Annotated in this window: 114 protein-coding genes and 1 pseudogene (2 of these 115 cut by a window edge); 66 read left to right on the top strand and 49 right to left on the bottom strand. The window is 73.0% G+C overall.

The genetic code is table 11. From position 1 onward, the window contains the following. From D5H75_RS02725 to D5H75_RS02715, 3 genes are all read left to right on the top strand, one after another. A protein-coding gene (locus D5H75_RS02725) for a winged helix DNA-binding domain-containing protein (RefSeq protein WP_119924689.1) crosses the window boundary here: on the top strand, positions 1 to 93 show its final stretch. It extends 1,002 nt beyond the left edge of the window; only the last 93 of its 1,095 coding nucleotides appear in the window; the start codon falls outside the window, past its left edge; its stop codon occupies positions 91 to 93. A 180-nt stretch (positions 94 to 273) separates the two neighbouring features. Next, a complete protein-coding gene (locus D5H75_RS02720) occupies positions 274 to 765 on the top strand; it encodes a GNAT family N-acetyltransferase (protein WP_202637757.1) in 492 nt (163 codons plus the stop codon). Between the two features lie 130 nt (positions 766 to 895). Beyond that, positions 896 to 1,243 (top strand): hypothetical protein, encoded by a 348-nt coding sequence (locus tag D5H75_RS02715; protein ID WP_422673054.1) that lies wholly within the window; start codon positions 896 to 898, stop codon positions 1,241 to 1,243. A gap of 72 nt (positions 1,244 to 1,315) precedes the next feature. Here D5H75_RS02715 and D5H75_RS02710 read toward each other — a convergent pair whose 3' ends face one another. The 3 genes from D5H75_RS02710 to D5H75_RS02700 all read right to left on the bottom strand — a co-directional run bounded on the left by D5H75_RS02710 (position 1,316) and on the right by D5H75_RS02700 (position 4,523). Further along, the gene (locus D5H75_RS02710; RefSeq protein WP_119924688.1) at positions 1,316 to 2,188 is read right to left on the bottom strand and encodes a class I SAM-dependent methyltransferase; all 873 of its coding nucleotides are present in this window, start codon (positions 2,186 to 2,188) and stop codon (positions 1,316 to 1,318) included. Between the two features lie 208 nt (positions 2,189 to 2,396). Next, on the bottom strand, positions 2,397 to 3,641 hold the full coding sequence (locus D5H75_RS02705) for an MFS transporter (RefSeq protein ID WP_242453944.1): 1,245 nt from the start codon (positions 3,639 to 3,641) through the stop codon (positions 2,397 to 2,399). Positions 3,642 to 3,845: 204 nt separating this feature from the next. Next, on the bottom strand, positions 3,846 to 4,523 hold the full coding sequence (locus D5H75_RS02700; protein ID WP_119925187.1) for a helix-turn-helix domain-containing protein: 678 nt from the start codon (positions 4,521 to 4,523) through the stop codon (positions 3,846 to 3,848). 66 nt (positions 4,524 to 4,589) lie between these two features. Here D5H75_RS02700 and D5H75_RS02695 point away from each other — a divergent pair, with 66 nt between their 5' ends. Continuing rightward, the gene (locus D5H75_RS02695; RefSeq protein WP_119924686.1) at positions 4,590 to 5,522 is read left to right on the top strand and encodes an oxidoreductase; all 933 of its coding nucleotides are present in this window, start codon (positions 4,590 to 4,592) and stop codon (positions 5,520 to 5,522) included. A 111-nt stretch (positions 5,523 to 5,633) separates the two neighbouring features. Here the strand turns inward: D5H75_RS02695 and D5H75_RS02690 are convergent, their stop codons facing one another. Both D5H75_RS02690 and D5H75_RS02685 read right to left on the bottom strand, forming a co-directional pair. Next, positions 5,634 to 6,329 (bottom strand): methyltransferase domain-containing protein, encoded by a 696-nt coding sequence (locus D5H75_RS02690; protein ID WP_202637756.1) that lies wholly within the window; start codon positions 6,327 to 6,329, stop codon positions 5,634 to 5,636. Positions 6,330 to 6,388: 59 nt separating this feature from the next. Next, complete coding sequence (locus D5H75_RS02685) at positions 6,389 to 7,555, bottom strand: MFS transporter (protein WP_119924684.1); 1,167 nt, start codon at positions 7,553 to 7,555, stop codon at positions 6,389 to 6,391. A gap of 104 nt (positions 7,556 to 7,659) precedes the next feature. On the opposite strand from D5H75_RS02685, the gene D5H75_RS02680 reads away from it, so the two are divergent. Further along, positions 7,660 to 8,625, top strand: coding sequence for a GlxA family transcriptional regulator (locus D5H75_RS02680; protein ID WP_119924683.1), 966 nt, complete (start codon positions 7,660 to 7,662; stop codon positions 8,623 to 8,625). 261 nt (positions 8,626 to 8,886) lie between these two features. Here the strand turns inward: D5H75_RS02680 and D5H75_RS40785 are convergent, their stop codons facing one another. The 4 genes from D5H75_RS40785 to D5H75_RS02665 form a co-directional block, all read right to left on the bottom strand. Beyond that, positions 8,887 to 9,351 carry a hypothetical protein gene (locus tag D5H75_RS40785; RefSeq protein ID WP_147425042.1) on the bottom strand — a complete coding sequence of 155 codons (465 nt, stop codon included), beginning with the start codon at positions 9,349 to 9,351 and terminating at the stop codon, positions 8,887 to 8,889. A gap of 103 nt (positions 9,352 to 9,454) precedes the next feature. After that, entirely contained in the window at positions 9,455 to 10,042 is a 588-nt protein-coding gene (locus D5H75_RS40780) for a hypothetical protein (RefSeq protein WP_147425041.1), read from the bottom strand. Positions 10,043 to 10,641: 599 nt separating this feature from the next. Further along, on the bottom strand, positions 10,642 to 11,040 hold the full coding sequence (locus D5H75_RS02670; RefSeq protein ID WP_119924681.1) for a carboxymuconolactone decarboxylase family protein: 399 nt from the start codon (positions 11,038 to 11,040) through the stop codon (positions 10,642 to 10,644). After that, positions 11,037 to 11,786, bottom strand: coding sequence for a dienelactone hydrolase family protein (locus D5H75_RS02665; RefSeq protein WP_119924680.1), 750 nt, complete (start codon positions 11,784 to 11,786; stop codon positions 11,037 to 11,039). The genes D5H75_RS02670 and D5H75_RS02665 overlap by 4 nt, the downstream gene beginning before the upstream one ends. Positions 11,787 to 11,913: 127 nt before the next feature. Between D5H75_RS02665 and D5H75_RS02660 the strand changes: the two genes are divergently transcribed. Next, positions 11,914 to 12,801 carry a helix-turn-helix transcriptional regulator gene (locus D5H75_RS02660; RefSeq protein ID WP_119924679.1) on the top strand — a complete coding sequence of 296 codons (888 nt, stop codon included), beginning with the start codon at positions 11,914 to 11,916 and terminating at the stop codon, positions 12,799 to 12,801. A gap of 274 nt (positions 12,802 to 13,075) precedes the next feature. On the opposite strand, the gene D5H75_RS02655 is transcribed toward D5H75_RS02660, so the two are convergent. Then, the gene (locus D5H75_RS02655) at positions 13,076 to 13,975 is read right to left on the bottom strand and encodes an aminoglycoside phosphotransferase family protein (protein WP_119924678.1); all 900 of its coding nucleotides are present in this window, start codon (positions 13,973 to 13,975) and stop codon (positions 13,076 to 13,078) included. Between the two features lie 289 nt (positions 13,976 to 14,264). Then, complete coding sequence (locus tag D5H75_RS02650) at positions 14,265 to 17,504, bottom strand: ATP-binding protein (RefSeq protein WP_119924677.1); 3,240 nt, start codon at positions 17,502 to 17,504, stop codon at positions 14,265 to 14,267. Between the two features lie 103 nt (positions 17,505 to 17,607). On the opposite strand from D5H75_RS02650, the gene D5H75_RS02645 reads away from it, so the two are divergent. From D5H75_RS02645 to D5H75_RS02635, 3 genes are all read left to right on the top strand, one after another. Continuing rightward, a complete protein-coding gene (locus tag D5H75_RS02645) occupies positions 17,608 to 18,246 on the top strand; it encodes a hemerythrin domain-containing protein (RefSeq protein ID WP_119924676.1) in 639 nt (212 codons plus the stop codon). Between the two features lie 79 nt (positions 18,247 to 18,325). Further along, positions 18,326 to 18,763, top strand: coding sequence for a DUF4267 domain-containing protein (locus tag D5H75_RS02640; protein ID WP_119924675.1), 438 nt, complete (start codon positions 18,326 to 18,328; stop codon positions 18,761 to 18,763). 59 nt (positions 18,764 to 18,822) lie between these two features. Further along, positions 18,823 to 20,133, top strand: coding sequence for an FAD-binding oxidoreductase (locus tag D5H75_RS02635; protein WP_119924674.1), 1,311 nt, complete (start codon positions 18,823 to 18,825; stop codon positions 20,131 to 20,133). A gap of 215 nt (positions 20,134 to 20,348) precedes the next feature. On the opposite strand, the gene D5H75_RS02630 is transcribed toward D5H75_RS02635, so the two are convergent. Further along, positions 20,349 to 20,708 (bottom strand): ArsR/SmtB family transcription factor, encoded by a 360-nt coding sequence (locus tag D5H75_RS02630; RefSeq protein ID WP_119924673.1) that lies wholly within the window; start codon positions 20,706 to 20,708, stop codon positions 20,349 to 20,351. Between the two features lie 78 nt (positions 20,709 to 20,786). Here D5H75_RS02630 and D5H75_RS02625 point away from each other — a divergent pair, with 78 nt between their 5' ends. From D5H75_RS02625 to D5H75_RS02615, 3 genes are all read left to right on the top strand, one after another. After that, complete coding sequence (locus D5H75_RS02625) at positions 20,787 to 22,082, top strand: MFS transporter (RefSeq protein ID WP_119924672.1); 1,296 nt, start codon at positions 20,787 to 20,789, stop codon at positions 22,080 to 22,082. 62 nt (positions 22,083 to 22,144) lie between these two features. After that, complete coding sequence (locus D5H75_RS43935) at positions 22,145 to 22,927, top strand: helix-turn-helix domain-containing protein (RefSeq protein ID WP_202637755.1); 783 nt, start codon at positions 22,145 to 22,147, stop codon at positions 22,925 to 22,927. A gap of 120 nt (positions 22,928 to 23,047) precedes the next feature. Next, positions 23,048 to 23,470, top strand: coding sequence for a VOC family protein (locus D5H75_RS02615; protein WP_119924670.1), 423 nt, complete (start codon positions 23,048 to 23,050; stop codon positions 23,468 to 23,470). Between the two features lie 53 nt (positions 23,471 to 23,523). Here D5H75_RS02615 and D5H75_RS02610 read toward each other — a convergent pair whose 3' ends face one another. Further along, a complete protein-coding gene (locus D5H75_RS02610; RefSeq protein ID WP_119924669.1) occupies positions 23,524 to 24,420 on the bottom strand; it encodes an aminoglycoside phosphotransferase family protein in 897 nt (298 codons plus the stop codon). A gap of 150 nt (positions 24,421 to 24,570) precedes the next feature. Between D5H75_RS02610 and D5H75_RS02605 the strand changes: the two genes are divergently transcribed. Next, entirely contained in the window at positions 24,571 to 25,368 is a 798-nt protein-coding gene (locus D5H75_RS02605; RefSeq protein WP_119924668.1) for a thymidylate synthase, read from the top strand. After that, positions 25,365 to 25,823: a dihydrofolate reductase gene (locus D5H75_RS02600; protein ID WP_119924667.1), complete on the top strand. Its 459-nt coding sequence runs from the start codon at positions 25,365 to 25,367 to the stop codon at positions 25,821 to 25,823. The genes D5H75_RS02605 and D5H75_RS02600 overlap by 4 nt, the downstream gene beginning before the upstream one ends. A gap of 19 nt (positions 25,824 to 25,842) precedes the next feature. On the opposite strand, the gene D5H75_RS02595 is transcribed toward D5H75_RS02600, so the two are convergent. Beyond that, positions 25,843 to 26,559, bottom strand: a complete 717-nt coding sequence (locus tag D5H75_RS02595) for a TetR/AcrR family transcriptional regulator (protein ID WP_119924666.1) — start codon at positions 26,557 to 26,559, stop codon at positions 25,843 to 25,845. A gap of 202 nt (positions 26,560 to 26,761) precedes the next feature. Here D5H75_RS02595 and D5H75_RS02590 point away from each other — a divergent pair, with 202 nt between their 5' ends. From D5H75_RS02590 to D5H75_RS02580, 3 genes are all read left to right on the top strand, one after another. After that, a complete protein-coding gene (locus tag D5H75_RS02590; protein ID WP_119924665.1) occupies positions 26,762 to 27,505 on the top strand; it encodes a siderophore-interacting protein in 744 nt (247 codons plus the stop codon). Positions 27,506 to 27,711: 206 nt separating this feature from the next. Next, a complete protein-coding gene (locus D5H75_RS02585) occupies positions 27,712 to 28,041 on the top strand; it encodes a hypothetical protein (RefSeq protein ID WP_202637754.1) in 330 nt (109 codons plus the stop codon). Beyond that, positions 27,993 to 28,328, top strand: a complete 336-nt coding sequence (locus D5H75_RS02580; RefSeq protein ID WP_119924663.1) for an MFS transporter — start codon at positions 27,993 to 27,995, stop codon at positions 28,326 to 28,328. Before D5H75_RS02585 ends, D5H75_RS02580 begins: the two co-directional genes overlap by 49 nt. Positions 28,329 to 28,535: 207 nt before the next feature. On the opposite strand, the gene D5H75_RS02575 is transcribed toward D5H75_RS02580, so the two are convergent. Continuing rightward, positions 28,536 to 29,420, bottom strand: coding sequence for a helix-turn-helix transcriptional regulator (locus D5H75_RS02575; RefSeq protein WP_119924662.1), 885 nt, complete (start codon positions 29,418 to 29,420; stop codon positions 28,536 to 28,538). 132 nt (positions 29,421 to 29,552) lie between these two features. On the opposite strand from D5H75_RS02575, the gene D5H75_RS02570 reads away from it, so the two are divergent. Continuing rightward, positions 29,553 to 30,458 (top strand): oxidoreductase, encoded by a 906-nt coding sequence (locus D5H75_RS02570; protein WP_119924661.1) that lies wholly within the window; start codon positions 29,553 to 29,555, stop codon positions 30,456 to 30,458. A 138-nt stretch (positions 30,459 to 30,596) separates the two neighbouring features. On the opposite strand, the gene D5H75_RS02565 is transcribed toward D5H75_RS02570, so the two are convergent. Next, positions 30,597 to 31,661 carry a hypothetical protein gene (locus D5H75_RS02565; RefSeq protein WP_202637753.1) on the bottom strand — a complete coding sequence of 355 codons (1,065 nt, stop codon included), beginning with the start codon at positions 31,659 to 31,661 and terminating at the stop codon, positions 30,597 to 30,599. Between the two features lie 126 nt (positions 31,662 to 31,787). Here D5H75_RS02565 and D5H75_RS02560 point away from each other — a divergent pair, with 126 nt between their 5' ends. The 3 genes from D5H75_RS02560 to D5H75_RS02550 all read left to right on the top strand — a co-directional run bounded on the left by D5H75_RS02560 (position 31,788) and on the right by D5H75_RS02550 (position 33,388). Further along, positions 31,788 to 32,009: a hypothetical protein gene (locus tag D5H75_RS02560; RefSeq protein WP_119924659.1), complete on the top strand. Its 222-nt coding sequence runs from the start codon at positions 31,788 to 31,790 to the stop codon at positions 32,007 to 32,009. Then, positions 32,003 to 32,233 (top strand): hypothetical protein, encoded by a 231-nt coding sequence (locus D5H75_RS02555; protein ID WP_119924658.1) that lies wholly within the window; start codon positions 32,003 to 32,005, stop codon positions 32,231 to 32,233. Before D5H75_RS02560 ends, D5H75_RS02555 begins: the two co-directional genes overlap by 7 nt. Positions 32,234 to 32,431: 198 nt before the next feature. Next, positions 32,432 to 33,388 carry a cyclase family protein gene (locus tag D5H75_RS02550; RefSeq protein WP_242453942.1) on the top strand — a complete coding sequence of 319 codons (957 nt, stop codon included), beginning with the start codon at positions 32,432 to 32,434 and terminating at the stop codon, positions 33,386 to 33,388. Between the two features lie 340 nt (positions 33,389 to 33,728). On the opposite strand, the gene D5H75_RS02545 is transcribed toward D5H75_RS02550, so the two are convergent. Then, positions 33,729 to 34,664 carry an alpha/beta hydrolase gene (locus D5H75_RS02545; protein WP_479688587.1) on the bottom strand — a complete coding sequence of 312 codons (936 nt, stop codon included), beginning with the start codon at positions 34,662 to 34,664 and terminating at the stop codon, positions 33,729 to 33,731. A gap of 80 nt (positions 34,665 to 34,744) precedes the next feature. Here D5H75_RS02545 and D5H75_RS02540 point away from each other — a divergent pair, with 80 nt between their 5' ends. After that, positions 34,745 to 36,097 (top strand): helix-turn-helix domain-containing protein, encoded by a 1,353-nt coding sequence (locus D5H75_RS02540; RefSeq protein WP_119924655.1) that lies wholly within the window; start codon positions 34,745 to 34,747, stop codon positions 36,095 to 36,097. 200 nt (positions 36,098 to 36,297) lie between these two features. Here the strand turns inward: D5H75_RS02540 and D5H75_RS02535 are convergent, their stop codons facing one another. After that, entirely contained in the window at positions 36,298 to 37,539 is a 1,242-nt protein-coding gene (locus tag D5H75_RS02535) for an MFS transporter (protein WP_119924654.1), read from the bottom strand. A 100-nt stretch (positions 37,540 to 37,639) separates the two neighbouring features. Here D5H75_RS02535 and D5H75_RS02530 point away from each other — a divergent pair, with 100 nt between their 5' ends. Continuing rightward, positions 37,640 to 38,725 (top strand): helix-turn-helix domain-containing protein, encoded by a 1,086-nt coding sequence (locus tag D5H75_RS02530; RefSeq protein WP_119924653.1) that lies wholly within the window; start codon positions 37,640 to 37,642, stop codon positions 38,723 to 38,725. Positions 38,726 to 39,034: 309 nt separating this feature from the next. Continuing rightward, positions 39,035 to 39,553, top strand: a complete 519-nt coding sequence (locus D5H75_RS02525; RefSeq protein ID WP_119924652.1) for a hypothetical protein — start codon at positions 39,035 to 39,037, stop codon at positions 39,551 to 39,553. A 21-nt stretch (positions 39,554 to 39,574) separates the two neighbouring features. Here the strand turns inward: D5H75_RS02525 and D5H75_RS02520 are convergent, their stop codons facing one another. Further along, entirely contained in the window at positions 39,575 to 40,753 is a 1,179-nt protein-coding gene (locus D5H75_RS02520; RefSeq protein ID WP_119924651.1) for a GDSL-type esterase/lipase family protein, read from the bottom strand. Positions 40,754 to 40,985: 232 nt separating this feature from the next. On the opposite strand from D5H75_RS02520, the gene D5H75_RS02515 reads away from it, so the two are divergent. Then, positions 40,986 to 41,360 (top strand): DUF4345 family protein, encoded by a 375-nt coding sequence (locus D5H75_RS02515; protein WP_242453941.1) that lies wholly within the window; start codon positions 40,986 to 40,988, stop codon positions 41,358 to 41,360. Here D5H75_RS02515 and D5H75_RS02510 read toward each other — a convergent pair. Together D5H75_RS02510 and D5H75_RS02505 are read right to left on the bottom strand one after the other, a co-directional pair. Next, positions 41,353 to 42,150, bottom strand: a complete 798-nt coding sequence (locus D5H75_RS02510) for a helix-turn-helix domain-containing protein (RefSeq protein ID WP_242453940.1) — start codon at positions 42,148 to 42,150, stop codon at positions 41,353 to 41,355. The two genes, D5H75_RS02515 and D5H75_RS02510, sit on opposite strands and share 8 nt — an antisense overlap. 104 nt (positions 42,151 to 42,254) lie before the next feature. Then, positions 42,255 to 42,587, bottom strand: a complete 333-nt coding sequence (locus D5H75_RS02505; protein WP_202637751.1) for an ester cyclase — start codon at positions 42,585 to 42,587, stop codon at positions 42,255 to 42,257. Between D5H75_RS02505 and D5H75_RS02500 the strand changes: the two genes are divergently transcribed. Next, positions 42,576 to 43,088: a TetR/AcrR family transcriptional regulator C-terminal domain-containing protein gene (locus D5H75_RS02500; RefSeq protein ID WP_202637750.1), complete on the top strand. Its 513-nt coding sequence runs from the start codon at positions 42,576 to 42,578 to the stop codon at positions 43,086 to 43,088. The genes D5H75_RS02505 and D5H75_RS02500 overlap by 12 nt on opposite strands. Positions 43,089 to 43,134: 46 nt before the next feature. Here the strand turns inward: D5H75_RS02500 and D5H75_RS02495 are convergent, their stop codons facing one another. Then, a complete protein-coding gene (locus D5H75_RS02495) occupies positions 43,135 to 44,340 on the bottom strand; it encodes an FAD-dependent monooxygenase (RefSeq protein WP_119924648.1) in 1,206 nt (401 codons plus the stop codon). A 133-nt stretch (positions 44,341 to 44,473) separates the two neighbouring features. On the opposite strand from D5H75_RS02495, the gene D5H75_RS02490 reads away from it, so the two are divergent. Further along, positions 44,474 to 44,971 (top strand): MarR family winged helix-turn-helix transcriptional regulator, encoded by a 498-nt coding sequence (locus D5H75_RS02490; protein ID WP_119924647.1) that lies wholly within the window; start codon positions 44,474 to 44,476, stop codon positions 44,969 to 44,971. A gap of 88 nt (positions 44,972 to 45,059) precedes the next feature. Next, entirely contained in the window at positions 45,060 to 45,767 is a 708-nt protein-coding gene (locus D5H75_RS02485; protein WP_119925184.1) for an SMI1/KNR4 family protein, read from the top strand. A gap of 182 nt (positions 45,768 to 45,949) precedes the next feature. Here D5H75_RS02485 and D5H75_RS02480 read toward each other — a convergent pair whose 3' ends face one another. Both D5H75_RS02480 and D5H75_RS02475 read right to left on the bottom strand, forming a co-directional pair. Continuing rightward, positions 45,950 to 46,822, bottom strand: coding sequence for an NmrA/HSCARG family protein (locus D5H75_RS02480; protein ID WP_119924646.1), 873 nt, complete (start codon positions 46,820 to 46,822; stop codon positions 45,950 to 45,952). A 357-nt stretch (positions 46,823 to 47,179) separates the two neighbouring features. Next, positions 47,180 to 48,340 carry an aspartyl protease family protein gene (locus D5H75_RS02475; protein WP_277949917.1) on the bottom strand — a complete coding sequence of 387 codons (1,161 nt, stop codon included), beginning with the start codon at positions 48,338 to 48,340 and terminating at the stop codon, positions 47,180 to 47,182. A gap of 520 nt (positions 48,341 to 48,860) precedes the next feature. Between D5H75_RS02475 and D5H75_RS02470 the strand changes: the two genes are divergently transcribed. After that, the gene (locus tag D5H75_RS02470; protein ID WP_119924645.1) at positions 48,861 to 49,232 is read left to right on the top strand and encodes an OsmC family protein; all 372 of its coding nucleotides are present in this window, start codon (positions 48,861 to 48,863) and stop codon (positions 49,230 to 49,232) included. Positions 49,233 to 49,351: 119 nt separating this feature from the next. On the opposite strand, the gene D5H75_RS02465 is transcribed toward D5H75_RS02470, so the two are convergent. Continuing rightward, complete coding sequence (locus D5H75_RS02465) at positions 49,352 to 50,473, bottom strand: agmatinase family protein (protein ID WP_119924644.1); 1,122 nt, start codon at positions 50,471 to 50,473, stop codon at positions 49,352 to 49,354. A gap of 243 nt (positions 50,474 to 50,716) precedes the next feature. Between D5H75_RS02465 and D5H75_RS02460 the strand changes: the two genes are divergently transcribed. Then, complete coding sequence (locus tag D5H75_RS02460) at positions 50,717 to 54,115, top strand: WD40 repeat domain-containing serine/threonine protein kinase (protein ID WP_119924643.1); 3,399 nt, start codon at positions 50,717 to 50,719, stop codon at positions 54,113 to 54,115. 115 nt (positions 54,116 to 54,230) lie between these two features. Here D5H75_RS02460 and D5H75_RS02455 read toward each other — a convergent pair whose 3' ends face one another. After that, positions 54,231 to 54,908: a hypothetical protein gene (locus D5H75_RS02455; protein ID WP_202637749.1), complete on the bottom strand. Its 678-nt coding sequence runs from the start codon at positions 54,906 to 54,908 to the stop codon at positions 54,231 to 54,233. Between the two features lie 211 nt (positions 54,909 to 55,119). Then, positions 55,120 to 55,785, bottom strand: coding sequence for a DUF4097 family beta strand repeat-containing protein (locus D5H75_RS02450; RefSeq protein WP_147425040.1), 666 nt, complete (start codon positions 55,783 to 55,785; stop codon positions 55,120 to 55,122). 352 nt (positions 55,786 to 56,137) lie between these two features. On the opposite strand from D5H75_RS02450, the gene D5H75_RS41195 reads away from it, so the two are divergent. Together D5H75_RS41195 and D5H75_RS02445 are read left to right on the top strand one after the other, a co-directional pair. After that, a complete protein-coding gene (locus D5H75_RS41195; RefSeq protein WP_202637748.1) occupies positions 56,138 to 56,299 on the top strand; it encodes a hypothetical protein in 162 nt (53 codons plus the stop codon). Positions 56,300 to 56,651: 352 nt separating this feature from the next. Continuing rightward, positions 56,652 to 57,113 (top strand): hypothetical protein, encoded by a 462-nt coding sequence (locus D5H75_RS02445; RefSeq protein ID WP_119924641.1) that lies wholly within the window; start codon positions 56,652 to 56,654, stop codon positions 57,111 to 57,113. Between the two features lie 340 nt (positions 57,114 to 57,453). Here the strand turns inward: D5H75_RS02445 and D5H75_RS02440 are convergent, their stop codons facing one another. Then, entirely contained in the window at positions 57,454 to 58,059 is a 606-nt protein-coding gene (locus tag D5H75_RS02440) for a TetR-like C-terminal domain-containing protein (RefSeq protein WP_119924640.1), read from the bottom strand. Between the two features lie 112 nt (positions 58,060 to 58,171). Between D5H75_RS02440 and D5H75_RS02435 the strand changes: the two genes are divergently transcribed. Both D5H75_RS02435 and D5H75_RS02430 read left to right on the top strand, forming a co-directional pair. Next, positions 58,172 to 59,632 (top strand): MFS transporter, encoded by a 1,461-nt coding sequence (locus D5H75_RS02435; protein WP_202637747.1) that lies wholly within the window; start codon positions 58,172 to 58,174, stop codon positions 59,630 to 59,632. Continuing rightward, positions 59,629 to 60,906, top strand: a complete 1,278-nt coding sequence (locus D5H75_RS02430) for an epoxide hydrolase family protein (protein WP_119924638.1) — start codon at positions 59,629 to 59,631, stop codon at positions 60,904 to 60,906. Before D5H75_RS02435 ends, D5H75_RS02430 begins: the two co-directional genes overlap by 4 nt. Before the next feature lie 67 nt (positions 60,907 to 60,973). Here D5H75_RS02430 and D5H75_RS02425 read toward each other — a convergent pair whose 3' ends face one another. Beyond that, positions 60,974 to 61,339, bottom strand: coding sequence for a DoxX family protein (locus D5H75_RS02425; RefSeq protein WP_119924637.1), 366 nt, complete (start codon positions 61,337 to 61,339; stop codon positions 60,974 to 60,976). Positions 61,340 to 61,447: 108 nt separating this feature from the next. Here D5H75_RS02425 and D5H75_RS02420 point away from each other — a divergent pair, with 108 nt between their 5' ends. Next, the gene (locus tag D5H75_RS02420; RefSeq protein ID WP_119924636.1) at positions 61,448 to 61,834 is read left to right on the top strand and encodes a winged helix-turn-helix transcriptional regulator; all 387 of its coding nucleotides are present in this window, start codon (positions 61,448 to 61,450) and stop codon (positions 61,832 to 61,834) included. A gap of 58 nt (positions 61,835 to 61,892) precedes the next feature. Here the strand turns inward: D5H75_RS02420 and D5H75_RS02415 are convergent, their stop codons facing one another. Further along, positions 61,893 to 62,840: a Gfo/Idh/MocA family protein gene (locus tag D5H75_RS02415; RefSeq protein ID WP_119924635.1), complete on the bottom strand. Its 948-nt coding sequence runs from the start codon at positions 62,838 to 62,840 to the stop codon at positions 61,893 to 61,895. Between the two features lie 240 nt (positions 62,841 to 63,080). Between D5H75_RS02415 and D5H75_RS02410 the strand changes: the two genes are divergently transcribed. From D5H75_RS02410 to D5H75_RS02390, 4 genes are all read left to right on the top strand, one after another. Further along, the gene (locus D5H75_RS02410) at positions 63,081 to 64,073 is read left to right on the top strand and encodes a helix-turn-helix transcriptional regulator (RefSeq protein WP_119924634.1); all 993 of its coding nucleotides are present in this window, start codon (positions 63,081 to 63,083) and stop codon (positions 64,071 to 64,073) included. A 174-nt stretch (positions 64,074 to 64,247) separates the two neighbouring features. Beyond that, positions 64,248 to 64,841, top strand: a complete 594-nt coding sequence (locus tag D5H75_RS02405; RefSeq protein WP_119924633.1) for a PadR family transcriptional regulator — start codon at positions 64,248 to 64,250, stop codon at positions 64,839 to 64,841. Next, positions 64,838 to 66,412 (top strand): DHA2 family efflux MFS transporter permease subunit, encoded by a 1,575-nt coding sequence (locus D5H75_RS02400; RefSeq protein WP_119924632.1) that lies wholly within the window; start codon positions 64,838 to 64,840, stop codon positions 66,410 to 66,412. Before D5H75_RS02405 ends, D5H75_RS02400 begins: the two co-directional genes overlap by 4 nt. A gap of 624 nt (positions 66,413 to 67,036) precedes the next feature. Then, the gene (locus D5H75_RS02390) at positions 67,037 to 68,071 is read left to right on the top strand and encodes a polyprenyl synthetase family protein (protein WP_119924630.1); all 1,035 of its coding nucleotides are present in this window, start codon (positions 67,037 to 67,039) and stop codon (positions 68,069 to 68,071) included. Between the two features lie 224 nt (positions 68,072 to 68,295). Here the strand turns inward: D5H75_RS02390 and D5H75_RS02385 are convergent, their stop codons facing one another. After that, complete coding sequence (locus tag D5H75_RS02385) at positions 68,296 to 69,171, bottom strand: arginase family protein (RefSeq protein ID WP_202637746.1); 876 nt, start codon at positions 69,169 to 69,171, stop codon at positions 68,296 to 68,298. Positions 69,172 to 69,584: 413 nt separating this feature from the next. Between D5H75_RS02385 and D5H75_RS02380 the strand changes: the two genes are divergently transcribed. Beyond that, positions 69,585 to 70,205, top strand: coding sequence for a DUF6000 family protein (locus tag D5H75_RS02380; RefSeq protein ID WP_147425039.1), 621 nt, complete (start codon positions 69,585 to 69,587; stop codon positions 70,203 to 70,205). Between the two features lie 277 nt (positions 70,206 to 70,482). On the opposite strand, the gene D5H75_RS02370 is transcribed toward D5H75_RS02380, so the two are convergent. The 5 genes from D5H75_RS02370 to D5H75_RS02350 form a co-directional block, all read right to left on the bottom strand. Continuing rightward, positions 70,483 to 70,926, bottom strand: coding sequence for a nitroreductase/quinone reductase family protein (locus tag D5H75_RS02370; RefSeq protein ID WP_119924627.1), 444 nt, complete (start codon positions 70,924 to 70,926; stop codon positions 70,483 to 70,485). Positions 70,927 to 71,097: 171 nt separating this feature from the next. After that, positions 71,098 to 72,474 (bottom strand): FAD-dependent oxidoreductase, encoded by a 1,377-nt coding sequence (locus tag D5H75_RS02365; RefSeq protein WP_119924626.1) that lies wholly within the window; start codon positions 72,472 to 72,474, stop codon positions 71,098 to 71,100. Between the two features lie 231 nt (positions 72,475 to 72,705). Further along, complete coding sequence (locus D5H75_RS02360) at positions 72,706 to 73,320, bottom strand: PadR family transcriptional regulator (protein WP_202637745.1); 615 nt, start codon at positions 73,318 to 73,320, stop codon at positions 72,706 to 72,708. Positions 73,321 to 73,549: 229 nt separating this feature from the next. Next, positions 73,550 to 74,146, bottom strand: a complete 597-nt coding sequence (locus D5H75_RS02355; protein WP_147425038.1) for a hypothetical protein — start codon at positions 74,144 to 74,146, stop codon at positions 73,550 to 73,552. A gap of 256 nt (positions 74,147 to 74,402) precedes the next feature. Next, positions 74,403 to 74,930, bottom strand: a complete 528-nt coding sequence (locus D5H75_RS02350) for a winged helix-turn-helix transcriptional regulator (RefSeq protein ID WP_242453939.1) — start codon at positions 74,928 to 74,930, stop codon at positions 74,403 to 74,405. Between the two features lie 67 nt (positions 74,931 to 74,997). Between D5H75_RS02350 and D5H75_RS02345 the strand changes: the two genes are divergently transcribed. Both D5H75_RS02345 and D5H75_RS44555 read left to right on the top strand, forming a co-directional pair. Further along, positions 74,998 to 75,558 (top strand): dihydrofolate reductase family protein, encoded by a 561-nt coding sequence (locus D5H75_RS02345; RefSeq protein WP_119924622.1) that lies wholly within the window; start codon positions 74,998 to 75,000, stop codon positions 75,556 to 75,558. A 160-nt stretch (positions 75,559 to 75,718) separates the two neighbouring features. Beyond that, positions 75,719 to 75,823: pseudogene (locus D5H75_RS44555) on the top strand (Imm1 family immunity protein); the annotation flags it as partial. Between the two features lie 237 nt (positions 75,824 to 76,060). Here the strand turns inward: D5H75_RS44555 and D5H75_RS02335 are convergent. Further along, the gene (locus D5H75_RS02335) at positions 76,061 to 76,267 is read right to left on the bottom strand and encodes a tautomerase family protein (protein WP_119924621.1); all 207 of its coding nucleotides are present in this window, start codon (positions 76,265 to 76,267) and stop codon (positions 76,061 to 76,063) included. Between the two features lie 79 nt (positions 76,268 to 76,346). Then, complete coding sequence (locus tag D5H75_RS02330; protein ID WP_202637744.1) at positions 76,347 to 77,081, bottom strand: SDR family oxidoreductase; 735 nt, start codon at positions 77,079 to 77,081, stop codon at positions 76,347 to 76,349. Positions 77,082 to 77,190: 109 nt separating this feature from the next. Here D5H75_RS02330 and D5H75_RS02325 point away from each other — a divergent pair, with 109 nt between their 5' ends. Both D5H75_RS02325 and D5H75_RS02320 read left to right on the top strand, forming a co-directional pair. Further along, positions 77,191 to 77,886, top strand: coding sequence for a TetR/AcrR family transcriptional regulator (locus D5H75_RS02325; RefSeq protein WP_119924619.1), 696 nt, complete (start codon positions 77,191 to 77,193; stop codon positions 77,884 to 77,886). A gap of 10 nt (positions 77,887 to 77,896) precedes the next feature. Then, positions 77,897 to 78,268, top strand: coding sequence for a hypothetical protein (locus tag D5H75_RS02320; RefSeq protein WP_119924618.1), 372 nt, complete (start codon positions 77,897 to 77,899; stop codon positions 78,266 to 78,268). A gap of 61 nt (positions 78,269 to 78,329) precedes the next feature. Here the strand turns inward: D5H75_RS02320 and D5H75_RS02315 are convergent, their stop codons facing one another. Next, positions 78,330 to 78,638, bottom strand: a complete 309-nt coding sequence (locus D5H75_RS02315; RefSeq protein ID WP_119924617.1) for a hypothetical protein — start codon at positions 78,636 to 78,638, stop codon at positions 78,330 to 78,332. A gap of 324 nt (positions 78,639 to 78,962) precedes the next feature. Here D5H75_RS02315 and D5H75_RS02310 point away from each other — a divergent pair, with 324 nt between their 5' ends. The 8 genes from D5H75_RS02310 (at position 78,963) to D5H75_RS02280 (ending at position 83,710) form a co-directional block, all read left to right on the top strand. Then, complete coding sequence (locus D5H75_RS02310) at positions 78,963 to 79,571, top strand: dihydrofolate reductase family protein (protein WP_119924616.1); 609 nt, start codon at positions 78,963 to 78,965, stop codon at positions 79,569 to 79,571. 97 nt (positions 79,572 to 79,668) lie between these two features. Continuing rightward, a complete protein-coding gene (locus D5H75_RS02305; RefSeq protein WP_119924615.1) occupies positions 79,669 to 79,992 on the top strand; it encodes a YciI family protein in 324 nt (107 codons plus the stop codon). Beyond that, a complete protein-coding gene (locus tag D5H75_RS02300; protein ID WP_119924614.1) occupies positions 79,989 to 81,230 on the top strand; it encodes an RNA polymerase sigma factor in 1,242 nt (413 codons plus the stop codon). Before D5H75_RS02305 ends, D5H75_RS02300 begins: the two co-directional genes overlap by 4 nt. A 323-nt stretch (positions 81,231 to 81,553) precedes the next feature. Beyond that, entirely contained in the window at positions 81,554 to 81,793 is a 240-nt protein-coding gene (locus D5H75_RS02295) for a hypothetical protein (RefSeq protein WP_119924613.1), read from the top strand. Further along, positions 81,786 to 82,289 carry a DUF6879 family protein gene (locus D5H75_RS02290; RefSeq protein WP_119924612.1) on the top strand — a complete coding sequence of 168 codons (504 nt, stop codon included), beginning with the start codon at positions 81,786 to 81,788 and terminating at the stop codon, positions 82,287 to 82,289. The genes D5H75_RS02295 and D5H75_RS02290 overlap by 8 nt, the downstream gene beginning before the upstream one ends. Positions 82,290 to 82,305: 16 nt before the next feature. Continuing rightward, complete coding sequence (locus tag D5H75_RS02285; RefSeq protein ID WP_202637743.1) at positions 82,306 to 83,160, top strand: helix-turn-helix domain-containing protein; 855 nt, start codon at positions 82,306 to 82,308, stop codon at positions 83,158 to 83,160. 64 nt (positions 83,161 to 83,224) lie between these two features. Continuing rightward, a complete protein-coding gene (locus D5H75_RS41190) occupies positions 83,225 to 83,398 on the top strand; it encodes a hypothetical protein (protein ID WP_202637742.1) in 174 nt (57 codons plus the stop codon). Then, positions 83,399 to 83,710, top strand: a complete 312-nt coding sequence (locus tag D5H75_RS02280; RefSeq protein ID WP_119924610.1) for a hypothetical protein — start codon at positions 83,399 to 83,401, stop codon at positions 83,708 to 83,710. A gap of 109 nt (positions 83,711 to 83,819) precedes the next feature. Here the strand turns inward: D5H75_RS02280 and D5H75_RS02275 are convergent, their stop codons facing one another. After that, entirely contained in the window at positions 83,820 to 84,974 is a 1,155-nt protein-coding gene (locus D5H75_RS02275; protein ID WP_119924609.1) for an ROK family transcriptional regulator, read from the bottom strand. Between the two features lie 166 nt (positions 84,975 to 85,140). Here D5H75_RS02275 and D5H75_RS02270 point away from each other — a divergent pair, with 166 nt between their 5' ends. The 11 genes from D5H75_RS02270 (at position 85,141) to D5H75_RS02220 (ending at position 99,207) form a co-directional block, all read left to right on the top strand. Further along, positions 85,141 to 86,451, top strand: a complete 1,311-nt coding sequence (locus tag D5H75_RS02270) for a glycoside hydrolase family 36 protein (protein ID WP_119924608.1) — start codon at positions 85,141 to 85,143, stop codon at positions 86,449 to 86,451. Continuing rightward, the gene (locus D5H75_RS02265; protein WP_202637741.1) at positions 86,448 to 87,542 is read left to right on the top strand and encodes a carbohydrate ABC transporter permease; all 1,095 of its coding nucleotides are present in this window, start codon (positions 86,448 to 86,450) and stop codon (positions 87,540 to 87,542) included. Before D5H75_RS02270 ends, D5H75_RS02265 begins: the two co-directional genes overlap by 4 nt. 7 nt (positions 87,543 to 87,549) lie before the next feature. After that, positions 87,550 to 88,359 (top strand): carbohydrate ABC transporter permease, encoded by an 810-nt coding sequence (locus D5H75_RS02260; protein ID WP_119924607.1) that lies wholly within the window; start codon positions 87,550 to 87,552, stop codon positions 88,357 to 88,359. 13 nt (positions 88,360 to 88,372) lie between these two features. After that, complete coding sequence (locus tag D5H75_RS02255; protein ID WP_119924606.1) at positions 88,373 to 89,698, top strand: ABC transporter substrate-binding protein; 1,326 nt, start codon at positions 88,373 to 88,375, stop codon at positions 89,696 to 89,698. Between the two features lie 8 nt (positions 89,699 to 89,706). Next, on the top strand, positions 89,707 to 91,251 hold the full coding sequence (locus D5H75_RS02250; protein WP_119924605.1) for an alkaline phosphatase D family protein: 1,545 nt from the start codon (positions 89,707 to 89,709) through the stop codon (positions 91,249 to 91,251). Between the two features lie 13 nt (positions 91,252 to 91,264). Beyond that, positions 91,265 to 93,415, top strand: coding sequence for an NPCBM/NEW2 domain-containing protein (locus D5H75_RS02245; protein ID WP_119924604.1), 2,151 nt, complete (start codon positions 91,265 to 91,267; stop codon positions 93,413 to 93,415). 13 nt (positions 93,416 to 93,428) lie between these two features. Continuing rightward, positions 93,429 to 95,036: a beta-N-acetylhexosaminidase gene (locus D5H75_RS02240; protein WP_119924603.1), complete on the top strand. Its 1,608-nt coding sequence runs from the start codon at positions 93,429 to 93,431 to the stop codon at positions 95,034 to 95,036. A 334-nt stretch (positions 95,037 to 95,370) separates the two neighbouring features. Further along, complete coding sequence (locus tag D5H75_RS02235; RefSeq protein ID WP_119924602.1) at positions 95,371 to 96,264, top strand: DNA-processing protein DprA; 894 nt, start codon at positions 95,371 to 95,373, stop codon at positions 96,262 to 96,264. A gap of 155 nt (positions 96,265 to 96,419) precedes the next feature. After that, entirely contained in the window at positions 96,420 to 97,046 is a 627-nt protein-coding gene (locus tag D5H75_RS02230; RefSeq protein WP_119924601.1) for a hypothetical protein, read from the top strand. After that, positions 97,018 to 97,689 carry an SDR family NAD(P)-dependent oxidoreductase gene (locus tag D5H75_RS02225; RefSeq protein ID WP_119924600.1) on the top strand — a complete coding sequence of 224 codons (672 nt, stop codon included), beginning with the start codon at positions 97,018 to 97,020 and terminating at the stop codon, positions 97,687 to 97,689. The genes D5H75_RS02230 and D5H75_RS02225 overlap by 29 nt, the downstream gene beginning before the upstream one ends. 147 nt (positions 97,690 to 97,836) lie before the next feature. Continuing rightward, positions 97,837 to 99,207, top strand: coding sequence for an MFS transporter (locus D5H75_RS02220; RefSeq protein WP_202637740.1), 1,371 nt, complete (start codon positions 97,837 to 97,839; stop codon positions 99,205 to 99,207). Positions 99,208 to 99,439: 232 nt separating this feature from the next. Here D5H75_RS02220 and D5H75_RS02215 read toward each other — a convergent pair whose 3' ends face one another. The 5 genes from D5H75_RS02215 to D5H75_RS02195 all read right to left on the bottom strand — a co-directional run bounded on the left by D5H75_RS02215 (position 99,440) and on the right by D5H75_RS02195 (position 102,477). After that, a complete protein-coding gene (locus D5H75_RS02215; protein ID WP_119924599.1) occupies positions 99,440 to 100,201 on the bottom strand; it encodes an ABC transporter permease in 762 nt (253 codons plus the stop codon). Next, positions 100,198 to 100,992, bottom strand: a complete 795-nt coding sequence (locus D5H75_RS02210) for an ABC transporter ATP-binding protein (protein ID WP_119924598.1) — start codon at positions 100,990 to 100,992, stop codon at positions 100,198 to 100,200. Before D5H75_RS02210 ends, D5H75_RS02215 begins: the two co-directional genes overlap by 4 nt. Before the next feature lie 477 nt (positions 100,993 to 101,469). Then, entirely contained in the window at positions 101,470 to 101,796 is a 327-nt protein-coding gene (locus tag D5H75_RS02205) for a DUF1048 domain-containing protein (RefSeq protein WP_119924597.1), read from the bottom strand. A gap of 1 nt (position 101,797) precedes the next feature. Continuing rightward, complete coding sequence (locus D5H75_RS02200) at positions 101,798 to 102,154, bottom strand: DUF1048 domain-containing protein (protein WP_119924596.1); 357 nt, start codon at positions 102,152 to 102,154, stop codon at positions 101,798 to 101,800. Continuing rightward, positions 102,151 to 102,477: a PadR family transcriptional regulator gene (locus tag D5H75_RS02195; protein WP_119924595.1), complete on the bottom strand. Its 327-nt coding sequence runs from the start codon at positions 102,475 to 102,477 to the stop codon at positions 102,151 to 102,153. The genes D5H75_RS02200 and D5H75_RS02195 overlap by 4 nt, the downstream gene beginning before the upstream one ends. Before the next feature lie 214 nt (positions 102,478 to 102,691). Between D5H75_RS02195 and D5H75_RS02190 the strand changes: the two genes are divergently transcribed. Then, a complete protein-coding gene (locus tag D5H75_RS02190) occupies positions 102,692 to 103,135 on the top strand; it encodes an SIR2 family NAD-dependent protein deacylase (protein ID WP_119924594.1) in 444 nt (147 codons plus the stop codon). 99 nt (positions 103,136 to 103,234) lie between these two features. Here D5H75_RS02190 and D5H75_RS02185 read toward each other — a convergent pair whose 3' ends face one another. Both D5H75_RS02185 and D5H75_RS02180 read right to left on the bottom strand, forming a co-directional pair. Continuing rightward, positions 103,235 to 103,537: a hypothetical protein gene (locus D5H75_RS02185; protein WP_119924593.1), complete on the bottom strand. Its 303-nt coding sequence runs from the start codon at positions 103,535 to 103,537 to the stop codon at positions 103,235 to 103,237. Further along, positions 103,534 to 103,779, bottom strand: coding sequence for a hypothetical protein (locus D5H75_RS02180; protein ID WP_119924592.1), 246 nt, complete (start codon positions 103,777 to 103,779; stop codon positions 103,534 to 103,536). Before D5H75_RS02180 ends, D5H75_RS02185 begins: the two co-directional genes overlap by 4 nt. A 232-nt stretch (positions 103,780 to 104,011) precedes the next feature. On the opposite strand from D5H75_RS02180, the gene D5H75_RS02175 reads away from it, so the two are divergent. Next, complete coding sequence (locus tag D5H75_RS02175) at positions 104,012 to 105,364, top strand: helix-turn-helix domain-containing protein (RefSeq protein ID WP_202637739.1); 1,353 nt, start codon at positions 104,012 to 104,014, stop codon at positions 105,362 to 105,364. Between the two features lie 33 nt (positions 105,365 to 105,397). Here D5H75_RS02175 and D5H75_RS02170 read toward each other — a convergent pair whose 3' ends face one another. Further along, positions 105,398 to 106,363, bottom strand: coding sequence for an RNA polymerase subunit sigma-70 (locus D5H75_RS02170; RefSeq protein WP_119924590.1), 966 nt, complete (start codon positions 106,361 to 106,363; stop codon positions 105,398 to 105,400). A gap of 88 nt (positions 106,364 to 106,451) precedes the next feature. Here D5H75_RS02170 and D5H75_RS02165 point away from each other — a divergent pair, with 88 nt between their 5' ends. After that, the gene (locus D5H75_RS02165; RefSeq protein WP_119924589.1) at positions 106,452 to 107,822 is read left to right on the top strand and encodes an MFS transporter; all 1,371 of its coding nucleotides are present in this window, start codon (positions 106,452 to 106,454) and stop codon (positions 107,820 to 107,822) included. Positions 107,823 to 107,899: 77 nt separating this feature from the next. On the opposite strand, the gene D5H75_RS02160 is transcribed toward D5H75_RS02165, so the two are convergent. Beyond that, positions 107,900 to 108,413, bottom strand: partial view of a TetR/AcrR family transcriptional regulator gene (locus D5H75_RS02160; RefSeq protein ID WP_119924588.1) — the 3' portion only. The gene runs 122 nt beyond the window's last position; 514 of the gene's 636 nt are visible here — the last part of the coding sequence; the start codon falls outside the window, past its right edge — the gene reads right to left on this strand; the stop codon is at positions 107,900 to 107,902.

Here is a 108,413-nt window from a genome sequence, read left to right as displayed (position 1 = left end):
CTGGAACGGCGGGCCGTCCGCGCCGAAGCCCAGGACCTGGCCGCCTTCCTGGGCGACGACATCGACCAGGTCCACCTCGACGCCGCGGACTGAACGATCACCGTTGCCCGCCGCACCCGTCCCGATCACCGCTGCTCGCCGCGTCCGTTTCGGTCTCCGCCGCCCGTGCGGGTACGGCGCGGCCCCGCTCGCCGTACCCCGCCGGCGGAGCCCTGCCCGCCGTACCCTGAAGCGGCCTGCCCGCCGTACCCCGGGCGCGGCTAGTCTGCCCCGGTGGAGGGCGAGGAGACGGAGGACCCTGCCGTGGACGTGGAACTGCGGGAGATCGGCGAGGACAACCGGGAGGCGGTCCTCGCGCTGCGGGTGGCGCCCGGCCAGCGGCGGTTCGTCGAGTCGGTGCGGCGGTCCCTGGCGGACGCGGCGGCCCACCCCGAGGCGAACCCGTGGTTCCGCGCGGTCCACGCGGGCGGTGAGCCCGTCGGTTTCGTGATGCTGAGCTGGGACGTCGCGCCCCGGCCTCCGGAGATCATCGGGCCCTGGTTCCTGTGGCGGCTGCTCATCGACGAGCGCCACCAGGGCCGGGGGTACGGCGCGGCCACGGTCCGCCGGGTCGCCGACCTCATCCGGGAGCACGGCGCCACCGAACTCCTGACCAGCTACGTCGCGGCCGAGGACGGCCCCGCCGGGTTCTACGCCCGCCTCGGCTTCACCCCGACCGGCGACCTCGACGTCAACGGCGAAGTGATCGTCCGCCTCCCCCTCTAGCCCGGACCGCCTCCCGGTCCCCTCGGGCGTACGGCGATGGCGGCGCCTGGCGGGCGTCGGCCGTGAATGGGCCCTGGACGGACGGGGCGGGGACGACCTGTCCCCGTTCGCCGCCGAGCACTTCCCCTTCATGAACCCGTCCTTCGACGGCATGACCACGCCGGCCCTCGTGGTCGCGGGGGACCAGGACAGGTCCCCGCTGACGGTTCGCGGGCCGGACTGGTTCACCGACCCGTACTTCATGAGCCCCGGGGACAAGAGCCTGCTCACGCTGTTCGGCGCGGAGCACTCGCTCGGCGGAATCGCCACGGCGTCGCCGAGACGACCGACGAGAGCCCCGAGCGAGTCGCGGTGCTCCAGCGGCTCACGTCGGCCTACCGGCGCGGCGCCCTCTACCCCGGGGATGGCCGGCTGGCGCGCGGCGGTCGCGGCGCTGGAGGAAGGCCCGGAGCCGCTGGGGCGGGTGCTGAGCAAGTAGGGAGCCGCCGAGGCGGCCGGCGCACACTCCCGGCGTGGGCGGCCCCCCTGACGGATGCCGCCCGAGCGGTCCCTAACGCTGGAAGTGCCAGAACAGCATGGCCGGGGTGCCGGCGACGGCCGCCTGCGCCGCCTCCGGGGCCAGGCCGTACAGCGCCCACGGCCACACGTCCCACGGCGCGAGCTCGCCGGTCCGCTCGCCCGGTTCCCCCTGCGGGTGCCTGGGCTCCTCGCAGCGCCGTACCCGCAGCCCCGCCGCCAGCGCGGCCCGCAGGTAGTCGCCGACCAGGTGACGGTGGCTGGCCACCCGGCCCGGCCGCCCGTCGGCCAGCCGTATTGACGGGATCGAGCCGCGCGCCACGCCCTCGGGATGGATGTCGGCGATCACCAGGTGCCCGCCGGGCCGCAGCACCCGGGCGAACTCGGCCAGCACCGGGTCCAGCGCGGGCACATGCGTCAGCGCCAGCGAGCAGACCACCAGGTCGACGGCCTCGTCGGGCACCGGCAGCGCGGCCAGCTCGCCCACCTGGAACTCCGCCTCCGGCAGCCGCCGGCGCGCGTGCTCCAGCATGTCGGGCGAGCTGTCCACGCCGCGCACCCGGTGACCGAGGCCGGCCAGGCAGGCCGAGATCCTGCCGGTGCCGCACGCGGCGTCCAGCGCGTCGCCGACCGGCAGCGCCTCGACGATCTCCCTGATGAAGGGCTCGTCGGCGTCGAACGCGGCGTTGGGCCGGTCGTAGGTCCGCGACCAGATCCGGTAACCGTCCACGCTGTCCACGCGGGTAACCTCCACGGCGGCCCCGGACAGCGAGTCGTCGTCAAGGAACCTGCGGATCTCGGCCAGGCGGGCCTCGACGAACGCGCGGTCGTGCTCGCCGGTGTAGGCCCGCATCAGCGCGATGCCCTCAAGCCCGAGGACGTACGCCAGAGGATGCTCGTAAATCACCGCGACACGCTAACGGCGGCCGCCGCGGGGAAGCCATCGAATTTCGGACCGGCCCGGCTGGGGAGCGGGTGTGCTTCGACGGCCCCGCCCAGGTCTCGCATGGGGACTCCGCTCTGTGCGAACGGTGGTGTGACCGAGGCGCCCGCTCTCTCCCGGATCCGGGGGATAGCGGGCGTTCCGCCGAGGGGCGCGTTCCGGCGAGGGGGCGTCAGCTCGGCCTCGCGGCGGCCGCCGGCCGGGGCCGGCCGGCGGCGCGCTCGGCGAGGGCGACGGGGATCGTGAGCACGGCCAGGACGGCGCCGATCCACGCGACGCTGGTGACCGAGGCGCCCGCGTTGAGGGCGAGACCGGCCGGCAGGGGCACCAGGCTGATGCCGAGCTGGAACGCCGACACCACGGACGCGCCCGCGAGGGTGGGGGCGTCGGAGGCGATCGTGAACACCCGGCCGTAGATGGCCGGGTTGAGCACGAACCCGGCCACGCCGAGCAGCAGCACGAGCGGCACGACGGCCAGGGCGTGCCGCGCCAGCACGGCGATCAGCGCGGAGCACACGGCGATCCCGGCCGCCCCTGCGACGAGGGCGTGGTGCGGCCACCGGTCGGAGACGCGGCCGCCGATCGCCAGCCCGAGGTACGCTCCGACGCCGAACAGCATGAGGACGAGCGCGATCCACGCGTCCGGGATCCCGGTGACGCGGTCGAGCAGCTCCGCCAGGTAGTTGAACGTGATCATGTACGACGCGGTGCTGAGCAGGGTGGCCGCGAAGACGAGCCACAGGCGCGGCCGCCGCAGGGTCCGCAGCTCCCGCCGCACGCTCGGTTCCGGGCCGCCCGCCGTACGCGGCATCGCGACCGCCACGGCGAGCGCGGCGACCAGGGTGAGGGCCACCACGAGCCAGAACCCGCCCGCCCAGCCGACGTGGTACCCGATGAGGGTCCCGGCGGGACCGCCGAGGATCATGGCCAGGCTCAGGCCGCTGACCACGACGCCCGACGCGCGGGCCGCCCGGTCGGGGGTGACCAGGCTGACCGCGGTGGTCGCCGCGATGGCGAAGAAGCCCGCGTAGGCGAGCCCGGCCGCGAACCGGGTGACCAGCAGCGCCGGGTAGCTGCCGATGACCAGCCCGGCGGCGACGCAGGCGGCGAAGATCACCTGGGTCAGCACGAGCGCGGTACGGCGGGGCCACCGCAGGCTGACGACCGCGAACGGCGGGCCGCCGATGACGACCCCGACCGCGAACGCGGTGATCAGCCCGCCCGCCGCGGCCAGGCTCACGTCGATGTCGGCCGCCACCGCGGGCAGCACCCCGGCGAGCAGGAACTCCGCGCTCCCCATGGCGAACAGGCTGAACGCCAGCAGATAGACCCCCAGCGGCAACGCCCGCCCGCCGGCCGGGGCCGGGGCCGGGGCATTCCCCGCCCCGCCCGCGGAGCCCTCCGGGACCGCTTCCACATCCACAACATGGCGATGGTTCTCCATCACTGTCACCTCCAGGGCAGGACAGTGATCGATTCCAGCGTTTCGCAGCAAATAACGTTGCCGAATCCGCAACAGGCGACCCTTGCCCGCGGACGTCGCCGCGATCAGTGGGGTTGACGCGGCGGTTGCTTCCGTGCCCCGAAGTGCTCAGGTGTGCGGACCGCTGAAGGGACGCGATCAGTACGGTCTTTGGCGGGGCAGCCCCAGCTCGCCCGCACGCAGCCCGGCCTGGAAGCGGGAGTCGGCTTCGAGCTTGGCTATCAGTTCGGCCACGCGCCGCCGGTAGGTGCGTAGCGAGACACCGAGCCGTTTGGCCGCCGATTCGTCGGTGAGCCCCGAACCGAGGGCTTCGAGGATCCTGCGGCCGTCGGCGTCGAGGTGGGGGACGTTGCCGCGCAGATAGGCGTCGAAATCGAGGGCGCTGTCCCAGATCGCCTGGAACAGGGAGTGGACCCCTTCGACCAGGATCCGCGACGTCGTCACGGTGTACTCGCGGCCGGTGGGGGTTTCCCGGCCGGCGAGGATCATCACCCGCCGGTCAATGAGGATGGTCTCGTGCGGCAGTCGCGAGCCGCTGATCCGAACGAGGGCACCCTTGCTCTGCACCTGCCTCAGGTGCGCGCGGGCCTCCTCGTCGGCGAGTGCAACCGGGCTGAGCAGTTTGCGAGAGGTGAAGCCGGAGAGATCCGCAGCGCGCATCCGGTTCCGGATCGCCGCCCTGGCCTCCGGCTGCGACCAGGTCTTGAGGTCCCGGGCGGCGCAGAGGAACTCCGTCAGCGCGGACTCGAAGAGATGACCGGCACGCGCGACCAGCTCTGCGTCCCCTCGTACTGAGAACACCTGTTCGTTCCGCATCCCGCCAGTCTGGCAGCAAGCTGCCACGAGCTCGCCGGGCGCCGTGGCGGCGCACACCATGGCCTCATGACGATCGAGACCTTCTCCCTCGGCGGAGATCTGACCATCAACCGGCTCGGCTTCGGCGCGATGCGCCTGGCGACGGGCACCTTCGACGGCCCGCCGCGAGCTCCGGAGAGCGGCATCGACGTGTTGCGGCGCGCCGTGGAGTCGGGCGTGAACCACATCGACACGGCGGGCTTCTACGGCCGGGGCGCGGTGCGGGCCAACGAACTGATCCGTACGGCCTTGACCCCCTACCGTGACGACCTGGTGATCGCCACGAAGGTCGGGCCGCTGCGCGGACCCAACGGTGTGCCGAGCGAGCAGGCGACGTCTGATCAGTTGCGCGGCCTGGTCGAGGCGGATCTGCGCTCTCTCGGCCTGGACCGGCTCGACCTGGTATATCTGCGGGTCGGCGGGATGGCCGGACCAGGGGGCGAGTCGATCGCCGAACGGTTCGCGGTATTGGCCGGGCTCCGCGCGGAGGGGCTGATCCGGCACCTGGGCGTCAGCAACGTCGACGCCGCGCAGTTGGCCGAAGCCCGGGCGATCGCGCCCGTCGCGGCGGTGCAGAACCGGCACACCGCTGACATGGGACTGCTGGCGGAATGCGAGGAAGCGGGCATCGCGTACGTGCCGTACTTCCCGCTCGGCGGTGGCGGCGGCCCGCTCGATGCCGAACGGCTCGGCAAGGTCGCGGCACGCCTGGGCGCGACCACCGCGCAGGTCGCGATCGCCGCGCTGCTGGCGACATCGCCTTCGGTGCTGGCGATCCCGGGCACCGGTTCTCTCGATCACCTGGAGGAGAACCTCGCGGCGGACGCCCTCAGCCTCAGCGACGAGGACCTGTCCGACCTGCGAGGCTCAACTCCCGGCGGCACGAAGACCGCGATCAACGGCCTGCCGCACTCGCCCCGGCCGCGTAGCCCCCGGAAGACTTACGGAGGCGACCACTGAGGCAGCCACCGACCTCGCAGCTCCCTGAGCGGGTGTTGCGCTTCGGCGGGGGTGGTGCCGGCGACCGCCGGGCGGTGACTGGCTGCCAGGCGGCCCCTCCCCGTTCAGGTTTCAGCGGGGGCGTTCGGCGATGGCGGTGACCCATGCTTGAGCGAACATCGCATTTGGGCTGGTGGCCCAGTCGCGGAGCCGGCGAGCGGGGGTGGCCTGGTCCGCGGCCTCGAGTTGGACCGCGAGATAGCCCGCGATGCGGGCCGGGTCGGCATACCGTTCGTAGTGGGCGTCGAGGCGGCACTGCTCGAATCCCGCTTCGAGCAGGTACTCCCCGAGTTTGCGGCCGACGAAGGGGTCACCGCCGTTGGCTTGCTGCAGGCGCGTGTAGGCGCGGACGGCCTCGTCACAAGACGGGCTCAGCAGGAAGCCGCCCCAGTCGGGGCTGCGGAGTCCGACCGTGCCGCCGGGGCGCAGCACCCGCCGGATCTCGGCCAGGGCCTTGGCCGGGTGGGCGAGGTGTTCCATCAGGGCGTGGGCGAAGACGCGGTCGACCGATCCGTCGTCCAGCGGGATGTCGTAGCAGGATCCCTCCCGGAATCGGACGTTGGTGAGGCCTCTCCGCCGCGCGAGGTCGCGTGCACCGCCGAGCTGGGAGGCTTGCTGGTCGAGTCCGAGAACGAGTCCCGGTGCGACGGCGGCGGCCAGGTCGGCGGTGATGGTGCCTGGCCCGCACCCCAGATCCAGCAGGGTCATTCCCGGAGACAGGTGCGGCAGGAAGAACCGTGCGTGCGTCTCGGCTGTTCTCGCAGCCATGAATCCGATGGCGGAGGTGTCGTGGCCGGGCGTGTAGCGTTCGGTTCCGGGAGTGTCGCTCATCGGGCGATCACCGCCTTGGCGCGCGCGTCGAGCAGTCCTGAGCAGACGGCCAGGGCCAGCCCCGTGGCGGCCAGTACCGCGCCGACCGCGTTGGGGGCGGTGTAGCCGTACCCGGCTCTGATCACCATGCCGCCGAGGTAGGCGCCGAGCCCATTGGCGATGTTGAAGGCCGACAGGTTCAGCGCGGAGGCGAGGGTGGGGGCGCCGGTGGCCTTGTCCAGGATGCGCATCTGCAGCGCCGGGACGGTCGCGAACCCGAACAGCCCCAGCAGGAACAAGGTGCAGGCGGCGAGGACCTTGCTGTGCGCCGTCATCACGAACAGGCCCAGCACGACGGTCAGCCCGGCCAGGAACACATACAGGCTCGGCATGAGCCGCCGCCCGGCGAACCGGCCCGACACCAGGTTGCCGGCGGCCATGCCCAGCCCGAAGACGACCAGCAGCAGCGTCATGCTGGACCTGCTGAAGCCCGCGACCGTGGTCATCATCGGCGTGACATAGGTGAAGGAGGCGAAGACGCCGCCGAAGCCCGCCGTCGTCACCGCCATCGCGAGCCAGACCTGGGGCCGCCGCAGCGTCGCCAGTTCCGAACGCAGTCCCGTCTCGTCCTCGGGCCGCAGCCGGCGCGGGACCAGCGCGGCGATGCCGGCCATCGACAGCGCGCCCAACGCCGCGACCGCCCAGAACGTCGCCCGCCAGCCCGCGGCCTGCCCCAGCCAGGTCACCAGCGGCACCCCGGCCACGTTCGCCATGGTGAACCCGCCGAACATCACCGACATCGCGCTCGCACGCCGTTCCGGCGGGACGAGCTGGGCCGCGACCACCGACCCCACCCCGAACAGGGCCCCCTGCGGCACGCCCGCGACCACCCTGGCCGCCAGCAGCAGGCCATAGCCGGAGGCGACCGCAGACAAGGCGCTGCCCGCCGCCAGCAGCGCGGCGACGATCATCAGCGTCGTACGGCGCGGCAGCCGGGCCGAAGCGGCGGTGAGCAGCGGCGCCCCGACGATCACACCGGCGGCGTACCCGGTGATCAGGCCCCCCGCGTCCGGGATCGACACCCCGACCCCCTGGGCGACCTGCGGCAACAGTCCCATGATGGCGAACTCCGAGGTCCCCACCCCGAACGCCGTGACGGCCAGGGCGAACAAAGCCAACGGCATGGCGCCGCACTCCTCATCTGACGGGAAACATCGGTGTCCAGCCTGATCGGCGAGCCACCGGAGGCGTGAGTGGCCGAAACGCCAATGTGGGATAGATTTCCGCCATGATGCGCGTGGGGGTACTGGTCACCGAGCAGGTCCGCGTGTTCGACTACGCCGTGGCCACCGAGGTCTGGGGGCTCGACCGGACCGCCCGCGGCGTCCCGCGGTTCGAGCTGCGCACCTGCGGGCCGCACCGCTCCGCGGTCCCCATGACCTCGGGCGTGACCTGCGTTCCCGACCACGGTCTGGACGGGCTGGACGAGTGCGACCTGGTCGTCGTCCCCGGCGTCCAGCACCCCACGGCGCCCGTCCATCCGCAGGTTCGGGCCGCGCTGCGCGCCGCCCACGCCCGCGGTGCCACCGTGGCGTCCCTGTGCTCGGGTGCGTTCCTGCTGGCCGCCGCCGGCCTGCTGGAAGGCCGCCGCGCCACCGCGCACTGGCTGGACGCCGGGGAACTCGCGCGCCGCCACCCCGGCGTGATCGTGGACCCCAACGTCCTCTTCGTCGGGGACGGCTCCGTATGGACCTCGGCGGGCGTGGCCGCCGGCATCGACCTGTGCCTGCACCTGGTCCGCCGCGACCACGGCGCCGCCGCCGCGGCCGAGATCGCCCGCACCATGGTCACCGCACCCTTCCGGACCGGCGGACAGGCGCAGTTCATCACCCGCCCCATCCCGGCCGCCCAGGGCCAGAACGACGACCTGTCGAAGCTACGCGAACGAGTTCTCAACGACCTGGCCCACCCGTGGACCGTCGCTCAAATGGCGGACCTGGCGCGCATGTCCGAGCGCAGTTTCGCCCGCCGCTTCGTGCAGTCCACCGGCGACACCCCTCTGCAGTGGCTCCTGACCCAGCGCGTCCTGGCCGCCCAACACCTCCTGGAGGTCAGCGACCTGCCCATCACCGCCATCGCCCGCCGCTGCGGTTTCGGCACCGCCCTCACCATGCGCCACCACTTCACCCGCCACGTCGGCCTCCCACCCCGCGACTACCGCCAAGCCTTCGGCCACACCCACGACGACGATTGAGCAAACGCCCAACCCTGCTCCGCCGCCACCCCTCCGCCGCACCCCCTGCCGCCGCTTGAAAGGCTGTGGTTCCACCCCGGCCGGCTCGCCGCAGCTCACCATCGGGCCGCATCCGGCCTCGTGCGACGCAGAGGCGCTGCCCGCGTGCTTCTCTGGCACGTTGAAGGGCGTAGCGCCGATTCCACGCGGACACCACATGGCTGCCTGTCGGGGCGATTGGATCGCGCGCAGGCGATGAATATCAATCGGCGTCAGGCGTTCCTATTTCGTCTCCCACAGCCGAAGGGTGTAGAACTGAACTCCTGGAAAGACCTCTGCGAAGCCCGCGTCCGCCGACTTGAAGATTTTATGGAGGAGGCTGACCGACCAATTGCGCGCAGGTCCGGGAAGACGTAGATTGACGACATCGCCATCCTCCTCCCAATAATCTCCGACCCAGATCTCCTCAACGTCTAGATATAGGTTTCCCGTCCAAAGCTCTGTCCATTCCGAGTCGCTGGAAGGGCTCCCGTCCCACAGCTCCACGCGGACATATATCTCGGCCCCTCCCTTTGGGGTGTACGTTTCAGCAATGAGGCTATCTCTTTCTGCTGCGACACGAGCACCGGGCCCTGGCATCTCGCCTCCGATGATCGATCCAACAACCTCGTCTCCCCGGACACCCGCGATCAAAAGGTAGCCGGCGCTGACGATAGCTCCTGTGGCTGCCTCGATAATGGTGGCCAACGTTACTCCTCGGCTCTTGATTCTGAATCGCCTGACGGCGGGCCTGGGCAATGAGGCCGATGGTACTGCCGCTGGTTGTTGTCGGCGCCGATCTCCCGGCTGGTCAGCGATCGAGTGGCAATAGAACGGCTGGGAGCTCGCCCGTGAGTGCGTCAATGGGGAGGTGGACGCCACTGCAACGTTCGATGACGGCCATAGCGGCACCATTCGGATAGCGGCTTCCCAGTAGCTCGGCGTACTCCGCCAAGAGGGGTCTGTGTGGTTCGAACGGGTCGCGATCCTTTCCCCATTTCTCGTCAGGCTCAAGAAAGTCGCGACCTGCCACCGGCTCTCCTTTGGCAGCACAGATCAGCTCACTGCGCATATTGACGTCCCAGAACGTATTCCATGCCTCGCCGTGCTCGCTCAGCCGAGACAACACGTCTTTCGAATTTCCCTGGTATCCGAAGGGTTCGAGAATCGCAACGGCGCGATCTATTTGCTGCGGAAGGAGGACGTGGGAATCGTCGTGGTCGGCCCAAGCGTGCAGTCGCAGGCGTCTCGACGTGTCACCGCCTGCGCCAAGAGACTCCGCGACGGCCTCCAGCGTTACCCGCCCGGTAGCGGACGTCACCACCGTGTAGCAGAACTCTTCGTCCAATCCATGCGTTCGTATCAACCGCACATAATGCTGCACCAGCGGATCGATCAAGCCTGCGCCTCCGGCTGACGAGAGGAACTGCGGGACGGGGAGGACCTGTTCACCTCTTATCGTCGCACATTAGAGCGCTACACCATGCCTGAGTATCATGGGATGCGATGCCGCAGGCATGTCTACCCGCCCATGGAGTGAACCGTTATGGTTCCGGCTCGGGTCGCGATCTGGCAATCGCTCAGTGGCGTCGAATCGGCGATACCGCTCCACCGCGCTATTGTTCGCCGCCGACTCGGCCCGCGACCGGGGTGCCGTCTCCCCCAAGGAGTGTCGCCGCTCCGGTCGCGGGGGCTGGCCCCTGCTCATCGCCGGGCTGTTCCTCCTGGGCTCGGCACTGGTCCGATATGGGGTGATCGAGAAGATCGAGCCCCTGGCGGCCCGCGGGTTGTTCTCCATCCTCTGGCTGGGCGCCATCGCCAGGGTCCCTGGAGTGGCTCTGGCGCTGGGCCACCTGGGCCCGCCGTCCCCCGTCCCACGAACTGAGCCCGTCCCTCTGACGATCGACGACGACCTGGATGGTGCCTTCGGTGGAGGGGGATCCGTCCCCGCTGGGGCGGAGGGAGGGGCGGGCTCTGGCCGTACACCGGAACCCGGTGTCAGGGTGGGGGGACGGGGAGGAGGTCGCGGGACTGCAGGACTCGCCGGGCGACGGTCATCGCGGCGAAGACCCGGGGGAAGCCCGCGTACGGCAGGGCCTGCATGATCGCTTCGACCAGTTCGGCGGGACGCACGCCCACGTTGAGGGCCGTTTCCAGGTGTGCCTGGAGCTGGGGCTCGACCCCGCCGAGGGCGGTCAGCACGCCGAGGACGACCAGTTCCCGCCGGGCGGGGTCGAGCCCGGGCCGGGCGTGGATGTCGCCGTAGGCGAACTCGACCGCCAGCCGCGACAGGTCGGGCGCGATGTCCGCCAGGGCGTCGTAGGCACGGGCCCGGGTGGCTCCGGGCCCGCCGAGTTCGGCCTGCCGCGCGAGCCCGCGTTCGTATCGCTCGTTCACGCGCCGGCCTGCCCCGCGTGGCGGGCGGTGAAGTCGAGGACGCGGTGCCAGGCGTCGGCGCACGCCTCCTGCCACCGGTCGTAGGAGTCGTCGAAGAACGAGTGCGGCGCGCCCTCGTACACGTGCGCCTCGTAGTCCTTGCCCGCCCGGTCGAAGGTGGCGGTCAGCTCGGCGTACTCCTCCGGCGTGGTGGCCACGTCGTCCCCGGCCAGCAGCATGAGCAGGGGCGCGGACGGCTCCGCCGTACGGTCGCCGAGGAAACGGGGCGGGCCGTAGAAGCCGACGGAGCCGGACAGGCCGAGACCGGCGGCGCCGAGCCGCCAGGAGTAGCCGCCGCCGAGGCAGAAGCCGACACTGAACAGCGGGCCGGGGTGCCAGGCCCTGATCGCCTCGGCGGCCGCGGCGGCGTCGGTCTCGACGTGGTGCGGCTCCAGCAGGGGCAGGTGGGCGTACCCGTCGAAGGACTCGTCCCGCTCGCCGGCGCCGGCGCTGCGCCCGTAGTAGTCCATGACCAGGGTGTGGAAGCCCGCTTCCGCGAACCGCTGCGCCAGGCTGGCGTAGAACGGGTGGAAACCGCGCACGTCGGGCAGCAGCAGCACGTTACGGCCGTTCGGCACGGCCGGCTGCGCCCGGTAGGCGCGGAACCGGTTGCCGTCGGCGGCGCCGATCTCCAGCGGCCCGTGCGCGGCCACCCCTCCGGTGACGACGGGGGCGGCGGGCGGCCTGCTGTCGGTGTCGTGGCACATGGTGATCTCCTCGTCTCGTGGTGACGAGTGAGAGCCTGGCCGCGCCGGAGCGTACGCCCCAGGCCCGGCTCATACGGGTACGGCCAGGGCCACCCTCGGCCGGACCGAAATCGACATACTGGACGTTGTGGGAGAACGGAACGAACTGGCGGCATTCCTCCGGTCCCGCAGGGGCCGGATCACGCCCGAGACCGTGGGGATCTCCGGCGGGGCCCGCCGCCGGGTGGCCGGGCTGCGGCGGGAGGAGGTCGCCCAGCTCGCCGGGATCAGCGTGGAGTACTACCAGCGGCTGGAGCAGGGGCGGACGGGGCGGCCGTCGCCCGAGGTGCTCGACGCCCTCGCCCGTGCGCTGCGCCTGGACGAGGTCGAACGCGAGCACCTGCGCACCCTCGCCGTCCGGGACCGCCCCGGGCGCGAGGTCCGGCCGCGGGAGGTGCGGCCCGAGCTGGTCCGGATGCTGAAGCTGGTCCACGCCCCCGCGATGATCATCAACGACCGGTTCGACGTCCTGGCCGCCAACGCCGTCGCCGCCCACCTCTTCACCCTCGACCCCGCCCCGGCCGTACCGGTGAACCTGGCCCGGCGCCTGTTCCTCGCCGCGGAGAGCAGGACCTTCTACGTGGAGTGGGACGAGGTGGCCGCCGAGACCGCCGGCCAGTTGCGGGTGGCCGCCGGCCTGCACCCCGGCGACGCCGACCTGGCCGGGCTGATCCGTGAGCTCCGCGCGGGCAGCGAGACCTTCCGCACGCTGTGGAACGCCCGCGAGGTGAGCGTCCGCACCCACGGGGTGAAGAACCTGCGGCATCCCGCCCTGGGCACGGTGACCTTCGGCTACGAGAACTTCGCCCCCGCGGACCACTCCCGCCAGCGCCTGGTCGTCCTCGTCCCGGTGGCCGCCAGCACCACCGAGGCCGCCGTCCACCTCCTGACCTCCTGGACCCGCCCCGCCCCGCCCACCCCGTCCGCGCACCAGGCGCGAGCCGTACCGACGGCGACGCCGCCACAGCCCGGCTGACCGCTGCTCGCCGGCCTTCGAGACGTCGGCGACGAGGTCCGACGCGCGGTCTATCCGCTGTCCGGCCCCACTCCGATCTCCGCCTGTCCGCGCGGCGTGGAGCGACCGGACCACCACTTGCGCGTACGGCGTGAGCGGGTTCGCGCAGGGCCCAGGCGCAGCCGGCGGTCGGGAGCGCTGCGGAGGCCGGCGCCGTGGCTTCGCCTGCGGCTTCTCGCTCGGCCGGAGGCGTGCCGGGGCTCTGGCGGCGGGTCGGCCGGGGGCGCCGGGCGGCTCAGCGGGTTGAGGGGAGCCGGCTCATCGGGGGCAGGGTGGGCTTGGGCGCGTTCGCTTCTTCGGTGCCGGAGTCCTCCAGCCACGCGAGGATGTGGTCCGCGTAGCTGTCGGCCGAGGGAAGGGGGTTTCCCTCGAGGAGGAAGACGGCGCAGAGGATGTTGACGCCGAAGAGGCGATCCCAGACGCGGGCCCGGTGGCAGGTCGCCGGGTCCACGGCCTGGCGGACGTTGTGCCAGCCGTGCCAGGCCATGAAGGCGGCGTCGATCGCGGGGTCGAACAGGTGCGCCCGATCCCAGTCGATCACGCCGATCAGCCGGCCGTCCTCGTCCCAGTGCACGTTGCCTCCGGCGAGGTCACCGTGGACGAGGCTGTCCGGGACCTCCTCCAGGGCCGCCGCCGCGGCGAGGCGGCGCTCGGCCTCCGGCCGCCACTCGCCCGGCAGCCGGGGCAGGACCTCCTCGGCCAGCACGCGGGCCCAATGCCCGTCGTGGGCTCGTGGCGACGGGAGCACCGCGCGCAGTCGCGGGGTGACGGGCAGGTCGCGCAGCGCCCCGAGAAGGCGGGCGATCCGCGCGGGATCGCCCTTCCCAGGAGGCAGTTCCGCGCCGCCGATCCAGGAGACGGCCACCGCCGCACGCTCCCCGAACCGCACGGCGGGGGTGAGCGGTTCGGGAACCGCGAACGGCAGGCCGGCCGCCGCGATCACCCGCAGAGCCTCGACGTGGCCCGGCATGGACGACGCGGCCAGGGGACGCCGGCTCACCCGCACCGCCGCCACATCAGGGAGCAGGACGACGTCGTGAATCCCGCCGCGCGCGTACCGCGCCCGGTCCAGGCGCGCGCCCGGCAGCAGCGCGTCGGCGATCTCCAGCAGATCGGCGGGGACGGGCTCGTCCATCCGGCGGCACCTCCGGGTCGCGCACGTCATCCGTGAACGGGAACGGACCGTGAGGCTACCTGCCCCGCCGTACCGCCGGCCCCACCTCGGCCGCCGGGACTCCGGGGGCGGGTGCGGGCTGGGGGTCGCGTCCCGGGTGAGCCGCCGTGCGCAGCGGCCGGCCGTACCCGGCCCCCGGCCCCCGGCCCCCGGCCGTACGCCCTCGGCCTGCTCAAGGTCGTATGCCGCCGGGAGCCAGGCGGAGCCGGGCGGAGCGCCGCCGGTGGATCGCCCTCGCGCGCCGCCGGGGCTACTCGGCGGCCGGGGCGGCTCCCGGGAGGCGTACGCCGGCCCAGTGGGGCGCGTTCCACTGGGCGGCGATGGCGGCGGCCCGGGCGAAGTGGGCGGCGGCCTGGCGGTCGCGGCCGAGGAGGAGGGCCAGCTCACCGAGGACGTGGGCGACCGGGCGCAGCGCCACCGACAGGCTCGTCGCGCCCGCCGGGGGGCCGTCACGGTGCGGCAGCAACGCCGCGTAGACCTCCTCGGCTGCGTCCCGGTCGTCCAGGGCGACGACGGCCATCGCGCGCAACGTCGTGAAGAAGGTGAAGAAGAAGTCGGGCCGGATCGGGCCGGCTGACGCGCGCACCTCCCGGGCCTCGGCGTCCAGGCCGTGGGCGTGGAGGGCGAGCGCGAGCAGGTCGCAGGTCATCGGGCCGAGCATGGCGTGCAGCGCGCGCACCTCGTCCAGGTGCGCGCCGAGCGTGCCCTCGTTCAGCCAGATCGTGGCCAGGGCGAGCTGGAAGAAGCCCGTGGCGTGCACCGACCCGGCGCGGCGCAGGCCCTCGTCGGCCTTGGCGTACAGGCGCTCGGCGTCGGCGAGCCGGCCTTCGATGAGCGCCAGGGTCGCCAGCGTGATCTCGGCGACGGCGATCGCCTCGCGCATCCGGTAGGCGCGCGCGAGGTCCAGGGCCTCGCTGGTCATCTGGCGCATGGTCGCCGGGTCGTTGGCGGCGGCGGCGAGGGCGGCGTGGTTGAACAGGCCGGTGACGCGGTAGACCGGCAGGTCGTGCTCGGTGCCGATCTCCACGAGCTCCCGGCAGTGCTCGACGGCGGGGTGGACCCGGGCCAGGATCTGCAGCGCCGCGGCCCGCTGCCGGGGCTCGGCGGCGAGGTCGAGCGCCTCCCGCGCCGCCGCGAGGACGGTCGGGTCGTCCTCGCCGACCAGTTCGTCCGCGTACGCCGTCAGGAGCCGCGACCGGACCGAAGGGGCGAGGTCGCGCTTGAGCAGGCGCCTCAGGCGGTCCACGATCGGCCGGTCCACCGTGCCGTACGGCCGGGCCAGCCAGGAGGTCGGCTCCGTCCACGCGGTGAACGCGGCGATCATCAGGTCCTCGCGGCCCAGGGACTCCGCGTACTCCACGGCTTCGCGGCGGGTCTGGCGGGCGGCTCCGACGGCTCCCGCCCGGATCTGCGCGCGCAGCAGCCTGCCGAGCAGGTCGACGCGTTCGTCGGGCCCGGTCGAGTTGGCCACGGCGTCGGCGAGGAGGCCGGCCGCCACGTCGTGGGCGTAGCGGGCCTCGGCCAGCTCGGCGGCCCGGACGCAGTAGCCGACGGCCTTGGGCGAGCCGGCGCGCGCGTAGTGGTGGGCCAGCGCCGCGATGTCGCCGCCGCCTTCGAGGGCGGCGGCGATCCGGGCGTGCATCCGGGTGGCGCGCAGCCTGCTGAGGTCGGCGACGAGCGTGTCCCTGACGAGGGCGTGGACGAAGCGGACGCGCCCTGGGGCGGGCTCGTCCAGGAGCCCGGCGATGACGCCGGCGTCCAGCGCGTCCATCACGCCGTCCTCGTCGGAGTCGGCGGCCTTCACGAGGACGTCCACCGAGCTCTCCCGGCCCGCGACCGCGGCGAGCCGGAGGACGGACACGCCGCCTTCGGGCAGGCGCGCGAGCCGGCGGCGGAGGACGTCCCGTACGCCTTCGGGGACCTCGGACAGGGCGACGAGCGCGCCCTCGCCGTTCAGCAGCCGGGCGCTCTCGCGCACGTAGAACGGGTTGCCGCCGGTGCGCTCGGCGATCCCGGCGATGGTCTCCTCGTCGGCCTCGCATTCGGCGCGGACCAGGCGCGCGACTGCCTCGCCGTTCAGCCCCGGCAGCGCCAGGCGCAGGGGCGTGGCGCGGGCGAGGGAGGCCAGCGTCTCGGTGAGGCGGCCGCTCTCGTCCGCGCGGTAGGCGGCGACGACCAGGATCGGGGCCCGCGTGCCGAGGCCGCCGCCGAGCAGTTCCAGCGTGGCGGCGTCGGCCCAGTGCAGGTCGTCCAGCACGACGGCGACCGGGCGTTCCGCGGCGACCGACGCGAGCCACCTCCACACGGCCTGGCGCAGCCGGAACCGTCCCGCGGTGGCGTCGGCGTCCACCGGCCCGGTGTCGGTGAGCAGCGGCGCGAGGTCGCCGGCGAACTCGCCGGGTGGCGCGGCCGCGGCGACGGCTCCGAGCGCCTCGGTCCAGGCCCACGCGGGCGGCGCGCTGTCGACCTCGGGGCAGTGGCCGGCGGCGACCAGCCATCCGTCGCGTTCGAGCCGCCTGCCGAGGTGTTCCAGGAGCGTGGACTTGCCGAGCCCGGCCTCGCCGGTGACCAGGGCGATGCGGGTGCCGTCGGCGGCGGCCTCGGCGGCGGCGGTGACCAGCGCCGACAGCTCCGCCTCGCGCCCGACGAACGGCGTCCCGGCGATCGGGGGCGGCCCGGGCGGGGAAGCGGGCGGCGGGGGAGGGGACGGCGGGGGAGGGGGCGCGGTCGCGCGCAGGACGTCCGTGCGCTGGGCGAGGATCGCCTCCTCCAGCGCCGCCAGGTCCGGGCCGGGGTCGAGCCCGAGCTCCTCGGCGAGGACGGCGCGGGCGCGGCGGAGCGTCGCCAGCGCGTCGGCCTGGCGGCCGCTGCTCCACAGGGCCAGGGCGTGCAGCCGCCAGCCCTCCTCGCGCAGCGGCTCGTCGCGGGTGAGCCGTTCGGCCTCGGGCACGACGGCGGGGGCGTCGCCGAGGCGCAGGCCCGACGCGACGTGCAGTTCGGTGGCGACCAGGCGCAGCTCGTTCAGCCGGGCGGTCTCGGTGGCGGCCCACGGCTCGTCGGCGACCTCGGCGAAGGCCGGTCCCCGCCACAACCCCAGCGCCTCGGCGAGCAGGGACCGGGCGGCACGCGGGTCGGCGGCCCCGCGGGCCCGGTCGAGCAGGTCCTCGAACCGCCAGGCGTCCACCGACTCCGGCGGCAGCCGCAGCGCGTAGCCCGGCGCCGCGCTCACCAGCAGCCGGGCCGGCGTGCGCGGCGGGCGCCCGGGCTCCAGCAGCCGGCGCAGGTTGGACACGTACGCCTGCAGGGACAGCAGGCCCCGCGCGGGCGGCTCCCCGCGCCACAGGTCCTCGATCATCCGGTCGACCGGCACGACCTGTCCGCGCGCCGCCACCAGCAAGGCGAGTACGCCGCGCTGCCGCGGCCCGCCGAGGTGGACGCTGTCGCCGTTCACCTCGGTCGCGAACGAGCCCAGTACCCGGATGAAGACCATGATTTGGAACATCGTACGTGCACGGCTCCAAATGATCTCCAAGTCCCCTCCAAATACCCGGGAGCAGCCTGGACACATCGCCACCGACGACGGGGAGGAACCGATGAGCGTCAACACCCAGGACACGGAGATCGTCCACCGCGCCTTCCGCCGCGAGTCCCGGCTGCTGGTGGAGCTCGTCGCGGCCGTCGCCCCCGGCGACACCGCCCGCGCCGAGGTGATCGCCGGCCATTTCCGCCTCTACCGGCTCGGCCTGCGCCACCACCAGGAGGTCCAGGACGAACTGCTGTTGCCGCCGCTGCTGTCCCGGGTGGACCTGGACGCCGACATCGTGCTGCGCGCGGAGGCACAGCACCGGCGCCTCGCGGCCACGCTGACCCGGCTGGACGCGGCCGTCCCCGCCTGGGAGGCCACCGCGGGCGCCGACGAACGCGACACCCTCGTGGCCGCCCTCGCCGACCACCGGGCGGTCCTGCTGGAACACCTCGGCGACGAGGAGGCCGCCCTCCTCCCGCTCGCGGCCAGGCACCTCACCGAGCGGGAATGGGCCTTGCTGCGCGGCCGCCTGGTGACCGGCATCCCCGCGCCCACCCTGCTCACGCTCTGCGGCGCGGTCCTGGAAGAGGCGGACCCGGCCGAGCGCGCCGCCGTCCTCGGCGGCCTGCCCGCCCCGGTCCGCGTCGCCTGGCACGTCCTCGGGCGCCCCCGCTACGCCCGCCACATCCGCCGCGTCCGCGGCTGAACACCACCAGATCCGGACACAGAACCCCGCCAGATCCGAACACAGAACCCAATCCGATCCGAACGCAGAAGGAAGAACCATGTCGCTGAAGAACGTCAACACCACCCTGGCCGCCGCCGCCACCCTGTTCGTCCTCGTGCTCGGGCTGTCCTACATCCTGATCCCCGAGACGCTCGCCCCGGGCTTCGGCCTGCCGACCTGGCCCGCCGGCGACGGCGGCGGCTTCCTCGTCACGAAGGGCATCCGCGAACTCGCGATGGGCCTGGTCCTCGGCGTCCTGCTGATGACCGGCCACCGCCGCGCCCTGGGCTGGGTCCTGCTGATGGAGGCCGTCGCCCCGCTCGGCGACATGATCAACGTGCTGTCCCACGACGGCTCGGTGGCCACCGCGTTCGGCGTCCACTGCCTGACCTCGGCCCTGCTCGCGACCGTCGGCCTGCTGACCCTCCGCGAGACCGGCAAGGCCCGCGTGGCCCGGGAGAGCTCCGCCGCGACGACCGCCGCGCGGGCCGCCTGACCTACGCACACCCCGAAGACCCGGCCCGGTAGACCGACGAAACGACAAGGGAGACGACGATGACGATCAACGACCTGCGCGGTGTCCTCAAGGGGCGCGTGCTCGTGGCCGGCGACGACGGTTTCGACCAGGCGGCCACCGCGTGGAACCTGACGGTCAGGCAGCCCGTGGCGGCCGTGGCGGAGGCCGCGGACGCCGGCGACGTGGCGGCGCTGGTGCGTTACGCGCGGCGGGCGGGCCTGACGGTGACCGCGCAGCCCAGCGGGCACGGCGCCTCGGGCGACGTGGAAGGCCTGATCCTGTTGCGCACCGGCCCGCTGAACGAGGTGGAGGTACGCCCGGGGGAGCGCGTGGTCCGGGTGGGCGCGGGCGCCAAGTGGGGTCAGGTGCTGGCGGCGGCCGGACCGCTCGGCCTGACCGGCCTGTCCGGCAGCGCGCCCGGGGTCAGCGTGACCGGCTACACCCTGGGCGGCGGGGTCGGCTGGTTCAGCCGCAAGTACGGCCTGGCCTCCGACAGCGTGCGGGCCATCGAGATCGTGGACGCCGACGGCGAGCCGGGCCGGGTGACCGCCGAGTCCGATCCCGACCTGTTCTGGGCGCTGCGCGGCGGCGGCGGGGACTTCGCGATCGTGACCGCCCTCGAACTCGAGCTGTATCCCGCGCCGGCCCTGTACGGCGGGCGCGTGATCTGGCCTGAGCACCGGGCCAGGGAGGTGTACGACGCGTTCCTGGAGATCACCGCCGAGGCGCCGCGGGAACTTAGCGTCTGGATCAACCGGCTCCAGCCGCCGGGCGCGCCGCCGATGGTGACGCTGGACCTGGCCTACCTGGGCGAGGCGGCTCAGGGGGAGGAACTGCTGGCGCGCGTCGACAAGATCGGGGGAGCCCTCTCCGACAGCCGCGGCGTCGTCCTGGTCGCCGACCTGGGCGCCATCGCCGCCGAGCCCACCGATCCGGCTCCCTCCATCACCCGTGCCGAGCTGCTCACCGGCCTGGACGCGGGCGCGGTGGAACTCCTGCTGGCCAAGCCGTCCGCCCCGCTCATCAACGTCCAGATCAGGCACCTGGGCGGGGCGCTCGCCGAGCCGGGCGACGGGGCCGGCGCGAGCGGCGGGGTGGCCGAGCCGTACCTGCTCGGGCTGCTGGGCCTCGGCCTGCCGCACGCGGCCGAGGCGACGCGCGCCAAGCAGGCGGAGGTCGTGGCCGACCTGGGGGCCTACGTCAGCGGCCGCACGCCGTACACCCTGCTGTCCCCCGGCGACACGGCGGAGAAGTCCTTCTCCGGCGGCACCCTCGCCCGGCTGCGGGAGATCAAGCGGACCCGCGACCCGCACAACGTGTTCCGCGCGAACTACCCCGTGCTCGGATAGCCCGGCCGCAGCGCGACCGGGCCCCAGCGCCCCTCGGCCCCAGCGCCTCCCGGCCCCAGCGCCTCCCGGCCCCTCCGCCCACTCCGGCGGAGGGGCCGGCCCGTTCTCACGGGACGGCGGGCCCCAGCCGCGGGCCCGCTCCAGGACGGCCGGTCCGGGGGCGCCCGCCGTCTCCCCGCTCACCCGGCCGAGCCCCGCCGTCGGGCGGACGACCCTCAGGGGGACCGGTCGCCCCAGCTCGCGAGCACGTCGCGTCCTTGCGGGATGGCGAGGTCGAGCAGGCCGGGGAAGCGGGCGTCGAGGTCGTCCCGGCGCAGCCGGTTCAGCCGCCGGGTCCCCTCGTCGCGCTGGCGGATCACCCCGGCTTCCCGCAGGACCTTGAAGTGGCCGCTCTGGGTCGACTTGCTGACCGGCAGGGCGAACGTGGTGCAGGCCAGTTCGCCGTCGGGCTCGACGCCGGCGAGGCGGGCGACGATGGCCAGCCGGACCGGGTCGCTCAGGGCGGCCAGCACGGTGGTGAACCGCAGGTCGTCGGGGTCGGGATGGATGAGTTCGGTCGCGGTACGGCTGGCCATGCCTCCAGGATACGCAGATGTTCGGGGTTTCCGAACATCTGCTATGTTCGGCAATCCCGAACATGATCTGGAGGAGAGATGCCTCTCGAACGTTCCGCCGCCGCATCCGGCGGCATGCCGGCGGCCGGCCACCGTCCGGGCGCCCGTTCCGGCGCGCTGGACACGGACCTGGGGGCCAAGGCTTCTCGGGGCGGAGGATGGCGGTTCTGGGGCGCGGCCTACACGTTGCTGATACTGCTGACCGGCACGAATCTGCCGACACCGCTGTACCGGGGCTACGAGGCCGAGTTCGGTTTCTCGCCGCTGGTGGTCACCCTGATCTTCGGCGCGTACGTGGCCGTGCTGATCCCCTCGTTGCTGGTGGCGGGCCCGCTGTCGGACGCGGTCGGCCGCCGCGCCGTACTGCTGCCGGCGGTGGCCCTGGCCGCGCTGGGATCGCTGGTGTTCGCCCTCGCCGCGAGCACGGAGTGGCTCTTCGTGGCCCGCGTCCTGCAGGGCCTCGCGCTCGGCGCGGCCTCCGGGACGCTGACCGCGGCGCTGACGGAACTGGAACCCCGCGGGAACCGGCGCAAGGCCGCGCTGGTGTCCACCGTGGTCTCGGTGGGCGGCCTGGGACTCGGACCGGTGCTGGCCGGAGCGCTCGCCCAGTACGCTCCGGCGCCGCACGTGCTGCCCTTCGTGATGGAGCTCGTACTGCTGGCGCCGGCGGTGGCGGTCATCATCGCGCTGCCTGCGACACGCTCCAGGACCCGGTGGCGCCCCCGCCGCCCCGAGATCCCCGCCGCCATGCGGGGGGTGTTCGCCACCAGCGGGACGGCCGGTTTCCTGGCGTTCGCGGTGATCGGGCTGTCCCTCACCCTCATCCCCGCGTACGTGGCCACCCTGTCGGGCAGCGCGAACCTGCTGCTGGGCGGCGCGGCCGTGGCCCTGACGCTGGGGTGCTCCGCGCTCGCGCAACTCCTCGTGTACGGCAGGCCGGCGCGGACCCTGCAGATGGCCGGCCTGCCGCTGCTGGCCGCCGGACTCGTGCTGCTCGCGCTCGCCGGCACGCTGGCCTCGCTGATCCTGCTGCTCGCGGCGGCCGTCCTGGCCGGCATCGGCCATGGTCTGGTGTTCCTCGGCGGCCTCACGGCGGTCAACCGGGCCGCCCCCGCAGACCGGCAGGCCGAGGTGCTCTCCGGCTTCTACGTGACCCTCTACCTCGGCGTCGGCCTGCCGGTCATCGGGGTCGGCCTGGTCACCACGGTGGCCGGCCTCCTCACCGCCGTGCAGTATTTCGCCGGCCTCACCGCGCTGCTGTGCCTGGCGATGCTGCTGATCCTCGCCCGAACCCGCCACGACACCCGGTCCGTCCCCCACGGCGGCGCCGGCTGAGCCCCCTTCACCCAGGCGCCGCTCCGGCGGGGCAGGTGGACCGCTCCGGCAGGTCCGCCGTGATGGACGGAGTGGTGGCTGAGTTCCAGGTACGTCAGCCCGCCGCGGTCGGCGGGCAGCCGCCGAGCGGGCGATCGCCGGCTGGGTGCAGAAGTCGTGGTAGGCGGCGCCGGGGACGACATCGCGGAAGAGCACGTGTCGCAGGGCGGCCCTGTCGATCGGGCCGCCGGGGGCGATGCCGCCCGGGGGGTGGGAGGAATGGTGGACCCTGTTCGAGGGTGAGGCGGCGAAGGTCTACCTGGAACTCGGCTGGATCAGCCGGGCGACGCCGGTCACGTCCCTCGATCCGATCGCGGCCCGGCGCATGGTGCAGATCTTCAACAGGATGCGGCGCACCCTGGAGGGAGAGCCCGCGGGGCGCGGACGCCGTTCTGGCCGCCGTCCTGCACGAGCTGATCCTCACCGGCCGCGACGGGGGGCCGCGCCACCCCCTGCTCGCCCGCCTGGAGAAGGACGCTTGCAGCCGGACGCCGCTCACCGAGCAGGCCAGGAGGCTCGGCGTCAGCCTGCCGGCGCTGCGCGCGATCGTGCGCGGGGCGACCGGTGTCTCCCCGCAGGACTACATCCTGGGCGTACGGCCGAGCCGGGCCAAGGACCTGCTGGCCGAGACCGACCTGACCGTCGCGGCCGTGGCCCGCGGGGTGGGCTACGAGGACGCGGCCTACTTCTCCCGCCTCTTCACCCGCCGCACCGGCGTGTCCCCGCGAGCCTTCCGCCAACGCGAGCAACGCATAGCCGTGGACCTGGACGGCGTCGCGCCGGGCGAGGGGCCGGGGACCGGGTGAGGCGGCCCAAGAACCCCGCGCCCCCATTCGCGGGAGGGCCGACCTGCCGGTGATCCGACGAGGAACCCGGCGCCATCTTCGTCAACGCCACCTCGCCGGAGGTGCGGAAGGGAGCACGGCATGAGCGGCAAGGCCACCACCGGGACGCTGCACCACGTCGAGATCTGGGTGCCTGACCTGCAGCGCGCGGTGATCAGCTGGCAGTGGCTGCTGGAGGCGCTGGGGTACACCCTCTTCCAGGACTGGAGCCGGGGGCGCAGTTGGAGGCTGGGCGTCACCTACCTGGTCCTGGAGCAGTCGCCCGCGCTCAGCGCCGACCGGCACGACCGTCGCCGCCCTGGCCTGAACCACCTGGCCTTCCACGTGGAGAGCCGCGCCCTGGTCGATGCTCTGACCGAGCGGGCCCCCGCGTACGGCTGGACGCTGATGTTCCCCGACCGCCATCCGTACGCCGGAGGCGATCGGCATTACGCCGCCTACCTGGAGGACAGGGACGGGTTCGAGGTCGAACTCGTCGCCACCGACAGGACAGCCCAGTCCTGAGAATCCCGCTCTCGGCCGACCCGCACCCGGTGGGAACCTCGAAGGAGCGTGCGTCAGAGGCCCTTCAGGGCGCGGTCGAGGGCTGACCGGCCCGCGGGCCCCCAGTGGGGCTTTCCGCCGGGGAGGCCCCGGTCCCCGTTCTGTCCCATGAGCATCAGGAAGAGGCTCTTCATGACCGCCAGGCCCCGGGCGCGCGTGATCGTCGCCTCGTCCGCGCGCGCGTACGTCTCGAAGAACCGTGCGGCCGCGCCCGCGGGGAGCAGCACCCACGCGGCGGCGAGGTCCCAGGCGGGGTCGCCGGCGCACAGGGTGCCGAAATCGATCACGCCCGAGAGCGTGCCGCCCGAGACGACGACGTTCGCGGGATGGAGGTCGCCGTGCAGCCACACCGGCGGGCCCTCCCACTCGGGGGCCGCGACGGCGTCGGCCCAGACGGCCCGGACGGCGTGGACGTCGCCGATGGCGGCGGGGTCGATGGCCTGCAGGAACCGCTCGAAGCCGTCCGTGCACCCCCTGGGGTGAGAGCCGATGGGCGCACCGGCCGGGGCGTCGGCGGGCGCCTCCACGTGCAGCGCCCTGAGGAAGCCCGCCAGCGTGTCGGCCGCGTGGTCGCCGCGGCTGATCGAGGACTCGTCCAGCGGCTCGCCGGGAACCCACGTCATCACGGTCCAGTGCTTGGGGAAGCGCTCGGACGGTTCGCCGGACCGCACCGGGGTGGGCACCGGGAGCGGCAGGCGCGGAGCCAGCACAGGCAGCCACCGCCGTTCCTTCATCTGGAGCTCCGGTGTGGGGTCCATGCGCTGCATGCGCACCGCCAACCCGTCCCCGAGACGCCACATCCGGTTGCCCCAGCCGCCCGGCACCTCGCGGATGGGCAGCCCAGCGAGGTCTGGATGCCGCTCCCGCAGCAGCTCGCGGACCAGGTCCGCGGTGATCTCGATCTCGGTCATGCGAAGTCACAGTACCGAGACGATCCGATCACCGGCACCGCCGGGACCGAACGCGAAGACCGGCCGGCCGCGGCGCCCAGGACCTGACGGGCCGCGAACTCCGGGCCGGGGTGGTCCAGCCTCGCGGGGCCCTTGGCTAGGCTTACGGGCATGCCGGACACGCAGTACGAAGACCTGCTCCGCCACGTGCTCGACACGGGCACCCGTAAGGAGGACCGCACCGGCACCGGTACGCGGTCGATCTTCGGTCACCAGTTGCGCTACCGGCTGTCCGACGGCTTCCCGCTGATCACGACCAAGAAGGTCCACTTCCGCTCGGTCGCCTACGAGCTGCTGTGGTTCCTGCGCGGCGATGGGAACGTCACGTGGCTCCGGGACAACGGCGTCACGATCTGGGACGAGTGGGCGGCGCCCGACGGCGATCTCGGCCCGGTGTACGGCGTGCAGTGGCGGTCCTGGCCGACCCCGGACGGCGGGCATGTCGACCAGATCAGCGAGGTGCTGCGCACCCTGCGCGAGAACCCCGACTCCCGGCGGATCATCGTGTCCGCGTGGAACGTCGCCGACATCCCGCGCATGGCGCTGCCGCCCTGCCACGCGTTCTTCCAGTTCTACGTCGCCGACGGCAGGCTGTCCTGCCAGCTCTACCAGCGGAGCGCGGACCTGTTCCTCGGCGTGCCGTTCAACATCGCGAGCTACGCCCTGCTGACGCACATGATCGCCGATCAGGTGGGCCTCGGCGTCGGTGACTTCGTCTGGACCGGGGGCGACTGTCACATCTACGACAACCACGAGGAGCAGGTCCGCACGCAACTCGCGCGCGAGCCCCGGCCGTTCCCCACGCTGAGCCTGAAGCCGGCCGACAGCCTGTTCGACTACACCTACGAGCACATCGTGCTCGACGGCTACGACCCGCACCCCGCCATCAAGGCGCCGGTGGCGGTGTGATCGGGCTGGTCTGGGCGCAGTCGGCGAACGGCGTCATCGGCCGCGACGGCACGCTGCCGTGGCACCTGCCGGAGGACCTGACGCACTTCCGCTCCCTGACCTCGGGCGCGACCGTGCTCATGGGGCGCCGCACGTGGGAGTCGCTGCCGCCGCGGTTCCGGCCGCTGCCGGGCCGACGCAACCTCGTGCTGTCCCGCACTCCGCAGGAGGGCGTGGAGACGTTCCCCGACCTGCGGCGGGCGCTCGCCGCGGCGTCCGGGGACGTGTGGGTGATCGGCGGCGCGGCCGTGTACCGGGCGGCACTGCCCCTCGCGGACCGCATCGTGGTCACCGAGATCCGGGAGACCTTCGAAGGGGACACGCTCGCGCCGGACGTGGGACGCCCGCCGGACTCCGCCGGGCCGTGGCAGGAGTCCTCGACCGGGCTGCACTACCGCTTCCTGACCTGGGGCTGAGGAAGGCGGCCGAGCGGGCTCATGCCGCCGCGTGGTAGTCGATGCCCACGGTGACCGCCAGCTCGCGCAGGCACTCCTCGAAGACGGGCTCCAGGTCGGTGTAGGCGAAGTCCAGCTGGTGCAGGACCTCCATGCACAGCAGGCCGTACAGCCTGATCCAGCACGACAGGAAGACGTGGGCGGCCTCGGGCGGCAGCCGCCCGCCGATGGCGGCGGAGTAGGCGGTCACCTGCTCGCGCAGGGAGGCCGGCAGGCCGTCCGGGTCGGGCACCGGGAACGGCCGTGTCCGCCACAGCTCGATCATCAGGTCGAGCAGGACCCGCTCGAAACGCACGGCGGCCTGGTGACGCACCGACTCCGGGCGCCGGTTCGGCGGGGCGATGGGACTGGCGAAGATCCAGCCGAACTCGGCGGGATGGGTGGTGGCCCAGGCGCGCATGGCCCGGCAGACGGCCAGGATGCGGTCCCCGATCGGCGCGTCGGCGCGGACGTCACGGGCCTGCTCCATGACGGCGGCCAGCTCGCGGAAGAAGTCCGCGGTCACCGCGCCGACCAGTTCGTCGTGGCCGGCGTAGTAGTGGTACAGGGCCGGGCCGCTCATGCCGACCTGCCGGGCGACGGCGTTGATGGTCACCGCCGCCGATCCCCGCTCGACCAGGAGCTTGCGCGCGGCCGCGTGGATCTCCTCCAGGGTGGCCTGGCGCAGCCGTTCCCGCCTGCTGGTGTGGGCGGACATCCTCACCCCTTCGTGTCGCTCCGTCGCCGCCGTTGACATCCTAGTGCTTCTATGTTTCCTTAATGACTCTAAGCAATCTAGAGCCTCTAAGGAGCAGGTATGGAGCCCATGCGGCGGTTCCTTCTCGCGGTGGCGCCGGTCGCCGCCGTCTGGTGGCGGATGTCCAGATCCGCTCACGTACGGCAGCGCGAGGAGTCCTGACATGTCCCGCACGATGCGTGACCGGTTGTTCGGCAAGTACGCCATGGAGGCGGCCATCACCGTGGCCGAGCAGGTCACCCCCGCCATACGCCGGATCCGGCTGGAGACCGACCAGCCGATCGCCTTCCCCTACACCCCCGGCCAGCACGTCAGGATCCAGCTGAAGGACCCGCTGTCGGCGGCGGGCATCCTGCGCCCGGCGGACACGCTGCGCACCTACACGATCTGGGACCTCGACGCCGGCCGAAGGGCGATCGAACTGCGCGTCCACCTGTATCCGGGCGACGGCATCGGACTGCGGTGGGCACGGGCGGCACGGCCGGGTGACCGGGTGACCTTCTGGTGGCCGCAAGGCGACTTCTTCACCCGCGAGGCCGACTTCCACGTGTTCATCGGAGAGGAGACCGCCGGCGTCGCCTTCGGGCCGATGATCAGAGGACTGGGAGCCTCGGCCGAGGTGCACGGCGTCCTGGAGGGCGAGACTCCCGAGCACGACCTGCCCCTGCCCGGGACGCCGCCGCTGCGCCGCGTCCACCGGCACGGCGCCCCCGCCTTCGCCTCCCCGGTGCTGCTCGCGGCCGTGGCCGAACTCGACCTGCCCGGCAACGCCGGAGCCGCCTACGTGGCCGGGGAGGCCAGGACCTGCCGGCTCGTACGCGACTTCCTGGTGCGCGAGCGCAACTGGCCGCGCGCCTCGATCAAGACCAAGCCGTTCTGGACCCCGGGCAAACGGGGCCTGCACTGACAGCCAGGGGGACCGCGCCCGGCCTTCGCGGATGGCGGTCTCCGGACGGCGTCACGGAAGTGTCCGGAGCGGGGAGGGTCGGGGCGCGCCGGGGCGGGAACACTCCTCACAGTCCTGGGGCGGCTGGGAGGAAACGTCGCGTGACCGTGGACGGGGCAGTCGCCGGCTCGGGCCTTGGTCCGCGGATCGCGAGGATGGCCGCCCCGGTGCGCGGCAACCCCCGCTTCGCCCGGTATCTGGCCGCCAACCAGATCAATTCCACGGGTACGGCGATGGCCACCGGCGCGGTCGCCTTCGCCGTACTGCAGTCCGGCGGCGGCGCGGCGGGGATCGCGATGACGTTCATGGGCCAGATGCTGGCCGGCATCGTCATGCTCCCCTTCAGCGGAACGGTCGCCGACCGGCTGCCGCGCGTGCGGGTGATCGTGGTCGTGCAGATCGTCGTCGGGCTGCTCGTCGCCGCGGAGGCCGCCTGGGGATCGTGCCGATGGCCCTGCCCGGCCTGGCGATGGCCGCGGGCGCGCCCCTGCCGGTGATCGCCGCGGCCGTGGTGCCGGCCGCCGCCGGGCTGGCGGTCGCGGCGGTCACCTGGCGGAGCCTGGTCCAGCGGCACATCCCCGAATCCCAGCAGGGCCGGGTGGCCGCCTGGGTCAACCTCGGCGAGATCGCCCTGGCCCCCCTCGCCTACCTCCTCGTCGGCCCCGCCGTCGCCGCCCTGGGGCTCCGCGGCACGCTCCTGGTGTGCGGGCTCGGCATCCTCGCCGCCGCGACCGCGCCCCTGGCCCACCCCGACGTCCGCAAACTCACACTCCGCACGAGCTGAACCGGGCCCCTGCACCGGCCACGGCGGCTGAGGGACCGGCACGCGGCCGGAGCCTGGGGCAAGCTGCGCCGGCCGCGTCCGGGGTGTGGGGCAAGCCGCGCCGGGCGCGGCCGGCCGAGCCGTACACGGTGGGCAAGCTGTGGAGCGGTCAAGGCGGTGGTCGGCGGCTCGCGTATCCGGGCGCCCAAGGGCGGCCCACGAGAAGGGTCAGCGGGCGAGGCGCCGGTGCCTGTCGGTGAGCGCGGAGCGGGTCGCGCGCATTGACGCCAGAAGCCGCAGCCGGTCCGCGTCGGCGCTGTCCGGCTCGGCGGTGTAGACCAGCATGACCGGCCCGGGGTCGCCGGGCAGCGGATAGGTGTCCCAGTCCAGGACGATGTCGCCGACCTCGGGGACCCGGAAGGTCTTGGTGCCGCTGACCGACGCGCGTACGTCGTGCCGGGCCCACAGCCGGCGGAACTCCGCGCTGCGGATGCTCAGCTCACCGACGACCGCGGTGGCGCGCGGATGGGTGGGGTCGGCGCCGACGGCGGCGCGCATCATGCCGATGAAGTCCAGGGCCTGCCGCTCCCAGTCCGGGCAGCTCCGCTCGCCGGTCAGCGTGTCGTCGAACATCAGCAGGAGCATGTTGAGCCGGTCGGGCGGGTACGCGTCCGGGGAGCCGAGCAGCGCCTCCGCCATCGGGTTCCAGGCGAGCAGGTCGAGATGCCGGCCGAGCACGACCGCCGGGGTGTCCATCACCCGCAGCAGCCGCCGGGTGCTGTCCGGCACTGTTTCCGGGCCCCGGTCCACCCGAGCCGGCCTCGGCCGGCGGGCGGCGTGGGCCAGGGCGAACAGGTGGCGGCGTTCCTCGTGGTCGAGGCCGAGGGCCCCGGCGAGCGCGTCCAGGACATCGTCGGACGGGCGCACCTCCCGGCCCTGCTCCATCCGCTGGTAGTAATCGGTGCTCAGCCCGGCCAGCAAGGACAGCTCCTCGCGCCGCAGCCCGCTGACCTTGCGCCGGCCGCCCGGTTCCAGGCCGACGTCGTGGGGGCGCAGCCTGCCGCGCCGGGCCCGCAGGAAATCTCCGAGTTCCCGGGCGTACGGATTGGTCATGCCGCAAGTGTGCCAGCCCCGCTGGGCCCCCAAGGTAGGACCCGCAGTCCTAGGGAGCGGAGAACGATCGAGGCGGACCGCGTCGCGCCTAGCGTCGTCGGCCTACCGTACCGACACCCGCAGGAGCAGCAGATGACCGGATGGACCGCCGACCGCATCCCCGACCAGCACGGCCGGATCGCCGTCGTTACCGGTGCGAACTCGGGCCTCGGCCTGATCACCGCGACCGAGCTGGCCCGCAAGGGCGCCCGTGTCGTGCTCGCCGTCCGCGACACCGCCGCCGGCGAGGAGGCCGCCCGCCGGATCGGCGGCGACGTCGAGGTGCGCGAGCTGGACCTGGCCTCCCTCGAATCGGTGCACGCGTTCGCCGCGAAGCTGGCCGCCGACCACCCGGTGATCGACCTGCTGGTCAACAACGCGGGCGTGGCGTTGCTCGGCCCGCGCCGCACCTCCGCCGACGGTTTCGAGCTGCAGCTCGCCACCAACATGCTGGGCCACTTCGCGCTGACCGGCCTGCTGCTCGGCCGGCTGGCCGCGGCGAGGCGATCCCGGGTGGTCAGTCTCAGCTCGATCACCCACAAGAACGCGCACCTCGACTTCGACGACCTGATGTTCGAACGTGGCTACCGGGCCGCACCCGCCTACGGCCGGTCCAAGCTCGCCGCCACGATCTTCGGCGTCGAACTGGACCGCCGCCTGCGCGCCGCCGGATCGCCGATCGTCAGCACGCTGGCCCACCCCGGTCTCACCCGCACCAACCTGACTCCACGCGCCTGGGAACACCGCGGCCGGCTCGGGCGGATGATCGCCCGGCTCGGCCTGCTGGCCACTCAGTCGGTGGAGCAGGGCGCGCTGCCGCAGTTGCGCGCCGCGACCGAGCCCGGTGTGCGGGGCGGCCAGTTCTTCGGGCCGTCCAGACTCTGGGAGACGCGGGGGCCGGTCACCGAGGCCCGGCTCAGCCGGGAGGCGGCCGATCCGGCCGTCGGCGAGCGGCTCTGGGCGGCGGCCGAGGACCTGACCGGCGTCAGCTACCTGTGAATTCCAGGGCCGTCCGGAGCAGCCCGCACGCACCAGGAGCACCCGTGGCGTACCGGAGGTGGTGTCCCGCCCGGTAGGTGGGGCCGGGCGGGACGTGGTCATCTCGGCGGTGGCCCTGCTCGCGGGCCTTCGCTCTCGTCAGCGGGCCGGCTTCGGGCGCCAGGTGACGAGGCGCGGGCCGGAGGCCGTCCACACCGAGCCCGCGATCAGCCCGTTGTCGTTGATCGCCACCGCGTCGATCAAGGTGGCGGACGGCGCGGGCAGCAGCAGCGGCAAGGCGTCCGGCGAGGTCCAGACGACGGGGAACGACGGACTGGAGCTGTGACCCTGGCAGCTGTACGAACCGACGATGGTCCCGGCGTCGTTGATGTCGGCCGCCGCACCGAACGCGATGTCGTCCAGCGCGAGCGGCTTGATGCCCGCCGAGGGGGTCCAGAGGAAGGGGAACGCCCGGTGGTCGGTGGCGGTCCCCGAGTGGCCGATCACGTGGCCCAGGTCGTTCATCGCCTTGGCCGAGCTCCACCCGCCGCCGAGCGTGCCCAGCTCGCGCACGCTCCCCGCGCTCCACACGTAGGCCCGCTCGGCGAGTTGCCGGGTGGGGTGGGGCGCGGAGGTGTCGATCTTGTGGGTTCCCGTGATCTGCCCGGCCTCGTTCGCGTCGATGGTCTCGCTGCCCCGGGTGACGTTGAGGTCGGTCCACGCGCTTCCCGTCCAGCGCATCGCCTTGCCGAGCACGTACGCCGGGGGCCCGACCTTCTCCACCCCGTTTCCGGCGATGACGCCCTTCCCGATGGCGTTCGGGAGGCCACCCGGCAGGTGCCGCGCCCGGCCGTTCTCCCACAGGACCCCTTCGGGGGTCAGATAGGAGTAGACGTCGCTGCCCACGACCCGGCCCTGGTCGTCGATGGCGCGCACAGCGGCCTCCCCCTGGGGGGTCAGCGCGGGGAGCCGGGTCAGATTCCCGTTCTGCCACACGAACGCCTGCCTCCGGCTCCCCGGCTCCTGGGCCAGGCCGCCAACGATCTGGCCGGCGTTGTTGACATCGACGGCGTAGCCGGCGACGTCGTGCTCGACGTACTCCCAGTCGTCGGTGACGGGGAGGCAGTCCAGCGTTCGCGCTTCGGATGTCCCGGCGACCAGGACCACGGGCAGGGCGACGGCGGCGGCCGCGAGCACGCGGGCAAAGGTGCGACGTTTCGACACGGCGAGACCTCTCGTTCGGAGGAATGTGATCGTCGGGTGCACCCGGCGATCACGTTATCTCCGCCCTGACTCCGCCTCCTTACCGTTCCCTTACATCATGAGCACCCCGGCCCCCAGGATGCCGGCGTGCCGGAACACGATCCCGCCGAAGGGGTGGAGCGGAACCGGGCCCTCGGCGCGGCGGTCGTCCTGCTGGACGGCCGGACCCTGGCCGCGGAACGCGCTACGAGGCGGGGCAGGAGCACCGACGCGCTCGGCGCCGTACTGATCACGAGCGCTCTCATGCTGGCCGTGTACACCATCGTCGAGGACAACAGGCCGGCAGCGCCCTCGGACTCGCGGTGCTGAGCACGCTGGCCGCCTCCCGCACCGATGACCTGCCGGCCGCCGGCACCGCCCAGGCGACCGCGCTCACCGGCGGCTATCAGCTCGCCTTCCGGGTCGGTGCATGCCTGGTCCCCGGAGCCCTCGTGATCGCCGCGGTGGTGCTCCGCACTCCGCCCCGTACGGCCGGCGCCCCAACCGCCCGCGTCACGGCCTCGCTGCCGGAGAAGGACACGACCTCGGTGTGAGGTCGCCGGCACGGCCGGGCCGGGCTCGGGATGCCATCACCGCTCATCGATGCGGCCGGCCGGATCCAGGTCGTCGGGGGTGGCGGGCGAGTAGGCTGGCGGCCGCTGGCCGGTGGAGCCGACGGGAGCGCCGGGGGAGGCGTTCCGTTCGGCGCCCTGGGTGCCTCGAACCGCCGGATCGAAGGAGCCGATGCTGGGATGACGGCAGAGCGACCGATGCCCACGCAGGACGACGTGCTCGGATACTTCGACACGCTGTCGAACTGGGGGCGGTGGGGCGACGACGACGAGCTCGGCACCCTCAACCACATCACCGACGACGTCCGGCTGGCGGCGGCGCGGGCCGTACGCCACGGCAGGAGCGTGTCGTGCGCGTGGGAGGTCGCCGTGCCGCAGGAGATGGAGCGGGCGACGACGACGTGCCCGTGCGCCGCCGACATGCCGGGCGCCGAGAACATGCCGGTGGCCGCGTTCCACGCCGACCGGCGCTGGGGCTTCTCCTCCGAGCGGCTCGGCATCACGTTCCACGGCAACACCATCACCCACCTCGACTCGCCGTGCCACCTCTACTGGGACGGCGTGATGTACAACGGACGGCCGCACTCGCTGGTCGGCGCCGAGACGGGATCGGCGTGGGCGGCCGTCACGGCGGCGGCGGACGGGATCATCACGCGCGGTGTCCTGCTGGACGTCGCCAGGGTCCGCGACGTGCCCTGGCTGGAACCGGGACAGGGCGTGTTCCCCGGCGACCTGGAGGAGGCCGAGCGCCGCCAGGGCGTGCGGGTACGGCCCGGCGACGCCGTACTCCTGCGGACGGGGTACGGCCGCGCCCGGCACGAGTCCGGTGCGGTCGGCGGTTTCACGCAGGCCGGCTGGCACGCGTCCTGCCTGCCGTGGCTCCATGAACGCCAGGTGGCGCTGATCGGCGCCGACACCCCGCAGGACGTCCAGCCGTCGGGGTACGACGACGTGCTGATGCCGGTTCACGCCGTGAGCCTCGTCGCGATGGGCCTTTGGATGGTCGACAACTGCGACCTGGAGGCGTGCGCGGTGACGGCCGCCGAACTCGGCCAGTGGGACTTCCACCTCGCGATCGCGCCCGTCCGCTTCGCCGGCACCTCAGGCAGCCCGGTCAACCCGATCGCCACCTTCTGACCACGGTTCCTCCCGGTCCACGGCTTGTGATCTTGGGTCTGGGGGTCCGCGCGCCGAGCCCGGGAAGGTGGACGGTGGTTCTCGGCGCGCGGAGTCTCAGGAGCCGGCGAGCAGATGCCGAATCCGGGTCCAGGCGTCGTCTCGCCCCTTCTCGTCGAAGGTCGGCGCGGCGGCGGGCGCGGTCGGCTGAGGACGCGGCCGGGCCGTGCGGGGCGCGAGCCGTGTCGAGGGTGCGAGCGAGCGGCACGCTTCCGCGACGCCCGGCGGTACGGCGGGCGGTCCCTGGCCCACGGCGGCCGCCGGCCGGTGAACCGAGCGGCGGCCGCCGTGAACGCCCGTCTCACAGGGTCGCGGTGAAATGGTCGACGGCCGCGTCGACCGCGGTGGTGACAGCGGGTTCCTGATCGTAGAAGTCGAGTTGGCCGCCGGTGGTCCAGACGAACTCCTTGGGGCCGGCGAGGGCCTCGTGGAAGCGGCGCGCCCCCTCGGGGATCGCGGCGGCCTCGCTGTGCACGAGCAGGGCCGGGGCGTGGATCTCGGGGGCGGCGGCGATGGGGTTGAAGGCGAGCCAGCCGGGCCAGGCCATGACGGCGAAGCGGTTGCACCACTGCGGGACGGCTCCCCGCCGTGGGTCGAGGTAGTAGTCGAACGGCCCGTACATGGCGGCCTCGGGATCGGTGGTGCTGACGGCGGGGACGTAGGTCACCTCGCCGGTCTCGCGCCACCGCCGTGCGGCCTCCTCGCCGGCCTTCCGCCGCACGGCCACGCCCTCGGGGCCCCCGTAGAGCGCCTCGACCAGCTCGGCGTCGTGCAGCCACGGGGCGACGAGCGCCAGGGAGCGCAGGCGTTCGTCGCGGGCGGCGGCGGCCGCGGTGTAACCGGCCCCGGCGCACAGCCCCAAGGCCCCGATCCGGCCCGGGTCGGCCTGGGCGTGCCCGGCCAGGAACGTGACCGCGTTGCGGATGTCGGCCGCCTTCTGGTCGGGCGATTCCACGTCGCGCGGCGTTCCGCTGCTGTCGCCATACCCCCGGAAGTCGAAGGCCAGCGCCAGGTGGCCGCGTTCGGCAAGGCGGCGCGCGTACAGGGCGGGCATCTGCTGGCGGACCGTCGTCCATGACCCGGTCACCACGACGGCCGGGAACCCGCCCTCCGGGCGGGCGCCGGAGGGCAGGTACACCTCGCCGCGCAAGGTCTCGCCTTCACTCTCGAAAGACACTGATTCACTACGCACCGTCATCGTCGTGTCGCTCCATCGAAGTCGTTGGTTCGTCGGCACCTCCGAGGAGAGGCCGAGACGACCGTAAAGCCTTGTGTGAATTTTGTAAATTCACTGCTTCACTGTTCTAGGATGACCTCATGACAGACCAGGACGTCGGCACCCGCATCCGTGAGCTCCGCCGCGCGCGGGGGCTCACCCAAAGCGACCTGGTCAAGCGCGGGCTGCTGTCGGCCGCCTACCTGTCACTGATCGAGACCGGGCGGCGACGTCCCTCTCCCGACGTGCTACGCCACCTGGCCGACGTCCTCGGCACCACCACGGAGTACCTCCTGTCCGGCCGGAACCCCGGCTCCTGGCAGGAGATCGAACGGCGCCTGGCCTTCGCCGAGCTCGCCCTCCACCACGCCGCCCCCGGCGAGGCCCTGACGGAGTTCGAGGCGGTGCTGGACGGCGGCCCGCCGCCGCTGCACCGGCGGGCCGGGCTCGGCCGGGCCCGTGCCCTGGAACTGCTGGGCCGCACCGAAGAGGCGTTGAGCGCCTTCGAGGCGCTGTGGAAGACGGCCGGCCCCGGCAGCGCCGAGTGGGCCGAGCGGGCGACCGACATGCTGCGCTGCGGCAGGGACATGGGCGATTACGGCTACGCCTGCGACCTGGGCGAACGGGCGATGGCCACGTTCGAGGAACTGGACATGGCCTGGAGCGAGGAGGTCGTCCGGCTGGGGGTGACGCTGGCGGGCGTGTACATCGAGCGGGGCGATCTGGCCCGGGCCTCCCGGTTGCTGCGGCGGCTGATCGACGTCTCCGATGGCATGGGCAGCCCGCTGGCCCGGGGGTCGGCCTACTGGAACGCCGCGCTCGTCGCCCACTACCAGGCGCGCGACGCCGACGCCAAGGCCCTGGCCGATCGCGCCCTGGCCCTGTTCGGCGAGGCCGACCACCAGCGCAACCTCGCCGGCCTGCGCTACGTCTACGGAATGCTGATGCTGGAGAGCCAGGACGGCGATCCCGGCCGGGCCCGCGAGGTCCTGCTGGACGCGCACGAGCGGCTCACCTCGGTCGGCAGCTCCCGGGAGCTGGGCCTGTGCGAGACGAGCCTGTCACAGGCGGCGGTACGGCTCGGCGCCCCGGAGGAGGCCCTGCGCTGGGCGGCGGCGGCGCGATCGCGCGTCACACCGGACAGCGACCGCCTCACCGAGGCACGGGCGCTGATCACGCTGGGCCTGGCCCAGGTCGCCGCGGGCCGCGCGGACGACGGCGCCGCCACCCTGACCGAGGGCGAACGCGCGCTGCGCCAGGCGGCCCCGGCGCGCGCCGTCGTGGACCTGTGGAACCGGCTGGCCGTCCACCACGAGGAACACGGAGACCACGAGGCCGCCCTGCGCGCCTATCGCCAGGCCATGAAGACGGCCGGCTACCGCCTGCCCGCGAGCACGGGGACGCCCGCGAGCACGGGGACGCCCGCGACCACTCTCCCCTCAGGCGCGTCCTGACACGGAAGGAGGAGGGGCGGACCGTCCTTCCGTCTCTCCGAGCGCCAGCGGCAGCGGACCCACCGACCCCGCCCGGACGGCTCCGCGAGGTGGCCCCTCGCGGAGCGGCCGTACGGTCAGGGGAGGGCTTCCCGGGCCGGGGAGAGGACGCTGAGGCCCGCCCAGACGCCGAGGCGGCGCAGACAGATTCAGCGTGCTGTTCACGAGGCCGGTTGTGGCTGGGGGCGGGGGTCGCTGGGGCGGGTTCTGCTGTCCTTCTCGGTGGCCACGGCGGTGGCGGACAGGAGTGTGGCGGCGGAGAGGCCGCCCCAGAGGGCGGCCGGGCCGTGGGAGGCGAGGGTGGTGATGATCGCCGGGGAGACGGCGAGACCGAAGCCCGTGGAGAGCTGGAGACGGGCGAGGGCGCGGCCCAGGAGATGGGCCGGGGCGAGGGCGGTGACGAGCGGGGTCGCGCTGCCGGCGTAGATGATCTCGCCGATGGTGCAGACCACGGACACCAGGACGACGGCCGGGGCGCTCCAGGCGGGTCCCAGGGAGGCGGCCGCGAGGAAGCCGAGGTAGGACGCGGCCAGCACCACGCCGGAGAAGACCAGCACGGCCCGGCGGGAGAAGCGGGACAACAGGACGGTGAGCGGAATCTGCAGGGTGACCACCAGCACGGTGTTCGCCACGAAGACGGCCGCCGACCACACCGGGGACGCGTGCAACTGCGTCACCAGGATCAGCGGGATCGCGACCTCGGGGACGTTGAGGCAGAAGACGTAGATCACGTTGGCGGCCAGCAGCGCGCGCATCCGGGGCGCGGGCTCCCCGGCGACGTCCCCGGCGGGGGCGGCGGCCGGATCCGCACGCAGGCGGACCGACCACGCCAGGCCCGCCGCGGTGAGATAGGCGAGCCCGGTGGCGGCCGCCATCGCCTGCAGCGCGCCGGTGCCGCCCGCCAGGGCCACGGTGGCGAGCAGCCCGCCCGCGCCCAGGCCGGCGTTGCGCAGGGCGCGGCCGGCCGCGAGAGCGGCGTCGCGTTCGCGGCCGTGGGCGACCGTGGCCACGAGGGCCGCGTGGGCGGCCGGCCACGCCTGGTTGCCGATGCCGAGGAAGAGCGCCGCCGTCGCGAACAGCCAGACGTGCCCCGCCGGGGCGGCCAGCAGCAGCGCCACCCCCAGCACCCGCACCAGCATCGACGCCGCCACGGCCGCGCTGCGCGCGCCCCGGTCCAGCCATCGGCCCACCGCGGGCATGCACACCAGGCCCGCGACGATGCCGACCGTCATGGCCACGCCCGTGACCGGCGCGGACAGCTTGAGCACCGTCACCCCGTAGAGCAGCAGGAAGGGCCGCAGCAGGCCGGTGCCGAGCGCGTCCACGGCCAGGGCGATCGCATAGCGGGGGCCACCGGAGGCACGCACGAGGGCGCGCGGCCGGATCTTGGTGGTGGTTGCCATGGGGTCCACGATGCGTTCGGCTGCCCGGACCGGCCGTGACGATTGACGGACACCGTCAATCGACGCGGTCGCCGGCCATCCGACCAGCGAGGATGGGAGGATGACGGTGAGGATAGACATCGGCGGGCCGTCGTCCGGGCGGCTGCGGTTCGCCGCCTCCCCGCTGGCCGAGCTGACCGCGATGCTGCACGTGCTGGCCGAACCCGGGCATCACCCGCAGTTCGCCGGCTGGGCCGCGGACGTCTGGGCCGGGCTGCGGCCGGAGCTGGCCGAGCGGCTGCGGGAGGCGGAGTTCCTGTGGCGTTCCTCACGGGCCGACTTCCTGGTCCCGGCCCGCCCCCGGCCGACCCTCGCCGAGGAACTGGACGAGGTGGACCGGATCGACGATGAGACCTATGTGAGTGCCGCGCTCATCACCACGTGCGGCAGCAACCGGGTCCACTTCGGCGCGCCGTCGCCGCTCACCGACGCCGGGGCGCGCGAGCGGGCCCTGGACCTCGCCCAGGCCCGCGGCGCGCTCCAGGAGGCCTTCGCCGAACGGCTGCTCGCGGACCCCTCGGCCGTGCGGGCGCGAGTGCGGCACACCCTCGAACAGTGCGCCGAGGCCTTCTTCGACGCCGCCTGGACGAGCGTCGCCGGTCAGCTCGCCGCCGATCTGCGCCTGAAGAACGACCTGCTCCAGCGCCAGGGCGCCGGGGCGGCGCTCTCGTCGATCTCCAGCGCCGTCACCCTGGCCCCCGACGGCGACCGCGTCATCGTCGACAAGCTGCAGGACAAGGTGGTCGCCGCGCACGACGCCGGGGTCACCTTCCTCCCCAGCGTCTTCGGCCGCCCGCACCTGGTGGTGATCCACGCGCCCGGGTGGGAGCCGGTGGTGCAGTACCCCGTGGCCGAGCCCGGCCCGCCGGAGCCGGTATCCCTGGAGACGGTCACGCTCCGGCTGGAGGCGCTCGCGCATCCGGTACGGCTGCGCCTGCTGCGCACTCTCGCGCGCGGCCCGCACACCACCGGCGAGCTGGCCCACGTCTGGGGGCTCTCGCCCCCGGAGGTGTCGCGCCATCTCGCCGTCCTGCGGCGCGCGGGCCTGCTCACGTCCCGGCGGCAGGGCCGGTACGTCCGTTACAGCGTCAACCTGCCCGACCTGACCGCGCTCGGGTCCGACCTGCTGGCGGCCGTGCTGCGCTGAGCGATCCGGCCCGTCACCAGGTCACCGGAAGGGCGTTCAGGCCGTACACGACGCTGAAGATCCGGTAGTCCGGTCGCTCGGCGGGCGCGCCAGGGCGAGCCCGCCGGCGCGTGCCTCCGGGTGAGTGCCCGTGGGCGCGGGGTGTCGTGCTGTGCCGCGGCGCGAGAGGGGGCGGCAGGCTCTCGCGCAGGGGAGGGTCTTCTCGCCGAGACCCCCCTTGGCGGGAAGCGCGGTTGGGAGAACACTGCGCATACGGTCAATTCCAGGACGTCACGGGGCGTGAGCGCCTGACGTCCGCGAAGGGACGACATGAAAAGGATCTCGTCGCTCGCCGCTGTCCCGGTTCTCGCCGCCGCCCTGCTGGCCGCGCCGCGGGACGACGCGCACGCGCTGGTTCCCGATCAGGTCTGCGTCGACAACGTCGTGCTGACCTGGGATCCGCCGTTGACGAACACGCCGCGCACCCTGAGCTTCACCGCCACGGGCCGGCTCAGCGACTGCACCAGCACGGCCTACTCCTCCGGCAGCTACACCGAGAGCGGGACCGTGGTGGGGGCGACGTGTACGAGCCTGCTCTACCCGGGAAGCGCCACGCGCACCTTCGTGTGGACCAGCGGCGGGTCCAGCGTCTTCTCCTACAACTGGAACTCCACCCGCCTCAACGGCAACATCGTCTACCTCGCCGTCGGGTCGATCAACCCGGGCGGGGTCTTCGGCGGCGACAACGCCAAGGAGTTCATCACCGTGCCCGCACCCGACCCCACGGCCTGCTCCGGCAGTGGCGTCTCGCAGCTCTTCGGCGTCGGAACCCTGGAGATCGGGCTCTGACCCGCGCCCGCCCGCCGGACGTCAGGGACGCCCGGCGTGGAAGGGGCCGCCCTGGCCGAAGGCGAGCGCGGCGAAGCGTTCGCCGATGCGCAGGTGGGTGGCCGCGTCGGGGTGGAGGTTGTCGGGGAGCGGGAGCTCGGCGTGGTCCCGCTCGCCGTACAGGTCGCGGCCGTCGAGGTGGTGCAGGTTCGGGTCGCCGGCCGCGCGCTGCCGTACCACGCGCGACAGCTCGTCCCTGATCACGGTGAGGGTGAGCCTGCCGGCGGCGCGCTCGGCGGGGTCGCCGGTGGCGCGGAACCGCATCTCACCGGCCCGCAGGGCGTCGAGGTCGAAGGCGGCGGGCCCGGGGGTGTCCTCGTGGATGGGGCAGTGGATGGGGGAGACGACCAGCAGCGGCGTTTCGGGATGCCCGTCGCGGATGGTGTCGAGGAACCCGTGTACGGCGGGGGCGAAGGCGCGCAGCCGCATCAGGTCGGTGTTGACCAGGTTGATCCCGATCTTGAGGCTGATCAGGTCGGCGGGGGTGTCGCGGATGGTCCGGGCGACGAACGGGTCCAGCAGGGCGCTGCCGCCCAGCCCGAGGTTGGTCAGGTCCACCCCGCCGAGCAGGGCCGCGCGGGCGGGCCAGGTGGTGGACGGGCTCGCGGCGTCGGAGCCGTGGCTGATCGAGCTGCCGTGGTGCACCCAGAGCCGGCGGCCCTCGTCCGGGAGGGGCTCGACGGGGGCGTCGGTGCGCAGGGCGAGGAGCCGGGTGGTCTCGTCGTGCGGGAGCCAGATCTCGACGACCTTGTCGCGGTCCGGCAGGCCGGTGAAGCGCAGGGTGCCGGCGGGTCCCGGACGGTGGGTGGCCGCGCCGGTGGCGAGGTCGATGGTGAGGGTGTCGCCGCCCTCCGCGCGGGCCTGGGCGGTGAGGCGGCCGTCGACCAGCAGGTCGTACACGCCGTCCGGGCGCGGCGGCGCGCCCGGGTAGACGCGCTTGGTGGGCAGGGCGTCCAGCTCGACGGCGGTGGCGCCGGTGCGGAAGGCCAGCCGTACGCCGGAGGGCTGGGACTCGGCCTTGGCGAGCTGCGGGTCGTCGCACTGGGCGCGGGCCCAGGCGGGCAGCCGGTGCGGCAGCAGGCCGCGCTCGGTGCGCTCCAGGTCGAGGGCGCCGCGCAGCAGGCCGGCGGTGATGGGCGTGGTGATCCAGTTGGGAGACATGAGGGTCTTTCGTGTGTCAGCGGGCGGATCGTCCGCGCAGCAAGGCGTCGAGGGCGTCGAGGGCCCAGGCATCCGGTCGGCCCGCGCCGCCTCGCGCAGGGCGGTGCCGTAGCCGTGGCGGTCGAGGGGGAGGGGCCAGGGGTGGCGCGGCGGGGGCGGCAGGTTCGTGGAAGCGGTGTGCGAGGCGTCGTGGGCATGCTGGGCGCCTTGTTCGCTTTCGTCGGAGCCGGGGGTGGTCGTGCAGGCTGTGGTGATCGTCGTGGTGGCGGTCTTCTTTCTCGGGATGGGCGTGTTCGGGCTGGTCGCGCCCGCCGCGCTGATCAGGCCGTTCGGGATGGCCGCCGGTTCGGCGGAGGCGCGCAGCGAGGTCCGGGCGGTGTACGGCGGCTTCGGCGTCGCCGTCGGCGGGCTGCTGCTGACGGCGCTCGCCGGCGCGGGCGGGACGCGCACGGGGGTGGTCGTCACCGTCGCCGTGGCGCTGCTGGGCATGGCCTTCGGGCGGCTCGTGGGGCGGGCGGTCGAACGGCCCGCGGCCTTCTACCCCGTCTGGTGCTACTTCTGGGTCGAGCTCGCCGCCGGGGCCGCGTTGCTCGCCGGGCTCACGTGAGGGCCCGTGGCGTCGGGTCCAGGCAGATGATCGTCAGGTCCTGGGAGAGCAGGGCGCTGGGGGTGAGGCCGAACATCGCGTGGAACGCGGTGCTCAGGTGGGACGGGCTGGCGAAGTGGCCCTCGGCCGCCGCCCGGGTGAGGTTGTGACCGGCCGCCAGCGCCCGCGCGGCCCGGTGCATCTGGGCCCACAGCCGGAAGCGCCGGTACGACGTGCCCGTGCCGTCCCTGAACAGCCGCAGGAAGCGGGACTGCGACAGGCCCAGCTCGGCCGCCAGCGGCGCGGCGGGCAGCGGCCGGTCGGCGTCGAGGAGCCGCCGGGTCGCGGCCATGATCCGCGGTTCGGCGTGCCGCGTCCCGGCGTGGCCGGTGGCCCGGGCGACCCAGGAGGCGACCCGCGGGAGGGGAGTGCGCGAGGACAACTCCGCCGCCCCGCCGAGCAGGTCCTCCTCGTGCCGGTGCCCGGTCAGGACCGTCTCCTCGCCGCCCCGGAACCGGGTACGGCAGGCCCGGTCGTCGGCCGAACCGGGGTCGAGGTAGAGGAACACCATGCGGTCGCCGTACGCCGTGAGCCGGTGGCGTACCCGAGGGGCGATGAGCGCGGTGCGCGCCCGCGCCCCGCCCCCGGCCGCCGGCTGGACGGTGAAGGGCGCGTCCACGCCCACGGCCAGGCACGCGACCGCGCCGGAGTGCGGCCCCAGCCGCAGGGACGGCCCGGCGTACAGCGCCCGCCCCGGCCACAACCACACCGCGGCCCCGTCCGTGGGGGAGCGGCGAGTCGACGAAAGCACCGGCATCGGAGTCTCCCGCGACCTGAGCGGACAACTGGCCAGGTGGGTCATCGACGCCCTTTCCGGTGATCACTGGTGGCCACGGCGATGCGGGACGGGGACGCTCAGTCGATCTGCGGCCAGTCCCAGCCGAGCTGGAGGAACATCCCGAGACGATCGCTGACCCCGCGAATCTCGGTGATCTTCTCATCGGCGAGGGTGAAGATGAAGACGGCCTCGACCTCGAAGCCGCGGCCGGTGGGCACGGGCATGCGGGGGTGGGCGCCGGTGTGGGTGCCGGTCATGGTCAGGCGGGCCACCACCCGGTCACCCTCGCCGATCAGCTCCTCCACCCGCATGTGCAGCGGATCGAACGCGGCCGGTTGCCCGCGGATGCCCTCGAAGGCGGCGCCCGGCTCGTCGGGCTCACCATGAATGATCTTGTTGTGATCGATCACGTCGGCGGCCATGTAGTGGGCCAGGTCCTCATCCTCGACGGCCTGGTCGAGCGCGTGCTCGCCCGCGCCTTCACGCTCCAGATCGACGGCGACTGGCGACGGCTACTGCGCGAGTTCGCCGGCGGATACCGGCGCGAGTTGCTGCGCCACCCCGGCCTCCTGCCGCTGGCCGCCACCCGGCCCGTGACCACGCCCGACGCCCTGCGCATGCTCGAAACCGGCGCCGCCGCCCTGCGCTCGGCGGGGTTCGAGCTCCGAACGGCCATGCACCTGCTCAACGCGATCGCGATGTTCACCGTCGGCCACTGCCTGGCCGAGACCGACCCGCCCGGCGCCACTCCCCAGCCCCAGCCCCAGGTCGATCCGGCCCTGTTCCCCAACCTGGCCGAGGCGCTCCACGCCGGGCTCGGGACCCCGCAGGACCATCAAGAGCGCTTCGACGTCACCATCGACGCCCTGATCAACGGCTTTGACGCGGCGAGGCCCCGTAGCCGGCCTTGAGCCCCACCCGAGCGCCCAGGTGACGACATCGGCGGCGGGGCCGTGGTCAGCGGGCGAGCGCGTGCTCGTAGTCGGGCAGGGCCAGGGCCGTGTTGGCGGCCCGGCCCTCGGCGCCGGAAGGGAGCGCCGTCTGGGTGCGCAGCATCGCGTTGCGCGCGTCGAGGTGGTGCCGGGTGCGCGGGGCGACCACGCCGCCGCCCTCGGTGGCCAGGGCCTGGTTCTGCTCCGCGAAGCGCCGGACGGTCTTCTCGTACGCGGTGAAGGCGGCGACGTGGTCGTCGTGGGTGGCCAGTTCGCCGGCCAGGACGTAGGCGGAGGCCAAGGAGACGCTCGACCCCTGGCCGGACATGAACGACGTGGCGTGGGCGGCGTCGCCGACGAGCGCGACACGTCCGGTGGACCAGGCGGGCATGTGGATCTGGCTGACGACGTCGAAGAACAGGTCGTCGGCCGCGCGCATCGCGGCCACCATCCGGGGGATCTCCCACACCGTGTCCGGGAACGTCGCGGCCACCAGGTCGCGCTGCGCCCGCGGGGTGCGGAAGGCCGTGAAGGGCGGCTCGTCCCGCGCGAAGATCAGGAAACCGTGCACCGGTTCGCCGGGATCGTGCGCGTAGAGGGCGGCGGCCCTGCCGGGAACGTTCCACTGCACCCCCTCGCGCTGGAGCCCGAGGTCGTTGGGCAGGGTGAAGCCCGCGAAGCAGAAGCCGAGGTAGCGGTGGTAGCGCTCTTCGGGGCCGAAGGCCAGGCCGCGGGTGTTGGAGTGCAGCCCGTCGGCGCCGATCACCAGGTCGAAGGTCCGCCTGGCGCCGCTGTCGAAGGTGACCTCCACCCGATCGCCGCGGTCGTCCAGCGCCGCGATGGAGTCGTTGAACAGGAACTCGGCCTTGTTCTCGACCAGGCCGTACAGGCAGTCGGCCAGATCGCCCCGGCGTACCTCGAGGTCCAGGCCCTCGGCCCCGCCGGTGACGGCCTCCGGGCGCAGGCTGGTCAGGATGGCGCCGTCGGGGTCGAGGAAGGTGATCTGGCGGGTGTCCACGTGCAGGCGCCGGAGCCGCGGCAGCAGGCCCATGCGTTCGACGACGTCGCGGGCGGTGCCGCGGATGTCGATGGCGTATCCTCCCCCGCGCAGGTGGGCGGCCTTCTCCACGATGGTGACCTCGAAGCCGTATCGGTCCAGCCAGTAGGCGAGGGCCGGCCCGGCGATGCTGGCGCCGGAGATGAGGATCTTCCGGTGGGCGGGTCGCTTCATCAGGAGTCCTTCCTGGTCGGAGCAGCAAAAGGATGCATGCTTTAGGTATCCTTATGGAGGGTGCGGTACGGCGATGGCCGCCGTCATGGACCACCATATAGATACATGCTTTAAGTATGCAACTGGAGATGTGATGACCACCGGACCCCGGGATCCCGAGGGCGGGACTGACGAACAGGTGCTCGCCGTCATGCCCCGCCTCGCCCAGTTGAGCAACGCCCTCAGCCGCGGCCGCCTGACCGAGCACGCCATGAAGTCCGCCCAGGTCGAGGTGGATCGGCCCGCCTTCTCCGTCCTGATCTCGGTACATCTGGCCGGAAGGCCGCTGCGGATCAGCGAGATCGCCGAGCAGATGCAGCTCGTGCAGCCGCACGTCACGCGGCAGGTCCAGCTACTGGAGCGCCGCGGCCTGGTACGCCGCATCGGGGATCCGAACGACCGCCGGGTCAGCTTCATCGAGCCGACCGACGAGGGCCGGGCCGCCGCCGACCGTTACGCGCGCACGCTCATCGGCTGGTTCACCGGCGCCATCGCCCACTGGTCCGGCCCGGACCGCGCCGACCTCGGCCGCCTGCTGGCCCGGTTCGCCGACGACGTCACGGCCCACCTGGCCACCCTTGAGGAGAAGTAGGCCCCGGAATCCCCTGCGCTCCTATCAGCCGGCCGGGCGGCGGTCTGGCCGTTGATGGCCGTATGTGATCACCGGTAGCTTCTGCCGCATGGCCTTCGACATCGAACGGGCGCTGCCCCCGGCCGTCGCGTCCCGTTCCGGCGCCTGGGACTTCATCCGCGGCTTCGCCGAGACCTGGGTCACCCCCCTCCAGGAGGGCGACGGGTACGGCGAGCGCGAGCTGTCCGCCGCGGAGTCCCGCCTCGGGGTACGCCTCCCGGAGGCCCTGCGCGAGGCGTACGCCCTGTTCGGCCGCCGCCAGGACCTGACGAGCAACCACGACAGGCTGCTCGCCCCGGACCGGATCGGGATCGACCGGGACGAGGAGGCCCTGGTCTTCCGCTGGGAGAACCAGGGGGCCATGTCCTGGGGCGTCCTCCTCGCCGACCTGGCGCGGGCGGACCCTCCCGTCGTCGTCCGCCCGGACCTGGCGGACCAGGCCGCCGAACGCTGGGAGCCCTGGTTCGGCAGCGTGTCGCTCACCTGCGTCGAGATGATCCTGTGGGAATGCCTCCACGCCCCCGAGCACCTCAGCGACTTCTGCGAGCTCGAGGACGGCTTCCTGCCGTTCCTGCGGGAGCACCACCACGCCCTGCCGTTCCCCCGCAACCCCGGAGCCACCGACGAGGATCACTGGTTCGCCTCGCCCGACCTCCTCATCCGGGTGTCGGAAGGCTGCCTGTGGGCCCGAGCCCGCACCGAGCCCGCCCTGGACACCCTCCGCACCGCCCTTCCCGGCGGCTGGATCAACGGATGACCCACCCCCGCCGGCCCCGGCGCGACCGCTGACCGGGACCGCCGGTAGACGCTCCCGCGTGACCTCGCCCTGGTCATAGGAGGGCTGGGCGCCGGTGCTCAGGGGGAGAGGGGCGGATTCCGCGTGGGGGCGGCGGAACCCGTCCTCACCTGCGGGGCCATGCCCCGCTCCATTCCGGCTGGTCAGCTCGCGAGGACCTTGTCCCAGTCCACCGTCTTGGCCCACTCGGCGTAGCTGTGCCAGCGGACGGCGGGGTACTTGGCGTGCAGGGCCTCGATGTCGAGGAAGTCGGTGTTGTTCTCGAAGTTCTCGAACATCGCGGCCACCTCCTCGCCGGCCCACCGCCGCACCATGTCCATCGGCATCTGCTGGTAGGGGATCTCCCGCCCGAGCACGTCGCTCAGGATCCGGGCCGCCTCCTGCCCGGTGACGCGGTCGGAGGCGATGTCGATCCGCTCGCCGACGAACTCGCCGGGGTTCTCGACGGCGTGTACGGCCATGCCGGCGATGTCCAGGACGCTCACCTGGTCGAGCGGCTTTCCGGGGCTCAGCGGGTTGACGAGCTTGCCGTCACCGAGCCGGCTGAAGCCGAGGCTGAGCACGTTCTCCATGAAGTACACCGGGCCGAGCACCGTCGCCCGCACCGGCCGCTCGCGCAGATAGGCCTCGATGAGCTGCTTGCTGTCGGCGTGGTCGATGTTGCCGGCCACCATCCGGTCGGCGCCGCGCACCGAGGAGTACACCAGGTGGACGTCGAGGCGGGCGGCGGTGTCGACGAGCAGGCGCCCCTGCGCGACCTCCGCGTCCTTGCCCCCCTCACTGAAGGGCACCGACAGGCCGAAGACCGCGTCGGCGCCCGTGCAGGCGCGCAGGAGCGCGTCGGAATCGGACAGGTCACCGGCGGCGAGCCGTGCTCCCCGGGTGCGCAGCGCCCGCGCGGCCGGCGACTCCTCCGAGCGGACGTAGGCCACCACCTCGTGGCCGCGCTCGAGGAGCAGGTCGGCGACCGCGCCGCCCTGATTGCCGGTGGCACCGATGACGACGACTTTGGTCATGACAGCATCTCCGTGGTCGGGATGGGATTCGGTCGGGCGTACGGGAACGTTCCGACCGGCCACCCGGTCGTACCGCCCGCGATCAGCGATCCTCGAACGTCAACCGCGGTTGAGGTCAAGCGCGAACAACCCGAAACGCCGTCCCGAACCCCCAGAGAAACCGCTCCCTCGGACCGGATCACCCGGCCGCCACCCCCGCCCCGCCCGGCCCCGGCCCGAGACCCGAGGCCCCAAGCCCCGGGCGAGGCGCTGGTCATGAAGCCGCCGGGCCGCGGGAAGGAGTTCCTGGACCGGCCCGGCGAGCGTACGAGCCGGCGGCTTCGGGCGGCTCCCGTGACCGCCGGGCGGGGGTGGTGATCAGGTGGCCTTGCCGCGGGCGACGTAGACGTTCATGTCGGTGAAGTCGAGGGTGATGTTGTAGGGCTTGAAGAAGGAGTGGAAGAAGCCGCCCAGCGTGTCGAACCCGTATTCGTCAGACCGCATCTGCGGGGCCGAGTTGCAGTAGACCTCCCTGGCGACGGCGTTGCCGAGGCGGATCTCCGCCGGGTAGCAGGGGTGGACGACCGTGGGGTGGCTGTGGCCGAAGGTCTCGAGCGGGCGGTCGTAGTCGGTGCGGATCCCCAGCCGCTCGGCCACCTCGCCCTTCATGAGCGCGGCGCACTCGCTGACCCCGCCGAGGTTCACGCCCACCACGCGGGGACCGGAGCCGGCGAAACTCCCGGTGCTGTGCACGTACTGGTCACGGGCCAGCCACAGCGGCAGGGGCCTCGCGCCCGCCCGGATGGCGTCGGCGCGTACCTTCCTGGCCACCTCGGGGGTCCGGCGGCGCAGGATCAGCGACCGGCCCGCGTAATCGAAGGTGGTCAGGAAGTGGTAGAAGACCCACGTGCCGATGATGCCGTCGCCGGACGCGGCATCGTCCTGGTCCGTCTCCGACCATTCGACGGGGACGTTGCGCAGTTCGATGCCGCCCAGCTTGAAGGAGTCCGCCACCCCGAAGTACTGCCACGAGGTGCCGTTCTTGTAGTCGATCTTCTGCTGGGCCACGGCGCGCAGCCCGGCCTCCTCGGCCACCTTCGCGGACATGCCCAGCCACGGCGCGCCGGTGTAGAACATGAAGCGTTTCGGCGGCCCGCCGTTGACCGAGGCCTCGACCAGCGGGGACGGGTCCATCTGCAGCCACGGCACCCGGCCGATGTCGCCGTGGATCTGGTACGGCTCGCCGCGGACCGCCGCGAACCAGGTGGCCCGGGTCTCCTGGCCGGCCGCTCGCCAGCGCGGCGCGGCGAGGGAGAACTTGTCCTGCCGGGTGTAGCAGTCGCCCAGGAACCGGTTGGTCTGCTTGTCGTCGGGCGCCAGTTCGAGGGCCATGTTGAGGTACTTCTCGGCGTCGGCGAACTTGTTGCTCAGCAGCCCGACGTAGCCGCGCTGGCGGGCCGCGTGCAGGTTCGCGGGGTCTGCCTTCAGGATCTCCTCGTACGCGCGGCCGGCCTGCTCGAACCTCCCGGCCCTGAACAGCGCGTCCGCGTCACCGCCGCCGGCGTACGCCCTGGCCGCCCCGCAGCAGCGGCACCGCCGCGGAGGCGCCGGCCGCCACGGCGGCGGCCCGGATCAGCGAACGCCTGTCCCACGCTCCGTCATCGACCACAGAGCCTTCTCCCTTTTCGTGATCACCTTCCGGGGCCGGGGCGTCATGCCCTCGGCGCGGACCGATGCGGTCCACGCCTCCACTGAAGACGGAGGAGTGTTGCGGCGGCGTACGCGTTTTTCGATACGCCCGCGATACACCCGCGACGACCCGTGCGGTGGGCGGGGAGGCCGGGTCGTGACCAGGAGAGCGCGGATCTGTCCGGCGAACGGCTCTCGCCCGCAACCGGTGGTCGCGGTGACCGCGCGGGGGACCTCCCGCGCGGGAGCCGATCTCGGGGCGGAGGCGGGCGAAGGGCCGCGATGTCTCATATAGCGAGACGATTTTTCTCATGATGTGGTCCAGCCGCTACGATCCTGCGAGTCGGTTGCCGGCGGAGGAGGTAAAGGAATGGTGGAGGCCGCGGCGCTGCCGGCTCCCTGGCAGGTGACGTTTCAGGCGGGCGGCAACGAGGGCATCGCCGACACGCTCAAGGGCGGCGTCGGCGGTTCGGCGGGGATGCGGCCGCACGAACTGCTGGAGGCGTCCCTCGCCACGTGCATGACCATCTCGGCGCGGATGGCCCTGGCCGAGCTCGGCGTCACCGACGCCGAGGTCGGTGTGCGGGTGCACCTGGAACGCGAGGAGTCGGCGACGCGGTTCCGGTACGAACTCCTTCTCGCCCCGGAGCTGGAGGCTCACCGGAGCATGATCATGGAACGCGTCGCCCGCTCGCCGGTGCGATCCACGCTGAGCAAGCCCCTGGCCTTCGAACCGGCCTGACCGCTCCCACTCCAGACGACGTTGGCCCCGTCGGCCACCTCGCGGGGCCGTACGTAGGCGGCGTGCTCGTTCCAGCAGATGATGTGGCGGCCGCGCCCGGCCTCGGCGCGCCGGCGGGGTCAGGGGGTGGTCTCGTCCTCGCCGGCGAGGCCGGCGGCGATCGGGTCGAGGTAGGTGGGGCCGGGGAGGCCCTTCTTGCGCAGGGCCAGGCCGGTGAGGCATTCGAAGATCGCCTTGCGCGCGTTCATCGCGGTGAGGTTGCCCGGGTCGAGGTTGGGGGCCACCTCGACCACCTCGATCCCCGCGACGGGCGTCTCGTGGCAGATGCGGCGCAGCGCGGGCAGCAGCTCGCGGGGGGTCAGGCCGGGCGGTTCTGGGGTTCCCGTGCCGGGGGCGAACGCGGGGTCGAGCACGTCGATGTCGATGGACAGGTAGAGGTGGTCGGGGCCGTCCAGGGCCTCGGAGATCGCCCTGTCCAGGACCGCCGGGAAGCCGATCCGGTCGATCTCGGCCATGAAGTGCGACCTCATGCCGTGCTCGCGCATCCACGCCAGCAGCTCGTCGTCGGGCATGAGCACCGACCGCAGCCCCACCTGGACGAAGTTGCGGCCGGGAATGTGCTCGTCCTCGATGAGCCGCCGGATCGGCGTGGCGTGGGACGCCAGGTGACCGGCGACGGACTCGGCGCAGTCGGCGTGCGCGTCGAAGTGCACCACGCCCACCCTGCCGGGGCCGTGTACGTCGGCGAGCGCCGCCGCGTCGGGCCACAGGATGGAGTGGTCCCCGCCCAGCACCACCGGCACGGCCCCGGTCCCGGCGATCTCCCGCACGACGCCGCGGATGGGCTCCATGGAGGCCTCGACGCTCATCGGGTCCACGGCCGCGTCGCCGTAGTCCACGACCACGAGCTCGTCGAACGGATTGATCCTGGTGTCGGACTCCAGCAGGGCCGAGGGCGTGTGCGCCACGGCCCACTCGTCGGCCCGGATCGCCCGGGGCCCGAACGCCGCCCCCCGGTGCCCGGTCCCCATGTCGACCGGGGCGCCCACGACGGCCACGTCGACCCCGCCGGCGCGCAGGTCCTCGGGCGTGAGGCACAGCGGCAGCCCGAGGAACGTCGCGATGCCCGAGTAGGCGGGCACCTGCCGGTACCGCTGGACGTTGATGGGCCCCGGCTCCCGGCCCGGGAAGTCCGACGGTGAGACGCGCTCCCGCCACCCGCCAGAAGACAGACCACCCATGCCCCGCACCCCCGTCAGGCCATCGCCCCCCCACCAGCCAGGATACGCCGCCGCGCCCATCCACCCGAGGAGCACGCCCCCGCCGGTACGGCCCGCGGCCGCCGCGCGGCGAACCGCGAAAAGGGCGCCGCCGTACGGAGGGCGAAAAAAGGCGCCGCCGTACGGAGATCGGATCGAACGGGCGCGAACCCGGCCGCGGATGCCGTCGTCATAGCAGGGCGACAATGATCACGAGGGGGCGGCATGGCGACCGAACTGCTGGCAGGAGACCCACAGCGACTGGACGGCTACTGGCTGGCCGGCCGGCTCGGCGCCGGGGGACAGGGCGTGGTCTACGAGGCGTACAGCCCGGAAGGCCGGCGCGTGGCGATCAAGGTGCTGCACGGCGACCAGGACGGGCTTCTCGGGCGGGAGGCGGAGGCCGCGCGCCGGGTGTCCTCGTTCTGCATCGCCCAGATCCTGGACGCGCGCCTCGACGGGCCCCGGCCGTACATCGTGAGCGAGTACGTCGAGGGACCGAGCCTGCGCCGCGCCGTGGAGGAGGGGCGGCGGTTCATCGGCGCCGACCTGCACCGGCTGGCGACGGCGGTGGCCACCGCGCTGACCGCGATCCACGAGGCCGGGGTGATCCACCGCGACCTCAAGCCGGACAACGTGCTGCTGGCGCCCGACGGGCCCCGGGTCATCGACTTCGGCATCGCGCGCACGATGGAGATGTCGCTGACGGCCACCGGCCTGGTCACGGGCACGCCGACGTACATGGCGCCGGAGGTGTTCACCGGCCACCGCGCCGGGCCCCCGGCCGACGTGTTCGCCTGGGGCGGGATCATGCTCTTCGCGGCGACCGGCGCCGACCCGTTCGAGGCCGAGAGCCTCGGCGGGGTCATGCACCGCGTGCTGTCGACCGAACCCGAGGTGTCCATGCTGGAGGAGCCCCTGCGCTCCCTGGTCGCGGCCTCCCTCGGCAAGGACCCGCAGGCCCGGCCCTCCGCCCGGCAACTGCTGCTCGCCCTGGTCAGCGCCGACGGGCGGCTCGACACACCGCGGCTGCTGTCGGCCGGCGGCAGCGCGGCCGCCGGCATCGGCGCCCCCAGCGACGACCCGGGCCTCGGCACGGTCGCCGAGCGCGCCTACGAGACCCTGGACCCCGAGGAGCGCACGCTCGCCGCCGAGGTGTTCCTGCGCCTGGTCACCGTGGACGACGACGGCGAGCCGGCCGTACGGCGTGCCGCCCTGGCCGAGCTCACCGAAGGGCGGCCGCTGCCCGAGACCGCCGCGATCACCCGCCTGCTCACCCGGCTGGACGGCGTGATCAGCGTGACCGGCGAGGACGTGCGCCTGGCCAACCGCGCCCTGCCGCAGGCCTGGCCGCGCTATCGGCGCTGGATCGACGCCAACCGCGACGGCCTGGCCGTGCTGCGCGGCATCGGCGAGGGGGCGCGGCGCTGGGACGCGGCCGGGCGGCGCGACGCCGACCTGTTCCGGGGCAGCGCCCTGGAGAACGCGCTGCACTGGGCCGCCACCGCCCGCAAGGACCTCACGCTGTCGGGCGCCGAGCGGGACTTCCTGGCCGCCGGGGCCGCGCTGACCCGGCGCCGCACCCGGCGCGCCCGCCTGGTGACCCTGACGCTCGCCGTGCTCCTGGTGCTCGCGCTGGCCGCCGGCGGCCTCGCCGTCCAGCAGAACGCCGTGGCCCGCGCCGGCGCCGAGCGCCTCGCCGCCCAGCTCACCCGCGCGGAGGCCGCGCGCCTCGCCGACCTGGCCCAGGCCACGCGCCGCACCGACCCCCGGCTGGCGGCGCGGCTGGCGGTGGCCGCCTGGCGCCTGGACCCGACGCCGCGCACCCGGGCGGCCCTCACGACGGCCGCCGCCTGGCGCGAGACCTCGGCCTTCCAGGACCCGGACCGCTCCGGTGAGACGGTGCGGGCGATCAGCCGCGACGGGCGGCTGCTGGCGAGCGTCGGCGGCGGCGACGCGGCCCGGCTGTGGGACCTGCGCTCCGGGGTACGGCGGGGCGGCGTGCGGCGTCTCGGCCTGGGCGGGGAGCGGGTCGCGGCGGCGGCGCTGTCCGGCGACGGGCGCACCCTCGTGGCGGTGACGGCGCGAAGGGCCCGGGCGTGGGACACCGCGACCGGGCGCGAACTGCGGACCTGGTCCTTCCCCGCCCCGCTGGACCTGCTGAACGACTGGGCCGAGGTGGAGATCGTGGGCGGCGCCGCGATCGTCGCGACCAGCGAGGGGGCGCGGCGCTGGGACCTGGCGACCGGCGAGGTCGCGGGGGTGCGGCCCGCGGAGACGGCCGCGGCCGACGGCTCCTGGACGCTGCGGCGCCAGGGCCGGATCGCCCGGCTGACGCACGCGCGGACCGGCCGGACCGTCGAGCTGGGCCGCCTCGACGGGGCCGGCACCCAGGGGCGGTGGAACGGCGGGGAGGTCACGGTGAGCGCGGACGGCTCGCTGGCCGCCTCCGTCACGGTCCGGGAGGTGCAGATCTGGCGCATGGCCGGCGGGCAGCTCCTGACGGCGCTGCCCGTGCTCGGGGCGACGGGCGGCGAGGCCCCCGAGCCGCCCCGGGGCGGCTTCGACGGGCGGACGTTCCGCTACCTGGTGGAGGACCGGGTGTTCGCCGCCGACCTGACGGACCTGGCCGCCCGGCCCGGATCACCGGGAGGCAAGCCCGCGGCCGGACACGAGGTGAACCTCGCCGCGCTGTCCCCCGACGGCCGCCACCTCGTCACCGACACCGTGGACGGCGGCGTCGAGCTGCGCCGGGTCCGCGACGGCGGCCGGGTCGCCCGTCTCGCCTCCGGGGCCGAATCCGTCGCCTTCGCCCCGGACGGCGGCCTGGCCGCCCTCGTCGGCGCCGACGCGACCGTCGTGGCCGACCCGCGCACGGGCCCGGTCGTCGCCCGTATCCCCGCCGGGGTGCCCGATCCGGCTCCGGTGGTGTTCAGCCGCGACGGGTCCCGCCTGGCGCTCGCCGTACCCGGCGGTGTCCAGGTCTGGGACCCGCGGACCGGCCGCCGGCTGTGGACCCAGGCCCACCGGGACGTCGCCGACCTGGCCTTCTCACCCGACGGGCGCCGCCTCGCCGTGGCCGGCGCGGACCTGCGCCTCCTGGACGCGGCAACCGGCCGCCCCGCCGGCTCGCCGTTCGGCGCCATCGGCGGCGGCACCGCCTTCACCCGCGCCTTCTTCACCCACAGCGGCCGCGACCTGGTCACCCTCGACTCCCGCGCCCGCCTCACCCGCTGGGACACCGCCACCGGCCGCCAGGTCAACCTGGTCCAGGCCGAGGCGGCCTCCGCTCCCGTCGCGGCGTACTCCCCGCGCGAGGACCTCGTCGCCGTCCACGCGGGCCGCGGCCGCGTCCACCTCCTCGACCCGATCTCCGGCACCCTCCTCGGCTCCCTCCGCGACACCGGCGGCGGCCGGGACCCGAGGATCGGCGACGTGACCTCCCTCACCTTCACCCCCGACGGCGCCACGCTCCTGACCGCCGACCGCAAGGCCACGGTCCGCGCCCACCCCGCCGCCCCGGCACCGCTGTCCCGCACCCTCTGCGGCCGCACCGCGGGCGGCCTGACCCCCGCCGAATGGCGCACCCACGTCCCCGCCCTGCCGTACCGCCCGACCTGCTGACCCCGCCCGGCCGGCCCGCGGCGCCGACCGGCACGATGGCGGCGGCACACCCGACACGAGCCGGAGGCGGCCCGGTGCCTCCGCGCCGAGCGCGGCGTCGGACGGGGCCCGCGGCTCAAGCCTGACCAGGACTGGGTGCGAGGGCCTGGCCGAGGGCGAGGGTGTGCTCTGGTGTCGCCAGTACGGCGAGGGCGGCCTGCCGGCGTCCGTGCAGGGCCGTCGCCTGTGCGCGGAGGGCGCGGAGCCGGGCGCGCAGGCGCGGCCGGCTCCGCCAGGGGTGCCAGAGCGTCTGGAGGAGGAGCTGGGTGGTCGCCTCCCGGTAGTCGTCGCCGGCGGCGGTGAGCGCGTCGAGGTCCGCCTCGTCCAGGAGGCCGCCGAGGCGGGCGTCGATGAGGCGTACGACCTCGCACTGCAGCGCCTGTTCCTCACCGCCGCCCGCGAAGTCCAGGACCCTGCGGGGCACCCCGGCGGACAACGCGCTCACGACCAGGCCGTCCAGCGCCTCGCGCAGCGCGCGTTCGGCGTCCGTGCCGTCTTCGAGCAGCACCGACAGCCCGAAGTGGTCGGCGGCGACCAGTCGTCCGTCGCCCGCCCGCCGGGCCCGCCGCCGGTTCCCGGCCCCTCGCGGCGCGATGTCGTGGACGCCGGCCCGTACGGCGGCGACGCGCTGGAGCCGCTGCTGCACGTCGGCGCGCAGGTGCCGCCGCTCATGATCGCGCGACAGGTACGTGGTCACCGCCGCCCCCACGATGCCCCCGGCCGTGGTGTACACGAGATCGATCAGCTCAGCCATCGCCGCCCGCCCGAGCCGCCCCGCTCACCCACCGCCGCCGCGCATCGGACACAAGATCCACTCCGGCATTCTCCCCGGAACCCCTCCGAGGCCGCCACCACCGGGCGCCTCGCCGTACCTCGTCCGCGATGTCGGGGGAGGGCGTCGGGGGTGCCTGTCATGCCCCAAGCCGCGACTTGCGCCGTACATGACGCCGTCCGGAGGTGCGGGGTCAGGAGGTGGGCTGGATGGAGAAGTCGCCCGCGCCGGTGGCGACCTCGATGGTGTGGGGGGAGCGCCGGTCCTGGGTGACGCCGATCTTCCCCAGGCCGGCGTCGGAGTCGACCTTGACGTTGTAGGACCCGCGCGGAACCCGTACGGTCCCGTTCCCGGCGGTGGCCCGCGCCACGACGCGGTCGGGGATCGCGGCGAAGGCGAGCCGCACGTCCCCGGCGCCGCTCTTGGCGCTGACCTGCTTGCCCGTCAGCTCCTCGCCCTCGACCTCCCCGGCCTCGGTCTCCACCGTGATCTTCCCGCCCAGCCCTCGCAGCGCCACGGGGCCCCCGAAGACGTACGCGTCCACCTGCGCTCCCCGCGGCACCTCGACCTTGAAGTCCACCTCGCACTTGCCGCCCCGGTTCTCCGCGCCCTTCGAGCAGGTGCTCGTAAGCTGCACCGAGCCGCCCTCGCTGACGGAGTGCGCGGCCTTGGGCGCCTCCGTCGTCCAGCGGTGCGTCTCGGTCACCCGCACCCCGGGCGCGTCCCGCCCCACGATCTCCACCCGCCCCCACTTGGCCCGCACGCGCAGCTCGGACACCTGCCCCCCGAGCTCGTACGACTCGGTCCTACTCCGCACCGGCCCCGCGTCCCCGCACCCGGCGGCCACAACCCCCAGCACGACGGCAACCACAGCAACCCCGCGGAACTTCGTCATAGTGATCACCCCGCGAGTATCCGCGCCCCCACCCCCCACCCGCCTCCGGCAAAACCCCGGCCGAACCCTGACCCACCCCGGACCTCTCGCCCTTCCTCCTGCCCGCCCGAGCCCACCGACGCCGCAGGGACGCAGTCGGGAGACGACGTCGCGCCAGGCCGCGCCCCGGAGGGGCACCACGGACAAAGCGCAGTGCAGAGGCGGAGGCACGGGCAGGGCGCGACCCGGAGTCAGCGCCACAGGCACGGCCGAGAGGTGGCGTCGCGCTGGGCGGGCATGCGCGCTGCCGTAGGGGCGCGTCGATCTCGATCATCTGGTGATCGGCCGGGGCGGGCGGGGGCGGCGTGACCGGATCCCGCTCGCCCTGACCGCCTGCTGGCTGGTTCCTGTGGCGCTGTCGTCGGCGCTGGTCTTCAGCACGCCGGAAGGCGCCGAGCAGCGGTCGTACTCCTGGTCGTTCGCCATCGGGGACCCCTGACGGCGCTGGCGTTGCGGCCGCCGCCTGGCCGCCGCCGGTGGCCTGGCCAGGCGAAGCCTGACGGAGGTCCGCCGGGAGCGGCCGTGTGGCCCCGGCCGCCCGCGAGTCGTCAGCGCCCACACGCCGGAAGGCTCCACGGCGCCCCACTCAACTCGGCATTCGCGGTAGGAGTGTCCTGAAGGCGCGGTGGCGGTGCCGTGACTTGCAGAAGCAGTTGCTGGGGGACTGGGGGCACGGGTATCGGGCGGCGGGCGTGGAACTCGCTGTGATCGGAGACGCACAGGATTGGCTGTTGTGCTGTCCTTCTCCCGCGATCACACTCAACCTGACCCGGTGATCAGACAGGAGTTCAATGCACCGATCCCGACGGTTCCGTAGAAGTGGCATCGCCATCGCCATCGCCACAGTCCTCGCGCTGGCGGTGGTCCTCGGTGGATCCCCCGCCTCCGCCGACGACGCGTTCGACCACGCGTCCAGCAGTTCGGCGCCGCCTCAAGACGCGCACTGCACCAGCGTCGGGTCGGTCCGTGGATGTTTCCGGGAGTACGGCGACTCCTGGTGGCTCTACAACCCCAGCGGGACGGGACGGGTCTACATCAAGTGGTGGAACTGGCTCTACAGTTCGTCCCGGACCTGGGAATTGCACCGCATGGGCATGTGCTTCTCGGACGATCAGCAGGGCTGGGCCAAGTGCAACAAGGACTACTACGAGATGGGCACGGTGAACAAGTTCGGCGATGAGGGGAGCCGGCTGGAATGGTACGTGTGCAAGGACTCCTGCTCGCTCCCGCAACTGACCTACAACCATCACTGACCGGCCTGACCCGTCGCCCCTCCGGGCACGCATCGGCCCCGGCACAGGCCGGGATCAGGCCATGGGCCGCCGCCGGGAGCGCGTCCGCGGCCGCGGGGAGGTGGCCGGGGAACACGGCTGTCATACGGCTGTGGTCCACCATGTCGGCCAGGCTGCCGATCAGGGCGATGCCGAGGCCGCGTCCAGTTCCTGGGTGGTCTCCCGACGGCCGCGGCCGCCCCGGCCTGCCAGGGCGGAGCAGCGCTGACGATCAGGCCGATGCACAGTCCTGACACCGGCAAGAGGCCGGCGAGCAGCCGTACGGCATGGGCGGCGGGTGCGGGGCTCGGCGCGGGTCCGCCTACCGCTTGATCAGTGGCAGGATGAGCTCGTCCACGATGGCGACCAGGAAGTCGTCGGGTATCGGGGAGGAGTCTCCGAGGAAGCGCTGCACCAGCATCGCGGGGCCCACGTCGGCCACGAGCGGGCTGATCGGCTCCGGTCGGATCTCGCCGCGGCGGCCGCCGCGCTCCAGGATCACCCGGAACACGTTGAGCCGCGGCTCGAAGACGCGTTCCTGGACGAGGCGGACGAACGGCAGGTCGCGCTCGGTCTCCGCGAGCAGGCTCTGCACCGCCCGGCCGACGCGGGAATTGAGCACCGCGGCCTTCTGCCGCAGCAGTTCGATGAGTTCGTCCCGGACGTTGCCGCGATCGGGCAGGTCCTCGGGCGAGGGGAGGAGCCGGTCGAGGGTGTCGACCACGAGCTCGGCCTTGCCCGGCCAGCGGCGGTAGAGCGCCGCCTTGCCCGTCTGGGCCGCGGCCGCCACCCCCTCCATCGTGAGCCCCGCGTAGCCGACCGTCTCCAGTTGCTGGACCACCGCCTCGAATATCGCCTGCTCCAGCGCGGTGCCGCGCCGCCGGCCGGTGGGCGGCGCGTTCCCGGCCCGGTGAACCTGAGGGGTCATGTCGGCCTTTCCGTCAGCCTCGCAGTGAACGCTTGCGTTCCTAATTGGGGGGGGCGTACTGTGCTCCACTTGTGAACGCAACCGTATCTTATTTCGTCTCCATGGCCGTGTCTTGATCACGTCCTCATCCGCTCTGGCCGCCCCGCCCGGCACGGCCCGCGCACGCCGTCACCCCGTCATGGCGCTGGTGGCCATCGCCGGGGCGCAGCTGATGGTCGTGCTCGACGCGACGATCGTCAACGTCGCCCTGCCCAGCCTCCAGCGCGGCCTGGGCCTGTCCACCGAGAACCTGTCCTGGGTGATCAACGCCTACACCCTGGCCTTCGGCGGCCTGCTGCTGCTCGGCGGGCGGGTGGGCGACGTCGCCGGCCGCCGCCGCGTCCTGGTCATCGGCGTGACGCTGTTCGCCGCGTCCTCGCTCGCGGGCGGGTTCGCGCAGTCCAGCGGCTGGCTTCTGCTCGCGCGGGCGGCGCAGGGGCTCGGCGCCGCCGCCATCGCCCCCGCCGTACTCGCGCTCACGACGACCACCTTCACCGAAGGACGCGAACGCAACCGAGCCTTCGGCCTGCTGGGAGGCGTGTCGGGAGCCGGCGCGGCGGTCGGCCTGCTGGCCGGCGGCCTGCTCACGGAGTGGGCGTCCTGGCGCTGGGTGTTCTTCGTCAACGTGCCCGTCGGGCTCGCCCTCGGGCTGCTCGCCCGCTTCTCCATCCACGAGTCCCCGCGTCAGAAGGGCAGGTTCGATCTCGGCGGCGCCCTCACCTCCACCTGCGGCATGGTCGCGCTCGTCTACGGCTTCATCCGCGTCTCGCGCACTGGCTGGAACGACGGGTGGGTCATCGGCTGCTTCGCCGTCTCGCTCGCGCTGTTCATCGCCTTCGTCGTCATCGAACGCCGCAGCGCGCACCCCCTCACCCCGCTCAGCCTCTTCGCCGGCCCCACCCGGGCCGGCGTCTACCTCGTCGCCCTCGCGCTGACCGGCTCGCTCATGGGCCTGTTCTTCTTCCTCACCGTCTTCATGCAGAACGTCCTGTCGTACGGCCCGGTCGAGACAGGGCTCGCGTTCCTGCCGGTCAGCGTGACGATCCTCCTCACCGCGGCGCTCACGGCGAACCTGGCGTCCAGACTGGGGCACAAGACGTCGCTGGCCGCGGGCGTCACGCTCATCGCGGTGGCGCTGGTGTGGCTGTCCGGGCTGTCGGCCGGCAGCGGCTACGCCGCATCGCTGCTCGGCCCCCTGCTGCTGTACGGCGTCGGCACCGGCGTCGTCTTCACGCCGCTGACCGTGATCGGCGTCTCGGGAGCCGTCGAGCCGGGCGCCTCCGGCGCGGCGTCGGGCCTGCTCAACGCCACGCAACAGGTGGGAGGCGCCCTCGGATTGTCGATCCTGGTCACCGTGTACGGCGCGGCCGCCCGCGGCGCGACCGGCGCCCCTGCCGCGGTCTTGACCTCGGGGGTGTCCACGGCCCTCCGGGTGGCCGCGATCTTCGCCGTGGGCGCGCTCGCCGCCATCGTCTTCATGATCCGCTCTCCCGGCCCCGGCCGCGAGACCACGACCGACAGGAGTTCGCAGTGACCGCCTCCGCCGGCGCCGACCCGACCTTCGAGATCACGCCGTTCACCCTCGACGTCGCCCAGGCCGACCTGGACGACCTGCGCGGCCGCCTCGCCCGCACCCGGTGGCCCGACGAGCTGCCGGATGCCGGCTGGACCCACGGCGTGCCGCTCGGCTACCTCAAAGAGCTGGCCGAGTACTGGCGCACCGGCTACGACTGGCGCGTCCACGAGGCGCGGCTGAACGCCTTCCCGCAGTTCACCACCCGGATCGACGGGCACGACATCCACTTCCTGCACGTGCGATCCCCCGAGCCGGACGCGCTCCCGCTCGTCCTCACCCACGGCTGGCCCGGCTCGATCGTGGAGTTCCTCGACGTCATCGGCCCCCTGGCCGATCCCCGCCGCCACGGCGGCGATCCGGCCCAGGCGTTCCATCTGGTGATCCCCTCGATCCCCGGCTACGGCCTGTCCGGGCCGACCCGTGAGGCGGGATGGAACGTACGCCGTGTCGCCGCCGCCTGGGCGGAGCTGATGCGGCGGCTCGGGTACGGCCGCTATGGAGCGCAGGGCGGAGACTGGGGGTCGGCGATCTCCCGGGACCTCGGCGTGATCGACGCCGGCCAGGTCGCCGGCGTGCATCTGAACAACGTCATCGCGCTCCCTTCGGGGGATCCCGCGGAGCTCGCGGCGCTGACCGAGGACGAGAAGTCGAGGCTCGCGTCGGTGGACCACTACATGAACGAGCTGTCCGGCTACATGAAGATCCAGTCCACCCGGCCGCAGACGCTCGCCTACGCCCTGACCGACTCGCCCGTGGGCCAGCTCGCCTGGATCGTCGAGAAGTTCAAGGAATGGACCGACTCCGAGAGCGTCCCGGAGGACGTCATCGACCGTGATCGCCTGCTCACCAATGTGATGTTGTACTGGCTGACGGGCACCGCCGGTTCCTCCGCGCGTCTGTACCGCGAGGCCGCCCAGTCCTTCGGCAGGCCGGAGCCGTCCACCGTCCCCACGGGCGTGGCGGTCTTCCCCCGCGACATCACGCGGCCCGTCCGGCGTTTCGTCGAACGCGACAACATGGTCGTCCACTGGCGGGAGTACGACCGCGGAGGGCACTTCGCCGCCATGGAGGTGCCGGACCTCCTGGTCGCCGACGTACGGGCGTTCTTCGACCGGTGCCGGCCCAAGGGCCAGAGGTGGCCGAGCGGCGCACGAGGCCGTTCCCGGGGGACGGCGAAGTCCGGCGTCGGATCCTCGCCGCCCAGGTGGGGGCGGGTGCCCATGGCGGTGTAGAGGCGGCCCACGGCGGCGTTGCCGTACTGGTCGGCCACCGCCGACAGCACCCGCCCGCTGTGCGGGTTCACACCCAGGCGGTGGCCAGCCAGGCGGTCGCGGCGGCGGCGACCAGCAGCAGGAGGTTGAGCCAGATCACGTTCGCCTCGCGGCGGGACAGGTGGACCACGGTGCCGCCGACCTGGATCAACGCCAGGCCGATCGCGGCGGCGACGGCCAGCCAGGGGGCGACCCCGGTCAGCGGCGGCAGCATCAGCCCGGCCGCGCCCAGCACCTCCAGCACACCCAGCAGCCGCACGACAGGCATCGGGGTACGGTCGACCCACCCCATCAGGGGCCGCAGCCGTTCCTGGCTCTGGATGGCCTTCTTGCCGCCGGCCCACAGGTAGAAGACCGCCAGCGGCACCGCGAGGATCCAGTAGGCGACGTACATGAGCCCCTCCCAACAGGTTGGTTACCGTTCGTTAGTAGCCGCATCATGCGTCACTATTGGAAGGCTTACAAAAGGCACACACGTGTAAGTCGCGCACAGGGAGTCGTCATGCAGCAGGACCAGTCGCGGTACCGGCACACCTGCATGATCCGGGGCGACGGCGGCAAGACCGTCCGCGCCGTGCTGGACCGGATCTGCGACAAGTGGACCCTGCTGATCGTGGCGACCCTGGACCAGGGCAGCCTGCGCTTCACCGAGCTGCACCAGCAGATCACCGGGATCTCCCAGCGGATGCTGACCCTGACCCTGCGCAACCTGGAACGCGACGGCCTGGTCTCGCGCACCGCCTACGCCGAGATCCCGCCCCGCGTGGAGTACGCGCTCACCCCCACCGGCAAGAGCCTGATCCCCCTGGCGCTGTCCATCGCCGGATGGGCGATCGACCACATCGACGACATCCAAACCAGCCGAGCCGCCTACGACCAGTCCAAATAGCCCTCCCGCCGCCCCCGGGAGGAGGGTTCGCCGGTGACGTCGAGGCCGACGGGGGGGCTCAGCCGTTGGCCTCGGCGTCGATGGCCAGGGTCAGGTCCAGCGCCTCCAGCACGGTGTCGGGGCCGATCCGGTTGTCGGCCTCGCCGCGCAGCACCGCCAGCACGTGGTCGATCATCGCGCCGTACTGGTCGGCGGGCGGCAGCTCCAGCTCTGTCGCGCCCTGGTCGGTGTAGGCGGTGACGGTGCCGGTGGGCTTGCCGTCGAACCCCATCGTCGACGCCGAATCCAGCACCCCGCGCTCGAAGGTGGCGGTGTAGCCGCTGCGCGCGCCCCAGGACCGGGGCATCAGCGAGGAGACCGAGTCGCGGACGAACGTCCTGCCCTCGGCCGTCTCGAAGGTCAGGGTCGCCTCGATCGAGGCCGAATCGCCGTCGCGTTCGACGGTGGTGAGACGGATGTCGGCCGGCCGGCCCAGCAGGCGGGTGACGATGTCCATGTCGCCGTGCATCGCCCCGATCGGCAGCGCCCTCAGCCCCAGCGAGGCGCCCGGCCACAGGTGCGCGGTCAGGTTCCACAGGGTGAGCTGTTCCAGCCGCCCGTAGGTGCCCCGTTCGGCGGCGTCGAACAGGGCCTGGTTGGCCGGGATGAACCGGTCGAACATGTCCACGAACACCTGCCGGTCGCTGTCCTCGGCGGCCTGGGCGACGCGGCGGGCGTCGGCCAGGTCGTCGGCCAGCGGCAGTTCCACCAGCGCGTGCTTGCCCGCCGCGAGCGCGCGCAGCGCGAAGCCGGCGTGCAGCTTGTCGGGCAGGCAGATGTCGACGAGGTCGAAGTCCCCGGTGAACGCCTCATCGACGTCGATGGAGGAGGCGAATCCGAACTGGGCGGCGGTCTTGGCGGTCCTGCCCGGGTCGCGGCCGAACATCACCACCTCCACGTCCTGGCGCTGGGCGTAGACGGCGGCGTGCGCCTGGCCGAAGCCGGTCCCCAGCAGTGCGATCTTCATGAACGTCTCTCCTCTCGCGTGTGGATGTCGCCGTCGTGGCGTGGTGGGAGCCCGTCCCGGGATGGACGGACCGTCGCCGGTGAACGGCTCACGTGGCCGCCGATGCCGATGCCGGTGCCGGTGACGGCGGTGGTCCGGCCGAACACGCGGCGCGTCGCCGGGCGGACACGATGACCTGTTCAGCCACAGTAGAACCTCAATAGGTCATTGAACGTCCTATATGACGGGCAGGATGTCGTCATGCGTGATCCATCGGCACGGCTGCTGCGACTGCTGTCCCTGCTGCAGTCCCCGCGCGAGTGGCCGGGCACCGAACTGGCCGACCGCCTGGGCGTCACCACCCGCACCATCCGCCGCGACGTCGAGCGCCTGCGCGAACTCGGCTACCCCGTCCAGGCCGCCCACGGCGCCACCGGCGGCTACCGGCTTGGCTCGGGCGCCGCGATGCCGCCGCTGCTCCTGGACGACGACGAAGCCCTGGCCATCGCCATCGGCCTGCGCACCGCCACCGCCGCCCCCGTCACCGGCATCGCCGACATCTGCCTGCGCGCCCTGGCCAAACTGGAGCAGGTCCTGCCCGCCCGGCTGCGTCACCGGCTCACCGCCCTGTCGCAGGCCGCCGTCCCCCTGCACCAGGGCGACGCCCCCTCCGCCGCGCCCGAGACCCTCGCCGCCCTGGCCCGGGCCTGCCAGGTGAGCGAACGGGTGCGCTTCCCCTACGCCAAGGCCGACGGCCGACCGGCCTCTCGCCTGGTCGAGCCCCGGCAACTGGTGGCGGCGGGGCGCCGCTGGTACCTGGTCGCCTTCGACCTCGACCGCGCCGACTGGCGCACGTTCCGGCTCGACCGCATCGGCGAGGTGCTCGCCACCGGCGTACGCGTGCCGCGGCGCGAACTCCCCGGCGGGGTGGACGCGGCGACCTGGGTCGCCCGATCGCTGACCGGCGGCACGGTCCAGGCCCGCCTGCGCCTGCACGCGCCCCTGGAACAGGCCCGCCGGCTGGTCCCGCCCTGGCAGGGCGTCCTGGAACCCGACCCCGGATCCGGCCGGCGGGCGTGCCTGCTGATCACCGCCCCGGACTCGCCGGCCTACCTGGCCCGCCGCATCAGCCAGCTCCCCGTCGACTACACCCTGCTGGACCCGCCCCAGCTCGCCCCGCACCTGCGCACTATCGCCCGGAGGGCCGCCCACGCCATCCGCGACCTCCCTCCCGCGGCCGACCCGCCCCCTTGACCCCGCCCCCTTGACCCGGCCACCCGGAGCCCTCCACGCAAAGCGTCCACCGCAACCGCGATTGACGGCGGGTCCCACGCTTCGGAGGCCCGGTCCCTGTTGCGGCGGGCCTAGTCCGGACGTTCCATCCGAGGAAGTAATAGTCCGAATGGATTAATCGGAAGGGACCAACGGATGGCTCGGCCGCTCACGCCGCTGGCGTTGATCGTGTTACGTCTGCTCGCCGATGAGCCGCTCCACCCGTACGAGATGCAGCAGCGCATCCGGGAGCGGTCGTACGACCAGGCGGTGAAGGTCACCCACGGGGCGCTCTACCACACGGTGGACCGGCTGGTGGACGACGGGCGCGTGGAGCCCGTGGAGACGGGGAGGGAGGGGCGGCGGCCGGAACGGACCGTCTACGCGATCACCGACCGCGGGCGGGACGACGCGGTGGCGCGGCTGCGGGAACTGCTGCACCACCCGGTCGAGGAGTACCCCCGGCTCGGGACCGCGCTCGCGGTCGTCTCGATGCTGGAGCCGGAGGACGTCGCGACCCGGCTGGAGATGCGGGAGGTGCAGCTCGAGTCCCTGATCGCCGCCTTCTCCACGGCCCTGGACGGGCTGCGCAAGCAGGGGCTGCACCGGGTGGCCCTGGCGGACACGGAGTACATGCTGGCGCTGCGCCGGGCGGAGCTGGACTGGGTGCGGGCGTACGCCGCGGACATCCGGGCCGGGCACCTGACCTGGAACCTGCTCGACACGCACGAGGAGGGGGCGCGGTCATGAGGCGCGGCAACCCCTGGGTCGTGCTCGTCACCCTGTGCCTCGGGTTCTTCATGACCCTGCTGGACCTGACGATCGTCAACGTCGCCATGCCCAGCATGCTGGAGACGCTGCACGCCACCCTGGACGACATCCTGTGGGTGGTCAGCGGCTACACGATCGCGCTGGCAGTACTGCTGATCACCGCCGGGCGGCTGGGCGACATGTGGGGGCGGCGCAACATGTTCGCCGCCGGAGTCGCGCTGTTCACGCTCGCCTCCGTGGCCTGCGGGCTGGCCCCCAGTGCCGAGTGGCTCATCGCCGCGCGCGTCGTGCAGGGAGCGGGCGCCGCCGTCCTCATGCCGCAGACCATGGCGATCATCGTCGCGACCTTCCCGGCGGAACGGCGCGGCGCGGCCCTGGGCGTGTGGGGCGCGGTCGCCGGCCTGGCCACGATCGCCGGGCCGACGGTCGGCGGGGCGCTGGTGAGCTGGGCGGGCTGGCGCTGGATCTTCTACCTCAACGTCCCCGTCGGGCTCGTCGTGCTGGTGATGGCGCTGACCCTGGTCCCCGACGTACGGCACGGCGGACGCCAGCGGCTCGACCTGCCGGGCGTGCTGCTGGCCAGCGCCGGGCTCGTGGCGGTGACGTTCGCGCTGGTGGAGGGTGAACGGTACGACTGGGGCCGGATCTGGTCCTTCGTCAGCGTTCCGCTGCTCGGCGTCGCGGGCCTGGCGCTGCTCGGCGCGTTCGTGTGGCACCAGGCGCGGCGGCAGGACAAGCAGCCGCTGGTGCCGTTCTCGCTGTTCCGCGACCGGAACTTCGCGCTGATGAACGGCGTGGGCGTGATCATGTCCGTGGGACTGATCGGCGGCATGCTGCCGCTCACCATCTACCTGCAGAGCGTGCTCGGCCACACCGCCCTCCAGGCGGGCCTGATCATGGCGCCGATGGCGGTGGTCAACATGCTCCTGTCGCCGCTCGTGGGGCGGCTGTCCGACCAGGTGGGCGGCAAGTTCATCCTCATGGGCGGGCTCGCGCTGTACGGCGGGGGCCTGGCGTGGACGGTCCTGGTCGCGGACGTGGGCACGGCCTGGCCCGCGCTCCTGCCGGGGCTGGTGGTGGCCGGGGCGGGGATGGCCGGCATGTTCATCCCGCTGCAGGCCCTGGCGATGTACCACGTGCCCCCGCCGCTCGCGGGAGCCGCCTCCGGCCTGGTCAACACCACCCGGCAGCTCGGCTCGGCGCTGGGCGCGGCCGTGGTGGGCGCCCTGATGCAGAACCGGCTGGCCGCGTCCATCGCGCACGAGGCGGCGACGCGCGCGCCCGCCCTGCCCGCCTCGGCCCGCGGCGAGTTCCGGGACGCCCTGGCGGCCCTGTCGGCGGGGGCGCGGCCGGTGGCCGGGCTGCCGGGGGACGTCGCCCGGACCGCCCGCGACGTCTTCGTCCACGGTTTCACCGGCTCCCTGGTCCCGACGATGGCCCTCCCCGTCGGCGCGATGCTCGCCGCCGCAGCCCTGTGCTTCGCCGTACAGGGCAAGGAGCGGCCACGACAGCCCACCCCCGCGCCCGCCACCCCAGCCCGATCCCGCTGAACCCGCCCGATGCGGTCGATAGCGCGATCCCGCTGAACCGCCCGGTGCGATCGATGGCCCCGCGCGAGGTAGCCGACGAGGCGCCCGCGCTCGCGGAAGCGGATCCCTGCAGAACGAATTAAGCGTGGATACGGAACAAACATGGAGTATTTCCGTGCTCAATGAGCGGTTATACGGGTGTCGTGTGTGCGGGCTGATTCAAGACTCCGCGCCGTGGGGGCTGGACGGCAGAAGCCCCTCATTCGATATCTGTCCGTGCTGTGGCGTGGAGTTCGGGTATGAGGACGCCACTCTCGTATCAATACTGGTGTTTCGCCAGAAATGGCTAGAGGACGGAGCTCCATGGTGGGACAGCGAGTTGAAGCCGGGCGGATGGGACTTGGCGCTACAGCTTGAATCGGTACCGCCGGAATATCTTTGATGGTGGGGCGGTGGTCATCGGGGTGGTGAGGGGCTGAGTGGGGGTGCCTCTTGCGCCGGCGGCGGCCCGGGTGGCGGGCGCGAGGGCCGCGTCTTCGTCTCCGTCCTCTCGGATGCCGGTCTGTGCTTGCATGAGGTGCGGGCGTCGTCCACGGCCCGCCGCGTGTGGTGACGCTCGAACCGCTGCCGGGAAGGAGCCCGCCCATGCCCGCCGCCCTGCCTCCCGCCCGGCCCGCCCGCGAGCTCCTCCGCATGACCGGGCGGACGGTGCTGCCCGTGCTGGAAGCCGCCGTGGACACCCTCACCCCCGAGCTGCGGCGTGCGGCCCGCTTCCACTTCGGGTTCCCCGGCCCGGACGGCGAGCCGCCGCCCGGGCGCGTCTCCCGCCTGCGCGTCACCGCCCTGGCCCTGCTGTGCACCTCGATCGACGGCGGCCTGGCCGAACGCGGCCTGCGTGCGGCGGCCGCCTTCACCCTGACCATGCACCAGGCCGGGATCCACGACAACATCACCGACCGCGACGACGTCCGCTACGGACGTCCCACCCTGTGGCGCGAGTTCACCCTCGACCACGCCCTGCAGACCGGCACCGCGCTCTTGACCCTGGCGGTGCGGATGCTGGCCACCAGCGGCTACGACCGCCGCGACCAGATGACCGTCGCGCTGATGGACGGCGTCGTGGGCAACGGCGAAGGCCAGCTCGCCGACCTCGCCCTCGACTTCACCGGCGGCAGCCCCGCGGACCCCGAGGCGTGCCTGGCGGTCATCGAGGCCAAGACGGGGCCGATCCTGCGCGCCGCCTGCCGCCTGGGCGCCCTGGCCGGCGCCGCCACCCCCGAGCAGGTCGACGACATCGCCGAGCTCGGCACGCCCCTCGCCCAGGTCATGCAACTACGCAACGACCTGGACGACCTGTGGACCCCGCTGACCGGAGACGGCACGCCACGCCGTACGGACCTGCGCCACCGCAAGGTGACCCACCCCATCGCGGCCGCTCTGGCCGGCACCGGGCGGGCCCGTGACCGCCTGGCCGCCTACCTGGCCTCCACCGCCGAACCCTCTCCGCGGGAACTCGACGACCTCGTCCAGGCGATCGAACGGTGCGGCGGTCGCGACCGGACCGAGTCCGCCGTGCGCCAGGCCGCCGCCCAGGCCCGCCGTCGGCTGGAGCGGGCGGCGCCCGCCCCCCAGGCCCACGCCGACCTGCTCGCCCTCATCGACCTGCTCGAACACTCATGACCCCCGGCCCGCCCGGGGTCTCGGCAAGGATCGGCCGGACCCGGCTCATGTGCCGCAGGCGGTCACCACGGAGCAGGCCCTGGGTTCGAGCGCGGGCGGCCCGTGCTCCGGGCGCTCGAGTTCCCGGCGCCGGGCGGCCCGCCGTACGACTGCCGGGGGAAACGAACAGCGGGTAGCCGGGTAACCACGGAAATGTCGCCGCGAGGACGGATATTGCCCGGGCGTTAATTTGGAAAAGCGTAGTGATGGCCCTCCGACGCGCCGAGCACCAGCCGTCTGACGCACCGCGCCGCCGCCAGCGCCGCGAGGTTGTTCCGGCCCGCGCTCCCGTGCACCTCGACCACGTCCGCGCCCACGACGTCATAGGCCGAGCCGACGTACGCGATCAGTTCGAGGAGCCGGTCCAGGCCGAGACCGCCCGGGACCGGCCAGCCCACCTCCGGCGCCACGGCCGGGTCCAGCACGTCCACGTCGATCGAGAGGTAGACGCTCGACCCCGGTTCCACCGGGGCGAACAACGATTCCGCGCTCTCCCCGCCGAGCAGCCGCGCGCACGCCACGACCTCGGCCTTCTTGGAGGCGGGCGGCTCGTCGTGCCCGGGCGGCAGCACGTCGAACTCGCGCACCCCCAGTTGCAGCAGGCGCCGCACCCCGCTCAGATCCTCCACGAACGACATGACGTTGCTGTTGCGCAACGTACCCACGCCGCCGCTCCCCGCCGCGGGCCGGTCGGTGTGCGCGTCGAAGTGGATGACGTCCACCTGCCGGTCGCCGGAGCCGAGCAGGCCGGCCAGCACCGGATAGGTCAGCCAGTGCTCCCCGCCCAGGATCAGCGGCCGCCCGCCGTGCCGCGTGATCTCCCCGACCGCCAGCGTCAGCCGCCGCTCGACGTCGGCCGCCCGGTCCTCGCGCCGGTCGTACCGCACGTCGCCCAGGTCGAGCGGCAGCACCCCGGCCGAGTCGACCACCCCGCCGGCGTTCCAGTCCCACAACCGCCGCGGCGCGCGCGGCCAGAGGTACGGCAGCGCCGCCCGCACCGCCTCCGGCCCGCCGTTCGCCAGGGGGTCGTCGCTGTCGAACGCCACGGGAACGCCGAACACGCACCACCGCCCCGGCCGCACGGATTCCCGCAATTCCTTAGTCGAGCACGGATTCCCGATCCATGAGCGAGTGAATTCGCGTGCTCGCACGGCGACGTCATCCCTTCGCGGGCGGCGGAATCCCACTCAAACTACGTCGCGTCACAGCACTGGACAACCTCTTGTCAGTGCCACTTCCGCGTGTTACGGTTCCCGCCCGATCCCCAGATGATCACGCACGAGGGAATCCCGTACCCAGCCGATGCCCGTGCCGTACGGCCATTCCGCCGGCCGAATTCGGGATGCGTTCGCCCGGTCGTCCCGGGCCGGCGCCAGATGCCGACGGGGGCGACGCCCTCCTCAGACCGCGCCGCGCTCGCACCTCCGCCCCGGATCCCGGCCAGGCCTCCTCCGATCCACGGCAAGATGTGATCATGACGCAGACGACGGGCGGCCCGTACCGCGAACTCATCGACCGGTACGTGATCGCGACGCCCGCCCCGGACTCCGCACGCTATCTCCGTCTTCTCGACGGCGCCCTCCTCCAGTCGCCCGATCGGGAACAGGCCGAGTTCCTTCGCGCACTAGGACGCGACGCCCGGCAGATCACCGACGCCGACCTGCGGCGCCTGCTGCTGCCGGGCAGTGACCCGAACTGGCGGGAGCGCCTCACCGCCGCATGGCTGGCCGCGACCGACCGGCGCGTCCAGTTCCGGGAGATTCTCGCCGGACTACTGAACAGCGACTTCACCTACGCCGGGCAGGGCTACGCGCTGGCTCTCACGAGGTTCGGCCAGCCGGAGGACGCTGACATCCTCGGCGCCTATCTAGATCGCCACCTCCCGCAGACCCACTCCTACCACGACCACGACTGGGTCCTCGGAGGATTGCTGCACCTCGACGAGGCCCTCGGCACGATCCAGGCCGGCCGCTTCCTCGTGCCCGGAGGCCCCTGGAGCCGGCACTCGAGCTTCCCGAGCGACCCGGTCGACTGCCGGGCCCGGATCGCCGCACTCATCCGCTGTGCCGACCGGGCCATGGCCGCCGGCGCCTGACCCGGCGCCTCGCGAGCCTGGGGCCGTTGCCTCGGCCGTGGACCATGAGGCATCCCGATGCCTCATGGTCAGTCAAAGAGTGTTCCGAGTAGTGCGCCTTGGCCGGACTGGAGGACATGAGCGGCTTCCAGCGGGATCCAGAAGCACTCGAACCCGGTGGGCTCCTGTTCGCCGTCGTGCCGTTCCCGGCCGGCCCATCGCTCCGGGCGGCGGAGGGATGCCGTTTCCCCGCCGGGCGGGGGCCGGGGCGCCAGGTCGTGAGGCGGGGGTGGGGCTGCTAGTAGCAGCGGGCGCGGGTCGGCGTCACCCGGATCACGGTGGAGAAGTCCGCGAAGGTCTCCTCGGGCGTCAAACCGGCCCAGCGCATCGACTCCTGGTGCTTCTCCAGGTAGGCGGAGACCTCCCGCTCGCTCAGCGGCGCGGGCTCACCTGGGGGCGCGGGTTCCAGCTCGGCGATGCCCTCGATGGTGAGGACGCTGAATCGCTCCGCGTCGCGGTCGAGGTCCAGGTGCAGCGTGACCTTGGGGTTGTCACGCAGGTTGCGGATCTTCGGGGCGCCGGGGTTACTGATGATCAGGAATCTCACTCCGTCCCAGACGTACCCCACAGGCGACGTCTGAGGCTGTCCGTCGGGCCTGACCGTCGTCAGCCAGATGATCGTCTCGTCGCGGAGGCGTTGCTCGGCGCCGGCACCCGCCTCGCCGTCGAGGTTGGGAAGCATCAGCGTATTTTATGGAGAATGGGGCGCTCCAGGTAGTCCGGAGGTGGCGACACGAGCTTGCCTGGCCTCCCACGCCGGCCGTACGGCTCGCGCCGGCGGGGGCGCGAGCCGTACGGGGCAGCGGGGCGGGAGCCGGGATCAGGCGTAAGGGTTATCCGGGGCCCGGGGGCTCTAGGCCTCGTCCTCGTCGCGGCCCGAGCCGCGGAACGTGGACTCCGCCATGACGATCCTGCGCTTCAGCGGCGGCAGGTGGTTCATGACGCGCATGGCGGTTCGCATGCCGCCCCTGGCCAGGCCGCCGATCAGGCCGCCCTTGTGCATCACCGAGTGCCCGTCCATCTGCGCCCGGGACTTGACGACCGCGTCCCAGGCGTACCCGGTCATCGTCGTCTCGTAGTCGTGGACCGCTTCCAGCAGCGGGAGTTCGCCGTCCGCCACCCGCCTCAGGCAGCGGGTGAGCAGGCGAGCGTCGCGCAGGGCGGTGTTCGCGCCCACGCCCCGGCCGGGAGTCATGGTGTGGATCGCGTCGCCCAGCAGGGTGACGTTGGTGGATCGCCACGGGGGGATCGGCTCGGACGTGCGGATCCTCAGCGGGAAACTGCTGGCCGGGTCGCCCAGCGAGAAGATCTCGCGGAGATTCGGGTGCCAGTCGCCGGTCATGTCCAGCACCAGCTTCTGGATCTCCGCCCCGCGCATCCGCATGACGTCCTCCGGCAGCCATCGTTCGGAGGCGGCGAAGCCCCACATGATGTAGTCGCGGCTGTTGTCGTACAGCAGGCCGGGCCAGTTCGCGATCAGCTCGGCGTCGGTGGCGCCGATGCCCTGCCGAGGCCGGCCTTGCTCGTCCCACTTGAAGCGCATCACGTGGAGGACGCACATGCCGCCCTTGGGACCGTGCACCATCGTGACGCCCTCGATCACGGGCCGGGGCAGCAGCGCGCGGGTCTCGTCGGTCAGCGGCGTCTTGCCGGTGATGCCGATCAGGCCGGTGTCGACCAGCCTGGCGTGCGGCAGGTACTGCCGCCGCACCCTGGAGTTGGCGCCCTCCGCGCCGACCAGCAGGTCGCCGGTGGCCGAGTCGCCGTCGGCGAAGTGGGCGGTTACCCGCCCGTCCGGACGCTGCTCGTAGTGGGTGAACACCTTGTCGAAGTGGACGACGTCCTCCACGCCCGTCAGCAGCACCTGGCGCAGCGTCATCCGGGACACCGACTCGTCCTGGTCGTCCTCGGACGGGCGGTCCTCCTCCCGGAGCACCTCGGGCCCCGCGGAGAAGAGCCACTTCATCTCATGCGTCATCTGGTTGCCGTACACCGGCCGCTGGGCGCACGTGGCCAGGAAGGTGTCGTAGAGCTCGGGGGAGAGGTTGGCGCGCAGAGCGCGCTTCCCGTCGGCGTCGATGCCGACGCGGTAGCCCTGGAGCCCGTCGCGGCGGGTGCGGTCGCGCTCGTAGACGGCGACGCCGATCCCGGCCCGCTTCAGTCCCTGGGCCAGGCACAGGCCGCCGGTTCCGGCGCCGATGATGATGACGTGCAAGGGTCGTCCGGGCATGGCACACATTCCTTCGCGATGAACACCGGCGGTCGCCGGTGCGTGCCGGCTGGGTGGGGGGGCGCGCCGGGCAGGCTCGCTCCCGGGGATCGGGCCGGCCCGATCCCCGGGAGCCGGGCATGCTCTGCCCCCTGGGCCGCGGGCATGCTCTGCCCCCTGGGCTGCGGACCGGATCGGTCCCTGGGCCGCGGACCGGCGCGGGTCCACAGCGGGTGGCGGACCGGCGCGGTCCTACTGCGGGTGACGGGACGCCAGGGCGGCGAGCTGCTCCGGCGTCCAGGAGATGGCTCCTGATTCCAGATCGTCGATGACCGACCGCACCCAGTGCAGTTCGGCCTCGGTGGTGGCGTTGAGGTACTCCATCTCCAGCGCGAACAGCCGCCCCCACTCGGCGGACTCGGCCATCAGCGACTGGATCCTGGCGACCTCGTCGGTCAGTTTCCGCCGGCGCTCCAGCAGCCGGCCCAGCACCTCGTCCGGGTCGAGCAGCGGGATGAACGCGATCGCGGCGGGGAACTCGGGGTACTCGCGGGTGGGCGTGGCCAGGGCGTCCAGCATCCACTCGCGCCAGACCCGCCGCCCCTCGTCGGAGAGGCTGTACGGCGTGTGCTCGGGGCGGTTGCCGTCCCGGCCGCTCTCCCGCGCTTCGATCAGGCCGGTCCGGTGGAGGCGGTCGATCGTGCGGTACAGGCTGCCGCGCTGCCCGACGTTGACCACCTCGTCCTTGCCGCGGTCACGCAGCAGCCGCTGCATCCGGTACGGGTGCATGGAGCCCTGGTGGAGGTACTCCGCTTCGGCCAGCAGGGACAGGACGGCCAGGGCCAACGTCGAACGCCGGTGCAACATAGTCACCATGCTACTAGTTGCAGTGCGACTAATCAAAGTCGGACGGCCTCCTGGCCGCCGATGGGCCGTCCGGGTACGGCTCCCGCGAACACCCCGGGGAAATGCCGAAGCGGTGCCGCGGGCTCGTCGGGCGCCGCCCCGGATCCGCGTGAGGGCATGGATCGGCCCGGCCCGAGAGTCTCGGGCCGGGCCGGTGTGCGGCATGCCGTACGGCGCCTGCCGTACCTGGTCAGATCAGGACGAGGATGCCGACCGCGAGCAGCAGGTCGAGCACGCCGCACCACTCGGCGAACGAGGGGGCGATGAACCTGCGGGCGCGCCAGTGGATCACGTCCCAGACCGTGTGCGCGGCCAGGCCCGCGGCGACGATGTACCGGCCGATCTCCGGCACGGTGAGCAGGGTGGCCAGCCCGGCCAGGCCGAACAGCACCGCCCCCGGCACCTGCCAGGCGGCCAGGCCGCGCCGCCGCAGGTGCGGCATGAACAGCCCGGCCACGACGACCGGGACCAGGACGCCGAGCATCACCGGCCGCGGATCCACCCCGGCGAACCGCAGGGCGGTCACCGCCGCGAAGAGCCCCAGCGCGACCGGCCAGGTGGCGCCCGGCCGGTTGATGATCGCGACGAACAGGTAGCCGATCGGAGCGATCAGCAGGATGATGCCGACGCCGGTCCCGTCGCCGGGGTCGGACAGGCTCAGCGCCGCGAAGGCGATCCCGAACCACGTGGGCCACCGGTGCCCCAGCGCCGCGAGCACCGCCTTCCACCGCGCGCCCCGCCCGCCGCTTCCCGGCCCGCCGGCCGCTGTCTGTGTCTTGTCTGTCATGCCCCCAGCATGCCCCCCGGGGGTATCCAGGTCCCCGCCCCGCCGGGCGGAGGTCCGGAACCCTGCGAAGGACGTCACAACCACCCCCGCCCGCCCCAGGCCGCCGCCGGGCCGCCCGCCGTCCGGCACCCGCTGCACGGGCCGATGTAGGTCGTGGACCTGGGACCGCGCCTCTGCGGCGGCAGAGATGATCGTGTGCGGGCACGGCGAGGGCCGGCGCCTCGGCGGTCGCCGTACCGCCGGGCGGGGGCGACGGTCAGGCGGAGGTGGATTTCGTGGCGAGGTAGGCGGCTTGGAGGCGGTCGCGGACGGTGCGGCCGTCGGGGGGTGGGGTGGTGGGGACGCCCAGGTGCTCCTCGCGGAGTTCGGCCATGAAGCGGGCCCAGAGGTCGGGGCCGCCCTCCTCGAGGAGGCGTGCCCGGACGGAGAGCTCCTCGGTGACGGGCAGCCACCTGCGTCCCCACGCGCCGAGCGCGGCCAGGACCGGCACGAGCGCGATCGAGGGCTCGGTGAGGCTGTAGATCGCCTTCTGTTTGTGCGCGGGATCCGGGCGCCTGGTGAGCATGCCCAGCTCGACCAGCGTCTTCAGCCGGTTCGCGAGGATGTTGGAGGCGATCCCCTCCTGCGAGCCGTTCAGCAGCTCACGGAAGTGCCGCCGCCCGCCGAAGATCATGTCGCGGAGGATCAGCAGGCTCCACTTGTCGCCGAAGACCTCGAGCGACAGGTTGATCGGGCATCCCGACCGGTGCTCGCCCGCCATCGTCTTCCCCGGAACCGGTTGCATATCGGGATCAGTTTACCTATCGTCCTCTCCAGTTGCGAAATGCAAGCGGTTTGAACGGAGGGTGGCCATGGGCAAGCTGATCTACTCGATGATCACTTCTCTGGACGGGTACGTCGCGGACGAGCGGGGCGACTTCGCCTGGGGTGAGCCCGACGAGGAGGCGCACCGCTACGTCAACGAGCTCACCCGATCCGTGGGCACCTACCTGTACGGCCGGCGCATGTACGAGACGATGGTCTACTGGGAGACCGCCGACACCCTCCCCGGGCAGCCGCCGTACGTCCTGGACTGGGCGCGCCAGTGGCAGGCCGCCGACAAGATCGTCTACTCCACGACCCTGGACTCGGTGTCCAGCGCGAGGACGCGCCTGGAGCGGGAGTTCGACCCCGCCGCGGTGCGGCGCCTGAAGGAGACCGCCGGCCACGACCTCACCGTGGACGGCCCCGGCCTCGCCGCCCACGCGATCAGAGCCGGCCTGGTCGACGAGTACCACCAGTTCCTCGCCCCGGTGGTCGTCGGCGGCGGCACCCGGTTCTTCCCCGACCATGTCCGCCTGAACCTGGAGACCGTCGGCATCCGCCAGTTCGCCAACGGCTGGCTCCACCTCCGCCACCGCCCCAAGCCCTGACACCTCCCCGCCCCGCCGGTCCCGTGTGGAAATGGCCCTGGGTCAACGAAGACCTGGTTGAGATCCTGGGTGACATTCAGGCGGCGAAGGCCGCGGGCGGTCTCTTCCGGGTCGCGAACGGTCGGTGGAAAGGGACGCCCCGGCGTAGTTCACTGCGGGTGCGGAAATCCCGCTCGATCTCGCCCGTCAGGCCGCCCGGGAGGTCCTCACCTCGGGAGGGAAGCGCCCCACCTGCGTGGAATGGCAGATCCTCGACACATGGTAATTCCCCACGGAGTGCATGGGCACGTGCTGCCGCCCCCTGCGGGCGCTCCAGGGGACGGCAGTTCTGCTCTCCGGGACCTGCGCCGGCGCCGTGCACGCCGGCATAGACCCGGCTCGCGCACGCATCGCATCGGCTCGAGGATGGCGTCGGCGATGGCCGGACGGCGGCTCAGCGCGGGACAGGCGCTGGCATCGGTTTTCTCACCTGGCGCGGCTCGAAGAGTCCGGTTCGGGCGGATTAGCTGCGGCCGAGGATTTCTGCGGTGAGGATGTGGCCGCCGAGGCTCCAGCCGCCGTCGGGGACCTCGTCGAGGAGGACCAGGGTGGTGGCCCTGGCGCGCTCGCCGTACACCGCGGCGTAGGCGTCGGTGACGGCGTCGATGAGCCTCTTCTTGGATTCCGGGGTCAGGGTGCCGGCGGGGACTTTGAGGTTGGCGTACGGCATGGCGAATACCTCTCTGGTGATGGTGGTTCGGGGGATGCGGCGGACCGGGGCGCGCCGGTGAGCTGTCGTGCGGCGGGTGTCAGATGATGCCGCCGTTCGCGCGGACGACCTGCCCGTTGACCCAGTGGCCGGCCGGGCTCGCCAGGAAGGAGACGACCTCGGCGATGTCCTGCGGGGTGCCGAGCCGCTCCAGCGGGGGCTGCTTGGCGAGCCGTTCGACCGTGGCCTCGTCCTTGTCCTGGAGGAACAGTTCGGTGGCGGTGGGCCCGGGCGCGACGGCGTTGACCGTGATGTCCCGTCCGCGCAGCTCGCGGGCGAGCACCATGGTCATGGCCTCGACGGCCCCCTTGCCGGCGGCGTACGCCCCGTAGCCGGGGAACCGCAGCCCGACCACCGAGGTGGACAGGGCGATGATCGCTCCTCCGGGACGCACGCGGCGCGCGGCCTCCCGGGCCATCACGAAGGCGCCCCGGACGTTGGTGCGGTGAAGGGCGTCCAGCTCGTCCAGATCGAGGTCGGCGATGGGGGACAGCGACAGCCGGCCCGCGGAGTTGACCACCACGTCGACGCCGCCGAAGGACTTCTCCGCCGCGTCGAACATCTCCGCGACGGCGACCTCGTCGGCCACGTCGGCCTGGAAGGCGATCGCCCGGCCGCCGGCCGCCGTGATCTCCTCGACCACCCGCGCCGCGGCGTCGGCCGCCCCGTGGAATCCCACCACGACCGCCGACCCCTGTGCCGCCAGCGTCAGCGCGATCGCCTTGCCTATCCCACGGGAGCCGCCACTGACGACGGCCACACGCTGGTCATTCATGGAGAACTCCTTGGTCATATCGGCGATACGCCTGTCCCGTATCGCTGGTACGACACGACGGTAGCACAGCTTCGTACCGTTGTTAGCGTCTGTCGGTATCATTGATTTCATGGCAGAGACGGACCCGCTGCGCGCGGCGATGATCGAAGCGGCGGAGCGGCAGCTCGCGTCGTCCTCCGACCACGAGGTGGCGACGCGCGCGGTCTGCGAGGCCGTCGGTGTGAGCCAGCCCGTCCTCTACCGGCTGTTCGGCGACAAGCGAGGGCTGCTCGACGCCGTCGCCGACCACGGGTACGAGCGGTACGCCGCGCTCAAGGCGGCCCAGGAGCGGACCGGAGACCCGGTCGCCGACCTGCGCGCCGGCTGGGACGGCCACATGGCGTTCGCCCAGGCGAACCCGGCCCTCTACCAGCTGATGTTCACCCCACGGCCGTGGTCGCACTCGACGGCGCGAGACCGCGTGATGGACCTGCTGGTGGCGGCGCTCACACGGTGCGCGGCGGCGGGCGCCCTGAAGGTCGAGCCGCGGACGGCCGCCCAGCTCATCCTGTCGGCCAACATCGGGACCGCCCTGCACCACCTCGCCAGGCCCGCCCTGTTCGACGACCCCGCGCTGTCCCATCGCATGCGGGACGCCGTGTTCTCCCACGTGCTCGCCGAGCCCCCCGCCCAGCAGGATGCCGACCCCCTGCGGGCCGCCGCGCTGCGCCTGCGCGCCCAGCTCCGGCTCGGCGGCACCGAGGCCCTCGAACCGGCCGAAACCGCCCTCCTGGAGCGCTGGCTCGAACGCATCACCCAGCCCTGACCCGCGGCGAGTGGCCCGGTCCGTGCTGGACGACCCGGTGCTGACGGGGGAGTGGCCACCGGCCGGGCACGCGAGGGTGGCCGCGCGGGCCGGCGCGGTGAGGGGCGGTGATTTCCGCCGGGCTCCTGCCCGGCGCGAATGGGCCACCCCCTTCCTCGATGACGACGCCCTGGCCGCCGCGCGGGTGCGCGCCGTGACCGAGTTCGGTGTCGTCGTACGGCGTCCGCGTCGTCTTCAGGACATGCCCGGAGTCGGCACGTCCGCCGCGGGCCGGCGCGACGTGCGGATCGTCCAGGCCGCCGCTCCGCACGTCAGCGCCGCTCAGGCCGCCGCGCCCCGGGCCGGCTCGCCGCCGTGTCTGCGGGCCGGCTCGCCGCCGTGATCCCGGGCGCCGGGGTGACGGCTTCGCCTATGTTCCTCGACGCGGTCACCTCACCTGGGATTCAGGGGATGTAGATGAGGAAGTAGTAGCCGGGCAGGCGGTGGCGGTCGCCGGCGTACCAGCGGCAGGGGGCGAGGCCGGTGTAGCCGCCGTTCTGCGCGGCGTCCTCGAAGGCGGCGTCGCAGGCGGCCATGGTGTCGTAGCGGGCGGACCAGTACCAGTCGGGCGGCAGCGGGGAGAGGGCGTGCCGTTCCGCCGCGGCGGGCGCGGCGCCGTACTGGGTGGAGGCGGACGCGGCGGCGGCGCCGGCCAGGGGTGCGGCCAGAGCCGTCGCGATCAGGAGTGCGGCGGACACGCTGCGGATCTTCACCGGGAGCTCCTCACGGTGCGGTGGGAGGACCCCTTCAGATCAGCATCGAACGCCGGGGGTGGGAAGGCCTCATCCGGCCGGGCTCATCCTCCGCGGGAGGCCCCGTCGCGCCGAGTCCGCGGTCGTGCGCGGGGTGCCCCGGCCGAATCCACGGGGTGCCCCGGTCGGCTCCACGCTGTACGCCCTTCGGGGGGTCCGGGCGGCGGGCCTCCCGGAAAATTCTTCAGGAAATCCGGAAGGGTGGTGTCGGATCGGGGCGGGGGCGTTCGTGGCATGGGTGAGACCGCCCGCAGGGGGCGGCGCCGACACGGAGGAAACGCGATCATGAAGCTGACGACCATGACCCAGGTCACCCTCGACGGGGTGATGCAGGGGAACGGCGCCACGTCGGACGACCGCAGGAACGGATTCGAGCGCGGCGGATGGGCCCTGGGCGCGGGTGACGACCGGACCAGGGAGTTCATCACGCGGACCTACCAGGGCGCCGGGGCGTTCCTGTTCGGCCGGCGCACCTACGAGCTGTTCGCCCGCTCCTGGGGAGCGGTCGGCCAGATGCGCGCGCATCCCATCGGCGTGGCTCTGAACCAGGCCCCCAAGTACGTCGCCTCGACCACGCTCACCGCGCCCGGCTGGGAGGGCACGACCGTCCTCGGCGGCGACCTCGCGGCGGCCATCGGAGAGCTGAAGGCCAAGGCCGGGGGTGAGCTGCAGGTGCACGGCAGCGGCGCGCTGATCCGGTGGCTGCTGGCGAACGAGCTGGTGGACGAGATGACGCTGATCGTGATCCCGGTGGTCCTCGGCCAGGGCACGAGACTGTTCCCGCAGGACGGTCCGGATCTCGCGCTCGACCTGGTCGAGTCGCGGGCCGACACCAAGGGCGTCACGACCCAGATCTACCGGCCGGCCGGGCGCCCGCGGTACGCGACGGCCTGAAATCCGACCGGCCGACCCTGAGGTCCCCGGTCCCCGAACCCCTGAAGTCCCCCAGCGAACCACTCTTTCCGCCGACGACACAGGAGATGATCTTCAGATGCGTTACCTGGTTTCCGTGATCGACGACAAGAGCAACCCCGGCAGCACGGACAGGGGGCCCGCCATCAGCGAGTTCAACGAACGGCTCATCGCCGAGGGCCACTGGGTGTTCGCGGGCGGGCTCGCCGGCACCGACACGGCCACCGTCGTCGACAACCGGGGCGAGCGGGCGGTGTTCACCGACGGGCCCTTCGTGGAGTCGAAGGAGTACCTCGCCGGCGTCTGGGTGTGGGAGGCCCCCGACCTGGACGTGGCGCTCGAGCTCGCCGCCGAGGCGTCCAAGGTCTGCGACCGCAAGATCGAGGTGCGGCCGTTCCTGTGAACGACGCCGACGCCCGCGAGGCGGTCACCCGGGCCCACCGCGAGGAGTGGGCCCGGGTGGTCGCCACCCTGGCCCGGCGCTTCGGCGACCTCGACATCGCCGAGGAGGCCGCCGCCGAGGCGTTCGCGGCCGCCGTACGGCGGTGGCCGGCCGACGGCGTGCCGCCCAGCCCCGGCGCCTGGCTGACCACCACGGCCGGCCGCAAGGCCATCGACCGGCTCCGGCGCGAGAGCAGGCGCGACGACAAGCACAAGGAGGCTCAGCTGGTGTACGGCGACGCCCCGCCCGAGCCGGCCGGCGTCATCGACGACGACCGGCTCCGGCTGATCTTCACCTGCTGTCACCCGGCGCTGGCGATGGAGGCCCGCGTGGCGCTGACGCTGCGCATGGTCGGCGGCCTGACCGTGCCCGAGATCGCCCGCGCCTTCCTGGTCCGGGAGACCGCCCTGGAACGGCGCATCACCCGCGCGAAGGCCAAGATCAAGGCGGCGCGCATCCCCTACCGGGTGCCGTCAGCCGAGGATCTGCCGGAGCGGGTCTCCGGCGTGCTCGCCGTCCTGTACCTGGTGTTCAACGAGGGCTACCTGGCGACCGGCCCCGGCGCCGGCCCCGTGCGGCAGGACCTGACCGCCGAGGCGATCCGGCTCACCCGCCTGACCCGCGCCCTCCTGCCGGACGACGGCGAGGTGGCCGGGCTGCTGGCGCTGATGCTGCTCACCGAGGCCCGCCGTACCGCCCGGGTCTCGGCGGGCGGCGAGCTGGTCACGCTCGCCGAGCAGGACCGCGGGGCCTGGGACGCGGCGCTGATCGCCGAAGGCCACCGGCTGGTGCGCGAGCGCCTGGCCGCGGCCGCCGCCGGAACGCCTCCGGGCCGCTACCAGATCCTGGCCGCGATCAACGCCGTGCACACCTCCGCCCGCGACATCCGCGACACCGACTGGTCACAGATCCTCGCCCTGTACGACCAGCTCGCCCGCCTCGACCCCGCACCGATCGTCGCCCTCAACCGGGCCGTCGCGGTCGCCGAACTCGACGGGCCGCAGGTGGCGCTGGCCGAGGTCGACCGCCTCCAGGACAGTTTGGCCGGCTACCACGCCTACCACGCCACCCGCGCCGACCTGCTGCGCAGGCTGGGCCTGAGCCGGCAGGCGCGCGCCGCCTACGACAGGGCCATCGAACTGGCCGGCAACACCGCCGAGACCGCCTACCTGACCCGCCGCCGCGACCAACTCCGCTGACCCCCGGCTCCCGCCCCGCCCCGCGTATGCAGGGCGAGGCCCTGCACTCCAGGGGGCTCCCGGAGGATGGGGATCTGAGCCTGGCCACGCCTGCCGACGTGCTCGCGGAGAGAAGGGCCGAGGCTTGAGGTGCCGTGACGAGTGGGGCTGACGCCCGTTGCCAGTTCGACATGATTTGGGTGGGAATGTTGGGGTGATCGCGGTCACATGGGTCGGCGCGAGCCCCACCCACATGCTCGATTCGCTTGACGGCGATGTTCACGGGGGTCAGGCTCGACGCCGAAGGGCCAGGCCGGGGCAGACCCTCAGACTAGGCGGCGAGCATGACGCTACGGTTCTATGGCAAGGGCGGCAGTGAGCAGGAAGAGTGCCCTGCGGTCTTCGTGGATGAGGAGACGCTGGATCTCGTGCTCGTGGGTGTTCGTGTCGAAGATCCGCAGACGGTGTCCGAGATCAAGAAGTACACCGACGTGTACGGGAACGAGGGGGCGTTCCGCCTGCCGAGGAAGCTGCGCAAGGCTCTGTGGGAGGCATTGGGTGGCCCCGATCCCGACTTTGGCTGAGCTGTTCGCCAAGACGCGGCACTCGGTGACGCACCTGGAGATGCGTGACACCTACGGCACGAGCAGCCTGGGGTACCAGGCGTGGCGGAAGGGCGTGCCGATCGAGGAGATCGCCCGCTACGACTACCTGAAGCCGTGGGTGGAACTCGTGGCGGGACATGTCGCACGCGGCGTCTCCTTCCGCCGGGCCCGAATCATCTCTGAGCCGGTCAGCGACTACATCCGATACGAGTACGGCATCACGCCCGCCGCCAACCTCGTCGCCGGTGAACGGGTGCGATGGCTGCCCCGCCCGCAGGCGCGTGACATCGCGTTGCCGGGCTGCGACTTCTGGCAGTTCGACGGCGGCCTGGTCCGCTTCGTGTTCCAGGATGGAGACGGCGAGAAGGTCGGGAACGACCTGTCCGATGATCCCGCCGTGGCCGAGCTCTGCTCTTCGGCCTTCGAGGCCGTCTGGAGCCGGGCACTCGACCACCAGGAGTACAAGCCCGCCTGAGCTACCCGGCCGCCACGTGTCCAAGTCAGAATCATCGAGCGTTCAGCGGGTCCGGCAGGCGATCGCGGACCGCCTGCGCGAGATCATGCGCGACGCGGGTCTGAACAACCGGGAACTCGCCAGACGGGCCGGGTGGGACGAGACCAAGTGCTCGCGCCTCATCCACGCGCGCACCCGGCCTTCCGACGCCGATATCCGCACCTGGTGCACCATCTGCGGCGTTCCGGAGGAGATCCCCAATCTCATCGCGGCGTCCCGCAACGCGGAGAACGCCTATGTGGAGTGGCGCAGGGTCAACCGGAGCGTCAAGCACCTCCAGGAGCTCCGGCTTGCCCTGTACGAGGAGACCACCCTCTTCCGCTTCTACTGCTCCAACGTGATCCCCTGGCCCTTGCAGACCCCGGGCTACATGCGAGCGCTCATCGGAGGTGCGACGGAGTTCCGCCGCACCGGGGCCACCGACATCGAGGAGGGCGTTCAGGCGCGGGTGGCGCGGCAGGAGACCTACTTGGGCGCCGGGAGCCACCGCCGCTGTGCCATGATCGTCGAGGAGCCGGTTCTCTACGGCAGGGTCGGCGACGATGTCACGATGCGCGAGCAGCTTCGCCATCTCCTCACTGGTATGCATCGGGCCAACCTGTCCTTCGGCGTCGTGCCGATGGGCATCCGACGCCCTCTCGCCGCCAAGGAGACGTTCTCGATCTATGACGAGTCGCGCGTGTTCATCGAACTCCTGTCCGCAGCCGTCACCATCACGTCGCCGGGAGAGATAGATCTGTACGTGCGCTACTTCGCCGAGCTGTCCGCCGTGGCCGCCCACGGTGACAAGGCACGAGCCTTGATCACACGAGCCATCGCCGCCCTGCCCTGAAACTCGTGTGCAAACTCGTGCAGACTCGTTGATCCGTCACTCTCCGCGCTCCTACCGTCGCCGCATGACCAGTGGCCAGCAGACGACGCGAGAGACCGACAGTCGGAGAAACGAGCCGGAGAACGGCGCGCCGGCCGCGCCGGCCGCGCCGGCCGGGATGGCCGAGATGGCCGAGATGGCCGATCGCGTCGTGAACCTGGCCGAGGCGTTCGCGGAGAAGACCGGGGAGGTGGGGTAGGTGGGCAAGGCGCGGGAGGTCGCGGGGGACGCGGCGGTTCCGGCCGCGCTGACCCGGATCGAGTGGCGGGTCCGGCGGGACGAGGACGCCTCGCCTTCGTACTCGGGGTATCTGGGCGGGGCGCGCGCCTTCTTCCTGTTCCAGGAGTTCGCGCGGGGGCGCTGGAGGATGTGGGTCCACCTGCCGGGAGAGAAGGGGGCGCGGGCGACGGTGCGGGCGCTCTCGCTGGAGGACGCCCAGCATCAGGCGGACCTCATCCTGAAGGACTTCCTCACGCTCCTCGGTGATCCGCCGCCCACGATCACGCGGTGACCCGGGCCGGGCCCGGGCTCGTCACCCCGCGCGGGCCACGTCGCCGCGCCTCACCCCCGGCGGCCACCGGGCGCCGAGCCCGCCGGATCAGCCGACCCGGTGACTCCCGTCAGCGGGGGAGGGGGAGGGCGCCGGCGTCGGGGGTGAACAGGCGGCTCTCCAGGTGCTCGGCGGCGTAGTCGATCGCGCCGATCACCACGCATTCGTCGCCGAGGTCGGAGGCGGCGAGCGCGGGCATGCGGATGCAGCGGCGCTCCAGGCGTTCGCGCAGCGGCGGCAGCAGGACGTCGGCGGAGCGGGAGAAGCCGCCGCCCAGGACGATGATCTGCGGGTCGAGGATGAGGGCGAGCGCGGCCGCGCCTATCGCGACGTCGTCGGTGTAACGCTCGACGGCTTCCAGGGCGACCGGATCGCCGCTCCGGGCGGCGGCGAGGGTGTGGCCGGCGGCGTGCTCCAGCGGGGTGCCGGGCGGGACCACCGCGCAGGTGTTCAGGTGCTCGGTGGCCTCCAGCCAGCGCGCCTCCGGCAGCACGACGATCTCGCCCGCCGCCCCGCCGAAGCCCTGGTGCACCCGGCCGCCGATGATCAGGCCCGCGCCCATGCCCAGGCCGAGATGCAGGAAAACCACGTCCGAGGCGCCGCGGGCCGCCCCGCGCCGCGACTCGCCCAGGGCGGCCAGCCGGCTGTCGTTCTCGACCAGCACCTCGCAGGGGAACATCGCGCGGAGCCGGGCGCCCAGGTCCAGCCCGGTCCACGAGGGGATGGCCACGGAGTAGGCGATGCTGCCGTCGGGCCGGAGCGTGCCGGTGGTCCCCACGGCGATGGTCCACAGGTCGGCCATCGCGATGCCGCCGAGGTCGAGGCACATGGACACGGCGTGCTCTATGGCCGAGAGCCGTTCCTCAAGGGGCGTCTCCGGCGGCACCGGCCGCTTGGCCTCGGCCAGGATCCGGCCGTCGAGGTCGGCCACGGCGACGCGCACGTTGTGCCCGCCTATGTCCACCCCGGCCAGGTAGCCGTTCTCGGCGCGGAACCGGTAGCGCCGGGCGGGCCTGCCCATCGTGCCGGGGCTCGGCGGCACCTCCTCCACCCAGCCCAGAGCCACGAGCTCGTCGGTGACCTCCTTGGTGGACGGCCGGGACAGGCCGGTGCGGTCGGCGAGCGCCGACAGGGTGAGCGGCCCCGACTCGCGCAGCGCCCGGATCGCGCTGAGCGCGTTGAGCTGCCGCAACCGGGACAGGTCGCCGCCAATCAATCTCGCCATCGCCGCCCTAACGTAAGTCTCCTACGTAACTCGGGATTATGCCAGAGCTTGCCGTACGGCTCAGCCCGCTTCGCCTCCCGTTTTCCGGCAAATCACCCATTGACCCCTCAAGATCATCATGTTAGTAATGTAGCTCTCCTTCGTAAGTTGAGAGAAAGAAGATCTGATGCCGTTCACGGACATCGGCGAGACGGGGTACGTCCACGGACGGGCACGCGTGTACGAGCACGGCTGGCAGTCCTGGAGCCCCACCGGCGCCTACGCCCTCGACGCCACGCCCCCCAGGCCCGCCGACGCCACGATCCAGATCCTCTGCTACCGCCCGGAGACCCCCGTCCCCGGCGGGGTGTTCCAGGGCGAGGGTCTGCTGGCGATCGAGACGGGCGACGGCGCGGTCGAGCTGTGGTCGGCGCCCAGCCCGCTCCAGGTGCCGTCGATCCGCGCCCGCCGCGAGGGCGACCGCCTCGTCGTCTCCGCCGACGGCCAGGTACGGCACCGCCGCGTCGAGGGCGACCTCGACCTCGCCCTGCGCGTGTGGGCCGAGGAGATCGCCGAGGGGTACGCGCCCGAGGCGTTCCCGGCCGTCCCGCCCATGTGGTGCACCTGGTACGGCTACTGGGACAAGGTCACCGAGGCCGACGTCCTGGAGAACCTCAGGCTGGCCGACCGCCACGGCCTGGGCGCGGACATGATCCTCATCGACGACGGCTACGAGGCGGGGATCGGCGACTGGCTGGACCCGCGGCCCGGGTTCGGCTCGCTGGAGCGGGCGGTCGGCGCCGTCGCCGAGACCGGCAAGCGCGTCGGGATCTGGACCGCCCCCTTCCTGGTGGGACACGGCAGCCGGCTCTTCACCGAGCACCCCGACTGGCTGGTGCGGGACGCGTACGCGGGTCACATGTGGGACCAGGAGCTCGCCGTCCTCGACGTGACCCACCCCGACGCCGCCGAGCACCTGGTGAGCGTGTTCCGCTCTCTCGCGGCCCTCGGCATCAGCCACTTCAAGCTCGACTACCTCTACGCCGGGGCCCTGGCCGGCGGCCGCCACGAGGACCTGGACCCCGTCGCGGCCTACCGGCGCGGCCTGGAGCTGATCCGCCGGGGCGCGGGCCCCGCGGCCACCCTGCACGGCTGCGGCGCGCCCCTGCTGCCCAGCCTCGGCCTCGTGGACATCATGCGGGTCAGCCCCGACATCGCGCCCACCCTGCACCCCAAGTCCGGCGACATCAGCCAGCCGTCGCAGCTCGGCGCCCGCCTCACCGGCGCGGCCCGGGAGTTCCTGCACGCGCGCTGGTGGGTCAACGACCCGGACTGCATCATCGTGCGGCCGGAGGTCGAGGCCCGCCGCGAGTGGGCGGCGCACATCGCGGCCACCGGCGGCCTGCGCGGCTCCAGCGACCCGATCGCCGCCCTGGACCCGTGGGGGCTGGAGACGACCCGCCGCCTGATGATCCCCACCGCCACGGTGCCGTCGTGACCAGGCCCGGCGCCAACACCCGCCCGACGGGCCCCGCCGGGACGCCCGCCCCGGACGACTCCGGGAAGCCGGAGACCCCGGAGACCCCGGAGGCGACCGCCCAGGGGACGCCCGTGCCAGGGCCGGCGCCGGCGGGCCCGGCGGGAGCCGTACCGCCGGGCACCGCGCCGCCGGCGGCGGGCCGTACGGCCGGCGCCAGGGCGCGCCCCGGCCGCAAGCGGGGGAGAGGCGACTGGTACGCGTACCTGTTCGTCGCGCCCAGCCTGTTCGGGGTGCTGGCGTTCCTGCTGCTCCCCATGGTCGTGGTCTTCGTCCTGAGCTTCTTCCACTGGGAGCTGCTGTCCGAGCCCACCTTCGCCGGCGTCGACAACTACCGCCGCCTGGCGGGCGACGCCGAGGCGTGGCGCTCGGTGTGGGTCACCGTCCTGTACGTCCTGCTGTGCATCCCCCTGCAGACCGTGCTCGCGCTGGCCCTGGCCCTGCTCCTGGACCGGCGCGTGCGGGGCGTGCGGATCTACCGGGCGCTGTTCGTCGTGCCGTGGATGGCCACCCCGATCGTGCTGGGCCTGGTCTGGACCTGGATCTTCGACCCCCGCGACGGCGCGCTCAACCGCGCGCTCGCCCTGGTCGGGGTGCACGGCCCGGAGTGGCTGTCGGACCCGTCCTGGGCGCTGCCGGCCGTCGCGCTCGTGAGCGTCTGGCAGAACACCGGCTACAACATGCTGTTCTTCCTCGCCGGGCTGCAGGGCGTGCCCAAGGAGCTGCACGACGCGGCCGCGACCGACGGCGCGACCGCCTCGCAGCGGTTCTGGCGGATCACCCTGCCCCTGCTCAACCCCACGATGTTCTTCGTCATGGTGACGAACCTCATCGGCGCCTTCCAGGTCTTCGACACGGTCTTCGTGATGACCGAGGGCGGCCCGAGCGGGAGCACCGCGGTCATCAACTTCACGATCTTCCAGACCGCCTTCCGCGCGTTCGACTTCGGCTACGCCTCGACCCTGTCGATGCTGCTCTTCGCGCTCATCTTCGCGGTCACCCTGGCGCAGGTCCGGTTCTTCGGCAAGCGCACCACCTACGACCTCGGCTGAGGATGCCATGACCAAGCGACTGCTGCTCCACGTCGTGCTCGCCGTGGGCGCGTTCGTCTCCCTCTTCCCCTACCTGCTCGTGGTGCTGACCGCGTTCAAGTCGCAGGGCCAGCTCAACACCACCGCGCCGTGGGTCCCCGGCCTGCCGCCGACCACGGCGAACCTGACCCGGTTCCTGTCGGGCGACTTCCCCCGCTACATCCTCAACACGCTCGTGATGACGGCGGTGCTGACCGCGGGCCAGCTCGTGTTCACCACCTTCGCCGCCTACGCGTTCGCGCGGCTGCGCTTCCGCGGCCGGGAGGTGCTGTTCTGGCTGTACGTCGCGACGATGATGGTGCCGAGCGCCGTCACGATGATCCCGCTGTTCCTGATCATGCGGGAGCTGGACCTGGTCAACACGTGGTACGGCCTGCTCGCGCCGTACGTGCTCGGCACGCCGTACGGGATCTTCCTGATGCGGCAGTTCCTGCGGACCCTGCCCTCCGGGCTGGAGGAGGCGGCGCGCATCGACGGCGCCGGCCCGCTGACGATCCTGGTGCGCATCCTGCTGCCGCTGTGCCGCCCGGCGCTGGGCACCCTCGCCATCATCACCGTGATCTCCTCGTGGAACAGCTTCCTGTGGCCGCTGATCGTCACCAGCGGCGAGGGCACCCGCGTGATCACCGTGGCGATCGCCACGCTCAAGGGCGGCATCGGGACCGACTACAACCTCATGATGGCCGGCGGCCTGATCGCCCTGCTGCCGATGCTCGTCGTCTTCGTCTTCTGCCAGAAGTACATCGTCCGGTCGGTGGCCCTCACCGGCCTCAAGTAGAAGAGGTCAGCGAATGAAGCACTTCCCCCGGATTCGCTGGGCCGGGGCGCTCCTGGGCGCCGCCCTGCTCGCGCTCACCGGCTGCGGCGACGGCGACGGCGGCGGCGGTGGCGGCCAGGACGGCAAGGTCGCCCTGACGTACCGGCTCTGGGACGAACAGCAGAAGGCCGGCTACGAGAAGGTCATCGCGAACTTCGAGAAGGCCAACCCCGGCATCGACGTGTCGATCGAGCTGCTGCCCTGGGACCAGTACTGGACCAAGCTCACCGCGGACGCGGTCGCGGGCACCGCGCCCGACGTGTTCTGGATGGCGCCGAGCCAGTTCCCCGAGTACGTCACCAAGGGCGTGCTGGCCGACGTCGCCCCGGCCAAGATCGACGCGTCCAAGTACCACCAGACCGTCGTCCAGACCTTCACCTACGAGGGCAAGCTCTACGGCGTCCCGAAGGACTGGGGCATCGTCGGCCTGTTCTACAACAAGGACCTGTTCAAGAAGGCGGGCGTCGAGATGCCCGACAAGCTCACCTGGAAGCCCGACGGCTCCGGCACGTTCCTGGAGACCGCGCGCAAGCTCACCGTGGACGCCAAGGGCAAGCACCCCGGCGAGTCCGGCTTCGACCCGGCCTCGGTCAAGACGTACGGCTTCGCCTCCTGGAACCACTACCAGACGCAGTGGATGAACTGGGTGGCCTCCAACGGCGGCAAGCTGCTGGACAAGCCGTTCGGGAAGTACGCCTTCAACGACGACGCGTCCGTGCAGGCCCTCCAGTTCGGCGTGGACCTGGTCAACAAGCACCACGTCTCGCCGCCCGCGACGCAGACCAACCCGCCCAGCGACAAGATCAACGACATGTTCAAGGCGGGACAGGTCGCCATGTTCCCGGCGAACAACGCGCTGCTGCCGTTCGTGGCCCCCGAGCTGTCGTTCGAGCTCGGCATCGCGCCCATGCCCGAGGGCCCGGCCGGGCGCGCGGTGAACCTCAACGGCCTGGCCGAGGCCGTCTACGCCAAGAGCGACCACCCGGCCGAGGCGATGAAGCTGGCCGCCTACCTCGGCTCCGCGGAGGCGCAGAAGGTGATGGCCGACGGCGGCTACGTCTTCCCCGCGCTCGACGGCCTGGCCCAGGGCTACGTCGACTACTGGAAGACCAAGAAGGTCGACGTCGAGCCGTTCCTGGAGCAGTCGCGCGGCACGACCTTCGCGCTGCCCGTCACCACCGGCTTCACCGCCTTCGAGACCAAGCTCGTGCAGATCTTCAACGAGATGTACCTCGGCAAGATCACCCCGAAGCAGGCCGCGGACCAGGCGGTCACCACGGGTAACGCGACCGTCAAGTGAGGGACCACATGATCACCCGGCGTTCACTGCTCGCCGGGGGCGCGACCCTGGGCCTGACCGCCGCGCTGGGCGCCTCGCCCGCGCGCGCGGCGGCCCGCCGCGCCCCCCTGTCCGACCCCTTCACGCTCGGCGTCGCCTCGGGCGAGCCGACCCACGACGGCGTGGTGCTGTGGACGCGGCTCGCCGTCGACCCGATCGCCCCCGACGGGCTCGGCGGCATGCCGTCCCGCCCCGTCCCCGTGGAGTGGCAGATCGCCGCCGACGAGGGCTTCCGCCGCGTCGTACGGCGGGGCACCGCGATCGCCCGGCCCGAGGCCGCCCACAGCGTGCACGTCGAGCTGGACCACCTCGCCCCCGGCGCCGAGTACTTCTACCGGTTCCGCGCCGCCGGCCAGATCTCCCCGGCCGGCCGCACGCTCACCGCCCCCGCCCCCGGCACCCGGTCCCGGCCGCTGAACCTGTCGTTCACCTCGTGCGCCGACTACCAGACCGGCTGGTTCACCGCGTACCGCCGCATGGCCGAGGACGAGCCGGACCTCATCGCCTTCCTCGGCGACTACATCTACGAGTACGGCGACTACAAGTACCCCGTCCGCGACCAGGCCGGCGGCGAGTGCTTCGACCTGGCCGGGTACCGGCTGCGGCACGCCCAGCACAAGGCCGACCCCGAGTCCCAGCTCGCCCACGCCATCGCCCCCTGGGCCGTGGTCTGGGACGACCACGACATCGAGAACGCCTGGGCCGGCGACGTCCCCGAGCAGCCGGACCCGAACTTCCTCAAGCGCCGGGCCGCCGCCTTCCAGGCCTACTACGAGAACATGCCGCTGCGCCGCGCCCAGCGCCCGAACGGCTCGGCCCTGCGCCTGCACCGTTCCCTCCGCTGGGGCTCCGTCGCCAACCTGCACCTGCTCGACACCCGCCAGTACCGGGACCTGTACGCCTGCGGCGGCAAGACCGGCACGATCGGGGCCGACTGCGCCGAGCGGCTCGAACCGAACCGCACCATCCTCGGCGCCGAGCAGGAGGCCTGGCTCGACCGTGAGCTGCGCGACTCCCGCGCCACCTGGGACCTGCTCGGCCAGCAGGTCTTCCTGATGGAGATGGACTGGACCGTCGGCGAGGGCAAGGGCTACTCCAACGACGGCTGGGACGGCTACGTCGCCTCCCGCAACCGGCTGGCGGCGGCGATCGACCGGTACCGGCGCAACGCCGTCGTGCTCACCGGCGACGTGCACTCCCACTGGGCCGGCGAGGTCAAGCTCGACCACCAGCGGCCCGACTCCAAGTCCGTCGCCGTCGAACTGGTCACCACCTCGGTCACCAGCGCGGGCAACGGCGCCGACGAGTACCCGGACACGCGGGCCCTGCTCGCCGAGAACCCGCACGTGAAGTTCTTCAACGGCCGCCGCGGCTACGTCCGGGCGCGGATCACCCCGCAGGAGATGAAGGTGGACTTCCGCTCGCTGTCCCGCGTGACCGAGCCGTACGCCCCCGCCTACACCTCCGGCTCCTTCGTCGTCGAACCGGGCGCCCCCCGGCTCAACCCGGCCTGACGGGACCCCCACTATGCGCGTCACCACGGCGGCCGCCGCGGCCGCCCTCCTCACGCTGCCCTTACTCGCCTCGTCCGCCGCCGCGGCCTCGCCCGCGCCGCCCCCGGACGCGCCCGCGACGTCCGTGCCCGCGACCCCGGCCACGCCCCCGGCCGCCTCCTCGACCTCGGTTCCGCCCCCGGCCCCGGCCCCGGCCACGCCTCCGGCCCCGACTCCGACTCCGGCCTCGGAGGCGACCCCGTCGCCGGCGCCGTCGGCGACGCCCGCGCCCGGCGAGGCGCCGTACGCGCCCCCGATGGGCTGGAACAGCCGCTCCCTGGGCTGCTCGGTCACCGAGGCCGCCGTACGGCAGGCCGCCGACGCCCTGGCGCCGCTGGCCCCCCTCGGCTACCGGCACGTCGTCATCGACGACTGCTGGCTGGCCGCCCAGCGCGCGGACGGCGCGCTCGTCCCCGACCGCGCCCGCTTCCCCGGCGGCGTCGAGGCCCTCGCCGCGTACGTCCACGGCAAGGGCCTCAAGCTGGGCGTCTCGCTGTCGGCCGGCACCAAGGCGTGCGCGGGCGGCGGCGCCGGCTCGTACAAGAACGAGGCCGCCGACGCCGCCCGGGTGAAGGCCTGGGGCGTCGACTACGTCAAGTACGACTGGTGCAACATCCCCACCGCCGACTTCCCCGGCCAGAACGTCCGGCAGATCGCCGAGACCCTCTACCCGCGCATGCGCCAGGCCCTCGGCGACGGCGTCGTCTTCGCCATGAACAACGAGGACGGCAGCACCGTCCCGTGGCTCTGGGCCAAGGGCGCCGGCGCCACGACCTGGCGGACCAACGTCTACAACCGGCCCATCGCCGACACCTACGCCAACATGGTGGACATCTGGGAGTTCAACCAGCTCCGGGCCGAGTACGCCGGACCGGGGAGCTGGGCCGACCCCGACCTCATCCAGGCCGGGCGCGGCGGGATGACCGAGACCGAGTACCGCGCCCAGTTCACCCTGTGGGCGGTCGGCGCCGCCCCGCTCATGCTCCAGGCCGACCCCGCCAAGGCGCCCGCCGCCGTCGTCGCCAACCCCAAGGTGATCGCGGTGAACCAGGACGGGCTCGGCGTCCAGGCGCGGCTGGTCAGCAGCGACGGCTGGTACCACGTGCTGGCCAAGCCGCTGGCGAACGGCGACCGCGCGATCGCCCTGTTCAACGAGAGCGACCGCGCGGCGACGATCTCCACGACCCTGGCCCGGGCCGGGCTGGGCCGCGGCCGCCACCGCGTCGAGGAGCTGTGGACCGGCGCCGTCACCTCGACCGGCGGCACCATCGCCGCCCAGGTGCCCGCGCACGCCGCCGTGCTGTACCGCGTCGGCCCCAGCCGCGAGCAGGCCCCGCCGCTGGTGACGGTCGAGGTGGACCCGGGCGCCCTCGGCGACGACCGGCCCACCACCCTGGAGCCCGGCCGATCGGGCGACATCGTCACCCGCGTGACCAACACCGGGGCCACCGGCCGGCTGCGCGACGTGCGCGTCGCGCTCACCGCCCCGGACGGCTGGCGGGCCGACGCCCGCTCCAGCACCCGCGCGGCCCGCCTCGACGGCTCCGAGACGTTCACCGTGACCTGGTCCGTCACCCCGCCCGCCGGCGCCGCCCCCGGGCCGTACGCCCTGAGCGCCACCGTCACCTCCAGCGCCGGCACCCAGACGGCCGCCGCCTCCGTCGCCGTCGCCACCGCGCCCCCCTCAGGCCGGACCTACCTCAGCGACCTGACCTGGACGAACGCCAAGAACCACTTCGGCCCGGTCGAGAAGGACACCAGCAACGGGGAACGGGCCGCCGGCGACGGGAAGCCGATCACCATCCAGGGCGTCCGGTACGCCAAGGGCCTCGGCGCCCACGCGCCCGCCGACATCGAGTACTACGCCGCCGGGCGCTGCACCACCGTGGAGTTCTCCGCCGGCATCGACGACGAGGTGGGCGAGGCCGGCTCCGCGGTGTTCGAGGTCTGGGCCGACGGCGGCCGGGTCGCGCGCTCGGAGCTGCTCACCGGCGCCCGGCCCGCGCAGAAGGTCACCGCCGACATCCGCGGCGCGCGCCACGTCCGGCTGGTCGCGACCAACGGCGGCGACAACGCCACCTCCGACCACGCCGACTTCGCCGACGCCGCCATCACCTGCCAGTAGGGAGTTCTCCTCGATGATCGTGCCCAAGCCGCTCCGTCACGAGCCCCGGCCCGGACGCCTCCTCCTCGACGACCGGACGGCGCTCACCGCCGACCCGGCGTTCCGCGAGGTCGCCGCCTGGCTGCGGGAACAGCTCGCGCCGGTGACGGGGGGCGAACTGCTCCCCGCCCCACCAGGCCCCGGGACGATCACCCTCGCGCGGGCCGAGCTGGCCCCCGAGGCGTACCGGCTGACCGTCGGCGACGACGGCGCGCTCATCGAGGCCGGCGACGCGGCCGGCGCCTTCTACGGCGCGCAGACGTTCCGGCAGCTCCTGCCCGCCGCGGCCTTCCGCAGGGCCGCGGCGGGCGGGCCCCTCGCCGTCCCCGGGGCGTACGTCGAGGACGCGCCGCGCTTCGGCTGGCGGGGCTGCATCCTCGACGTGGCCCGCCACTTCCTGACCAAGCACGAGGTGCTGCGCTTCATCGACCTGATGGCGCTGCACAAGCTGAACATCCTCCACCTGCACCTCACCGACGACCAGGGCTGGCGGCTGGAGATCCGCCGCTACCCCCGGCTGACGGAGGTCGGGGCGTGGCGCCGGGAGAGCCAGATGGGCTGGAACGGCGCCATGGACGGCATCCCGCACGGCGGCTACTACACCCAGGACGACATCCGCGAGATCGTCGCCTACGCCGCGCGCCGCCACATCACCGTGGTCCCCGAGATCGACATCCCCGGGCACAGCCAGGCCGCCATCGCGGCCTACCCCGAGCTGGGCAACCTCGACACGCCCCTGGAGGTGCGGACCACCTGGGGGGTCGGCGAGAACGTGCTCAACGTCGAGGAGAGCACCATCGAGTTCTTCCAGCACGTCTTCGACGAGGTGCTGGAGCTCTTCCCCGGCGAGTACGTGTGCGTGGGCGGCGACGAGTGCCGCAAGGACCAGTGGAAGGCCAGCCCGGCGGCCCAGCGCCGCATCCGCGAACTGGGCCTGCGCGACGAGGAGGAACTGCAGAGCTGGTTCATCCACCGCTTCGACGCCTACCTGGGCGAGCGCGGCCGGCGGCTCGTCGGCTGGGACGAGATCCTGGAGGGCGGGCTCGCGCCCGGCGCCGTGGTGGCCTCCTGGCGGGGCGACCTGGGCGCGGTGACCGCCGCCCGGAGCGGCCACGACGTGGTCAACTGCTCGAACACCTCGGTCTACCTCGACTACCGCCAGGCCCCCGGCGACGACGAGCCGGTGCCCTTCGGCACCGTCCTGACTCTGGAGGACGTCTACGCGTTCGACCCCGTGCCCGCCGAGCTGCGCGGCGACCCCGCCGCCGGGCACGTGCTGGGCGCGCAGTGCGGGGTGTGGACCGAGCTGATCGACTCCAGCCGCAGGGTGGACTACATGGTCTTCCCGCGGCTGGCCGCCTTCGCCGAGACGGTCTGGAGCGCCCCCGAGCGCGACCTGCCCGGCTTCCGCGACCGCCTCGCCGCCCACCTGCCCCGCCTGGACGCCATCGGCGTGGAGTACCGCCGCGCCGACGGCCCCCTGCCCTGGCAGCAGCGCCCCGGCGTCCCCGGCCGCCCCGAGGACCCGGAGAGCTGGCGCATCAAGATAGACAACTGGACCAGCAACCTCCGCCGCCAGTAACCCTCGACCGGCGGCTGCCGTGTGCCGACGCGCGCCACAGGGCTCCCCGATGGAGGCGGCCGCCGCCGTCCTCCCGGCCCCTGTGGCGCCGGCGGCGCTCGGCCGGATCCCCATGCCCGGCCTTCCCGCCCGGGCGGGGGCGATGCCGGAGGCCCCCGGCTTCCCGCGCGGCTCCCCGCCCGTGGCGCCGTACCGAACCGCCTGCTTGGTCAGGTTCGGGCCAAACCGCATCCGTCGAACCGGAGGCGATCAATCGCCGCGGGCGCCACGCTCGATCCCTGTCCCCGTGTGTACGGCAGGCGCCCCTCATCCCGGGCGGCGGAGGGAGTAGACGATGATCTCAGCCAAGGAGCAGGCGGCCGTTCTCGCGCTCGCCAAGCTCACCGCCGGTTCTCCGGGACCGGCCTCCCGGCTCATCCAGGCGAGCGGGAGCGCGCTGCGGTTGATGGACGGCGACGTCGTCGGCCTGCGGAAGGAGCGCCGGGCATACGCCGCCGACCTCCTGTCCCGGCTCGGCCCGGGGGATCTGGCGAGGGCACAGGAGGCGCTCGACGCCGGGCACTCCGCGGGGGCGCGACTGGTGACGGTGCTGGAACCGGAGTATCCGGTGAACCTGGCGGCCGTTCACAACCTGCCACCCTTCCTGTGGGTGCGGGGCGAGCTCCGTCCCCGGGAGTACCACGCGATCGCCATCGCCGGTCAGGAGCCCCGGTCGATCCCGCTCGCCCGGCGGGCGGCCATCGCGCTGGCGCATGCCGGAATCACCGTGGTGGCCGGCTCGGCCTGCGACCTCGATCTGGCCGTCCACGAGGCGGCGCTGGCGGCTGGTGGACGCACTCTGTCCGTCCTTGACCACGGGATCGGCGTGCCGGCCCGAGATGAAGGTCTGGCGGCGCGGATAGCCCAGGCCGGCGCCGTCGTGTCATCCTGCTGGCCCGGGGATGAGGTCAGCGCCGAGACCACACTGCGCGCGGCCGTCCTGACCAGCGGCTTGGCCGTCGACGTCTTTCTGGTGGACGGGCAGGACGGCAGCAGGCCGGCGGCCCAGGGCCGGATCGCGCTCAACCACGGGAAGAATCTCCTGGTGCCCCATCGGTTGCACCGGGAACAACCGTGGCTGCGCCGCCTGGCCCGCAGGGGAGGGGTCTCTGTCGTCGCCGACATTGACGAACTGTTGAGCCAGGCGGTCAATTCGATAAGTGTGCTGCGAATTCTGATGAAGCGCTGACCGCCGAGGAAGCCCGAAGAATCACGCAGCGTTTCCTGGGCGACTACTGGGCGGTCCCTCCCGCGGGCCCCGGCGTCTGCCCGGTCTGTCACAGCGGCCCCAACGAGCCCTACAGCGCCCGGCCGGGCGAGGTCTGCGCGGGCTGCCGGGTCAGCATGGAGGTCGCGTATCCGACCCGGCACATCGTCCCCATCTCGCTGTGCGTCGACCAGCAGAACATGCTGTACGACGTCGTCGGGCAGCACGCCGACCCCGAGGCGGCGCCGCACGGTGTGGACTGGAAGAGGTTCCTGGCCGCCACCATCCTCCGCTTCTACCGGACGCACTCTCCCTGCCTGGCGAGCCTGGCCGGCGGCGGCTTCGACCGGGTGACCACCATCCCCCTCACCGACTCCAGCGACCCCGTCCGCTTCGGCAACCCCATGAGCGCGGTGGTTTCCCTGGTCCCCCCGCTAGGGTGCCTGTACCGCCCTGTTCTGTTGCCCGACGCCGGAGCGCGGCTCGTCGAGCCGGCCCGGCCGGCGGAGCACGCCTTCGCCGTAATGCCCGGCCAGCGCCTCGACGGGGAGAACGTCCTGCTGGTCGAGGACCTCTACGTGGGAGGCGGCCGGGTGCAGAGCGCCGCCACCGCCTTGCGCCGCGCCGGCGCCGCCTCCGTGGTCGCCCTGGTCGTCGCCCGGCTCATCGCCACCCGCTACAACGACGCGAACACCCGTATCTGGGCCTGGGCACAGGAAGAGCCCTTCACCTTCGATCATTGCTGCCTCTGCCGCCCCGCGTAGCCTCCAGCGGCAGCGCCACCCCACCACACGGGCACGAGATGGTGTACCCGGCCAGCTCATCGAGTGGGCGATCGCCGAACTCGGCGGCATCGACCTGCTGGTCAACAACGTCGCCGGCACCGCCGGTCCCTATCCGGGCGGGTTCCTGTCCGTCTCGGACGAGGACTGGCGGCACACCCTCGACCTGACCCTGTTCAGCGCCATCCGGGCCACCCGGGCCGCGCTCCCCGGCCTCATCGAGCGGGAGGGCCACATCGTCAACATCGCCTCCGTCAACGCCCGGCGCCCCGTACCCCACCTGGCGGACATCTCCGCGGCCAAGGCGGCGCTGGTCAACCTCGGCAAGACCCTCGCCGAAGAGTTCGGGCCCCGGGGCGTCAGGGTCAACACCATCTCGCCCGGCCCGGTGCGCACCGCGGTGTGGACCGAACCGGGCGGCACCGGCGACACCCTCGCGCGGCGGGCCGGCGTCTCACGCGAAGAACTCCTCGACGGACTGCCCGCCACGCTCGGGATGTCCACCGGGCGCATCACCGAACCCGCCGAGGTGGCCGCCCTGGTCGTGTTCCTGGCCTCGGGCAAGGCCCCCAACATCAACGGCTCCGACCTCGTCATCGACGGCGGCCTGCGCAAGGAGCTCTGAGCACCACGATCGCCGCGGGCCACGGCGGCCAGGCGCGCGGGGAGGACCCTCACCTGGCCTCGGCCAGGTGCCCGCTTCGCACGGATCGTCCTCGTCCTCGCCCCGTACAATCGCAACCCACGATCCCAACCCCGATCGGGACGCGTCGTGAGTGAGCCGCCGGACACCCGGACCGCGCGTCGCCGCTACGCCGCGGCCTGCGCGCTCTTCTGGCTGCCGACCGGGCTGACCATCGCGCCTTTGATCCTGCTGTTCACCGAGCGCGGCATGTCCCTCGCGGCCATCGCGGCCTTCTTCGCCGCGCACTCGGTCACCACCGCCGTGCTGGAGCTGCCCACGGGAGGGCTGTCCGACGTCCTGGGCCGCCGCACCGTGCTGGCCGCCTCCGGGCTGCTGAACCTGGCCGCCCTCATCCTCCTGGGCCTGGGCACCACGGCCTCGCCGCTCACCTGCGGCATGGTCCTCATGGGAGCCGGCCGGGCGCTGTCCAGCGGGCCCGCCGAAGCCTGGTACGTCGACGCCGTCCACGCGCGCTCCGGCCCCGGCGCCGACCTGCGCCCGGGCCTGGCCGCGGGCAAGACCGCGACATCGGCGGCGCTGGCCACCGGCACCCTGCTCGGCGGCGCCGTACCCTGGCTGCTGACGACCGGCCCGGACACGGGCGCGCGGCTGAGGGAGGCCACCGCGGGGCTGGTCCTCCCGCTGTCGGTCCCGATGCTGCTGGCCGCCGCCCTCGAGGTCGTCTTCGCGCTGTACGTCCTGGCGGCCCTGCGCGAGCCGCCTCGCCCCGCGGCCACCACGCGCGGTGTGCTGCGCGGCATCCCCGTCACCATCGCCGGCGGGCTGAGCCTGGGCGCGCGGGACGCGCTGGTCCGCCGCGTCCTCCTCAGCGCGGCGGCCGCGGGCGGCGCCCTGGCCGCCATGGAACTGCTCACCCCGCGCCGCGTCGCGGCCCTGACCGGCGCGCCGGAGTCGGGCGCGGTGGTCTTCGCCGCGCTCGCCTGCGCCGGTTTCGTGTGCTCGGCCCTCGGGAGCCATCTCGCGCCGCTCGTCGCGCGCCTGGCGGGCGGCGGCGAGCGCGCGGTCCTCGCCGGCCTCGCGACCGGCGCCGCCGGCCTGCTGATCCTCGGCGTCACCGCCGCGTTCACCGGAGCCCCCGCGACGGCGCTCGCCGCCACCGGCTACGGCCTGGTGTACCTCGGGCTCGGCTCGGCGGGCCCGAGCGAGAACGACCTCCTGCACCGCCGGGTCACCAGCGCGGGCCGAGCCACCGCCCTGTCCGTCCAGTCCCTGGCCCTGCAACTGTCCGTCGCCCTCACCGGCCTGCTCATAGGCGTCCTGCCGCACGGCCCGATTCCCTGGCTGCTGGGCGGCGCCATCCTGCTGGCGGGAGCCCTGCCGTGGATCCGCCGCGCCGCCCCGGCTTCCGCGAGCGCCACGGCGGCGCCCGGGCGGACCACGGCTTCGCCCGCGCAGGCCAGGCCGGCGCCGGACCCGGACGCGCCGCCCCGCACCTGAGGACGGGCCTCAGTCGTAGGTGACCAGCCGCGGTTCTCGATCGCCGCCACGGTCCGGGCGAGCTCGTCATGGCTTCTCGCGGGGCCGCGTGCGAGGACGCCGGCCGATGCCCGGCAGACGGGAGGCGCGGCGCGTACGGCCGTGACGGCGCGTACGGCCGTGACCACGTGGGCCACGGCCGTACGCGGAGGGGGCCGCGGCCGCCGCTCGGCGGGGACGGGCGCGGACGGGGTCAGGAGATCTTGCGGCGGTAGGTGGTGACGGCGAAGGCGTAGGCGAGGACGAGGAGGCCGGCGCACCAGGCCAGGGCGATCCAGAGGTCGGCGCCCACCGGCTGCTCGGTGAACAGGGCGCGCAGGGTGTTCACGATGGAGGTCACCGGCTGGTGGTCGGCGAAGGCGCGGACCGGGCCGGGCATGGTGTCGGTGGGGACGAAGGCCGAGCTGATGAACGGCAGGAAGATGAGCGGGTAGGAGAACGCGCTCGCGCCTTCCATGGTCTTGGCCGACAGGCCGGGGATGACGGCCAGCCACGTCAGCGCCAGGGTGAACAGGGCGATGATGCCGGCGACCGCGAGCCACGCCGCCACGCCCGCCGAGGAGCGGAAGCCCATGAGCAGGGCGACGAGCACGACGACCACGACCGAGATCAGGTTGGCGATCAGCGAGGTCAGCACGTGCGCCCACAGCACCGAGGAGCGGGCGATGGGCATGGACTGGAAGCGTTCGAAGATGCCGCCCTTCAGGTCCATGAACAGCCGGTACGCGGTGTAGGCGATGCCCGAGGCGACCGTGATGAGCAGGATGCCGGGCAGCATGTAGTTCACGTACGAGTCCGCGCCGGTCCTGATCGCGCCGCCGAACACGTAGACGAACATCAGCATCATGGCGATCGGCGTGATCACGGTGGTGATGATGGTGTCCGGGCTGCGGGCGATGTGGCGGAGGGAACGGCCCAGCAGGGTGGCGGTGTCGCCGAGGAAGTGCTTGGTCATCGGGGGTCCTTGGGCATGGCGCCGGTGCCGGTGGGGGCGCCGACGAGGGTGAGGAAGACGTCTTCGAGGGTGGGCTGCTTCTCGACGTACTCGACCTTGGCGGGCGGCAGCAGCCGCTTGAGCTCGGCCAGGGTGCCGTTGACGATGACGCGGCCCTCGTGCAGGATCGCGATCCGGTCGGCGAGTTGCTCGGCCTCGTCCAGGTACTGGGTGGTGAGCAGCACCGTGGTGCCGTTCGCGGCCAGGTCCTTGACGGCCTGCCACACCTCGATCCGGGCCTGCGGGTCGAGGCCGGTGGTCGGCTCGTCGAGGAAGATGACGGGCGGATCGCCGATGAGGCTCATCGCGATGTCGAGGCGGCGGCGCATGCCGCCGGAGTAGGTGCCCACCTTCCGGCCGCCCGCGTCGGCCAGCGAGAACCGCTCCAGCAGGTCGTCGGCGACCTTGCCGGGGTCGGCGAGGTGCCGCAGCCTGGCGACCAGCACGAGGTTCTCCCGCCCGGTCAGGATCTCGTCGACGGCGGCGAACTGCCCGGTGAGGCTGATCGACTCGCGCACCTTCGCGGCCTGGGTGGCCAGGTCGAAGCCGTTGACGACGGCCGTCCCGGCGTCGGGCCGAAGCAGCGTGGACAGGATCCTCACGGCGGTGGTCTTGCCCGCCCCGTTGGAGCCGAGCAGCGCGAAGATGCTGCCCGGCGCCACGGTGAAGTCCACGCCGCGCAGCACCTTCAACTCCTTGTAGGACTTCTCCAGGCCTCGCACCTGGATCGCGGGTGTTCGCTGTGTCGTCATCGGACCGTCCTGTCCTCTCGTGGGGGTGTCTTCGCCCGCGGCGATGGGCCGGGGGAGGGGGGCGCGCTCGCGGGAGTCCGCGGAGGCGCGTGTGATCGGTCGGCCGTCGGCGGCACGGAGCCCGCCGGGTTCCGCCCGAAGGCGTCATGAGGCACGCCAAGCCGCCCCGGGGCATGCCGACGCCGGGTGTGGGTGTGGTGTGGTGGATGCGGCCGCGGGCTCGGTGCGCTCGCGGCCCGGCCGCGCGTCGCCGTACATCTCGGCGGGAACCTGCGGTGACGGCTCGGCGGGAACCTGCTGTGATGGTTCGGCGGAACCCGCGGCGCCCTTCCGGCGCCCGCCCGCCGTGGCCCCGCCCGCCGTGGCCCCGCCCGCCGTGCCCTGGTCGCTGCGGCCCTGGCCGCGATGGTGGCCGGGGTCTTCCTCATCGCGCGGTCGTCAAGGCTCCCGCCGGCGCCTTGGCGCGATGGGTCTCGCCTACTTCCCGGGCGTGCCGGGTTCGCCGCTGATGGACTCCTGGTAGATCTCCGCGTAGGTGCGCGAGTCCTTGATCAGGCCGTCGGCGAAGGCCGCGACGTCGTCACCGATGAGCTCCAGGACCCCCTTGCCGGTCGCGGCGCCCTCCTCGAAGAAGTCGAGGAGGTCCGGGAGCAGGGACCCGTCGGCCAGCCCGACCGGCCCGACCTTGAAGAAGTAGCGCTGGATCTCCTTGTAGACGATCTGGTAATCGCGCGGGAGCGCCTTGATCCGCGCCAAGTGCGCCCGCCACTGCCTCTTTCCCTCGATGATGTCGTGGATTCCCACGTCAACCTCCCAGCCGGCCGAGTTTCCTCGCGACGTTCCTGTTCAACTGCTCGCGCCACCTGTCGCGAAAGGTCCGGGCCCCTTCTCCTCCGGCCAGCGCCGCGCAGAAGCCGCCGATGTCGTCTCCGAGCACCTCGTGAATGTCCAGTCCGTCGGACGCCGTCTCCTCCAGCAGCCCCAGGGCGCTGTCGAGGATCGGCATGAGGTTCCGTCCGGTGAAGTCCGAGTAGGAGAGGATGTGCCCCTTGATCTCTTCCCAGGCCGCCCGGTGGCCGGCCGGCAACGCCGCGGCCCGGACCTCGAATTCCTGCCATTCCCGGGTGAGGTCGTTGCCCGTGATGGTGTCCCAGAAGCTCATCTCCCGCCCTCCCTGAGCTTGTCGAGCCGTGAGGTGATGTACTCCCATTTCGCCCAGAACCTCGCGAGTTCCTCGCGGCCCGCGTCGTTGAGCGTGTAGAACTTGCGCGGCGGGCCCACCCCGGACGGCCGCTTCGCCACCTGGACGAGCCCGTTCTTCTCCAGCCGCACCAGGATCGTGTAGACGGTTCCCTCGACGACGTCGGTGAAGCCCAGTTCGTTCAGCCTGCGCGTGATGGCGTACCCGTAGGTCTCCTCGCCGCTGATGATCTCGAGTACGCAACCCTCCAGCGTGCCCTTCAGCATCTCCGTCAGGTTGTCCAAACGCCCTTCCGCCCCCTCACGGTATTCAGTGGTACTGAGTACCACTATACAGTGCCACTAAGTAGTAGCCCGGCGCAAGCCGTACGGCATCGCGGACCGCGGGATCGACGCGGAACGCTCTCTCGTGGCCCGGAACGCCGCGCGGGGACGGCTTCGCGCGGGTCGGGGCGGAAACGCGGTGGCATGAGACATCGCCAGGGCCGACAATGATCACATGCCCGACGCCGCCGCTGAGCGCAGACCCCGGCTCGCGGTCCTCACCGGAGCCGGTATCTCCGCCCCCTCCGGGCTGCCCGTGTATCGAGGTGGCGACGGCATGTGGGACCGCGGCCCCGGCATCGCGAAGCTCACGAGCGCGTCCCGCTGGCATGGCAAGGCCCGGCAGGCGTGGGAGCACTGGAACGAACTACGCCGGATGCGCGCCTCGATCGGCGCCGCCCGCCACGCCGACGTGTGGATCGCCATCGGCACTTCCGGCACGGTGTTCCCTGCCGCCGGGCTCATCGGGTTCTGCCGGCCCGGCGCGGTCCGGGTGCTCGTCAACGCCCAGCCGTGGCGCGACAGCGCTTCGACCTTCGAGAAGGAAGTGCTCGGCGACGACGCCGCCGTTCTCGGCGAGGCCCTCCGCGAACTGACGGCGCGGCCCGCCGGTCACTGACCGCCGGACGACGCCGGCCCGCGGCGGGTTCTCCGCAGGCCGGCCGGTCGGGGCATGTCCCCAGTCCCCGGCCCGCGCCCAGCCGGCGGAGCGGCGGGCTCAGGGGCGGGGGTCGGGGGCCGCCGGGGCGCGGACGCTGATCAGCCAGGGGCGGGTGAGCATGGAGCGGTGGTCCTGGTCGGCCAGGAGCCAGCCGAGCTTCGCCAGGGTCGCCGCCGTCAGCCTCGCCGTCAGCCCGGCCTGCTCCTCGGCGGGGGTCAGCGCCCGCCGCCGCGCGGCGACCCAGGCGCCGTCCTCACGGCGGCTGATCACCCAGGTGGGGTAGAGCGAGGCCCACGCCTCCAGCCTGCGCAGGTCGTCCGGGGCGAGAACACCCTGGCGGTCCTTCCAGCGGCGGGTCACGACGCGCTCCTGACACCCGGATCCGCCCGCCCGGCGCGGGCGGCCAGCGCCTGCCGCCGCTCCTGCTCGCGCAGCCTCTCGGCGAGCGTGTCCAGGTCGTCGGCGTCGACCACGCGGTGGCAGTTCGTGGCCAGCTCGTGCCGGGTCAGCTCCCGCCGGAGCGACGCCCACCACCGGCCCGCGTCGCTGCGGAAGGCCGTCCAGCCGGGGAAATCCTCGGCGACCTGATTCAACGTGGCCATGTCTCCTCCGACGAAGGGGGCGGGCGCGGCGTGCGGCGCCGCGGGAAGGGCGAACCAGAGGGCCCCTCCGTCACACCGCCGGGACACCCTCGGTCGTCGCGATCTGTCGCCGTTCAATGGCGGATCGTGTCGGGTAGAGGTACGGTCCCATTACATCGGGGACGTTCAGCCAGGTCGAGAGGCCGCATGCGCACATCCCGGTGTGCGCATGCGCGTCGGGAGGAAAACGGGGATGGGCCAGCGGCCGCGTGACCTCGACCCCTACCGGTCGCTCCGGCACTACCTCGGCGCGCGCCTCCGCCACCGCCGGACCGCCGCCGGCCTCTCGCTCAGCGAACTGGCGGGAAGGGTCTACCTCAGCCAGTCCACCCTGCGCATGGTCGAGCTGGGCGAGCGGCCGCTCGACGGCGAGGCCGCCGCGCGCCTGGACGCCGAACTCGACACGGGGGAGGAGTTCTCCTCGCTGCTGCCCTGGACGGGCCGCGAGCCCGGCGAACCCGGCGATGGCGCTCTCACCACCGACCTGCTTACGCTGGCCTGGATGGTGGGACGGCTCGGAGTGATGATCGACAGACGTACCCTGCTGCAGCTCGCCACGACCGTGTCGGCGTCGGCCACGATCGACGTGCCCGACCTCGGCGAGCGGCTCCAGCGCGCCCTGACCCGTCCCCGCGGCCTCTCGGACGAGACGCTGACCCTGATCGAGGACCGCACCGCCGGCTGGCACCTGATCGAGGCCATGCTCCCGGCGCCGGTGCTCATGCGCGGGCTCACCGCCCACCTGCGCGAGGTGACCGCGCTGCTGGAGACGTGCCCGCGGAGCCCGGTCCGGGCGAGGCTGGCGCGCGCGGCCGGGGAGACGGCGGTGCTGGCCGCCTGGGCGAGCTGGGACGCCGGGCACGCCGGGCAGGCCGCGCGCTACTTCCGGGCCGCGCGGACCGTGTCCGAGGAGACCGAGGACACCCTGGTCGGAGTCTGCGCGGCGGCGTACCGGTCGTACATGCAGACCGGGCCGGACGCGCCCGTCCACGCCCGCGCGCTGCTCTCGGAGGCGCGCGAGGCGGTCGACGGGCGGCGGCATCCGCTCGTGGACGCCTGGCTGCTCGCCCGGGAGGCCGAGGAGGCCGCCGCCCTCGGCGACCCGGCCGCGACCGGCCTGATACGGCGGGCCGAGGCCGCCTACCACACCGGCGAGCCGCAGGCGCGGCCGTGGGTGCGGTTCCTCAACGACGCCCGCCTGCGGTCGATGCAGTTGCGCGTCTACGCCCTGGCCGGCGACGAGACGCGCGCCCTGCCCCTCGTCGACGAGCTGGCGGCGTGCGCGAAGGCGTGCGAGCCGCCCCGGCGCGCCGCGGTGTTCTACAGCGAGGCGGCGCTGGCGACCGCGCGCGTGGGGGATCACGCCCAGGCCGTGCACTACGCCGAGCGCGCCGCCGACCTCGCCGCCCGGGCGATCAGCCGGTTCGCCGCCTCGCACCTGGCCGACGTCGAGAACGCCCTCGCGCGATCCTCGCTGGCGGGCGCCCGCGCCGCCCGGCAGCGGGTCGCCGAGGCGCGGCGGGCCGTGGACGCCTCCCCGCGCTGACCCGCTTCGGGTACGGCGCGCGCCGGCGGGTGATCACAGGGAGCGGGGGAGGCCGAAGTAGGGGAAGACCCCGGTGTCCCGGAACCAGGTGATCACCGAGATGCCCGCCTCCGTGGTGGTCAGCACGAGCAGGCCGTACGGCCGGGCGCCCGCGCCGTTCTGGCACGGCAGGTAGCAGCCCAGCGCGGGCTGCCCGTTCGCGCGGGTGTGCACCGCGTGCAGCGGGCCGCCCCGGAGCGCCGCCCGGTACCGCAGGAACTCGCCGATCGCGACCGGGCCCTGGTACTGGTAGGGCTCGGGGGGCATGGTGAGCCACGCGTCGTCGGTCAGCAGCGAGAGAAGGCCGTCGGTGTCGCCTTCCTCCAGGGCGGTGGCGAACAGGCCGGCCAGTTCGCGCTCTCGCGGCGACGGCGGCGCGGCGATCTCGTCCCCGCTCGCCTCCAGCGTCGCGCGGGCGCGCTGCAGCAGGCCCTTCACCGCCGCCGGGGTGCTGTCCAGCATCGGCGCGGCCTCCTGCGGGCGGAAGCCGAGGACGTCGCAGAGCACGACGGCGGCCCGCTGCCGGGGCGGGAGGCGCTGGAGCAGCGTGCTGAAGGCCAGGCCCACGCTCTCGCGCGTCTCGTAACGGGCCTCGGGACCCGCGGGCGCGGTGAGCGCGTCGTCCAGGAGGCTGTCGGGGTACGGCTCGAGCCAGAGGGGCTCGGCCAGCCGCGTGGGCTCGGGGAGCCGGACGGGCCCCTGCCGGGGGCGGCGGTCGTTGTCACGCACGGCGTTCAGGCTCCGGTTGGTCGCGATCCGATACAGCCAGGTCCGCAGGGATGAGCGGCCCTCGAACCCCTCCCGCCCGCGCCACGCGGCGAGCAGGGTCTCCTGCACCAGGTCCTCGGCGTCGGCGAGCGAGCCGACGATGCGGTAGCAGTGCAGGTGCAGCTCACGCCGGTAGGGCTCGATGAGCTCGGCGAACGCGTCGGCGGCGCGCGGCTGGACATGGTCGGACACGGAGGCTCCCTTCCTTCCCCCGTTATGACACCGGACGAGGCCGAAACGGAACGGTCTGATTTCCGGCCCGACGGTGTCTCAGCCTGACATGAGCGAAACACGTACCTCGCGATGGGTCGTCGGGCTGGTGGCCGTGTCGGCCCTCCTGGTCGGCCTGGACTCGACGGTGGTGTCCACCGCGCTGACCACCGTCCAGGCCGGGCTCGGCGCCTCGGGCGAGCAACTGGAGTGGACGGTCAACGCCTACACCCTGAGCTTCGCGGTCCTCATGCTGACGGCCGCCGCCCTGGGGGACCGGTTCGGCCGCCGGCGGGTGTTCACCGCCGGGCTGGTGATCTTCGGCGTCGCCTCGGCGGCATGCGCGGCCGCGCCGGACATCGGCTGGCTGATCGCCGCCCGCGCCGCGCAGGGCGCGGGGGCCGCCGCGGTGATGCCGCTGGCGCTGGCACTCCTCGGGACGGCCGTCCCGCCGGCCGGCAGGGCCAGGGCGCTGGGCGCCTTCAGCGCGGTGGTGGGCGCCTCCGTCCCGGTCGGCCCGCTGCTGGGCGGCGCCGTCGTCGACGGATTCTCCTGGCGGTGGATCTTCTGGCTGAACGTGCCGATCGTCGCGGTCATGATCCCGCTGATCGCGCGCCTCGTCCCCGAGAGCCACGGCCCGCGCGCCCGGATCGACCTGCCCGGGCTGGCGCTGGCCGCCGGAGCCGCGTTCGCCCTGGTCTTCGGGCTGGTCAGGGCGCAAGCCGTACCGCTGATCGCGGGCGTGGCGCTGGCCGGGGCCTTCGTGGCGGCCGAGCTGCGGCGCCCCGAGCCCATGCTGCCGATGCGCCTGTTCCGGTCCCGCGCCTTCTCCGCCGGCAACGCGTCGATCTTCCTCCTGTGGGCGTCCACCTTCGGCTCGCTCTACTACATGGCGCAGTTCCTGCAGGCCGGCCTCGGCTCGCGGCCGCTGGTGGCCGGGCTCCAGCTCGTGCCGTGGGGCGCCATGACGATCCTGGTGCCGCGGCTGGCGGGCGGCCTGATCTCCCGGTACGGCGAGCGCCCCTTCCTCGTCGCCGGGATGGCCCTGCACGGGGCGTCCATGTTCTGGATCGCCGCCATCGCCTCGCCCGACCTGGAGTACTGGCGGATGGTCATCCCGCTGGTGCTGTCGGGCGCGGGCGTGGCGGCGGCGATCCCCGCGACGCAGAGCGCCGTCCTCGGCGCCGTCGCCCCGGCCGACATGGGCAAGGCCTCCGGCGCCTACACCACCCTGCGCCAGCTCGGCGGCGCGTGCGGAGTCGCCGCCCTGGTGGCCGCGTTCTCCGCGACCGGCGGCCTCGCCACCCCGCACCAGTTCACCGCCGGTTTCACGGCCGCCCTCACTATCAGCGCCCTGCTCGCCGCCGCCTCCCTGTCCGCCGCCCTCTTCCTCCCCACCCGCCCCCTCGCCCGACCTCACCCCACCCCCGCCCGCCACTGACTCATCCAGCCGGCAGCGCCGGTGGCGCGTCCGGTGGGGATGCTCGGGGCGGGGCGGGGCGGGGGTCGGGGAGGTGGTTACCGGGCGGCCTGGTGCCGGATGCCGCTCAGCACGGTGCCGAGCAGGCGGTCGAACTCCGCCGGGGAGCCGAAGCCGGATTGGAGGGGCGCGAGGGCGGCCATCGTCGGGTAGGCGGCGGCGTCGATCGCGGGCGGGTCGGCGGGCCCGCCGGGGCCGCCGCTGAGGACCGCCAGCAGATAGCCGTTGAGGAAGCCGAAGAGCGTCGTCGGCGCGTCGGCGGTCACCTGGTCGGGCAGGCCGGCCCGGCGCATCGCGGCGACCAGGCGCTCCACGGCGGCCAGGGCGGCCGGCGAGCTCTGGGGGCGGGTGGCCAGCAGCGGGAACACCCGCGGGTGCCGGTAGGCCATCCGCCGGTAGTCGTGCGCCGTACGGCGGGCAACCTGCTCCCAGTCGTCAGGCCATTCCTCCGCGCCGGCCTCCATCTCGGCGATCACGGCCTCGGAGACCGCGTCCAGCAGCGCCGCCTTGCCCTTGATGTGGTGGTAGATCGACATCGGGTCGACCCCGAGG

This window comes from Bailinhaonella thermotolerans, assembly GCF_003594875.1.
GTDB classification, from domain to species: Bacteria; Actinomycetota; Actinomycetes; order Streptosporangiales; family Streptosporangiaceae; genus Bailinhaonella; species Bailinhaonella thermotolerans.
This window is presented reverse-complemented; position numbering and strand designations above follow the sequence as displayed.

What these genes read in the sequence shown, in the direction of transcription:
- D5H75_RS02700 (WP_119925187.1), bottom strand. Translation starts at nt 4,523, where the DNA reads ATGCGGAACGAACAGGTGTTCTCAGTACGAGGGGACGCAGAGCTGGTC.
- D5H75_RS02615 (WP_119924670.1), top strand. Translation starts at nt 23,048, where the DNA reads ATGAGCGGCAAGGCCACCACCGGGACGCTGCACCACGTCGAGATCTGG.
- D5H75_RS02625 (WP_119924672.1), top strand. Translation starts at nt 20,787, where the DNA reads ATGCCTCTCGAACGTTCCGCCGCCGCATCCGGCGGCATGCCGGCGGCC.
- D5H75_RS02540 (WP_119924655.1), top strand. Translation starts at nt 34,745, where the DNA reads ATGACAGACCAGGACGTCGGCACCCGCATCCGTGAGCTCCGCCGCGCG.
- D5H75_RS02240 (WP_119924603.1), top strand. Translation starts at nt 93,429, where the DNA reads ATGATCGTGCCCAAGCCGCTCCGTCACGAGCCCCGGCCCGGACGCCTC.
- D5H75_RS02610 (WP_119924669.1), bottom strand. Translation starts at nt 24,420, where the DNA reads ATGACCGAGATCGAGATCACCGCGGACCTGGTCCGCGAGCTGCTGCGG.
- D5H75_RS02525 (WP_119924652.1), top strand. Translation starts at nt 39,035, where the DNA reads ATGAAAAGGATCTCGTCGCTCGCCGCTGTCCCGGTTCTCGCCGCCGCC.
- D5H75_RS02645 (WP_119924676.1), top strand. Translation starts at nt 17,608, where the DNA reads ATGAGCGTCAACACCCAGGACACGGAGATCGTCCACCGCGCCTTCCGC.
- D5H75_RS02325 (WP_119924619.1), top strand. Translation starts at nt 77,191, where the DNA reads ATGGCAGAGACGGACCCGCTGCGCGCGGCGATGATCGAAGCGGCGGAG.
- D5H75_RS02460 (WP_119924643.1), top strand. Translation starts at nt 50,717, where the DNA reads ATGGCGACCGAACTGCTGGCAGGAGACCCACAGCGACTGGACGGCTAC.
- D5H75_RS02200 (WP_119924596.1), bottom strand. Translation starts at nt 102,154, where the DNA reads ATGAGCTTCTGGGACACCATCACGGGCAACGACCTCACCCGGGAATGG.
- D5H75_RS02230 (WP_119924601.1), top strand. Translation starts at nt 96,420, where the DNA reads ATGGAGGTCGCGTATCCGACCCGGCACATCGTCCCCATCTCGCTGTGC.
- D5H75_RS02690 (WP_202637756.1), bottom strand. Translation starts at nt 6,329, where the DNA reads ATGGCTGCGAGAACAGCCGAGACGCACGCACGGTTCTTCCTGCCGCAC.
- D5H75_RS02490 (WP_119924647.1), top strand. Translation starts at nt 44,474, where the DNA reads ATGACCACCGGACCCCGGGATCCCGAGGGCGGGACTGACGAACAGGTG.
- D5H75_RS02380 (WP_147425039.1), top strand. Translation starts at nt 69,585, where the DNA reads ATGACGCAGACGACGGGCGGCCCGTACCGCGAACTCATCGACCGGTAC.
- D5H75_RS02175 (WP_202637739.1), top strand. Translation starts at nt 104,012, where the DNA reads ATGGGCCAGCGGCCGCGTGACCTCGACCCCTACCGGTCGCTCCGGCAC.
- D5H75_RS02260 (WP_119924607.1), top strand. Translation starts at nt 87,550, where the DNA reads ATGACCAAGCGACTGCTGCTCCACGTCGTGCTCGCCGTGGGCGCGTTC.
- D5H75_RS02535 (WP_119924654.1), bottom strand. Translation starts at nt 37,539, where the DNA reads ATGGCAACCACCACCAAGATCCGGCCGCGCGCCCTCGTGCGTGCCTCC.
- D5H75_RS02665 (WP_119924680.1), bottom strand. Translation starts at nt 11,786, where the DNA reads ATGTGCCACGACACCGACAGCAGGCCGCCCGCCGCCCCCGTCGTCACC.
- D5H75_RS02495 (WP_119924648.1), bottom strand. Translation starts at nt 44,340, where the DNA reads ATGAAGCGACCCGCCCACCGGAAGATCCTCATCTCCGGCGCCAGCATC.
- D5H75_RS02680 (WP_119924683.1), top strand. Translation starts at nt 7,660, where the DNA reads ATGATGCGCGTGGGGGTACTGGTCACCGAGCAGGTCCGCGTGTTCGAC.
- D5H75_RS02275 (WP_119924609.1), bottom strand. Translation starts at nt 84,974, where the DNA reads ATGGCGAGATTGATTGGCGGCGACCTGTCCCGGTTGCGGCAGCTCAAC.
- D5H75_RS02605 (WP_119924668.1), top strand. Translation starts at nt 24,571, where the DNA reads ATGCCGGACACGCAGTACGAAGACCTGCTCCGCCACGTGCTCGACACG.
- D5H75_RS02255 (WP_119924606.1), top strand. Translation starts at nt 88,373, where the DNA reads ATGAAGCACTTCCCCCGGATTCGCTGGGCCGGGGCGCTCCTGGGCGCC.
- D5H75_RS02440 (WP_119924640.1), bottom strand. Translation starts at nt 58,059, where the DNA reads ATGACCCCTCAGGTTCACCGGGCCGGGAACGCGCCGCCCACCGGCCGG.
- D5H75_RS02295 (WP_119924613.1), top strand. Translation starts at nt 81,554, where the DNA reads ATGACGCTACGGTTCTATGGCAAGGGCGGCAGTGAGCAGGAAGAGTGC.
- D5H75_RS02165 (WP_119924589.1), top strand. Translation starts at nt 106,452, where the DNA reads ATGAGCGAAACACGTACCTCGCGATGGGTCGTCGGGCTGGTGGCCGTG.
- D5H75_RS02365 (WP_119924626.1), bottom strand. Translation starts at nt 72,474, where the DNA reads ATGCCCGGACGACCCTTGCACGTCATCATCATCGGCGCCGGAACCGGC.
- D5H75_RS02390 (WP_119924630.1), top strand. Translation starts at nt 67,037, where the DNA reads ATGCCCGCCGCCCTGCCTCCCGCCCGGCCCGCCCGCGAGCTCCTCCGC.
- D5H75_RS02570 (WP_119924661.1), top strand. Translation starts at nt 29,553, where the DNA reads ATGACCGGATGGACCGCCGACCGCATCCCCGACCAGCACGGCCGGATC.
- D5H75_RS02640 (WP_119924675.1), top strand. Translation starts at nt 18,326, where the DNA reads ATGTCGCTGAAGAACGTCAACACCACCCTGGCCGCCGCCGCCACCCTG.
- D5H75_RS02655 (WP_119924678.1), bottom strand. Translation starts at nt 13,975, where the DNA reads ATGGACGAGCCCGTCCCCGCCGATCTGCTGGAGATCGCCGACGCGCTG.
- D5H75_RS02305 (WP_119924615.1), top strand. Translation starts at nt 79,669, where the DNA reads ATGCGTTACCTGGTTTCCGTGATCGACGACAAGAGCAACCCCGGCAGC.
- D5H75_RS02530 (WP_119924653.1), top strand. Translation starts at nt 37,640, where the DNA reads ATGACGGTGAGGATAGACATCGGCGGGCCGTCGTCCGGGCGGCTGCGG.
- D5H75_RS02180 (WP_119924592.1), bottom strand. Translation starts at nt 103,779, where the DNA reads ATGGCCACGTTGAATCAGGTCGCCGAGGATTTCCCCGGCTGGACGGCC.
- D5H75_RS02415 (WP_119924635.1), bottom strand. Translation starts at nt 62,840, where the DNA reads ATGAAGATCGCACTGCTGGGGACCGGCTTCGGCCAGGCGCACGCCGCC.
- D5H75_RS02485 (WP_119925184.1), top strand. Translation starts at nt 45,060, where the DNA reads ATGGCCTTCGACATCGAACGGGCGCTGCCCCCGGCCGTCGCGTCCCGT.
- D5H75_RS02580 (WP_119924663.1), top strand. Translation starts at nt 27,993, where the DNA reads ATGGCCCTGCCCGGCCTGGCGATGGCCGCGGGCGCGCCCCTGCCGGTG.
- D5H75_RS02590 (WP_119924665.1), top strand. Translation starts at nt 26,762, where the DNA reads ATGTCCCGCACGATGCGTGACCGGTTGTTCGGCAAGTACGCCATGGAG.
- D5H75_RS02425 (WP_119924637.1), bottom strand. Translation starts at nt 61,339, where the DNA reads ATGTACGTCGCCTACTGGATCCTCGCGGTGCCGCTGGCGGTCTTCTAC.
- D5H75_RS02245 (WP_119924604.1), top strand. Translation starts at nt 91,265, where the DNA reads ATGCGCGTCACCACGGCGGCCGCCGCGGCCGCCCTCCTCACGCTGCCC.
- D5H75_RS02355 (WP_147425038.1), bottom strand. Translation starts at nt 74,146, where the DNA reads ATGACAGACAAGACACAGACAGCGGCCGGCGGGCCGGGAAGCGGCGGG.
- D5H75_RS02405 (WP_119924633.1), top strand. Translation starts at nt 64,248, where the DNA reads ATGGCTCGGCCGCTCACGCCGCTGGCGTTGATCGTGTTACGTCTGCTC.
- D5H75_RS02695 (WP_119924686.1), top strand. Translation starts at nt 4,590, where the DNA reads ATGACGATCGAGACCTTCTCCCTCGGCGGAGATCTGACCATCAACCGG.
- D5H75_RS02445 (WP_119924641.1), top strand. Translation starts at nt 56,652, where the DNA reads ATGCACCGATCCCGACGGTTCCGTAGAAGTGGCATCGCCATCGCCATC.
- D5H75_RS41190 (WP_202637742.1), top strand. Translation starts at nt 83,225, where the DNA reads ATGACCAGTGGCCAGCAGACGACGCGAGAGACCGACAGTCGGAGAAAC.
- D5H75_RS02470 (WP_119924645.1), top strand. Translation starts at nt 48,861, where the DNA reads ATGGTGGAGGCCGCGGCGCTGCCGGCTCCCTGGCAGGTGACGTTTCAG.
- D5H75_RS02650 (WP_119924677.1), bottom strand. Translation starts at nt 17,504, where the DNA reads ATGGTCTTCATCCGGGTACTGGGCTCGTTCGCGACCGAGGTGAACGGC.
- D5H75_RS02210 (WP_119924598.1), bottom strand. Translation starts at nt 100,992, where the DNA reads ATGACGACACAGCGAACACCCGCGATCCAGGTGCGAGGCCTGGAGAAG.
- D5H75_RS02215 (WP_119924599.1), bottom strand. Translation starts at nt 100,201, where the DNA reads ATGACCAAGCACTTCCTCGGCGACACCGCCACCCTGCTGGGCCGTTCC.
- D5H75_RS02480 (WP_119924646.1), bottom strand. Translation starts at nt 46,822, where the DNA reads ATGACCAAAGTCGTCGTCATCGGTGCCACCGGCAATCAGGGCGGCGCG.
- D5H75_RS02350 (WP_242453939.1), bottom strand. Translation starts at nt 74,930, where the DNA reads ATGCAACCGGTTCCGGGGAAGACGATGGCGGGCGAGCACCGGTCGGGA.
- D5H75_RS02635 (WP_119924674.1), top strand. Translation starts at nt 18,823, where the DNA reads ATGACGATCAACGACCTGCGCGGTGTCCTCAAGGGGCGCGTGCTCGTG.
- D5H75_RS02550 (WP_242453942.1), top strand. Translation starts at nt 32,432, where the DNA reads ATGACGGCAGAGCGACCGATGCCCACGCAGGACGACGTGCTCGGATAC.
- D5H75_RS02235 (WP_119924602.1), top strand. Translation starts at nt 95,371, where the DNA reads ATGATCTCAGCCAAGGAGCAGGCGGCCGTTCTCGCGCTCGCCAAGCTC.
- D5H75_RS02360 (WP_202637745.1), bottom strand. Translation starts at nt 73,320, where the DNA reads ATGTTGCACCGGCGTTCGACGTTGGCCCTGGCCGTCCTGTCCCTGCTG.
- D5H75_RS02270 (WP_119924608.1), top strand. Translation starts at nt 85,141, where the DNA reads ATGCCGTTCACGGACATCGGCGAGACGGGGTACGTCCACGGACGGGCA.
- D5H75_RS02465 (WP_119924644.1), bottom strand. Translation starts at nt 50,473, where the DNA reads ATGGGTGGTCTGTCTTCTGGCGGGTGGCGGGAGCGCGTCTCACCGTCG.
- D5H75_RS02595 (WP_119924666.1), bottom strand. Translation starts at nt 26,559, where the DNA reads ATGTCCGCCCACACCAGCAGGCGGGAACGGCTGCGCCAGGCCACCCTG.
- D5H75_RS02345 (WP_119924622.1), top strand. Translation starts at nt 74,998, where the DNA reads ATGGGCAAGCTGATCTACTCGATGATCACTTCTCTGGACGGGTACGTC.
- D5H75_RS02410 (WP_119924634.1), top strand. Translation starts at nt 63,081, where the DNA reads ATGCGTGATCCATCGGCACGGCTGCTGCGACTGCTGTCCCTGCTGCAG.
- D5H75_RS02250 (WP_119924605.1), top strand. Translation starts at nt 89,707, where the DNA reads ATGATCACCCGGCGTTCACTGCTCGCCGGGGGCGCGACCCTGGGCCTG.
- D5H75_RS02715 (WP_422673054.1), top strand. Translation starts at nt 896, where the DNA reads ATGAACCCGTCCTTCGACGGCATGACCACGCCGGCCCTCGTGGTCGCG.
- D5H75_RS02190 (WP_119924594.1), top strand. Translation starts at nt 102,692, where the DNA reads ATGCCCGACGCCGCCGCTGAGCGCAGACCCCGGCTCGCGGTCCTCACC.
- D5H75_RS02455 (WP_202637749.1), bottom strand. Translation starts at nt 54,908, where the DNA reads ATGGCTGAGCTGATCGATCTCGTGTACACCACGGCCGGGGGCATCGTG.
- D5H75_RS02575 (WP_119924662.1), bottom strand. Translation starts at nt 29,420, where the DNA reads ATGACCAATCCGTACGCCCGGGAACTCGGAGATTTCCTGCGGGCCCGG.
- D5H75_RS02420 (WP_119924636.1), top strand. Translation starts at nt 61,448, where the DNA reads ATGCAGCAGGACCAGTCGCGGTACCGGCACACCTGCATGATCCGGGGC.
- D5H75_RS02685 (WP_119924684.1), bottom strand. Translation starts at nt 7,555, where the DNA reads ATGCCGTTGGCTTTGTTCGCCCTGGCCGTCACGGCGTTCGGGGTGGGG.
- D5H75_RS43935 (WP_202637755.1), top strand. Translation starts at nt 22,145, where the DNA reads ATGGACGGAGTGGTGGCTGAGTTCCAGGTACGTCAGCCCGCCGCGGTC.
- D5H75_RS02335 (WP_119924621.1), bottom strand. Translation starts at nt 76,267, where the DNA reads ATGCCGTACGCCAACCTCAAAGTCCCCGCCGGCACCCTGACCCCGGAA.
- D5H75_RS02400 (WP_119924632.1), top strand. Translation starts at nt 64,838, where the DNA reads ATGAGGCGCGGCAACCCCTGGGTCGTGCTCGTCACCCTGTGCCTCGGG.
- D5H75_RS02520 (WP_119924651.1), bottom strand. Translation starts at nt 40,753, where the DNA reads ATGTCTCCCAACTGGATCACCACGCCCATCACCGCCGGCCTGCTGCGC.
- D5H75_RS02630 (WP_119924673.1), bottom strand. Translation starts at nt 20,708, where the DNA reads ATGGCCAGCCGTACCGCGACCGAACTCATCCATCCCGACCCCGACGAC.
- D5H75_RS02370 (WP_119924627.1), bottom strand. Translation starts at nt 70,926, where the DNA reads ATGCTTCCCAACCTCGACGGCGAGGCGGGTGCCGGCGCCGAGCAACGC.
- D5H75_RS02330 (WP_202637744.1), bottom strand. Translation starts at nt 77,081, where the DNA reads ATGAATGACCAGCGTGTGGCCGTCGTCAGTGGCGGCTCCCGTGGGATA.
- D5H75_RS02310 (WP_119924616.1), top strand. Translation starts at nt 78,963, where the DNA reads ATGAAGCTGACGACCATGACCCAGGTCACCCTCGACGGGGTGATGCAG.